At 70.8% G+C, this 110,880-nt stretch carries 109 protein-coding genes and 1 tRNA gene (2 of these 110 cut by a window edge); 41 read left to right on the forward strand and 69 right to left on the reverse strand.

The genetic code is table 11. From position 1 onward, the window contains the following. A protein-coding gene (locus tag E4T13_RS05795) for an SMP-30/gluconolactonase/LRE family protein (RefSeq protein ID WP_137177253.1) crosses the window boundary here: on the reverse strand, positions 1 to 560 show its start. 1,129 nt of this gene lie to the left of the window's left edge; 560 of the gene's 1,689 nt are visible here — the first part of the coding sequence; the start codon lies at positions 558 to 560; its stop codon lies off the left edge, out of view. Positions 561 to 664: 104 nt separating this feature from the next. Between E4T13_RS05795 and E4T13_RS05800 the strand changes: the two genes are divergently transcribed. From E4T13_RS05800 to E4T13_RS05810, 3 genes are all read left to right on the forward strand, one after another. Further along, positions 665 to 1,651: a tripartite tricarboxylate transporter substrate binding protein gene (locus E4T13_RS05800; protein ID WP_240790996.1), complete on the forward strand. Its 987-nt coding sequence runs from the start codon at positions 665 to 667 to the stop codon at positions 1,649 to 1,651. A gap of 2 nt (positions 1,652 to 1,653) precedes the next feature. Continuing rightward, on the forward strand, positions 1,654 to 2,619 hold the full coding sequence (locus E4T13_RS05805) for a tripartite tricarboxylate transporter substrate binding protein (protein WP_137177254.1): 966 nt from the start codon (positions 1,654 to 1,656) through the stop codon (positions 2,617 to 2,619). 127 nt (positions 2,620 to 2,746) lie between these two features. After that, a complete protein-coding gene (locus E4T13_RS05810) occupies positions 2,747 to 3,445 on the forward strand; it encodes a Bax inhibitor-1/YccA family protein (RefSeq protein WP_137177255.1) in 699 nt (232 codons plus the stop codon). Positions 3,446 to 3,460: 15 nt separating this feature from the next. On the opposite strand, the gene E4T13_RS05815 is transcribed toward E4T13_RS05810, so the two are convergent. From E4T13_RS05815 to E4T13_RS05830, 4 genes are all read right to left on the reverse strand, one after another. After that, complete coding sequence (locus tag E4T13_RS05815) at positions 3,461 to 4,297, reverse strand: aspartate/glutamate racemase family protein (protein WP_137177256.1); 837 nt, start codon at positions 4,295 to 4,297, stop codon at positions 3,461 to 3,463. Continuing rightward, positions 4,297 to 5,184: a transglutaminase family protein gene (locus tag E4T13_RS05820; RefSeq protein WP_137177257.1), complete on the reverse strand. Its 888-nt coding sequence runs from the start codon at positions 5,182 to 5,184 to the stop codon at positions 4,297 to 4,299. The genes E4T13_RS05815 and E4T13_RS05820 overlap by 1 nt, the downstream gene beginning before the upstream one ends. Further along, entirely contained in the window at positions 5,181 to 7,688 is a 2,508-nt protein-coding gene (locus E4T13_RS05825) for a circularly permuted type 2 ATP-grasp protein (RefSeq protein ID WP_137177258.1), read from the reverse strand. Before E4T13_RS05825 ends, E4T13_RS05820 begins: the two co-directional genes overlap by 4 nt. Positions 7,689 to 7,807: 119 nt before the next feature. Next, positions 7,808 to 11,218, reverse strand: a complete 3,411-nt coding sequence (locus tag E4T13_RS05830; protein ID WP_137177259.1) for a DUF2126 domain-containing protein — start codon at positions 11,216 to 11,218, stop codon at positions 7,808 to 7,810. Between the two features lie 162 nt (positions 11,219 to 11,380). On the opposite strand from E4T13_RS05830, the gene E4T13_RS05835 reads away from it, so the two are divergent. The 9 genes from E4T13_RS05835 (at position 11,381) to E4T13_RS05875 (ending at position 24,855) form a co-directional block, all read left to right on the forward strand. Beyond that, the gene (locus E4T13_RS05835; RefSeq protein ID WP_137177260.1) at positions 11,381 to 12,124 is read left to right on the forward strand and encodes an SDR family oxidoreductase; all 744 of its coding nucleotides are present in this window, start codon (positions 11,381 to 11,383) and stop codon (positions 12,122 to 12,124) included. A 16-nt stretch (positions 12,125 to 12,140) separates the two neighbouring features. After that, positions 12,141 to 12,893 (forward strand): SDR family NAD(P)-dependent oxidoreductase, encoded by a 753-nt coding sequence (locus E4T13_RS05840; RefSeq protein WP_137177261.1) that lies wholly within the window; start codon positions 12,141 to 12,143, stop codon positions 12,891 to 12,893. Between the two features lie 13 nt (positions 12,894 to 12,906). After that, positions 12,907 to 13,212: a cytochrome c gene (locus E4T13_RS05845; protein WP_137177262.1), complete on the forward strand. Its 306-nt coding sequence runs from the start codon at positions 12,907 to 12,909 to the stop codon at positions 13,210 to 13,212. Further along, positions 13,209 to 14,147, forward strand: a complete 939-nt coding sequence (locus tag E4T13_RS05850; RefSeq protein WP_137177263.1) for a glucokinase — start codon at positions 13,209 to 13,211, stop codon at positions 14,145 to 14,147. The genes E4T13_RS05845 and E4T13_RS05850 overlap by 4 nt, the downstream gene beginning before the upstream one ends. 136 nt (positions 14,148 to 14,283) lie before the next feature. Continuing rightward, positions 14,284 to 16,749, forward strand: a complete 2,466-nt coding sequence (locus tag E4T13_RS05855) for a glycogen/starch/alpha-glucan phosphorylase (RefSeq protein ID WP_137177264.1) — start codon at positions 14,284 to 14,286, stop codon at positions 16,747 to 16,749. 50 nt (positions 16,750 to 16,799) lie between these two features. After that, positions 16,800 to 18,068 (forward strand): glucose-1-phosphate adenylyltransferase, encoded by a 1,269-nt coding sequence (glgC, locus tag E4T13_RS05860; RefSeq protein ID WP_137177265.1) that lies wholly within the window; start codon positions 16,800 to 16,802, stop codon positions 18,066 to 18,068. A 4-nt stretch (positions 18,069 to 18,072) separates the two neighbouring features. Further along, entirely contained in the window at positions 18,073 to 19,527 is a 1,455-nt protein-coding gene (gene glgA, locus E4T13_RS05865; RefSeq protein WP_137177266.1) for a glycogen synthase GlgA, read from the forward strand. Next, positions 19,517 to 23,575 (forward strand): glycogen debranching protein GlgX, encoded by a 4,059-nt coding sequence (glgX, locus tag E4T13_RS05870; RefSeq protein WP_137177267.1) that lies wholly within the window; start codon positions 19,517 to 19,519, stop codon positions 23,573 to 23,575. Before glgA ends, glgX begins: the two co-directional genes overlap by 11 nt. 179 nt (positions 23,576 to 23,754) lie before the next feature. Beyond that, positions 23,755 to 24,855, forward strand: a complete 1,101-nt coding sequence (locus tag E4T13_RS05875; protein WP_206030075.1) for an alpha-hydroxy acid oxidase — start codon at positions 23,755 to 23,757, stop codon at positions 24,853 to 24,855. 40 nt (positions 24,856 to 24,895) lie between these two features. Here the strand turns inward: E4T13_RS05875 and E4T13_RS05880 are convergent, their stop codons facing one another. From E4T13_RS05880 to E4T13_RS05910, 7 genes are read right to left on the reverse strand one after another with little or no spacing between them, the layout of a single operon-like run. After that, positions 24,896 to 25,522, reverse strand: a complete 627-nt coding sequence (locus tag E4T13_RS05880) for a carboxymuconolactone decarboxylase family protein (protein WP_137177269.1) — start codon at positions 25,520 to 25,522, stop codon at positions 24,896 to 24,898. 11 nt (positions 25,523 to 25,533) lie between these two features. Beyond that, positions 25,534 to 26,439, reverse strand: coding sequence for an amino acid ABC transporter permease (locus tag E4T13_RS05885; RefSeq protein WP_170984825.1), 906 nt, complete (start codon positions 26,437 to 26,439; stop codon positions 25,534 to 25,536). A gap of 19 nt (positions 26,440 to 26,458) precedes the next feature. Then, positions 26,459 to 27,322 carry a transporter substrate-binding domain-containing protein gene (locus tag E4T13_RS05890; protein WP_137177271.1) on the reverse strand — a complete coding sequence of 288 codons (864 nt, stop codon included), beginning with the start codon at positions 27,320 to 27,322 and terminating at the stop codon, positions 26,459 to 26,461. A 20-nt stretch (positions 27,323 to 27,342) separates the two neighbouring features. Continuing rightward, positions 27,343 to 28,137: an amino acid ABC transporter permease gene (locus E4T13_RS05895; RefSeq protein WP_137177272.1), complete on the reverse strand. Its 795-nt coding sequence runs from the start codon at positions 28,135 to 28,137 to the stop codon at positions 27,343 to 27,345. A 22-nt stretch (positions 28,138 to 28,159) separates the two neighbouring features. Then, positions 28,160 to 28,795 carry a phosphohydrolase gene (locus E4T13_RS05900; RefSeq protein WP_137177273.1) on the reverse strand — a complete coding sequence of 212 codons (636 nt, stop codon included), beginning with the start codon at positions 28,793 to 28,795 and terminating at the stop codon, positions 28,160 to 28,162. Continuing rightward, positions 28,792 to 29,781, reverse strand: coding sequence for an isopenicillin N synthase family oxygenase (locus E4T13_RS05905; RefSeq protein ID WP_206030076.1), 990 nt, complete (start codon positions 29,779 to 29,781; stop codon positions 28,792 to 28,794). The genes E4T13_RS05900 and E4T13_RS05905 overlap by 4 nt, the downstream gene beginning before the upstream one ends. A 23-nt stretch (positions 29,782 to 29,804) precedes the next feature. After that, positions 29,805 to 31,004, reverse strand: a complete 1,200-nt coding sequence (locus E4T13_RS05910; RefSeq protein WP_170984826.1) for an FAD-binding oxidoreductase — start codon at positions 31,002 to 31,004, stop codon at positions 29,805 to 29,807. 2 nt (positions 31,005 to 31,006) lie between these two features. On the opposite strand from E4T13_RS05910, the gene E4T13_RS05915 reads away from it, so the two are divergent. Next, positions 31,007 to 31,789: a creatininase family protein gene (locus E4T13_RS05915; protein ID WP_137177275.1), complete on the forward strand. Its 783-nt coding sequence runs from the start codon at positions 31,007 to 31,009 to the stop codon at positions 31,787 to 31,789. Here the strand turns inward: E4T13_RS05915 and E4T13_RS05920 are convergent. The 3 genes from E4T13_RS05920 to E4T13_RS05930 are packed head-to-tail and all read right to left on the reverse strand — an operon-like array spanning position 31,780 to position 34,297. After that, the gene (locus E4T13_RS05920) at positions 31,780 to 32,190 is read right to left on the reverse strand and encodes a Rid family hydrolase (protein WP_206030077.1); all 411 of its coding nucleotides are present in this window, start codon (positions 32,188 to 32,190) and stop codon (positions 31,780 to 31,782) included. The two genes, E4T13_RS05915 and E4T13_RS05920, sit on opposite strands and share 10 nt — an antisense overlap. Further along, the gene (locus E4T13_RS05925; protein ID WP_137177276.1) at positions 32,166 to 32,969 is read right to left on the reverse strand and encodes a transporter substrate-binding domain-containing protein; all 804 of its coding nucleotides are present in this window, start codon (positions 32,967 to 32,969) and stop codon (positions 32,166 to 32,168) included. Before E4T13_RS05925 ends, E4T13_RS05920 begins: the two co-directional genes overlap by 25 nt. Further along, positions 32,966 to 34,297, reverse strand: coding sequence for an aromatic ring-hydroxylating dioxygenase subunit alpha (locus tag E4T13_RS05930; protein ID WP_170984827.1), 1,332 nt, complete (start codon positions 34,295 to 34,297; stop codon positions 32,966 to 32,968). The genes E4T13_RS05925 and E4T13_RS05930 overlap by 4 nt, the downstream gene beginning before the upstream one ends. Before the next feature lie 87 nt (positions 34,298 to 34,384). On the opposite strand from E4T13_RS05930, the gene E4T13_RS05935 reads away from it, so the two are divergent. Continuing rightward, entirely contained in the window at positions 34,385 to 35,164 is a 780-nt protein-coding gene (locus E4T13_RS05935; RefSeq protein WP_206030078.1) for an amino acid ABC transporter permease, read from the forward strand. Between the two features lie 19 nt (positions 35,165 to 35,183). After that, positions 35,184 to 36,374, forward strand: a complete 1,191-nt coding sequence (locus E4T13_RS05940) for an MFS transporter (RefSeq protein WP_137177278.1) — start codon at positions 35,184 to 35,186, stop codon at positions 36,372 to 36,374. Positions 36,375 to 36,380: 6 nt separating this feature from the next. Here the strand turns inward: E4T13_RS05940 and E4T13_RS05945 are convergent, their stop codons facing one another. Continuing rightward, complete coding sequence (locus E4T13_RS05945; RefSeq protein ID WP_137177279.1) at positions 36,381 to 37,475, reverse strand: Ldh family oxidoreductase; 1,095 nt, start codon at positions 37,473 to 37,475, stop codon at positions 36,381 to 36,383. 116 nt (positions 37,476 to 37,591) lie between these two features. On the opposite strand from E4T13_RS05945, the gene E4T13_RS05950 reads away from it, so the two are divergent. Together E4T13_RS05950 and E4T13_RS05955 are read left to right on the forward strand one after the other, a co-directional pair. Further along, positions 37,592 to 38,563 (forward strand): tripartite tricarboxylate transporter substrate binding protein, encoded by a 972-nt coding sequence (locus E4T13_RS05950; RefSeq protein ID WP_137177280.1) that lies wholly within the window; start codon positions 37,592 to 37,594, stop codon positions 38,561 to 38,563. A gap of 20 nt (positions 38,564 to 38,583) precedes the next feature. After that, positions 38,584 to 39,366: a class II aldolase/adducin family protein gene (locus E4T13_RS05955; protein ID WP_137177281.1), complete on the forward strand. Its 783-nt coding sequence runs from the start codon at positions 38,584 to 38,586 to the stop codon at positions 39,364 to 39,366. Positions 39,367 to 39,436: 70 nt separating this feature from the next. On the opposite strand, the gene E4T13_RS05960 is transcribed toward E4T13_RS05955, so the two are convergent. The 17 genes from E4T13_RS05960 to E4T13_RS06040 form a co-directional block, all read right to left on the reverse strand. Next, positions 39,437 to 39,757 carry a DUF4387 domain-containing protein gene (locus tag E4T13_RS05960; RefSeq protein ID WP_199231386.1) on the reverse strand — a complete coding sequence of 107 codons (321 nt, stop codon included), beginning with the start codon at positions 39,755 to 39,757 and terminating at the stop codon, positions 39,437 to 39,439. Between the two features lie 2 nt (positions 39,758 to 39,759). Continuing rightward, positions 39,760 to 41,148 (reverse strand): acyclic terpene utilization AtuA family protein, encoded by a 1,389-nt coding sequence (locus tag E4T13_RS05965; RefSeq protein ID WP_137177282.1) that lies wholly within the window; start codon positions 41,146 to 41,148, stop codon positions 39,760 to 39,762. A 77-nt stretch (positions 41,149 to 41,225) separates the two neighbouring features. Then, a complete protein-coding gene (locus tag E4T13_RS05970) occupies positions 41,226 to 42,221 on the reverse strand; it encodes a sigma-54-dependent Fis family transcriptional regulator (RefSeq protein WP_137177283.1) in 996 nt (331 codons plus the stop codon). A 29-nt stretch (positions 42,222 to 42,250) separates the two neighbouring features. Then, positions 42,251 to 43,294 carry a C45 family peptidase gene (locus tag E4T13_RS05975; RefSeq protein WP_137177284.1) on the reverse strand — a complete coding sequence of 348 codons (1,044 nt, stop codon included), beginning with the start codon at positions 43,292 to 43,294 and terminating at the stop codon, positions 42,251 to 42,253. Then, positions 43,291 to 44,271 (reverse strand): ABC transporter ATP-binding protein, encoded by a 981-nt coding sequence (locus tag E4T13_RS05980; RefSeq protein WP_137177723.1) that lies wholly within the window; start codon positions 44,269 to 44,271, stop codon positions 43,291 to 43,293. The genes E4T13_RS05975 and E4T13_RS05980 overlap by 4 nt, the downstream gene beginning before the upstream one ends. A 5-nt stretch (positions 44,272 to 44,276) precedes the next feature. Next, positions 44,277 to 45,245 carry an ABC transporter ATP-binding protein gene (locus E4T13_RS05985; protein ID WP_240790998.1) on the reverse strand — a complete coding sequence of 323 codons (969 nt, stop codon included), beginning with the start codon at positions 45,243 to 45,245 and terminating at the stop codon, positions 44,277 to 44,279. Continuing rightward, positions 45,242 to 46,138, reverse strand: coding sequence for an ABC transporter permease (locus E4T13_RS30400; RefSeq protein ID WP_137177286.1), 897 nt, complete (start codon positions 46,136 to 46,138; stop codon positions 45,242 to 45,244). Before E4T13_RS30400 ends, E4T13_RS05985 begins: the two co-directional genes overlap by 4 nt. Beyond that, a complete protein-coding gene (locus E4T13_RS05995; protein WP_137177287.1) occupies positions 46,135 to 47,142 on the reverse strand; it encodes an ABC transporter permease in 1,008 nt (335 codons plus the stop codon). The genes E4T13_RS30400 and E4T13_RS05995 overlap by 4 nt, the downstream gene beginning before the upstream one ends. Next, a complete protein-coding gene (locus tag E4T13_RS06000) occupies positions 47,139 to 48,698 on the reverse strand; it encodes an ABC transporter substrate-binding protein (protein ID WP_137177288.1) in 1,560 nt (519 codons plus the stop codon). Before E4T13_RS06000 ends, E4T13_RS05995 begins: the two co-directional genes overlap by 4 nt. A gap of 136 nt (positions 48,699 to 48,834) precedes the next feature. Beyond that, positions 48,835 to 49,401: a HupE/UreJ family protein gene (locus E4T13_RS06005; RefSeq protein ID WP_137177289.1), complete on the reverse strand. Its 567-nt coding sequence runs from the start codon at positions 49,399 to 49,401 to the stop codon at positions 48,835 to 48,837. Next, the gene (ureG, locus tag E4T13_RS06010; RefSeq protein ID WP_240790999.1) at positions 49,401 to 50,003 is read right to left on the reverse strand and encodes an urease accessory protein UreG; all 603 of its coding nucleotides are present in this window, start codon (positions 50,001 to 50,003) and stop codon (positions 49,401 to 49,403) included. Before ureG ends, E4T13_RS06005 begins: the two co-directional genes overlap by 1 nt. A 77-nt stretch (positions 50,004 to 50,080) precedes the next feature. Further along, positions 50,081 to 50,785 (reverse strand): urease accessory protein UreF, encoded by a 705-nt coding sequence (locus E4T13_RS06015; RefSeq protein WP_137177291.1) that lies wholly within the window; start codon positions 50,783 to 50,785, stop codon positions 50,081 to 50,083. Beyond that, the gene (locus tag E4T13_RS06020) at positions 50,757 to 51,317 is read right to left on the reverse strand and encodes an urease accessory protein UreE (protein WP_137177292.1); all 561 of its coding nucleotides are present in this window, start codon (positions 51,315 to 51,317) and stop codon (positions 50,757 to 50,759) included. The genes E4T13_RS06015 and E4T13_RS06020 overlap by 29 nt, the downstream gene beginning before the upstream one ends. 8 nt (positions 51,318 to 51,325) lie before the next feature. After that, on the reverse strand, positions 51,326 to 53,038 hold the full coding sequence (ureC, locus tag E4T13_RS06025; protein ID WP_137177293.1) for an urease subunit alpha: 1,713 nt from the start codon (positions 53,036 to 53,038) through the stop codon (positions 51,326 to 51,328). Then, positions 53,038 to 53,343: an urease subunit beta gene (locus tag E4T13_RS06030; RefSeq protein WP_137177294.1), complete on the reverse strand. Its 306-nt coding sequence runs from the start codon at positions 53,341 to 53,343 to the stop codon at positions 53,038 to 53,040. The genes ureC and E4T13_RS06030 overlap by 1 nt, the downstream gene beginning before the upstream one ends. Further along, complete coding sequence (locus E4T13_RS06035) at positions 53,340 to 53,642, reverse strand: urease subunit gamma (RefSeq protein WP_137177295.1); 303 nt, start codon at positions 53,640 to 53,642, stop codon at positions 53,340 to 53,342. Before E4T13_RS06035 ends, E4T13_RS06030 begins: the two co-directional genes overlap by 4 nt. Positions 53,643 to 53,685: 43 nt before the next feature. Further along, positions 53,686 to 54,498 carry an urease accessory protein UreD gene (locus E4T13_RS06040; protein ID WP_170984828.1) on the reverse strand — a complete coding sequence of 271 codons (813 nt, stop codon included), beginning with the start codon at positions 54,496 to 54,498 and terminating at the stop codon, positions 53,686 to 53,688. Positions 54,499 to 54,794: 296 nt separating this feature from the next. On the opposite strand from E4T13_RS06040, the gene urtA reads away from it, so the two are divergent. The 6 genes from urtA to E4T13_RS06070 all read left to right on the forward strand — a co-directional run bounded on the left by urtA (position 54,795) and on the right by E4T13_RS06070 (position 61,903). After that, the gene (gene urtA, locus E4T13_RS06045; RefSeq protein ID WP_137177297.1) at positions 54,795 to 56,039 is read left to right on the forward strand and encodes an urea ABC transporter substrate-binding protein; all 1,245 of its coding nucleotides are present in this window, start codon (positions 54,795 to 54,797) and stop codon (positions 56,037 to 56,039) included. Positions 56,040 to 56,078: 39 nt separating this feature from the next. After that, positions 56,079 to 57,650 (forward strand): urea ABC transporter permease subunit UrtB, encoded by a 1,572-nt coding sequence (gene urtB, locus E4T13_RS06050; RefSeq protein WP_137177298.1) that lies wholly within the window; start codon positions 56,079 to 56,081, stop codon positions 57,648 to 57,650. Next, on the forward strand, positions 57,647 to 58,753 hold the full coding sequence (gene urtC / locus E4T13_RS06055) for an urea ABC transporter permease subunit UrtC (protein WP_170984829.1): 1,107 nt from the start codon (positions 57,647 to 57,649) through the stop codon (positions 58,751 to 58,753). Before urtB ends, urtC begins: the two co-directional genes overlap by 4 nt. Next, the gene (urtD, locus tag E4T13_RS06060; RefSeq protein WP_170984830.1) at positions 58,750 to 59,487 is read left to right on the forward strand and encodes an urea ABC transporter ATP-binding protein UrtD; all 738 of its coding nucleotides are present in this window, start codon (positions 58,750 to 58,752) and stop codon (positions 59,485 to 59,487) included. Before urtC ends, urtD begins: the two co-directional genes overlap by 4 nt. Before the next feature lie 4 nt (positions 59,488 to 59,491). Then, positions 59,492 to 60,187, forward strand: a complete 696-nt coding sequence (urtE, locus tag E4T13_RS06065) for an urea ABC transporter ATP-binding subunit UrtE (RefSeq protein WP_137177299.1) — start codon at positions 59,492 to 59,494, stop codon at positions 60,185 to 60,187. Positions 60,188 to 60,301: 114 nt separating this feature from the next. Continuing rightward, the gene (locus E4T13_RS06070; RefSeq protein ID WP_170984831.1) at positions 60,302 to 61,903 is read left to right on the forward strand and encodes an ABC transporter substrate-binding protein; all 1,602 of its coding nucleotides are present in this window, start codon (positions 60,302 to 60,304) and stop codon (positions 61,901 to 61,903) included. 6 nt (positions 61,904 to 61,909) lie between these two features. Here the strand turns inward: E4T13_RS06070 and E4T13_RS06075 are convergent, their stop codons facing one another. The 5 genes from E4T13_RS06075 to E4T13_RS06095 all read right to left on the reverse strand — a co-directional run bounded on the left by E4T13_RS06075 (position 61,910) and on the right by E4T13_RS06095 (position 65,916). Continuing rightward, on the reverse strand, positions 61,910 to 62,689 hold the full coding sequence (locus E4T13_RS06075; RefSeq protein WP_137177301.1) for an SDR family NAD(P)-dependent oxidoreductase: 780 nt from the start codon (positions 62,687 to 62,689) through the stop codon (positions 61,910 to 61,912). Beyond that, positions 62,686 to 64,329, reverse strand: coding sequence for a GMC family oxidoreductase (locus tag E4T13_RS06080; protein ID WP_137177302.1), 1,644 nt, complete (start codon positions 64,327 to 64,329; stop codon positions 62,686 to 62,688). Before E4T13_RS06080 ends, E4T13_RS06075 begins: the two co-directional genes overlap by 4 nt. Before the next feature lie 105 nt (positions 64,330 to 64,434). Next, positions 64,435 to 65,049, reverse strand: a complete 615-nt coding sequence (locus tag E4T13_RS06085; protein ID WP_137177303.1) for a DNA-3-methyladenine glycosylase I — start codon at positions 65,047 to 65,049, stop codon at positions 64,435 to 64,437. A 58-nt stretch (positions 65,050 to 65,107) separates the two neighbouring features. Continuing rightward, positions 65,108 to 65,201: transfer RNA gene (locus tag E4T13_RS06090), tRNA-Ser, on the reverse strand. Between the two features lie 85 nt (positions 65,202 to 65,286). Beyond that, positions 65,287 to 65,916, reverse strand: coding sequence for a glutathione S-transferase family protein (locus E4T13_RS06095; RefSeq protein WP_137177304.1), 630 nt, complete (start codon positions 65,914 to 65,916; stop codon positions 65,287 to 65,289). A gap of 113 nt (positions 65,917 to 66,029) precedes the next feature. Here E4T13_RS06095 and E4T13_RS06100 point away from each other — a divergent pair, with 113 nt between their 5' ends. Then, on the forward strand, positions 66,030 to 66,302 hold the full coding sequence (locus tag E4T13_RS06100) for a hypothetical protein (protein WP_240791000.1): 273 nt from the start codon (positions 66,030 to 66,032) through the stop codon (positions 66,300 to 66,302). Between the two features lie 9 nt (positions 66,303 to 66,311). Here E4T13_RS06100 and E4T13_RS06105 read toward each other — a convergent pair whose 3' ends face one another. The 3 genes from E4T13_RS06105 to E4T13_RS06115 form a co-directional block, all read right to left on the reverse strand. After that, positions 66,312 to 67,283 (reverse strand): tripartite tricarboxylate transporter substrate binding protein, encoded by a 972-nt coding sequence (locus tag E4T13_RS06105; protein ID WP_137177306.1) that lies wholly within the window; start codon positions 67,281 to 67,283, stop codon positions 66,312 to 66,314. Positions 67,284 to 67,318: 35 nt separating this feature from the next. Continuing rightward, positions 67,319 to 68,191, reverse strand: coding sequence for a fumarylacetoacetate hydrolase family protein (locus E4T13_RS06110; RefSeq protein WP_137177307.1), 873 nt, complete (start codon positions 68,189 to 68,191; stop codon positions 67,319 to 67,321). 176 nt (positions 68,192 to 68,367) lie between these two features. Next, positions 68,368 to 69,312, reverse strand: coding sequence for a dihydrodipicolinate synthase family protein (locus E4T13_RS06115; RefSeq protein WP_137177308.1), 945 nt, complete (start codon positions 69,310 to 69,312; stop codon positions 68,368 to 68,370). 96 nt (positions 69,313 to 69,408) lie between these two features. Here E4T13_RS06115 and maiA point away from each other — a divergent pair, with 96 nt between their 5' ends. Together maiA and E4T13_RS06125 are read left to right on the forward strand one after the other, a co-directional pair. Further along, positions 69,409 to 70,056, forward strand: a complete 648-nt coding sequence (gene maiA, locus E4T13_RS06120; RefSeq protein WP_368773290.1) for a maleylacetoacetate isomerase — start codon at positions 69,409 to 69,411, stop codon at positions 70,054 to 70,056. Positions 70,057 to 70,099: 43 nt separating this feature from the next. After that, positions 70,100 to 70,690 (forward strand): carboxymuconolactone decarboxylase family protein, encoded by a 591-nt coding sequence (locus tag E4T13_RS06125; protein WP_137177309.1) that lies wholly within the window; start codon positions 70,100 to 70,102, stop codon positions 70,688 to 70,690. Positions 70,691 to 70,730: 40 nt separating this feature from the next. On the opposite strand, the gene E4T13_RS06130 is transcribed toward E4T13_RS06125, so the two are convergent. Genes E4T13_RS06130 through E4T13_RS06155 form a run of 6 tightly spaced genes read right to left on the reverse strand, consistent with a single transcriptional unit; the run spans position 70,731 to position 78,487 of the window. Next, a complete protein-coding gene (locus E4T13_RS06130; protein WP_206030079.1) occupies positions 70,731 to 71,837 on the reverse strand; it encodes an ABC transporter ATP-binding protein in 1,107 nt (368 codons plus the stop codon). Positions 71,838 to 71,851: 14 nt separating this feature from the next. After that, entirely contained in the window at positions 71,852 to 72,937 is a 1,086-nt protein-coding gene (locus E4T13_RS06135) for a PotD/PotF family extracellular solute-binding protein (protein ID WP_137177311.1), read from the reverse strand. Positions 72,938 to 72,965: 28 nt separating this feature from the next. Continuing rightward, positions 72,966 to 73,778 carry an ABC transporter permease gene (locus E4T13_RS06140; protein ID WP_137177312.1) on the reverse strand — a complete coding sequence of 271 codons (813 nt, stop codon included), beginning with the start codon at positions 73,776 to 73,778 and terminating at the stop codon, positions 72,966 to 72,968. Continuing rightward, positions 73,775 to 74,671: an ABC transporter permease gene (locus E4T13_RS06145; RefSeq protein WP_137177313.1), complete on the reverse strand. Its 897-nt coding sequence runs from the start codon at positions 74,669 to 74,671 to the stop codon at positions 73,775 to 73,777. Before E4T13_RS06145 ends, E4T13_RS06140 begins: the two co-directional genes overlap by 4 nt. Positions 74,672 to 74,674: 3 nt before the next feature. Beyond that, positions 74,675 to 76,408, reverse strand: coding sequence for a hydantoinase B/oxoprolinase family protein (locus E4T13_RS06150; RefSeq protein ID WP_137177314.1), 1,734 nt, complete (start codon positions 76,406 to 76,408; stop codon positions 74,675 to 74,677). A gap of 3 nt (positions 76,409 to 76,411) precedes the next feature. Next, positions 76,412 to 78,487 (reverse strand): hydantoinase/oxoprolinase family protein, encoded by a 2,076-nt coding sequence (locus tag E4T13_RS06155; RefSeq protein ID WP_137177315.1) that lies wholly within the window; start codon positions 78,485 to 78,487, stop codon positions 76,412 to 76,414. Between the two features lie 86 nt (positions 78,488 to 78,573). Between E4T13_RS06155 and E4T13_RS06160 the strand changes: the two genes are divergently transcribed. Further along, positions 78,574 to 79,542 carry an NAD(P)-dependent oxidoreductase gene (locus E4T13_RS06160; RefSeq protein WP_137177316.1) on the forward strand — a complete coding sequence of 323 codons (969 nt, stop codon included), beginning with the start codon at positions 78,574 to 78,576 and terminating at the stop codon, positions 79,540 to 79,542. 20 nt (positions 79,543 to 79,562) lie between these two features. Here E4T13_RS06160 and E4T13_RS06165 read toward each other — a convergent pair whose 3' ends face one another. Then, positions 79,563 to 80,459 (reverse strand): oxaloacetate decarboxylase, encoded by an 897-nt coding sequence (locus tag E4T13_RS06165; protein ID WP_137177317.1) that lies wholly within the window; start codon positions 80,457 to 80,459, stop codon positions 79,563 to 79,565. Between the two features lie 101 nt (positions 80,460 to 80,560). On the opposite strand from E4T13_RS06165, the gene E4T13_RS06170 reads away from it, so the two are divergent. The 4 genes from E4T13_RS06170 to E4T13_RS06185 are packed head-to-tail and all read left to right on the forward strand — an operon-like array spanning position 80,561 to position 84,188. After that, positions 80,561 to 81,355, forward strand: a complete 795-nt coding sequence (locus E4T13_RS06170; RefSeq protein ID WP_256370435.1) for an IclR family transcriptional regulator — start codon at positions 80,561 to 80,563, stop codon at positions 81,353 to 81,355. Further along, on the forward strand, positions 81,352 to 82,638 hold the full coding sequence (locus E4T13_RS06175; protein WP_137177319.1) for an aconitase/3-isopropylmalate dehydratase large subunit family protein: 1,287 nt from the start codon (positions 81,352 to 81,354) through the stop codon (positions 82,636 to 82,638). The genes E4T13_RS06170 and E4T13_RS06175 overlap by 4 nt, the downstream gene beginning before the upstream one ends. Continuing rightward, entirely contained in the window at positions 82,635 to 83,159 is a 525-nt protein-coding gene (locus tag E4T13_RS06180) for a 3-isopropylmalate dehydratase (protein WP_137177320.1), read from the forward strand. The genes E4T13_RS06175 and E4T13_RS06180 overlap by 4 nt, the downstream gene beginning before the upstream one ends. Positions 83,160 to 83,186: 27 nt before the next feature. Further along, positions 83,187 to 84,188, forward strand: coding sequence for a tripartite tricarboxylate transporter substrate binding protein (locus E4T13_RS06185; protein ID WP_137177321.1), 1,002 nt, complete (start codon positions 83,187 to 83,189; stop codon positions 84,186 to 84,188). A gap of 28 nt (positions 84,189 to 84,216) precedes the next feature. On the opposite strand, the gene E4T13_RS06190 is transcribed toward E4T13_RS06185, so the two are convergent. Genes E4T13_RS06190 through E4T13_RS06210 form a run of 5 tightly spaced genes read right to left on the reverse strand, consistent with a single transcriptional unit; the run spans position 84,217 to position 89,173 of the window. Continuing rightward, positions 84,217 to 85,131, reverse strand: a complete 915-nt coding sequence (locus tag E4T13_RS06190; protein ID WP_137177322.1) for a dihydrodipicolinate synthase family protein — start codon at positions 85,129 to 85,131, stop codon at positions 84,217 to 84,219. Then, a complete protein-coding gene (locus E4T13_RS06195; RefSeq protein ID WP_137177323.1) occupies positions 85,128 to 86,150 on the reverse strand; it encodes a 4-hydroxythreonine-4-phosphate dehydrogenase PdxA in 1,023 nt (340 codons plus the stop codon). Before E4T13_RS06195 ends, E4T13_RS06190 begins: the two co-directional genes overlap by 4 nt. Next, positions 86,147 to 87,658: a tripartite tricarboxylate transporter permease gene (locus E4T13_RS06200; RefSeq protein WP_137177324.1), complete on the reverse strand. Its 1,512-nt coding sequence runs from the start codon at positions 87,656 to 87,658 to the stop codon at positions 86,147 to 86,149. Before E4T13_RS06200 ends, E4T13_RS06195 begins: the two co-directional genes overlap by 4 nt. Continuing rightward, positions 87,658 to 88,101 carry a tripartite tricarboxylate transporter TctB family protein gene (locus E4T13_RS06205; RefSeq protein ID WP_137177325.1) on the reverse strand — a complete coding sequence of 148 codons (444 nt, stop codon included), beginning with the start codon at positions 88,099 to 88,101 and terminating at the stop codon, positions 87,658 to 87,660. Before E4T13_RS06205 ends, E4T13_RS06200 begins: the two co-directional genes overlap by 1 nt. A gap of 40 nt (positions 88,102 to 88,141) precedes the next feature. After that, on the reverse strand, positions 88,142 to 89,173 hold the full coding sequence (locus E4T13_RS06210) for a tripartite tricarboxylate transporter substrate binding protein (RefSeq protein WP_137177326.1): 1,032 nt from the start codon (positions 89,171 to 89,173) through the stop codon (positions 88,142 to 88,144). A gap of 143 nt (positions 89,174 to 89,316) precedes the next feature. Between E4T13_RS06210 and E4T13_RS06215 the strand changes: the two genes are divergently transcribed. From E4T13_RS06215 to E4T13_RS06230, 5 genes are all read left to right on the forward strand, one after another. Next, positions 89,317 to 90,030 carry a FadR/GntR family transcriptional regulator gene (locus tag E4T13_RS06215; RefSeq protein WP_137177327.1) on the forward strand — a complete coding sequence of 238 codons (714 nt, stop codon included), beginning with the start codon at positions 89,317 to 89,319 and terminating at the stop codon, positions 90,028 to 90,030. Positions 90,031 to 90,070: 40 nt separating this feature from the next. Next, complete coding sequence (locus tag E4T13_RS06220; RefSeq protein WP_137177328.1) at positions 90,071 to 90,604, forward strand: hypothetical protein; 534 nt, start codon at positions 90,071 to 90,073, stop codon at positions 90,602 to 90,604. Positions 90,605 to 90,691: 87 nt separating this feature from the next. Further along, positions 90,692 to 90,832, forward strand: coding sequence for a hypothetical protein (locus E4T13_RS29780; RefSeq protein ID WP_170984833.1), 141 nt, complete (start codon positions 90,692 to 90,694; stop codon positions 90,830 to 90,832). A gap of 8 nt (positions 90,833 to 90,840) precedes the next feature. Continuing rightward, positions 90,841 to 91,716 (forward strand): NAD(P)-dependent oxidoreductase, encoded by an 876-nt coding sequence (locus E4T13_RS06225; RefSeq protein ID WP_137177329.1) that lies wholly within the window; start codon positions 90,841 to 90,843, stop codon positions 91,714 to 91,716. Between the two features lie 10 nt (positions 91,717 to 91,726). Continuing rightward, positions 91,727 to 92,713: an amidohydrolase gene (locus E4T13_RS06230; RefSeq protein WP_240791001.1), complete on the forward strand. Its 987-nt coding sequence runs from the start codon at positions 91,727 to 91,729 to the stop codon at positions 92,711 to 92,713. Here the strand turns inward: E4T13_RS06230 and E4T13_RS06235 are convergent. The 16 genes from E4T13_RS06235 to E4T13_RS06310 form a co-directional block, all read right to left on the reverse strand. Continuing rightward, positions 92,656 to 93,342 carry a DUF2161 family putative PD-(D/E)XK-type phosphodiesterase gene (locus E4T13_RS06235; protein ID WP_137177331.1) on the reverse strand — a complete coding sequence of 229 codons (687 nt, stop codon included), beginning with the start codon at positions 93,340 to 93,342 and terminating at the stop codon, positions 92,656 to 92,658. The two genes, E4T13_RS06230 and E4T13_RS06235, sit on opposite strands and share 58 nt — an antisense overlap. Positions 93,343 to 93,400: 58 nt before the next feature. After that, complete coding sequence (locus E4T13_RS06240; protein ID WP_137177332.1) at positions 93,401 to 93,850, reverse strand: GNAT family N-acetyltransferase; 450 nt, start codon at positions 93,848 to 93,850, stop codon at positions 93,401 to 93,403. Positions 93,851 to 93,936: 86 nt separating this feature from the next. Then, the gene (locus tag E4T13_RS06245) at positions 93,937 to 94,992 is read right to left on the reverse strand and encodes an esterase (RefSeq protein ID WP_240791002.1); all 1,056 of its coding nucleotides are present in this window, start codon (positions 94,990 to 94,992) and stop codon (positions 93,937 to 93,939) included. Positions 94,993 to 95,005: 13 nt separating this feature from the next. Next, positions 95,006 to 95,995, reverse strand: a complete 990-nt coding sequence (locus tag E4T13_RS06250) for a tripartite tricarboxylate transporter substrate binding protein (protein ID WP_206030080.1) — start codon at positions 95,993 to 95,995, stop codon at positions 95,006 to 95,008. Then, positions 95,992 to 96,879, reverse strand: coding sequence for a CoA ester lyase (locus tag E4T13_RS06255; RefSeq protein ID WP_137177333.1), 888 nt, complete (start codon positions 96,877 to 96,879; stop codon positions 95,992 to 95,994). The genes E4T13_RS06250 and E4T13_RS06255 overlap by 4 nt, the downstream gene beginning before the upstream one ends. Before the next feature lie 4 nt (positions 96,880 to 96,883). Next, positions 96,884 to 97,864 (reverse strand): tripartite tricarboxylate transporter substrate binding protein, encoded by a 981-nt coding sequence (locus tag E4T13_RS06260; protein ID WP_137177334.1) that lies wholly within the window; start codon positions 97,862 to 97,864, stop codon positions 96,884 to 96,886. Between the two features lie 15 nt (positions 97,865 to 97,879). Next, positions 97,880 to 98,740, reverse strand: a complete 861-nt coding sequence (locus E4T13_RS06265; RefSeq protein WP_137177335.1) for a MaoC family dehydratase N-terminal domain-containing protein — start codon at positions 98,738 to 98,740, stop codon at positions 97,880 to 97,882. Between the two features lie 31 nt (positions 98,741 to 98,771). Beyond that, positions 98,772 to 99,179 carry a carboxymuconolactone decarboxylase family protein gene (locus E4T13_RS06270; RefSeq protein WP_206030081.1) on the reverse strand — a complete coding sequence of 136 codons (408 nt, stop codon included), beginning with the start codon at positions 99,177 to 99,179 and terminating at the stop codon, positions 98,772 to 98,774. 19 nt (positions 99,180 to 99,198) lie between these two features. Continuing rightward, on the reverse strand, positions 99,199 to 100,020 hold the full coding sequence (locus E4T13_RS06275; RefSeq protein WP_137177336.1) for a 3-keto-5-aminohexanoate cleavage protein: 822 nt from the start codon (positions 100,018 to 100,020) through the stop codon (positions 99,199 to 99,201). Between the two features lie 120 nt (positions 100,021 to 100,140). After that, the gene (locus E4T13_RS06280) at positions 100,141 to 100,935 is read right to left on the reverse strand and encodes an IclR family transcriptional regulator C-terminal domain-containing protein (RefSeq protein ID WP_170984834.1); all 795 of its coding nucleotides are present in this window, start codon (positions 100,933 to 100,935) and stop codon (positions 100,141 to 100,143) included. 191 nt (positions 100,936 to 101,126) lie between these two features. Beyond that, the gene (locus E4T13_RS06285; RefSeq protein WP_137177338.1) at positions 101,127 to 101,366 is read right to left on the reverse strand and encodes a hypothetical protein; all 240 of its coding nucleotides are present in this window, start codon (positions 101,364 to 101,366) and stop codon (positions 101,127 to 101,129) included. A 165-nt stretch (positions 101,367 to 101,531) separates the two neighbouring features. Next, complete coding sequence (locus E4T13_RS06290) at positions 101,532 to 102,608, reverse strand: tartrate dehydrogenase (RefSeq protein WP_137177339.1); 1,077 nt, start codon at positions 102,606 to 102,608, stop codon at positions 101,532 to 101,534. A gap of 170 nt (positions 102,609 to 102,778) precedes the next feature. Next, the gene (locus E4T13_RS06295; protein WP_137177340.1) at positions 102,779 to 105,304 is read right to left on the reverse strand and encodes an ATP-binding protein; all 2,526 of its coding nucleotides are present in this window, start codon (positions 105,302 to 105,304) and stop codon (positions 102,779 to 102,781) included. Between the two features lie 337 nt (positions 105,305 to 105,641). After that, positions 105,642 to 106,148, reverse strand: a complete 507-nt coding sequence (locus E4T13_RS06300; protein WP_137177341.1) for a thermonuclease family protein — start codon at positions 106,146 to 106,148, stop codon at positions 105,642 to 105,644. Next, on the reverse strand, positions 106,145 to 106,999 hold the full coding sequence (locus E4T13_RS06305) for a sulfite oxidase heme-binding subunit YedZ (protein WP_137177342.1): 855 nt from the start codon (positions 106,997 to 106,999) through the stop codon (positions 106,145 to 106,147). Before E4T13_RS06305 ends, E4T13_RS06300 begins: the two co-directional genes overlap by 4 nt. Before the next feature lie 35 nt (positions 107,000 to 107,034). Then, positions 107,035 to 107,973, reverse strand: a complete 939-nt coding sequence (locus E4T13_RS06310; protein ID WP_137177343.1) for a mitochondrial fission ELM1 family protein — start codon at positions 107,971 to 107,973, stop codon at positions 107,035 to 107,037. A gap of 70 nt (positions 107,974 to 108,043) precedes the next feature. On the opposite strand from E4T13_RS06310, the gene E4T13_RS06315 reads away from it, so the two are divergent. The 5 genes from E4T13_RS06315 to E4T13_RS06335 form a co-directional block, all read left to right on the forward strand. Further along, entirely contained in the window at positions 108,044 to 108,766 is a 723-nt protein-coding gene (locus tag E4T13_RS06315; RefSeq protein WP_137177344.1) for an orotate phosphoribosyltransferase, read from the forward strand. A gap of 9 nt (positions 108,767 to 108,775) precedes the next feature. After that, a complete protein-coding gene (locus tag E4T13_RS06320) occupies positions 108,776 to 109,060 on the forward strand; it encodes a ribbon-helix-helix protein, CopG family (RefSeq protein WP_137177345.1) in 285 nt (94 codons plus the stop codon). Next, entirely contained in the window at positions 109,057 to 109,347 is a 291-nt protein-coding gene (locus tag E4T13_RS06325) for a type II toxin-antitoxin system RelE/ParE family toxin (RefSeq protein WP_137177346.1), read from the forward strand. The genes E4T13_RS06320 and E4T13_RS06325 overlap by 4 nt, the downstream gene beginning before the upstream one ends. 68 nt (positions 109,348 to 109,415) lie before the next feature. Next, complete coding sequence (locus E4T13_RS06330; RefSeq protein WP_137177347.1) at positions 109,416 to 109,985, forward strand: hypothetical protein; 570 nt, start codon at positions 109,416 to 109,418, stop codon at positions 109,983 to 109,985. After that, positions 109,982 to 110,880: the 5' portion of a peptide ABC transporter substrate-binding protein gene (locus E4T13_RS06335; RefSeq protein WP_137177348.1), read on the forward strand. 772 nt of this gene lie beyond the right edge of the window; the window shows 899 of its 1,671 coding nt (coding positions 1-899); it begins with the start codon at positions 109,982 to 109,984; its stop codon lies off the right edge, out of view. Before E4T13_RS06330 ends, E4T13_RS06335 begins: the two co-directional genes overlap by 4 nt.

Consider the following 110,880-nt stretch of genomic DNA (forward strand, 5'->3'; position numbering starts at 1 on the left):
TCGCGCTCGATAGCGTCCGCGGCATCGGGCGCGAGGCGGTCCAGCAGCGCGCGGCGCTCGGCGGCGGGAAGCTGCGCCAGCATCGCCTTCCCGGCCGCGCTCGCATGCGGCGGCACGCGGGCGCCGACGCGGTTGACCAGGCGGATCGCCTCCTGCTCGGCCTCGCGCTGGTCCACATAGAGCACGCCGTCGCCGTCCAGCACCGCGAGGCGCGCCGTCTCCCCGGCGAGGCGCGCGAGGCGTTCCAGTTCGGGTGCCGCGGTGGCGCGCAGGTCGAAGCCTTCCCAGACGCGATGCGCCATCTCCAGCAGGCGCGGGCCGAGGGCGTACGTCTGCGTGGCAGGCTCGTGGCGCAGCAGCCGCGCCTCGATCAGCGCGGCGAGGATGCGATGCGCGGTGGGGCGGGCGAGGCCGGCGCGCTCGGCGATCTCGGTGAAGCGCAGCGGCGCGGGGGCGTCGGCGACAAGGTTGAGCAGCGCGAGGCCGCGCGTCAGCGCCTGGGTGCCGGGAACGGCGGCGCCATCCTCCTCCGCTTCGGCCGGGCGCGGGCGTGGGCGCATGATCCTCCTGCGCGCGCGGTTGACCCGCCTGTCGCGTGTCCATATCGTGGAACCAAGTTCCACGCATGACAAGCCTCAACACGGAACCGGAGGAGGAAACCCCGATGCACCCCACCCGTCGCCACGCCCTGATACTCGGTCTCGGCGCCCTCGCCATGCCGGGCCTCGCCCACGCGCAGGATGCGTGGCCGTCCCGGAACATCCGCTTCATCGTGCCCTTCCCGCCCGGCGGCGCGGCCGACCTTGTCGGGCGCATGCTCGCGGCGCATTTCCAGTCGGCGCTCGGGCGTTCCGTGGTAGTGGAGAACCGCGGCGGCGCGGGCAGCACCATCGGCGTGGATGCGCTCGCGAAGTCGGCGCCGGACGGCTACACGATCGGGCTGATCAACATCGCGGCCAACGCCATCGTGCCCGCGGTGCGGCGCCAGCCCCTGCCCTATCGGCCGGTCGAGGACTTCGCCCCGATCTCCAACCTGGCGGTGACGCCGGCGCTGCTGCTGGTGAACCCGGACAAGCTGCCGAATGTGCGCAGCGTCGCGGACCTGGTCGCGGCGGCGAAGGCGCGGCCGGAGGCGATCAATTTCGGCTCCTCAGGCGTCGGCTCCTCGCTGCATCTCGGCATGGAACTGTTCATGGCGAAGGCCGGGATCCGCATGACGCATGTCCCCTTCGCCGGCGGCGGGCCGCTGCTTCAGGCGCTGCTGGCAGGCACTGTGGAGGTCTCGCTGGACGTTGCCGCGACCACGGCGCAACTCATCCGCGACGGCAAGATCCGCGCGCTCGCGACGACGGCGCCAGTGCGCATGCCCGCCTATCCGGACCTGCCGGCACTGAACGAGACCTATCCGGGTGCCGAGCTCGCCTCCTGGCACGGGCTGGCGGCGCCGGCCGGCACGCCGGCGCCGATCCTTGCGCGGCTGTCGCAGGAGACGCAGGCCTTCCTGCGTATGCCGGAGACCATCGAGCGCTACCGCGCCACCTTCCTGGAGATGCCGCAGCAGACCACGCCGGAGGCCTTCCGGGCGTTCATGCTGCGCGAGCTGGCGACCTTCCAGGAACTGGCGAAGGCCCAGAACATCGTGGTGGAGTAAGCATGCACACCAGCCGTCGCGCGCTGTTCGGCGCCACCTTCGCTCTCGCCGCGGCGCCCGCCGCGGCACAGCAAGGCTTCCCGGAGCGTCCGGTGACGCTGATGGTCGGCTATGGCGCCGGCGGCGCCACCGACATCATCGCGCGCACGCTGGCCGAGCGCATGCAGCCCATCCTCGGCCAGCCGATGGTGGTGCAGAACGTCACCGGCGCGGGCGGCACCATCGCGTCGGACCGCACGGCAAAGGCCACGCCGGACGGCTACACCATCCTGCTGATCGCCAATGCGCATGCGGTGGCGCCGGGACTCTATGCGCGCCTGCCCTACGATACGCTCAACGACTTCGCGCCGGTGTTCTTCGCAGGCCACTCGGCCAATGTACTCGTCGTGCCGGCGGCGTCGCCCGATCGCGACCTGGCCGGGCTCGCGGCGCGCGGCCGCACGGCAAACCAGCCGCTGCAGACCGGCAGCGCCGCGCTCGCGGGCTGGCAGCCCGCACACCAGATCATGAAGGAGACGCTCGGCCTCACGCTGGAGCATGTGCCCTATCGCAGCGGGCCGCAGGGCCAGACGGACCTGATCGCCGGCCGGCTCGACTTCATGGTGAGCAACGTGCTGGAGGTCTCGGAGCATGTGCGCGGCGGCAGGCTGCGCGCGCTGGCCGTCACCTCGCCCACGCGCAGCCCGATGCTGCCGGAGGTGCCGACCTTCGCCGAGCTCGGCGTGACCGCGCTGCAGGCGGATAGCTGGTTCGGCGTGATCGCTCCGCGCGCGGCGCCGCCAGCGGCGCTGGACAAGCTGCACGACGCCTTCGCGCAGGTCGCCGCCATGCCGGAAGTGGCCGCGCGGCTGCGCGGGCTCGGCCTGATCCCCGCGCCCATGTCACGCGCCGAATGGGGCGCGTTCTACGCGGCACAGGTGGAGCAATGGTCCGCGGTGCCGCGACGGGCGAACATCCGGATCGAGTAGGTCCGGCGCCGCGGCCCATGTGACGAAACACGGCGGAATCCTTGCCGTACTGTCATGTTGCGGATGCTGCCGCCGCATGGCGGATCGGGGCATTGTCCCGGCCGAACGCCAACCGGGAGTCCCCCCCATGTCCTATTCCATGCGCGACCCCTCGCGCAGCGCCGCCGCCAGCCGCGACGAGGGGCTGCGCGCCTTCTTCGTCGCGGTCTATGCCCGCATGGGCATGGCGCTGGCCGTCAGCGCGGCCACCGCGCTGATCGTCGCCTCCTCACCCACGCTGCTCGAACTGATCTTCGGCACGCCGCTGCACTGGGTGGTGCTGTTCGCGCCGCTCGCCATGGCGCTGTTCATGGGCCGGGTGATGATCAACAGCACGCCTGCCGGCGCCACAGGCTGGCTGCTGGTCTTCGCCGCCATCATGGGCGTGACGCTGTCGTCCATGCTCATCATCTACACCGGCGAGAGCGTTGCCCGCGCCCTGCTGATCACCGCCTGCACCTTCGGTGCGGCGTCGCTGTTCGGCTACACCACCGGCACCGACCTATCCCGCATGGGCGGCATCCTGATGATGGCGGTGATCGGGCTGATCATCGCCAGCGTGATCAACATCTTCCTGCAATCCAGCGGCGCGCAGTTCGTGATCTCGGCGCTCGTGGTGCTGGTGTTCACGGGGCTGGCGGCCTGGGACACGCAGCGGCTGCGGGTGATGTATCTGGAGAATGGCGGCGCGCCGGGCCAGATGGCGGCACTCGGCGCGCTCAGCCTCTATCTCGACGTGGTGAACATCTTCGTCGCGCTGCTCAGCCTCACGGGCCAGCGCCGCTGAGCGGCCGCGCCGCGGTCACTCCGCGGCGCCGACGACGCAGACGGGGCAATCCGCCTCTTCTTCCGCCGGCGCCGCACCGAAGCCGGCGCCGGCCTGGACCATGGCGCGGGCGCGCGCGAGGGCACCGAGCCGGCGCGTCCCCTGCCCGCGCCGGCTGCGCTTCAGGCCGAGCGCCGCCTGCATCTCCGCGGTCTTCAGCGCGACGGCAAGCGGATTGACCACCGGAAGCGGGCAGCGCGCGGCGATCAGCGCCGCGATGGGCGACATGCAGGTGCAGCCGAGCACCACCGCATCCGCCTCGTCCTCCCGCGCCGCCATCAGGCAGGCGTCGACGATACGGTCGAGGATCGCGCCCTTGCCGTGCTGCAGGTCGGAGACGAAGCCGTCCGGCTTCCCCTCGCCGGCCAGGATGTCCTCCGTCCCGACATTGCGGATGCGCGCACACGCGGCCTCGGCGCCGTAGTCGCGCAGCATGCGGCGCGGCATGTAGTTGGTGCTCTCGGGCCAGACGGTCACCAGCGTGAAGCGCGGGCCGAGCGTGCCGACGAAGCGGAAGCTGGCCTCCGCCGCACCGACCACGGGAATGTCGAGCGCCGATGCCAGCGCGGCGATCCCGTAGTCGGATACGGAATTGATCACCACCGCGTCGCAGCCTGCGTCCTGCGCGGCAAGGCCGGCATCGAGGCTGTTCAGCGCCTGCATCGCGAACTCGACCTCGGTATGCGCGAAGATCGGCATGCGCGTGGGAAAGGCCTGGATCGCCGTGCCGAGCGCGGCGATGGCAACGAGTTCCGCGGGCGCGCCGAGGCCGGCGACGGGAGCCTGGGTGGCGCCGATCAGGCCGATCTTCATCACACCTCCACCAGGTCCACGCTCACCTCCAGCGTCTGCCGCCCGCCGCCCAGCAGGATGCCCTGCACCGGGCTGATATCGGCGTAGTCGCGGCCCCAGCCCAGCAGTACATGCTCGTCCCGCACCACCAGGTCGTTGGTCGGGTCGAGGTCCACCCAGCCATGCTCGGGCCCCAGCCAGCAGCCCACCCAGGCATGGCTCTGGTCGGCGCCCTGGCGGCGCTTCTGGCCGGGCGGTGGGCGCGTGCGCACATAGCCGGAGCAGTAGCGCGCTGGCAGGCCCAGCGCGCGCAGGCCCGCGATCATCAGATGCGTGAAATCCTGGCAGACGCCGGCGCGGAGCGCCAGCACCTGCGCCACAGGCGTGGAGATGGTGGTGACGCCGGGACGGAAGGTAAAGTCGCGGCGAATGCGGGCATTGAGGTCCAGCAGCCCCGCCAGCACCGGGCACCCCGGCGGGAAGCTGCGCGCGGCATAGGCGCCGGCGGCGGGATCGGCCGGCGCCAGCGCGCTCGGCAGCGCGAACTCGGCGGCGAGGTAGCCTTCCGGGCGTGACGCGGCGTCGCGCACGGCTTCCCACGCGGGCGTGTCGGCCGATGGCGGCGGGGTGGCGAAGCCGACCGCCACCACGGCTTCCAGGATGACCTCCAGCGCATCATGGGGGGCCTCGATGGACAGCCAGGACACGCCGTTGCCGAAATGGTCGTGCCCCTCGGTGCGATAGGACGGCACCGGCGAGACCTCCAGCGCCACGGCCTCCACGGCCTGGCCGGGCAGGTTGCGTGGCGTCAGGTGCAGCAGGTGGGCGGCCAGGTCCACCGGCGCCGCGTAGCGGTAGAGCGTGGCGTGGCGCAGCGCGTAGCGCGTCGAGGCCGGCGCGCGGCTCACGCCATGGCCTCCGGCTCGTCCTCGCCGAGCACGCGGGCGCGCACATGTGACACGTAGCGCCGCGCCACGGCGTCCGAGAGCGAGCCGATCTCATCCTCCAGCGCGAAGAGCGCATCGGGCAGCGCGGCCGCTGCCGCGTCGCGGTCCGTCGCGCCCAGCACCTCGTTCACCAGATCCTGCGGACGGGCGGCCAGCACGGCGGCGGTGGCGGCCAGCCGGTCGTCGGCCTCGCCGATCTCCTGCAGTCGCTCCGCCACGGCGTTGAGCTGGAAGCCCAGCGCCCGGGGGTTGCCAGGATCGGCCAGCACCAGGTCCAGCACCGGCGCCGGCTGCACGGCACCCAGATAGCGCGCGCGGTAGGTCAGCGTGGAATCGCAGAGTTCCAGCGCCAGGCGCAGCCCCGCCTCGATCCGCGGCGCGGGCTCCGACAGGGCATGGCCGACATTGCGGGCGGTGGCCTGCGCGCGCTCGATGCGTCGGCCAAGGTCAAGGAACATCCAGGCGCCGCCGCGCACCATGTTCTCGGCGGCGAGGCCCGAGAGGTTGGTGCAGGCGCGGATGATCGCGGTCGCCATCTCGGCCAGCGCGTCCAGGCTCGCGGCGTGCGAGAAGCGCGCGCCCTCCTGGCTGAGCTGCGCGAGCGTCGCCCACATGTCGTGCGTCAGGCGGTCACGCACGGCGGCCTGCGGGCGCTCGACCGCTTCCAGCAGATGCGCCAGCGCCCCGCCCGGGCCGGCGGCCGCGATCAGTGCGCGGGGCAGGATGGCGCCATCCGGCGGGCTGGCGGCAGCGTCCGCGCCGAGCACGCCCGCCGCGTGCAGGCAGCGGGCCAGCGCGCGCATTTCGGCAAGCTCGCGCGGCAGGGCGGCGCCGCGCAGCAGGCGCATGAGCAGGGAGCGGGTCAGTCGCGCCGCGGATTCCAGCCGCTCGAGATAGCGACCGAGCCAGAAGAGCTCGTCCGCGACCCGGCTCGGCAACTCGCCCGAGGAGCGCCGGATGGGCAGCGCCGCGACGCGCGGCAGGGCCGGGCCGACGATGTCGGTGCTGTCCTCGGCCAGCACCCAGACATCCTTGGCCGCGCCGCGGCGCGTCGGCGGTCCGGCGATGCCCTCCTCCGCCGCGGCGGCCAGCACATGGGCGAGCCCGCCGGGCATGGTGTGCCAAGTCCCCGCGGCATCGCGGGCGAGGAACATGCGCAGGACCACCGGCGCCGGCGCCAGCCGTTCGCCGACGAGGCAGGGTGCGGCCGAGGGCGCCAACGGCCGCGTGGCCGCGTGCCGCCAGGGCTCGGCAGCGCTCCGGCCGGAGAAGGCCTCCAGCGCGCCGAGCTTCACCGGCGTGCCGGGATCGAAGGCGGAGCGCAGGCGCCAGGCATTGGGCGCCGCGCGCACGCGCTCCCGCGCGGCGAGGTCGCCGAGCCAGACCGTCTCCATCTGCGGCAGCAGCAGCGATTCCCCGAGCAGTTCCTGCGCCGCCCCGGCGAGATAGGGCGCAAGGCCCGGCGCCTCGGCCGCCATCGACCCGGGTGCGTTGACGAGGCGCACGGCGCCGTCGCGCAGCGCCCCCATCAGCCCCGGCACGCCGGCACCGTGGTGGAATTCCAGCGGATCGCACTGCTCGCCCTTCACCCGGCGCAGGATCACGTCGAGGCGCCGGAGACCCCGCAGGGTCTTGAGGAACACCGCCCCGCCGCGAACCGTCAGGTCGCCGGGCTCGACCAGTTCCAGCCCGAGCTCGCGGGAGAGGAACAGGTGCTCCAGCCAGGTTTCCTGCCGGACGCCCGGGGTGAGCAGCGCCACGCGAGGATTCTCCACCCCCTCCGGCGCCATGGCATGCAGGGCGCCGAGCCAGGTGTCGAAGAAGGGGCGCAAGGCGCGCACCTGCATCGCCCGGAACGCCTCGGGCAGGCTGCGGCCGAGCAGGGTGCGGTTCTCCGCCGCGAAGCCGACGCCATTGGCGCCCCCGCAGCGGTCGGCCAGCACGTGCCATCGCCCATCCGGGCCGCGGAGCAGGTCGGCGCCGTAGAAGGCCATGCGGGGGAACGGCTTCGGCGCCGGCGCGCTGCAGGCGCGCAGGAAATGCGGGTTGGCGAAGACGAGGCGGGCCGGGATGGCGCCGGAGGCCAGCAGCCGCTGCGGGCCGTAGAGGTCTTCCAGCACACCGGACAGAAGCCGCGCGCGCTGCGCGAGGCCGGCATCCAGCTCGGCGAATTCCTGCGCCGTGATCAGCAGCGGGACCGGATCGCAGCGCCAGGGCCGGCGGCTCCGGCCGGCGCCCTCCTCGGTCGCGGCCTCCAGCACGGTGGCCACGCTCTCCTCCTCGAAGGCGCGGTCGAGGCGGCGGGCGCGCTCGGCGAGCTGGGCGTAGCCGAGAGCGGAGAAGGCACCGAGCAGCGGCCGCCAGGGCGCACGGATCCGGCCATGGCCGTCGACCATCTCGTCGAGCTGGTGCGGGGCTGGGGCCGCGGATGCCGGGCTGTCGTTCAGGCGTTTCCTCTCCGGCACGCTTCTCCCTCCCCCGCGATGCGGGGGAGGGTCGGGGTGGGGGCCGCGCGGCCTTTGGAGACGCAATTCCGCCGCCGGGCCCCTGCGCGCCGACTCCGTAGCGCGGAAGGCTCGCTAGGTCACCCGACCGCCCGCCGAAGATCAAGCGTCCGCGGATGTTCGCGGGACGGCACGGCGCGTGGCTCCGCCATGGCGCCCGGCGTGTGGCCGAAGGGGAAGAAGCGCGCCATGCGCCGCGCCTCGGCCTCGTTCGCATTGACCGGGAAGGTCTCGTAGTTGCGGCCGCCCGGATGCGCCGCGTGATGCGTCGCCCCGCCCAGGCTGCGGCCGGTCCAGCTGTCCCAGATGTCGAACACCAGCGGCGACTGCGCGCGGATCGTGGGGTGCAGGGCCGAGACGGGGTCCCAGGCCTTGAACCGCACGCCGGCCACGTATTCGCCCGCCGTGCCGGTGGGCTGCAGCGGCACGGCCGCGCCGTTGCAGGCCAGCACGAAGCGTTCCGGCGTCCAGCCCGTCACGCGGGCCTGGATGCGCTCGACGCTGCTGTCCACGTAGCGCGCGGTGCCGCCGGCAGTCGTCTCCTCGCCCAGCACATGCCAGGGCTCAAGCGCGTTGCGCAGCTCGAGCTGCATGTCGCGCAGGGCGATGCAGCCGATCTGCGGGAAGCGGAACTCCAGATGCGGCGCGAACCAGCCAGGATCGAAGCCGAAGCCCAGCCCCTGGAGGTCGTCCAGGACATCCGAAAAATCCTGCGCGACGTAGTGCGGCAGCATGAAGTCGTCGTTGAGGCGCGTGCCCCAGTGGATCAGCCGGCGCTCATAGGGCCTCTCCCAGAAGCCGGCGACCAGGGCACGCAGCAGAAGCTGCTGCACCAGCGACATGCGGGCATGCGGCGGCATCTCGAAGCCGCGCACCTCGACCAGGCCGCGGCGGCCGGAGGGGCCGGAGGGATCGTACATCTTGTCGATGCAGAATTCCGTGCGGTGGGTGTTGCCCGTCATGTCCACCAGCACGTTGCGGAAGATGCGGTCCGTGAGCCAGGGCGGGGCATTGCTGCCGGGGCGGGGCACCTGCCGGAAGGCGGTCTCCAGTTCATACACCGCATCCGTGCGCGCCTCGTCCACGCGGGGATGCTGGCTGGTCGGGCCGATGAACTGGCCGCTGAACAGGTAGGACAGGCTCGGATGGTTGTGCCAGAAGCCGACCAGCGACTTCAGCAGGTCCGGCCGGCGCAGGAAGGGGCTGTCCGCCGGCTCGGCGGCGCCCATGACCATGTGGTTGCCGCCGCCGGTGCCGACATGCTTGCCGTCGAGGGCGAATTTTTCTGCTGCGAGGCCGACCTGGCGCGCTTCCTCGTAGAGCGTGGTCGTGCGCTCGGTCAGCTCGTCCCAGCGTGTTGCAGGGTGGATGTTCACCTCGATCACGCCGGGATCGGGCGTGACCGAGAAGTGCAGCAGGCGGGGGTCGGACGGGGCGAGGTAGCCTTCCAGGAACACCTTGCGCCCGGTCTCCTTCGCCGTCGCTTCGATCGCGGCGACGAGGTCCAACCAGTCGTCCGCGACCGCAAGCGGCGGCAGGAAGACGTGGATCATGCCGTTGCGCGGCTCGACGCAGAGCGCGGTGCGGACCACGCCCGGCTCCTCGCGGCCGGGAAGCGGCACGGGCTGTTCCGCAATGCGGCCGCGCGCCCGGGCGTCCTCCAGGGGGCTGCCGGGGCGGCGGAGCGCCATGGCGTCGCGCCCGGCGCCGGCGGCGGCATCCTCGGCCTGCTCGGGGTGGATGATGCGGCCGTCGGGCGCGACCGTGCGGCCCCGCCCTTCCGGATAGTCGCGGCGCGCGCGGAAAGGCATGCGCGGCGCGATGGGATCGGCCTCCGTCTCCGCCTCGATGCTGGCGTCGCTGGCCCAGGGCAGGCTGTCGAGCGGCAGGCGGAACCCCATCGGGCTGTCGCCGGGGATGAGGAACATCTCGCCCTCGCGAAAGCTCCACGTCCCGCTTTCCCAGACACGGTCGGCCCCCACGCCGACCCGGCGCAGCGGCAGGGCGGAGCCGACCTCGCCGGCGAGCCCCTGGCCGAAGACGCGGCGCAGCCGCGCGCGCTCCATCGGGTCCTTGAGCTTGCTGTCCTCGACCAGGACGTTGGCCGGCAACCGGCCTTCGCGCCACAGGTAGTAGTGGACATCCTCATGCCCGGCGATGCGCAGCCGGGGGTCCACGCCGAGCATGCCGGCCAGCAGCGTGGCGAACTCGGCCGCGTCCTTCGGCGTGGCGTCGCCGGTGTCCTCGTCGGAGGCGAGCAGGGACGGGTCGGTCCAGACCGGCTCGCCATCTGCCCGCCAGTGGCAATAGAGCGCCCAGCGCGGCAGCTGCTCGCCCGGATACCACTTGCCCTGCGCGTAGCTCAGCGCTGCGCCCGGCGCCCAGAGCGGCTGCAGCCGGCGCAGCAGCTTTCCCGCGAAGCGGCGCTTGGTGGGGCCGAGCGCATCGGTGTTCCATTCCGGCGCGTCGCGGTCGGAATCCGCCACGAAGGTCGGCTCGCCGCCCAGCGTCAGGCGAAGCTGCCCGGCCTCCAGCGCCGCATCCACCCGCGCGCCCATCGCGTCGATCGCCGCCCATTGCGCGTCGGTGTAGGGCTTGGTGACGCGGGGGGTTTCGGCGATGCGCCGGACTTCCATGTGGAAGTCGAACTCGACCTCCGCCTTGTCCGAGGCGCCGGTGATCGGCGCGGCGGAGGCTGGCTCCGGCGTCGCGGCGAGCGGGATATGCCCCTCGCCCGCCAGTAGGCCGGAGGTGGGATCGAGCCCGATCCAGCCGGCGCCGGGCACATAGACCTCGCACCAGGCGTGAAGGTCGGTGAAGTCGGCGGGCGGGCCGGCCGGGCCGTCCACCGGCTTCACGTCGGGCACGAGCTGGATCAGGTAGCCGGAGACGAAGCGCGCGGCGAAGCCGAGATGGCGCAGGATGTTGACCAGCAGCCAGCCGGAATCGCGGCAGGAGCCCTTGCGGTTGGACAGCACCTGTTCCGGCGTCCAGACGCCGGGCTCCAGGCGCACGATGTAGCCGATCTCGCCTGCCAGGCGCTGGTTCAGGTCCACCAGGAAGTTGACCGTGTTCGGCGCCTGGCGGGGGATGTCCTTGAGATAGGCCTCCAGCAGCGGGCCGGGCGCGGTGACGCGCCGGAAGGGCGCGAGTTCCTCGGCCAGCACCGGATCGTATGCGAAGGGGAAGCTTTCCGCCTGCGGCTCCACGAAGAAGTCGAAGGGGTTGATCGTCGCCATGTCGGCGACGAGGTCGACCGTGACCTCAAAGAAGCGGACCCGTTCGGGGAACACCACGCGCGCGCAGAAATTGCCCTGCGGATCCTGCACCCAGTTCAGGAAATGCGGCTTCGGCGCGATGTTGAGCGAATAGGACAGGACAGGCGTGCGGCTGTGCGGCGCCGGGCGCAGCCGGATCAGCTGCGGCGAGAGGCCGACCAGCCGGTCGTAGCTGTAGCGCGTGCGGTGGGTGAGTGCGGCGTGGATACTCATGACGGATGGGGAATCCCGGAATCTCGGTGCGCTATCCCATTGGAGCGGTGCAGGCCGCAAGGGCGGAACGGGTTCGGCAAGCTTCGTGCCAGGGATGCGCCTGGACAGGCCATTGGGCGGGGGGCACCTTCGCGCCGCTCACACGGAACGGGGAAAGTGTCCATGGCAAGGTATGCGCTCGTCACAGGGGCAGGCTCGGGCGTCGGGCGCGCCGCGGCGGTGGCGCTGGCCGAGGCTGGCTGGGCGGTGGGACTGCTCGGTCGGCGGGCAGAGATGCTCGCGGAAACGGCAAAGCTGTGCGGCGGCGCGCGGACCCTGGCGCTGCCCGCCGATGTCAGCGACCCCGCCTCGGTGGAGGCCGCCTTCGCGAAGCTGAAGAGCGAATTCGGCCGCCTGGACCTGCTGTTCAACAATGCCGGCACCAACGTGCCGGGCACGCCCTTCGAGGAGCTGCGCTGGGACCAGTGGCGCAGCGTCGTCGCGGTGAACCTGGACGGCATGTTCGTGTGCGGCAGCGCCGCCTTCCGCATGATGAAGGACCAGTCGCCGCAGGGCGGGCGCATCATCAACAACGGCTCGATCAGCGCGCACGCGCCGCGGCCGGGCAGCGCGCCCTACACCGCGACCAAGCACGCCGTGACCGGCCTGACCAAGTCGATGAACCTGGATGGGCGGCGCTTCGACATCGCCGTCGGGCAGATCGACATCGGCAATGCCATGACCGCGATGGCGGAGCGCATGGCACGCGGCGTGCCGCAGGCCGACTGGTCCATCAAGCCAGAGCCGCTGATGGACGTGGCGCATGTCGGCAAGGCCGTGGCGCAGATGGCGGACTGGCCGCTGGAGACCAACGTGCTCACCATGACGATCATGGCGACGAAGATGCCCTTCGTCGGACGCGGCTGAGCGGGGAGCGCACAGCATGAACAAGCTGGACCTGGCCGGGCGCGTCGCGATCGTCACCGGCGGCGCACGCGGCATCGGGCTTGCGGTGGCCCGACGGATGGTGGCCTCGGGCGCCTCCGTCTCGATCTGGGACATGGACCCGGCGAAGACCGAGGAATCCCGCGCCGCACTCGCCGCCGACGGGACCGTCAGCGCGCAGGTGCTGGACCTCAGCGACGAGACCGCGGTGGCGGAGGCGGCGACGAAGACGCTCGCCGCACACGGCAAGATCGACATTCTCGTCAACAATGCCGGCATCACCGGCGGCAACATGCCGAGCTGGGAGATCCCGGTGGCGCAATGGCGGCGGGTGGTCGAGGTCAACCTCAACGCGCCTTTCATCGTGGCCTCGGCGGTGGTGCCGCACATGCTGGCGAATGGCTGGGGGCGCGTGGTGAACGTCGCCTCGGTCGCCGGCAAGGAAGGCAATCCGAACGCGGCGCATTACAGCGCCTCCAAGGCGGGGCTGATCGGCTACACCAAGTCGCTGGCAAAGGAACTGGCGCAGAAGGGCGTGCTGGTGAACTGCGTGACGCCGGCGGCGGCCAAGACCGACATCTTCAACCAGATGACGGAGCAGCATATCGCCTTCATGCTGTCCAAGATCCCGATGGGGCGTTTCGTGGAAGTCGAGGAGATCGCGGCGCTGATCTGCTGGCTTTCCAGCCCGGACTGCTCCTTCTCCACCGGCGCGGTCTTCGACGTCTCCGGTGGCCGCGCCACCTATTAGGAAGGGCTTTCGCATGCGTTGGATGCTGCCGCTGCTCGCCGTCGTCCTGCCCCTCGCCGCGCAGGCGGCGGATGCGACGGAGGGTCGCCGCCTGGCCGAGCAGTGGTGCGCCAACTGCCATCGCATCGCCACCAACGGGCCCGGACCGGCGACGGATGCGGTGCCCGGATTCGCCGCCATCGCCGCGCGCCTGGGCATGACGGAGGAAGCGATCGCCACCTTCCTGCGCACGCCGCATGCCAGCATGCCGGACCACGGGCTGACGCTGCGGCAGGCGCAGGACCTGGCCGCCTTCGTCAAGGCGCAGGGCGCGCGTTGAAGGCGCTGCTCGCCGATATCGGCGGGACCAATGCCCGCTTTGCGCTGCTCGACGGCGCGACGCTCGGACCGCCTCTCATCCTGACGGTCGCGGACCACGCCACGGTCGAGGACGCCATCGAAGCGGCGCTCGCGGTCCTGGCGCCTGCCGGCGGGGTGGAACGCGCCGTGCTGGCGCTGGCGGGGCCGGTCGTGGAAGAGCCGGTGCGGCTGACCAATGCTAGCTGGGAGGTCTCCTCGCGCGCGCTCACCGCTCGTTTCGGCTTCGCGCGCGTGCGGCTGGTGAACGACTTCCTGGCGCAGGCCTACGCCCTGCCCCATCTCGGGCCGGCGGAGCTGATGCCGCTCGGTGGCGGCAGCAGCGTCGCCGGCGGGCCGATGGTGGTGCTCGGCGCCGGCACCGGCCTCGGCGTCGCCGGCTTCCTGCCGGAGATCGGCCTGGCCATCCCGACGGAAGGCGGCCATATCGGCCTCGCACCGACCGACGCGCGGGAAGACGCTGTGGTTGCGGGCCTGCGCCGCCTCTGCGGCCGTGCGGGCGCGGAGGAAGCGCTGTCCGGCCGCGGCATCGCCAACCTGCATGCGGTGCTGGCCGGGCTGCGCGGGGCCGCGTTGCCGGCGCGTGACGCGGCGGAGGTGGTTGCCGCCGCCGCAACCTGCCCGGTGGCAGCGGAGGCGCTGGACCTTTTTCTCGCATTCCTCGCGGGGACCGCGGGCGACCTGGCACTGGCCTGGGGCGCGCGGGGCGGCGTGTTCCTCTCCGGCGGGATCCTGCCGCGCATCGCGGATCGGCTGGATGCCGCGACTTTCCGCGCCCGCTTCGCCGCCAAGGCACCGATGGAGGACTGGATGGCGGATATCCCGCTATTCCTCGTCACTCATTCCGCCCCTGCGTTCCTTGGCCTTGCCGCTCTGGCACGAATGACGGAAGCGTGAGATTTTCCGCGCTCACGAGGCGTTGATATCCACCCGCTAATGCCGGTGTCCTCGCCCCGGTAGAACCGTGCGCCGTAACGATGCGCGCCCGGAGGCGAGACACGGCACCACCTGGCCGAAGGGACCGCATAGCCGCATGGACACCAACCCGCCTGCCGCCATGCCCGACGACACCACGACCACCGCCGCCTCGCTGCGCGAGGCGATCCTGCACAAGCTCACCTACGACCTCGGCAAGAGCCGGCTGGGAGCCCGCGACCGCGACTGGTTCATGGCCACGGCGCTGGCGGTGCGCGATCGCATCGTCGACCGCTGGATCGACATGACCCGCGCCAGCTACCAGTCCGGTGCGAAGCAGGTGTACTACCTCAGCCTCGAATTCCTGATCGGTCGGCTGCTGCGGGACAACGTCTCGAACCTCCGCCTCACGGAGGAACTGACGGAGGCGCTGCAGTCGCTGGGGATCGCGTTCGATGTGGTGCGCGCGGCCGAACATGACGCGGCGCTCGGCAATGGCGGGCTCGGGCGGCTCGCAGCCTGCTTCATGGAGAGCATGGCGAGCCTCTCCATCCCCGCCTTCGGCTATGGGATCCGCTACGACCATGGCCTGTTCCGCCAGATCGTCCGCGACGGCTGGCAGCGGGAATTCCCCGAGGACTGGCTGGCGGACGGCAATCCCTGGGAGTTCGCGCGCCCGGAAATCGCGCATGAGATCGGCTTCGGCGGCACGGTGGAGGCCGTGGCGGTCAGCGAGGCGCGGACGCGCCATGTCTGGAAGCCCGCGGAGACCATCCAGGCCGTCGCCTACGACACGCCCATCGTCGGCTGGCGCGGCAAGCATGTGAACACCCTGCGGCTGTGGTCGGCGCGCGCGGTGGACCCGCTGCGGCTGGATGCGTTCAACCGCGGCGACTTCATGGGCGCCCTGACCGACCAGGTGAAGGCGGAGAGCATCTCCAAGCTCCTCTACCCCTCCGACGAGACCCCGGCCGGGCAGGAACTTCGCCTGCGCCAGGAATACTTCTTCACCTCGGCCGCGTTGCAGGATCTCGTAAGGCGGCACCTGCGCGTCTATGGCGACCTGCGCAGCCTGCCGGACCGCGCCGCGGTGCAGCTCAACGACACGCATCCCGCCATCGCCGTGGCGGAGCTGATGCGCATCCTGATCGACCTGCACGACCTGGAATGGGACGAAGCCTGGAAGGTCACGCGCGGCACCATCGCCTACACGAACCACACCCTGCTGCCGGAGGCGCTGGAGAGCTGGCCGGTGCCGCTGATGGAGCGCCTGCTGCCGCGGCACATGCAGCTGATCTACCTGATCAACGCGTTGCACCTGGACGATGTGCGCCAGCGCTTTCCGGGCGACGACCGGCTGCTCTCGGCGATCTCGCTCATCGAGGAGGGGCATGGCAGGCGCGTGCGGATGGGGCACCTGGCCTTCGTCGGCTCGCACAAGGTCAACGGCGTGTCCGCGCTGCACTCCGACCTGCTGAAGAAGACGGTCTTCGCCGATTTCGACCGCATCGCGCCGGGCCGCATCACCAACAAGACCAACGGCATCACCTTCCGCCGCTGGCTGCAGCAGTCCAATCCCGGCCTGACCGCGCTGCTGGTCGAAGCGGCCGGCCCCGCCGTGCTGGACGACGAGCATGCGCTGGCGAAGCTGCGCCCCTTCGCGGATGACGCCGCCTTCCGCGACCGCTTCGCCGCGGTGAAGCAGGCCAACAAGGACGCGCTGGCGAAGCTGGTGCGGGAACGCTTCCACCTGCAGCTCGACACCGGCGCGATCTTCGACGTCCAGATCAAGCGGATCCACGAATACAAGCGCCAGCTTCTCAACGTGCTGGAGGCGGTGGCGCTCTACGACGAGATCCGCAGCCAGCCGACGCGCAACTGGGTGCCGCGGGTGAAGATCCTGGCCGGCAAGGCGGCGGCGAGCTATCACCGCGCGAAGCTGATCATCAAGCTGGCGCATGACGTGGCGCGCGTGATCAACAGCGACCCCACCGTGCGCAACCTTCTGAAGGTGGTGTTCCTGCCGAACTACAACGTCTCCCTGGCCGAGCTGATCGTGCCGGCCGCGGACCTCTCGGAGCAGATCTCGACGGCCGGCATGGAAGCCTCCGGCACCGGCAACATGAAGTTCGCGCTGAACGGCGCGCTGACCATCGGCACGCTGGATGGCGCCAATGTCGAGATCAAGGAGCATGTCGGCGACGACAACATCTTCATCTTCGGCCTGACGACCGAGGAGGTCGAGCAGCGCCGGCAACGCGGCTGGCGCGGCGAGACCGCCATCGCGCAGTCGCGCCGCCTCGGCGAGGCCCTGGAGCAGATCGAGAAGGGCGTCTTCTCGCCCGACGATCCCGACCGCTACCGCGACCTGGTCGCGAGCCTGCGCGGCGACGACTGGTTCATGGTGGCCGCCGACTTCGACAGCTACTACGCGGCGCAGCGCGCGGTGGACCGGCGCTGGGGCGAGCGGGACGCCTGGTGGCGCTCGGCGGTCCTGAACACGGCCAATGTCGGCTGGTTCTCGTCCGACCGCACCATCGCGGAGTATGCTGAGGAGATCTGGCAGGTGCCGGTTCGCCGCTGAAGCGGCGCCCGGGGGCCGGCCGCGCTTCGGGACAACACGGGAGGGAGACGATGGCTTCTGGCGCGGACACGGCCTCGGCCCCGCTGGCGCGTGGCGCCATGGCCTTCGTGCTGGCGGGCGGACGCGGATCGCGACTGATGGAGCTGACGGACCGGCGCGCCAAGCCCGCCGTGTTCTTCGGCGGCAAGTCGCGGATCATCGACTTCGCCCTGTCCAACGCGGTGAATTCCGGCATCCGTCGCGTGGCGGTCGCGACGCAGTACAAGGCGCACAGCCTGATCCGCCACCTGCAGCGCGGCTGGAACTTCCTGCGCCACGAACGCAACGAGAGCTTCGACATCCTGCCCGCCAGCCAGCGCACGAGCGAGACGGCCTGGTACGAAGGCACCGCCGACGCCGTCTACCAGAACATCGACATCATCGAGGACCACGCGCCGCGCTACATGGTGATCCTGGCCGGCGACCACGTCTACAAGATGGATTACGAGCGCATGCTGGCCCAGCATGTGGAAAGCGGCGCCGACGTGACGGTTGGCTGCGTCACCGTCCCCCGCATGGAAGCCACCGGCTTCGGCGTGATGCATGTGGATCCGCAGGACCGCATCGTGCAGTTCATGGAAAAGCCGAAGGATCCGCCTGGCATCCCCGGGCAGGAGCACATGGCGCTCGCCTCCATGGGGATCTACGTCTTCGAGACGAAGCTGCTGTTCGACCAGTTGCGGCGCGATGCGGCGACGCAAGGCAGCCACCGCGACTTCGGGCGAGACATCATCCCCTTCCTCGTGGCGAACGGAAAGGCCGTGGCGCATCGCTTCGAGGCGTCCTGCGTGCGCTCCTCCGCGGAATCCGCGCCATACTGGCGCGATGCCGGCACCGTGGACGCCTACTGGGAAGCGAATATCGACCTGACGGACATCGTCCCGCAGCTAGACCTGTTCGACCGCGACTGGCCGATCTGGACCTATGCCGAGGTGACGCCGCCGGCAAAGTTCGTCCACGACGAGGACGGGCGCCGCGGCGAGGCGATCTCGTCGCTCGTCTCGGGCGGTTGCATCCTGTCCGGTGCCGGCGCGCGACGCTCGCTGCTGTTCACCGGGGTGCACATGCATTCCTACGCGAGCGTCGATGGCGCCGTGCTGCTGCCCTATGTGGATGTCGGCCGCGGTGCTCGGTTGAAGGACGTCGTTGTGGACCGCGGCGTCCGCATCCCCGACGGCCTGGTGGTGGGCGAGGACCCGATCGAGGACGCGCGCCGCTTCCGCCGGACGGAGAAGGGCATCTGCCTGATCACCCAGGCGATGCTGGACAGGCTCGGCTGACGCGATGGCGCTTCGGGTTCTCGCGGTCGCGTCGGAATGCGCGCCGTTGCTCAAGACGGGCGGCCTGGCTGATGTTGTCGGTGCGCTGCCTCGCGTGCTCGCGCCGGAAGGCGTTGAGGTGACGACGCTGCTGCCGGGCTATCCCGCCGTCATGCAGGCGATCGGCACCCGCGCGAAGGCGGTGCACCGCATCGCCGATCTGTTCGGCGGCCCCGCGCGGCTACTGCGTGGCGAGGCCGCGGGGCTCGATCTTCTGGTGCTGGAGGCCGCGCATCTCTACGACCGTCCGGGCAATCCCTATACGGCGCCGCATGGCGCCGAGTGGGAGGACAACGGCATCCGCTTCGCGGCGCTCGGCGTCGCGGCCTCGTTCGCCGCGACGGGCACGGTGCGCGGCCTGGAATTCGATGCGGTGCATGCGCATGACTGGCAGGCGGGGCTGGTGCCGGCCTATCTGCGCTTCGCGCCGGGCAAGCGGAAGCCGGCACTCTTCACGATCCACAACCTCGCCTTCCAGGGCAAGTTCCCGCTCTCCCTGTTCCACCGGCTCGGCCTGCCGCCGGAAGCGCTCTCGGTGGAAGGCGTGGAGTATTACGGCACACTCGGCTTCCTGAAGGCCGGGCTGTGGTATGCGGACCGCATCAACACCGTCTCGCCGACCTACGCGGCCGAGATCGGCACGCCGGCGCTCGGCATGGGGCTGGACGGATTGCTGCGCGGGCGCGGCGGCCATGTCTCCGGTATCCTGAACGGGCTCGACACCGCCGCATTCGATCCCGCGCAGGACACGTATCTTCCGGCGCCGTTCAGCGCGGCCGATCCCGCCGCGCGCGTGGCGAACAAGGCGGCGCTGCAGCGGCGCATGGGACTGGCGCAGTCGCCGGAGACACTGCTCTTCGGCTTCGTCGGCCGCCTCGCCTGGCAGAAGGGCGTGGACATGCTGCTGGGTGCCGTGCCCGCGATGCTGGCCGAAGGCGCGCAGCTCGCGCTGCTCGGCACCGGCGAATGGGGGCTGGAGGAAGGCTGCCGCGGCGCAGCCGCCGCGCATCTGGGCCGGATCGGCGCCCATATCGGCTTCGACGAGGCGCTAGCGCGGCTGGTCTATGCCGGCGCCGACGTGATCCTGGTGCCGAGCCGCTTCGAGCCCTGCGGCCTGGCGCAACTGGCCGCGCTGCGCTACGGCGCCCTGCCGCTGGTGGCCCATGTCGGCGGCCTGGTGGACAGCGTGGTGGACGCCAACGAGATGGCGCTGGCGGAGGGTATCGGCACCGGCTTCCACTTCTCGCCGGTGACCGAGGAGATGCTGGCCGCCACGGTGCTCCGCATCGCCCGCCTGTGGCGCGATCCGACGCTGTGGCGGCGCCTGCAGGCGAATGCGCTTCGTGCCGATGTCTCCTGGTCGCGCTCCGCCGCGCGCTACGCGGCGCTGTTCCGAGAGATGCTCGCCGATGCGGGCTGAGGCCCGGCTCGGCCTGCCCGAGCCGCTCGGCGCGACGCTGACGGGATCGGGCGCGAACTTCGCCTTTCCCGCCCCGGATGCGCATGCCGTGTTCATCTGCGTCTTCGATGCCGCGGACCGCGAGATCGCGCAGGTCCGGCTGCCCGGGCGGACAGGCGCGGTGCATCACGGCGAACTCGTCGGTGTCGGCACGGGCCTCCGCTACGGGCTGCGCGTGCAAGGGCCGTGGGATCCGGAAAGCGCCTTGCGCTTCAACGAACGGAAGCTTCTCGTCGATCCCTGGGCGCGCGCGCTGGATCGGCCCTTCGCGCTGCATCCGTCGCTCTTCGACACGGGCGAGCGGCCGTGCCCGGCCAACAGCGCACCCTTCGTGCCGAAGGCGATCCTCTCCCCTGCCCTGACGCCGGTTGCGCCCCGCGCCGTCACACGCACGCCGCAGGTGATCTACGAGCTGCATGTGAAGGGTTTCACCGCGACGCATCCGGCAGTGCCGGAGACGATCCGCGGCACCTTCGCGGGCCTCGCGCATCCTGCCGCCATCGCGCATCTGCTGCGCCTTGGCGTGACGGCGGTGGAGATCATGCCGGCTGCCGCCTGGGTGGATGAACGGCACCTGCCGCCGCTGGGGCTGGCCAACTACTGGGGCTACAATCCCGTCGCCTTCCTCTGCCCGGACCCGCGCCTTGCGCCCGGCGGCATGGCGGAGGTCCGCGACGCCGTACGCGCGCTGCAGGATGCGGGCCTTGCCGTGATCCTGGACGTGGTGCTGAACCACAGCGGCGAAGGCGACGCGCTGGGGCCGACCCTGTCGCTGCGCGGCCTCGGCGACCGAAGCTACTATCGCAGCCGCGACGGGCGCTACGACGACGATGCGGGCTGCGGCAACACGCTGGCCCTGGACCGGCCCTGGCCGATGCGCCTGGCGATGGATGCGCTGCGCCACTGGGCAGGCGCCGGCTTCGACGGGATCCGCCTCGATCTCGCCACCACGCTCGCCCGGCGCGACACCGGCTTCGACCCGGATGCGCCACTGATCCAGGCGATGCGACAGGACCCAACGCTGCGCGACAGGCTCATCATCGCGGAGCCCTGGGACACCGGGCCCGGCGGCTACCGGCTGGGCGAATTCCCGGCGGGCTGGGGCGAGTGGAACGACCGGTTCCGCGACGATGTCCGGCGATTCTGGCGCGGCGATGGCGGCCTGCGCGGCGCGCTGGCGACACGGCTGGCCGGCTCGGCCGACCTCTTCCGCAACCGCCCGCTCAGCGACAGCGTGAACTTCGTGGCCGCGCATGACGGCTTCACCCTGGCCGATCTCGTCGCCTTCACCGCCAAGCGCAACCACGCCAATGGCGAGGAGAACCGCGACGGCAGCAACGAGAACCACGCCTGGAACAACGGCGTCGAGGGGCCGAACGATGATCCCGCGGTGATCGCGCGTCGACACGCCGACATCCGCGCGCTTCTCGCCACGCTGCTCTGCGCCCGCGGCACGCCGATGCTCGGCATGGGCGACGAATGCGGCCGCAGCCAGGGCGGCAACAACAACGCCTACGCGCAGGACAATGCGACGAGCTGGTTCGACTGGGAGGGCATGGACCAGGACCTGCTCGCCTTCACCGCGCGACTGATTGCGGCGCGCAAGGCGCTTCCGGCGCTGTACGCGGCCGAGCCCCTGGCCGAGGGCGATGCGCGTTGGCTGCGTCCCGATGGCGCGCCGATGACGGAGGCGGATTGGCACGATCCCGCTGGCCGCGCGCTGGTGTTGCTGATCGCGGCGCGGAGAGAGCGTTGCCTGGTGGCGCTGAATGCGGGCGGCGGCGCCGTGCCACTTGTTCTGCCGCAACCCGCGCCGGGGCGACGCTGGCGGCTTGTCGCGGACAGCAGCGATCCCGCGCGCGCACGCATGCCCGAGGCGCTTCCTGACCGTGCCGTGCTGCTGATGGCCGAGGAGCCCCTGGCTGCCTCCCGTGGCGATCCCGCGCTCTTGCGCCGCCTTGCACGGACCGCCGGCGTGAGCACGGCGTGGCACGAGATCTCAGGCCGCGAGCATCAGGTCTCCGAAGAGACGCTGCGCAGCCTCCTTGGCGCCCTCGACCTTCCGGCCGGCAGCGATGCCGCGCTGCGCGACTCCCTTGTGCGCCTGTCCGCACCGCGCGCGCTGCCGGCAGCCCACACCACCACGACGGCGGCCATGCGTCTGTCGCTTCCTCTTGCGGATCGGCCCGTGCGGCTGCGCCTTGAACTGGAGGACGGCTCCGTAACGCAGATCGTCATCGCGCCCGAGGCGGGCGTGACGGAACGGGTGGAACTGCCCGATGGCAGCGCGGCCGCACGCCGCATCTGCACACTGCCATCCCTGCCGACCGGGCGACATGTTCTGCGCGACGAGGCTTCGCCCGACGAACCGTGCCAACTCGCCGTGGTGCCGCAAGGCGGGTTCCTGCCGCGCTGGATGCGCGAAGGCGGCCGGCGCTTCGGCCTGGCGGCGCAGATCTACGCGCTGCGCCGCGCGGAGGACCAGGGCATCGGCGATTTCCGCGCTGTGGCGGACGCCGCGGCGATGGCGCAGCGGGAAGGCGCGGCGCTGCTCGGCCTCAGCCCGCCGCATGCGCTGTTCTCGACGGACCGCGCGCGCGCGAGCCCCTATCACCCCTCGGATCGTCGTTTCCTCGATCCGATCCTGCTGGATGTGGCGTCGCTGCCGCTGGTGGGGGATCTGCCGGCGGTGCGCGCGGCGCTGGATGCGCACGCGTCGCGTTTCGCCGCGCTGCGGGAGAGCCCGACCGTGCGGCATGCCGAGGTATGGCAGGCCAAGCGCGCCGTGCTGCACGCCGCCTTCCGCGCCATGCCCGACCAGGTCCGGGAGGCACTGATCGCCTGGCGCGCCGCGGCGGGCCCGGCGCTGCAGCACTTCGCCACCTTCGCCGCGATCGCGGAGCAGCAGGGCCACAGCGATGCGCGGCGTTGGCCCGCGGGCCTGCGCCACGGCCACGACACGGGAATCGCCGCCTTCGCCGCCGCGCATGCCGACACCATCGCCTTCGCGGCCTTCCAGCAGATGCTCGCGGACATGCAGCTCGACGAGGCCGGGCGTGCCGGGGCCGGGCTGTATCGCGATCTCGCGGTCGGCGCGGCACCGGACGGCGCCGAGCCCTGGTCGGGCGATCAGCGCTTCCTCGCCGGCTTCTCGATCGGCGCGCCGCCCGATCCCTTCTCGGCGGCGGGTCAGGTATGGGGCCTGCCGCCTCCCGACCCCCTCGCCGCGGCGACACAGGGTCACGCCGCCTTTGCCGGCCTGCTGCGCGCCAACATGCGCCACGCCGCCGCGTTGCGCATCGACCATGTGCTCGGGCTTCAGCGCCTGTTCCTGGTGCCGGACGGCGCGGGCGCGGCGGAGGGCACCTATCTTCGCTATCCCTTCGCCGAACAGCTCGGCCAGATTGCGCTGGAATCGCAACGTGCCGCCTGCCTCGTGGTCGGGGAGGACCTCGGCACCGTCGCGGACGGCCTGCGCGAGCAGCTTCGCGGAGCAGACATCCTCGCCTATCGCGTGCTGTGGTTCGAGCGGCGGCATGGCGGCTTCCTGCCGCCAGCCGAATGGCCCGCGCATGCGAGCGCCTGCGTCAGCACCCACGACCTCCCGACGCTTGCCGGCTTCTGGTCCGGCGAGGATCTGCGCGAGCGTGCGGCGCTCGGCCTGCTGCGTGACCTGGATGCCGCGCTCGCGGAGCGCGCGGCGGATCGGTCCGAACTGTGTGCGCTTCTCGCCGCGGAAGGGCTGTTGCCGGATGACGCCGGTCCTGACGAGCCGCTGCATGACAGCCTGGCTGCCGCGATCCATGCCCTGGTGGCGCGGACGCCATCCGCGGTCATGCTGGCGCAGTTGGAGGACCTGGCGGGCGAGGCGGTTGCCGTGAACCTGCCCGGCACCGATCGCGAACGTCCGAACTGGCGTCGTCGGCTTCCCGCAACGACCGAGGCCCTTGCGCGCACGCCCCGCGCGAGCGCCATCCTCGACCGCTTGCGCAGCCTGCGCCCCGGCTAGAGCACGTTCCGATCGACCGGGGTCAGTCGATCGGAAGGTCGTGCTCTAGAAGCGATGACTCTAGAGCAGCTTATGCCCGTTCGGCGGAACCGCGGAGCGGTTCCACTCGAACGGGCGCTGCTCTAGGAAGCCCGCCCCGCGCGAGGCAGACTACAGCCACGGTACTGATGAGGAATGCCATGTCCACCGAAGGCCAGGAACGCTTCCAGACGCTGCACGAGTTGCCGAAGGCGGCCAAGCTCCGGCTGAACGCCAACATCTGGGACTACCTGGTCGGCGCGACCGAGACCGAGACGACGATGCAGCGCAACCGTGCCGCGCTGGATTCCGTCGCCTTCCGCCCGCGCGTGCTGCGCGACGTCAGCGCGGTGGACAGCGGCGCGACCTTCCTCGGCAGGCGGAAGATCAGGCTGCCGGTGATGCTGTGCCCGGTCGGCTCGCTCGACAGCTTCGATCCCGGCGGGGCGGCGACGGCCGGCCGCGCGGCGGCATCCTTCGGCGTGCCGATCATGGTCTCCTCCGTGACCGAGCCGGGGCTGGAGCGTTCGGCGGAGGCGATCGGCGACGGGCCGAAGATCTTCCAGCTCTATGTGCGCGGCGGGCCGGACTTCGTGGACGCGCATGTGAAGCGCGCGATGGATGCCGGCTACGACGCCTTCGCCATCACCGTGGACAGCGCGCATTACAGCCGGCGCGAACGCGACATCGCCAAGCGCTTCGTGAAGCATTGGCGCGCGCGCTCCGAAGGGATGAACTACCAGGCCTCGCTTTCCTGGTCCGACATCGCCCGCTTCCGCGATCGCCACCCGGACGTCACGCTGATCCTGAAGGGCATCGGCATGGGCGAGGATGCGGAACTCGCGGTGAAATACGGCGTGCAGGTCGTCTTCGTCTCGAACCATGGCGGGCGGCAGCTCGACCACGGCCGGGGCTCGCTGGAGGTGCTGCCGGAAGTGGTGCAGGCGGTCGGCGGCAAGGCGCGGGTATGGATGGATGGCGGCGTCAGCCGCGGCACCGATGTGGTGAAAGCCGTGGCGATGGGGGCGGAGCTGGTCGGCATAGGCCGGCTCTACTGCTACGGCCTGGCGGCAGCGGGCGAGCATGGCGTGATGCGCGTGCTGCAGTTGCTGGAGGACGAGGTGCAGACCTGCCTTGGGCTGCTGGGCGCGACGCGCTTCGCGGAGGTGGAGCGGAACCAGCTGGTGGCCGCCCATCCGACCTCCAAGCCGCATGTGCATTCGGCGTTCCCGCTGCTGTCGGAAGCGGATCGCGGCTACTGATACCAACCGCCGGGGACGGCACACGTCCCCGGCCGCCGCGTCACCGATGCTCCCAATCGTCCAGGCTGTCGGTGTTGGGGGGCGAGGTGCCGAGGATGTCGCCCTGGGTTGTCACCCCCAGGCCGTTCAGCAACCGGTTCGAATAGTTGAAATAGGCGCAGACCTGGTTGGCCTCCAGGATCTCGCCGTCATTCGCCCCGGCCTCACGCAGCGCCAGGATGTCCGCCTCCTCCATGCGTTGGGGCTCGAGTGTCAGCTTGCGCACGTAGCGCAGCAGCGCGAGTTCCTTGCCGCCGAACACGGCTTCCGGCTTCGCGGCGGCGAAGGCGCGGTAGATCGCCTGCGCGCGGGCCTCGTCCTGCAGCAGCCGCGACAAGCCGGCGAAATGGTGTGCGATGCTGTAGTCGCACCGGTTCGCCAGCGAGGTGTAGACGGCGAGGCATTCCAGGAACCACACCGGCATCGTGTTGCCGGTGTGATGCAGCACGGATTTGTACAGCGCGCTGTGGCCCTCCATCGTGTGCGGCCGCAGGCTGTGCGCCTTCATCACGTTGTCGATCAGCCCGCCCGGCCCCTTCACGCGGTCGTAAAGCGTGCGGAGATAGCCCTCGCTCTCCTCATAGGGGACGAGGCGCACCCAGGCGGGGTTCTTCCCGGTCGCGGGCATGGCGTTTCCTTTCAGGCGTTCCTTCCGCGCGCGGCGAAGCGTCGTTCGAGCCGGGCGGCAACCGCGGAGAGGCTGGCACAGACGATGAAGTAGAAGGCGGCGACGATCAGCCATGTCTCGAAGACGCGGCTGGTCGTGGCCGCCACCTCGTTGCCGAGAAAGGCGAGATCCTGGATCGAGACCAGCGAGATGATCGAGGAATCCTTCACGAGCGAGACCGCCTGGCCGGCGAGCGGCGGCACGGTGCGCGCGAAGGCCTGGGGCAGGATCACATGGCGGAGCGCTGCGCGGCGCGAGAGGCCGAGCGCCTCGGCCGCTTCCCACTGGCCACGCGGCAGCGACTGGATACCGGCGCGCACGATCTCGGTGACATAGGCGCCTTCGAACAGTCCGAGGCAGAGGATGGCGGCGATGACGCCGGCAGCGAATTGCGGCGGGCCGAACAGCCACTCGATCCAGCGCAGCGTCGCCGGGTCCTGCCGCCGGATCCAGTCCTCCACGCCCAGCGCGGGCAGCACCTGGCTGGCCACGAAGAAGTAGAAGACGAAGATGAAGACCAGCGGCGGGATGTTCCGCACCGTCTCCACGTAGAAGCCCGCGATCAGGCGCGGCAGGAGCAGGCGGGAGGTACGCGCGATGCCCATCGCCACGCCCACCACCGCCGCGATCAACGCCGCCCAGAAGGAGACGCGGAGCGTCGTCAGCAGCCCCTGCAGCAGCAGGTTCGCGACCCAGCCACGCTCCGCATCGTGGCGCGCGATGAAGCCCCAGACCGGCGCGAAGTTCCAGCGGTAGTCGAGCGCGGTGCCCGCGCGCCAGGCGAGCATGCCCAGCACGCAGGCCACGCCCACCACGACCGCGGCATCCAGCAGCCCCGCACGCCGCCGCCGCGCATAGGGACCGCCCGGCAGGTCCATCCCGCGCCGCTTCGCGTCCTCAGCCCGGCAGTTGGTCGCGCCACTCGCGGGCGCTGAACCAGTATTTCTGGCGCTCCTCCAGCCAGCCATCGAGCTGGCGCAGCAGGATCCAGTTGTTCAGGAAGTTCAGCGCGTCCGGGTCGGATTTGCGCAGCGCCATGGCATCGGCCTGGCGCGCCATCGGCTCGGCGAAGGGGCTGAACAGCGCATCGGGGTTGTCCAGCACGGCAAACAGCGGGCGGGGAATGCTGCCGACCATCGCATGGGCGCGGCCGTTCACCACTTCCAGGATGGATTGCGCGTCGTCGTCGAACTGGCGGAAGGTCGCGCGCGGCAGCAGGCGCTGCGCGGCGGCCAGCGCCGAGGTGCCGCGCCGGCCGGCAATGGTGATGTTGGGGCGATTGTACGCATCCAGCGTCGTCATGTTCGCCGCCATGCGCTTGCTCGCCGCCATGTCCACGCCGGTGGCGGAATAGGGCACGGTGAAGTTGGCACTCAGGTTGCGCTGCGGCGTGATGGTCATGCCGCCGATGATCGCGTCGAAGCGGCCGGCCAGCAGCGCGGGAATGATGCCGTCCCAGGCGGTGGGCACGAATTCGGCGCGCACGCCCATGTCCTGCGCCAGCCTGTTGGCGACGTCGATCTCGTATCCCACCAGCTCCCCCGCGCGGTTGCGGAAGGCCCAGGGCACGAAGGTGGACATGCCGACCCGCAGCGTGCCGCGGCGCTTCACCTCCTCGACCATCGAGGTCGCCGCCAGCGCGGCGCGCGCATCATTCCCCTGCGCTGCGGCAGGCCGGCCGAAGGCGAAGGCGCCCAATGCGGCAAGGCCGCCTGCGGCCGGGGCGATGAGGCGCCGGCGGAATCCGGATTCGTCGGTCATGGTGATCTTCCCTCCTTGGTTCAGGCCATTGCGCCCTTGAGCCGCTTCTCGAGCAGCCCGGCGCCGAGCGACAGCAGCACCGTCACGCAGAGATAGAGCACCGCGACGGTTATCCAAATCTCGAAGGTCATGAAGGTGTCGCTGATCACGTTGCGCCCTTCATTGGTCAGGTCGAATACGGCGATGACGCTGACGATGGCCGAATGCTTCACCAGCGACACCGCGAGGCCCGCGAGCGGCGGCAGGATCACCCGCAGGGCCTGCGGCAGCACGACGAAGCGGTAGGCCGCGCGGCGTGACAGGCCGAGGGCCCAGGCGCCTTCCCACTGGCCCCGGCGCACGGCCATGATGCCGCCGCGGAAGATTTCCGCGGCAAAGGCGCCTTCGAAGACCGCAAGGCACAACACCCCGGCCCAGAAGCGGTCCAGCCCCAGGATCGGCGAAAGGATGAAGTAGACCAGGTAGAGTTGCACCAGCAGCGGCGTGTTGCGGATCGCCTCCACATACGCCACCACCAGCCAGCGCCCGGCGACCGAGCCGGACAGCCGCAGCACCGCGGCGCCGAGCCCGATGGCGACGGTCAGCACCAGCGCGACCGCGCTGATCTCCAGCGTCACGATCAGCCCCTTCAGCAGCGGGCCCAGGAAGATCTCGCCGTCGTACACCTGCAGCAGGGTGCGCGGCACGCGGTACCATTGCCAGTTGTAGCCCATCCGCGTGGCGCCTTCGAACAGCAGCCAGCCGAGCAGCAGAAGGAACAGCGCGAACTGCAGAAGGTCGAGCGCACGGCGGCGCAGCCGCCGGCGCCGCACCATCGGAGGTTCCCGCCCCTCGCGTTCAGTCGTCACGCAGCGACAGGCGGCGCGGCGGGCGCGCGAAGATGCGCGCGACCATGGGGGCGAAGACGGAGAGCGGGGCTTCCGGCAGCCCGGGGATGACGGTGCCCTGGTCGAAGCGCGCCACGAACTCGGCCGTGGCGGCGAAGTGCGGGTGTCCGCGCCAACGCTCCCGCGCATCGCGGTCGCAGGCCTCGTCGGGATGATCGTGGCAGTGGAAGTCCAGGAAAAGCTGGTGGTGCTCCAACAGCCAGCGGCTGGCATCCGAGACATAGGGTCCCAGCAGCGCGGCCGCGAACGGGCCATGGTTGCTCGGGCACATGGTGAAGCCGATGTCGTGCAGCAGGGCGACGACGACATACTCCTCGTCCCGCCCGTCCTGCAGCGCCGCTGTCGCGGCCTGCACGCAATGGCGGTAGTTGTTCACGAGGTAGCCGAAGGCGGGATCGGCGGCCGAATCCTCCAGCGCGCGCAGCACGTGCCGGGCCTGGAGTGCGGCATCGAAGGGTCGGCGCTGGTCGCGCAGCATTGTCCATTCGGCGCGACGGAAATCCTGCATCTCCACCGCCGGCACATACCCCATCTCCGCCGAGAGAAGCGGCGAAGGGTCAGGGTTGGCGGGAAATTCGCGGGTCACGGCGGGCTCGCCGGCGCGCGGTACTGGAACGCCTTGTCGAACTTGCCGACCACCCACTCGCCGCAGGCGATCGGCGGATATTTCGCCTGCGCCGGATCGTCCAGCAGGTCGCGCGGGTCCACCACGGCGTGGAAGCCGGGGTCGAAGAACACCGCGGCGCTCTGCCGCGCCTTGCCGGAGGTGTTCACCACGCGATGCGGGTTGCTGTGGAAGCGGCCATTGGTCCAGCGATGCATCAGATCGCCGATATTCACCACGAAGGTGCCGGGGATCGGATGCGCCATCACCCAGTCGCGGTCGCTGCCCTTCACCTGAAGCCCGCCGGTCATGTCCTGCGCGAGCAGCGTCAGGCCGCCGTAATCGGTATGCGGCGCCACGCCGAACTGCTCGCGCCCGAGATCGGGCGGCTGCGGCGGGTACCAGATGGCGGAGCCACGCGCGAGCGGCCGCTCGAAGGGTTTCGCGAAGAAATCCATGTCGCGGCCGAGGCTGAGCGCCAGGCCGCGCAGCACCGCGTGGCCCGCGGCCACGACGGCTTCGTACCAGCCATAGAGCGCCGGGCGCAGTTCGGGCAGCGCCGCGGGCCATTGGTTCGGGCCCATCAGCGGCGTGCCGGCGGCGACATCCGGATCGTCCTCGGGCAGTTCCAGCCCCCAGACGAAGCTTTCCTTCAGGTCGGCCCTGGCCGTGCCGTACATCTTCGCGCCGCCATGGCCGATCCAGCCGCGATGGCGCTTGTTGACCTTCACCGTCGCCTTCTGGTCTTCCGGCAGGGCGAAGAAGCGCGCGGCAGTGGCGAACAGGTTCTGCGTCAGCGCATCAGGAACGCCGTGGCCGGAGATGTAGAAGAAGCCGATGCGCTCGCTCGCCTCGCGCATCGCGGCGCCGGTCGCGGCGGCACCGGCGGGATCGCGCGCGACGAGCGGCGCGATGTCGATCACGGGGATCTCGTCCACGGCGATGGCGCGTGCGGTGGCATAGGACATGGGCGTTCTCCGCGCTGAGTGCGCTACGATCCCGCTTCGGCGCGCCGGAGGGAAGCCTCCCCTTCGCGCCCTGCCGCCCAGAAAGTGAGCTTCTCCGGCTCCATCGCCCCTTCCAACGCAGCAGCGAGGCCGAGGGCCATCAGCGGCGCCAGCTTGAATCCATGGCCGGAGCAGGCCGAAGCCAGCCAGGCGCCCTCCCCGGCGCTGCGCAGGACGAAGCGGTCCTCCGGCGCCATGGTGTAGAGGCAATGCCGCAGGCCGAGCACACGATGCCGCGCGAAGCCGGCGATGGCGGCGCGCCCGGCCTCGAGCAGCGCGGCCCGACGGGCCTCGTCCGGCAGAGCGTCCGGCATGCCCGGCGCGGAGGAATCGTAGTCGCCGATCTTGAGTCGCGTGCCGGCGCGCGGCGGCAACACATAGACCCCGCCGGTGGGGTGCCCCGGCAGGCGGCAGAGCAGCATCGGCGCAGAAGCCCAGGCTGCGGCGAGATCCTCGGGCGGCTCCAGATAGGCGAGCGTCTGGAGCGAGGCGCGCAGGCCGGCTGCCTCGGCGATCTCCGGCAGGAGGCGCGGCGCCCAGGCGCCAGCCGCGACAATCACGGCGTCCGCGGCAAGGCGCTCGCCAGCCGCGAGCCGCACGCCGCCGGGCGCGAGCGCCGCGACCTCGGCGCCGCCACGCAGCGTCACGCCGCGGCGCGGCAGCAGCGCGAGCAGGTCCTCCAGGATCGGGCGCGCCAGCAGCATGCCGGAGCCGTCCACCTCGACGGCGCGGAGCAGACCCTCGCGGTTCAGCACGGGGATCGCATCCAGCGCGGCGGCATCCAGGCGGTGGAAGCCGAGGCCGGCGGCAGCCTGGGTGCGCGCGACCGCGGCCTCCCACGGGCTCTCGGCACGAAGCGCATAGACGGCGCGGCATGGCACCAGCCGGTCCGCGCCGGTTTCGGCGAACAGGGCACGCCAGGCGGCGAAGCCCGCCGGCATCATCGCGGCATAGCCTTCCATCGTGCCATAGGCATGGCGGATGATGCGGCCCTCGTCGGTGGACGACGCCTGCGGGTTCGGCAGTTTTCCGGCTTCCAGCACCGTCACCGCATGGCCGCGGCGCGCGAGCGCCCAGGCGGTGCAGAGGCCGAGGATGCCGGCGCCAACGATCGCGACGCGCAGCGGGCGCGCGGCGGCGGCGGGGGGAATGAGGGCGGCGACCTGCCGCGTCAGGGGAAGCATCGATGCGTCTCGACCGGATGACATGGCCCGCGGTGGAGGAACGGCTGGCGCGCGGGCGGCGCGGCGTGATCCTGCCGCTCGGCAGCCTGGAACAGCACGGCGCGGCGGGGATGCTCGGCACGGACACGATCTGCGCCGAGGCGGTCGCGCTGCGAGCCGCAGAGATCGCGGGCGGCGTGGCGATGCCGGCGTTGGCCTACGGTCCCGCACAATTCAACCTGGGCTTCGCGGGCACCGTCAGCCTGCGGCCTTCGACGCTGGGCGCGCTGCTCTGCGATGTGCTGGCAAGCCTCGGCCGCACCGGCTTCAGCCGCGTGCTGCTGGTCACCGGACATGGCGCCAATGTCGCGCCGGCACTGGCCGCCGTGCAGGAGGTGTATTCGGACGTCTCGCTCGGCCGACTCGTCTTTCCGCAGCCGCTCACCGTGAAGCTGCGCGCCTGGTGGGAGGGGCCGCGGCTCGGCGCGCTGCGACGCGAGTTCTATGGTGATCGAGAGGGCTTTCATGGCACGCCCTCCGAGATCGCGATCGCGCTGCACGTCACGGGCGGCGCGCCCGGCGCGTGGCCGGCCTATCGCGCCTTGCCGCCCGATCCGCTGGTGGATCTCGGTGGCGACAGGCACGAGGATGCGGCCCGGCATCGCGCGCGCTACCCCGAGGGCGTGGTCGGCGCCGATGCCGCGCTCGCCACGGCGGAACAGGGCGCGGCGCTGCTGCAGGCGGCCGCGGAGGAACTGGCCGAGGTCTTCGCGGGCTTCGAATCCGCGCCGGACCCTCATTCCTGACGGAAGGCGGTCGCCTCCACCTCCACGGTGATGCCGGGCGCGAAGAAGCCGGTCATGTAGACCCAGCCGAGGGCGGGGCGGATTTCGGAAAAGACCTCGCCGTGGGCGCGGCCGGATTCCTCCCAATGCGCGGGATCGGCGACGTAGATGCGCGTCTTCACCACATCGGCGAGCGTCATGCCCACGCCTTCCAGCGCCTCCTTCACAAGGTCGAGGCAGGCGAGCGTCTGGCGATACACGTCGCCGGGATGCAGCACCGCGCCGTCCGGCCCGCAGGGGCTGCACAGCGCGGTTTCCGCATAGGGCCCGACCCGGACGGCGCGGCTGTAGCCGCAGGATTTCTCCCAGGGCCGCCCGGTGTCGTAGTGCCGCCGCGTCACGACGCCTGCACGACTCCCCACTTCGCGTTGATCTCGTCGAAGAAGCCGCTGGCGAGCCGAATGGTGATCCAGTTGCTGAGGAAGTTGGTGAAGACCACGTCGTTCAGCGGGGTGAGGAAGGCCATCGGGATCGGATTGCGCGGCGTATTGGCGAAGATCGCGACAAGGTCCGGGTATTCCTTCGTCAGGAAGGCGGCCTCGATGAGGGAGGACATGGTCGCATCCACCCGCCCGCCGATCAGTTCCTGCCAGTCGCGTGCCGGGCTTTCGACGCGGCGCAGCGTGGCGTTGGGCAGCGCACCCTGCACCCAGGTCTCCATCGTCGTGCCGAGATTCGTGCCGATGGTGACGCTGCGCTGGTTCAGCGCATCCCAGTTGGCGAATTTCGTCGCGTCGCGCCGCCGTACCAGGGGCACGAAGGCGTTGCGGCCCCAGGGAATGGTGAAGCCCGCCGCCATCGCGCGCGGCACCGACATCGAGGTGCCGGTGAAGACCGCGTCGTACTGGTCGGCCTGCAGCCCATTGATCAGCGTGCGCCAATCCGTCGCGATGAACTCGGCGCGGACATTCATATCCTTGGCAAGCTGGTTCGCGGCATCGATCTGGTGGCCGCGATACTCGCGGCTGGCGGGATCGCGGAAGCTCATCGGGTTGAAGTCGCCAGTCGTGCCGAAGCGGATGCGGCCGGAGGACTGGATGCTGGCGAGCTTGCCGGACCCGGCGGATTGCGCCTGCGCCTGGATGGGCAGGGCCAGCGCCGCGGCAGCGGCCGCCGCCGCCGGCAAATGACGACGATTCATGCGGAAGTCTCCTCCATGTGCAGGGACGTGCCGCTTGCGGCGGCGGAAATGGCATTGCGCCGCGCCTCGCGCGGCAGGGTGGCGCTGTCTAGCACGGCTTGTGCCACGGCCGCGCCATGCGCGCGCAGCAGGGCGCGATCATCCGGCGCGGGCGGCAGCGGCGTGATCGTATCCTGGCAGAAGGTGGCGATCGGCTGCGGGGCGACGCATTGCGCGGGCATCCCGGGGCTGCGCACCGCACGCCGCAGCAGGCGGCGCAGCATCGCGACGCCGCGGTCGCTGCTCGCCAGGTTCTCCAGCGCATGCACCGCGACGGCACGCTGGCTGACCTGTGCGTCGTAATCGCCGGGGCGGCGCTGGCGATCCGTGTACCCGGCGGACTCGTCCTGGCCCTCGAAGTCAATGCTGCCGAGGCCGATCCGCTCCGGCCGATCCTTGCCATGCGGATCGAGATGGGGTCCCAGGTGCCGCCAGCCGATCTGCAGGCTGTGCGTATCGTCCACCGGCACCACCCAGCGCGTCAGCCCGACGCGCTGGAACGCCTTCTCCTCCGCCGCATCCTCCCAGATGGCGCCGGTCTGGTTCAGGTTGGGCAGGATGCATTCCACCGTGCGCGTCCAGGCCATGCCGCCCCAGCGGCGCGACTGCACGTTCATCATGCCGAGCGGGGTCGGCACGTAGTCCAGTTCCTGATCCGCGCTGTTGGACTCGTCGAAATGCGCGCCGGCATTGCGCGCATGCAGCCAGACGACATGCACGGGGTCCTGGCTGTTCTCATAGACCTGCAGCCAGTTGCAGGGGATCTCCAGCAGGAAGGGCGCGAGGGTGACGCCGGGCTCCTGCTCCACGTCGAGGACGGGCGGTGGCGGCACGGCGGCGGGATCGCCGAGATAGGCGAAGACGAGCCCGTGCCGCTCGACCACGGGATACGCGCCGTGGCGCAGGCGATGGCGGATCTGGCTGCCTTCCGGCTCGGCCGGCGTCGCGAGGATCGTGCCGTCGCGGTCGTAGTGCCAGCCGTGATAGCAGCAGGCGATCCCGCGCGGCATGATCCGGCCGAACTCCAGGCTCGCGCCGCGATGGCTGCAATGGCGGTGCAGAAGCCCGACCTGCCCTTCGCCATCGCGGAAGGCGACGAGGTCCTCGCCCAGGACACGCAGCGCCAGCGGCAGCTCGGCAAGCTGCGAAGCCAGGCACACCGGCTGCCAGGCCCGACGGATGTAGTCGCCGCAGGGTGTGCCCGGCCCGACCTGCGTCAGTTCCGGATCGGGCGCGGGCACCGCGCGCCGCCGGTGGCCGGCATAGCGTTCCGACAGGTCGCCCTGCATATCCCCCTCGTCGCGGCTTGCGCCCGGGAAGCAGGGTGCGACACTCGGCACCGCCGGCGCAACCGTCGGCGTTCGGATCGGCGGGGGATGATGGGATCGGCTCGCAAGGGGGCGGCGCGCGCGCTGCTGCTGCTGGTGGCGTTGGCGCCTTTGCTGGCCGGATGTGGCGGCAACTGGGCCTGGCATGTCGTGGACCCGCGGGATGCGCGCGGCCAGGCCAATCTCGGCTTCCTCGTCTCCGGCTTCTGGGCGACGGTCTCGCTCTCGCTGGCGACGATGGTGCTGTCGATCCTGCTCGGCATGGCGGTCGCGCTGCTGGGCATGGCGCGGCTGCGCCCGCTGCGATGGATCAACCGCGCCTACGTCGAGCTGTTTCGCGCCATCCCGATCCTGGTGATGATCCTCTGGGTCTTCTACGGCCTGCCCGTGGTGCTCGACATACGGCTGGATGTCTTCGTCGCGGCGATGCTCGCCATCGCCATCTGCGATTCCGCCTTCGAGGCGGAGATCTTCCGGGCCGGCATCCAATCCGTCGAGCGGGGCCAGCGCGAGGCGGCGATGGCGCTGGGGCTCTCGCCCTGGAACCGCATGCGCTTCGTGATCCTGCCGCAGGCGATCCGGCGCGTGCTGCCCCCCATGGCCAACCAGTTCATCTACGTCGTGAAGATGAGCTCCCTGGCATCCGTCATCGGGTTCCAGGAGCTGACGCGCAAGGCCAATGAGCTGGTCGTCACCGTCTTCCGCCCGCTTGAGATCTACACCATCCTGATCCTGGAGTATCTGGTGCTGATCCTGCTGATCTCGGCCGCGGTGCGCTGGCTCGAGCGCCGGATGCAGGCGGACCAGTCCGTGCGCAGCGCCGGCTGAGAACCGTCAAGGAGGGAGGATGCGGCTGGGCGAAGGACGGAACCTGCTGCTGGTCGCGCTCGGCGCGATGTTCGTGCAGCAGAGCTTCGCGACGCTCGGGCGCAACCTGCCGCCGGTGATCGCACCCGCGATTCTCGCGGACCAGCAGCTCGATCCCGCGCTGCTCGGCATCTATGTCGGCATGGTCGCAATGGCCGCACTGGTCACGCAGCTCAGTTGCGGCAGCTTCATCATCCGCCACGGCGCGCTGCGGATGAGCCAGGTCTCGCTGCTGCTGCTGGCGCTGGCGCTGGCGGTCGCGACGGTGCCGCCGGTGGCATTCTTCGCGATCTCCGCGCTTCTCTGCGGCGCGGGCTCGGCCTTGTCCACGCCGGCCAGTTCGCACCTGCTGGGGCGCTACGCCACGGCAAAGCAGGCGCCGCTGGTCTTCTCCATCAAGCAGACTGCCGTGCCGGCGGGCCTGCTGCTTTCCGGGCTGGTCGGGCCGCTGCTGACGGGCTGGTGGGGCTGGCGCGCGGCGATGCTGTTCGGCGCGGCCGGCTGCCTCGCCTTCGCCGCGATGCTCCAGCCGCTCCGCCGCGGCTTCGATGACGACCGCGTGCCGACGCAACTCTTCCGCCTCTCCGACATGCACCGCACGCTCGGCGTGGTCATGCGGGGGCGCGATCTGCGGAACCTGGCGCTGGCCTGCGGCGCCTTCAGCGGATTGCAGAGCGCCTTCATCGCCTTCTTCGTGACCTTCCTGGTCGCGCAGGGCCAGGAACTGGCGGCGGCCGGAGCCTTCTTCTCCGGGGCGACTCTCGTGGCGGTGCCCGGGCGCATCCTTTGGGGCTGGGTGGCCGGCGCCCATGTCGCACCCGGGCGGCTGATGGGGCTGCTCGCCATCGGCATGGGATTGAGTGGCATCCTGCTCGGCTTGGCCGGCGCGCTCGACTCCGTCCTTATGATCGGCGCGGCCGCGCTCGGCATGAGCATCACCGCGCTGTCCTGGCACGGCGTGCTGCTGGCGGAGGCGGCGCGGCTTGCGCCGGCGGGCATGCGCGGCGCCGCGACCGGCGGCGTGCTCTCCTTCGGCCAGGTCGGCGGGCTGGTGGCGCCGCTGGTCTTCGCGCTGATGCTGAGCCTGACCGGCAGCTACGGCGCAGGCTTCGTGGTCAGCGCCCTGCCCGCCCTGCTGCTCGGCCTGTTCATGCTGCGCGGCCGCGACTGACGGTCGTCACGGCAGCAGGCAGGGCACGCCGGCACGCGCGCAGACCTCGCGCAGCCGCGCGGCAAGGGTGGCGGGGATCGGAATGCCATCGCGCAGGCGCTCCGCGCGCGACGCCGCCTCGGGGTCGCCCGCGACGAGCACGGGCCGGTCAGGATCGGCCGGTGGCGCGGCATGCAGCACGTCGATCGCGTCATCCAGGTCGCGCTCGAAGGCGCCCTCCTCGCGGAACGCATCGGGGTCGAGCGCCATGAAGAAATGGCCGATATCGTCGGGGTCCTGCGGGCGCTGCGTGCGCACCCGGATGGGCGAGAAGGACGCGCCGGAGAGCACGCCGCCCAGGATATGCGCCATCATCCCCAGCCCGTAGCCCTTGTGGCTGGCCATCTCCGGCGTGCCGCCCACGGGCGTCAGGCCGCCCTTCGGCTGCTTCATCACCGTGTCCCAGCCGAGCGCGGCATCGGTGATGGGCCTGCCCTCGCCATCCAGCACCCAGCCGGGCGGCAGCGCCTTGCCCTGGAGGTCGTAGACCTTGACCTTGTTCGCCGCGACGGTGCTGGTCGCCATGTCCAGCAGGAAGGGCCGGTTGCGCTGCGCCGGCGCGGCGAAGGCGATGGGATTGGTGCCGAGCACCGGCACGGCGGCGCGCGTCGGCACCACGCCGACGGTGCGCGTCGCGCTCGTCACCAGCCCGACCAGCCCGGCCTGCGAGGCCATCGCCGCGTAGTAGCCGGCCGCGCCGAAATGGTGCGAGTTGCGGACCGACACGACGCCGACGCCAGCCGCCTTCGCCTTCGCGATGGCAAGCTCCATCGCCATGACGGAGGGCGGATGGCCCAGACCCGCATCGGCATCCAGCAGCGCCGTCACCGGATTCTCGCGCAGGATGCGCGGCCTGGCCTGCAGGTTCAGGCGGCCCTGCCGGCGGCTCTCGTCATAGCTCATCAGCATCGAGATGCCGTGGCTGTCCACGCCGGACAGGTCGGTTTCCACCATCACCTCGGCCGTCATGCGCACGGCCTCCTCCGGCATGCCCCAGGCGGAAAGGATGGACATGATCTGGGCGCGGCAGGTCTCGGCGGGGACCCGGTGCATCTCGGCCATGCGGCGTTTCGCTCCACGTGTTTCGCGGCCGAGCTTGCCCGGTCGCCGCGCCCCTGCCTACCGCGGCGCGGCACGTCGTGGCACTCTGCGGCCAAGCAAAGCCAACGGAGGAAACCATGGAACGACGGCATCTGCTGCGGGGCGGCACGGCCCTGGCGCTTGCGGGGATCGCAGGGGCCGCGCGGGCGCAGGACGCCTGGCCGGTGCGCCAGGCCCGCATCGTGATCCCCTTCGCCGCCGGCGGGCCACAGGACATTCCCGCGCGAATCATCGCGGACCGGCTGAGCCAGCGCCTCGGCGCGGCCTTCGTGGTGGAGAACCGCCCGGGTGCCGGCGGCGGCCTCGGCGCGCAGCATGTGGCGAAATCTGAGCCGGACGGGGCGACGCTGCTGTTCATCTCGGCCTCCGTCACGATCCTGCCGGTGCTGCGACCGTCGCTCGGCTTCGACCCGACCCGTGACCTGGAGCCACTGACCACGGTGGTGGACCTGCCCGCGGGGCTGATGGTGCGGATGGACTCCCCGTATCGGACGCTCGACGACCTGCTCGCCTTCGCGAAGGCAAATCCGGAGAAGCTGAACTACGGCTCGGGCGGCGTCGGCTCGGCGAACCACCTGACCACGGAACTCTTCGCCACGATGGCCGGGATCAAGCTGACGCATGTGCCCTATCGGGGCATCAGCCAGGCGGTGAACGCGATCTATGCGGGCGAGATCGACCTGATCTTCGGCAGCTCGATCGAGGTGCTGCAGCATGTCCGCCAGGGCCGGGCGCGGCTGCTCGGCGTGACGACGGCAGAACGCGTCGCCGTGGTGCCGGACGTGCCGGCGATCGGCGAGAAGGTGCCGGGCTACGAGGCGCCGAACTTCTTCTCGATGTACACGCCGAAGGGCTTCCCGCCCGCGCTGCGCGACCGCCTGGTGGCGGAGCTGGCGCGGCTGCGCGAGGATGAGCAGCTGAAGGCGCGCATGGCGGAGGCCGCCGGCGTGCTGCGCCTGGACGGCCCGGCGCCGCTGGCCGCGCGCCTGCCGGTGGAGATGGAGAAGTGGCGCGCGCTGGTTGCGCAGCTCGGCATCCGCCCGGAATGAACGACGAGGAGCATTGAGGCATGACCATCGTCCAGCCCCTGCAGATCGCCCCCCTCCAGGGCTCGGTCAGCGCGGCGGAGTGGCAGGCGCGGGTCGATCTCGCCGCCTGCTATCGGCTCTGCGACCGCTACGGCATGTCCGACATGATCTACACCCACATCACCTGCCGCGTGCCGGACGCGCCCGGCCAGTTCCTGATCAACCCGAATGGCATGCTCTTCAGCGAGATCACCGCCAGCTCGCTGCTGAAGGTGAACGTCGATGGCGAGATCTTGTACCGGCCGGAGACGCCCTATGGGCTGCATCCCGCCGGCTTCACCATCCACAGCGGCATCTACCGGCCGCGGCCGGATGCGCAGGCGGTCATGCACACGCACACCGTCGCGGGCATGGCCGTCAGCGCGCTGAAATGCGGCTTGCTGCCGCTGACGCAGACGGCGACGCGCTTCTACGGCCGTATCGCCTATCACGACTTCCGTGGCCCGGAGCGCGACCCGGCGGAACGCGAGAGCCTGGCGCGCAGCATCGGCAGCCGGAACTACTGCATCCTGCGCAACCACGGGCTGCTGACGATCGGCGACAGCGTGGCCGAGGCCTTCATCGCCATGTGGGGCATGGAGCGCGCCTGCCAGGCGCAGCTGCAGGCGATGGCGTGCAACACCGAGCTCGAGATGCCGAGCGAGGAGGTCGTCCAAAAGTCCTGCGCGATGTACGATCCGCCGAACTCGCGGAAATACGGGCTGCTGGAATGGCCGGGACTGCTGCGGCAGCTGCGGCGGACGGATCCGGATTTCGACAGCTGAGCGTTCGGGCGCGGTCGGTCGCGCCCCCACCCCGACCCTCCCCCGCAAGCGGGGGAGGGAGATGGCGTGTCTACGGCACTTCCACGTCGAAGAGCGGCGCGTATTGCTGGGCGCCGAAGACGTCGTGCTCGCCGGGGCTGCCGGAGGGGCGCTCGCGGCGGATGGTGAACTTGATCGCGTTCGCCGGCTCGAACACCACGAAATCCGTCACCCGTTCGCGTGGGATGCGATAGAGCGCGGCCACCTTCTCCGCCGAAAGCACCCCGGAATCCCGCACGCGCTCGAAATTCGCGCGCTCCCGGAAGATCAGGTCGAAGGTGATGTGGTCCACCCCGGCATTCTTGCTGCGGATGGTGCTGGCCAGGTCGCGCAGCGTGGGCATGTTGCGCATGGTCAGGCCGCCTTCCGCGCCGCACCGCCGACCGTGCTGAACTCCGTGCGGAACAGCTCGCTCGCGTCGCGCACGGGCATCACGTGGTTCAGCGTCCATTCGTAACCAGGCTTGCCGACCAGGATCTCGTCGGACATCAGCGCCGCGGCGCCGGCAGTGCCCTTCACCTCCTTCAGGCGCGCATAGAACAGGTTGCGCGAGGCCAGCGCGCAGATCTCCTCGGCGCGCTTCGCATCCTGGCAGACCGTCTCCACCACGATGCCGAGTTCGTGCGGCCGCAGCGGCGGGCTCGGCTCCAGGCTGCCCATCACGCCGTCGCGGCCATAGACGTGGTAGTGCACGGTCCAGCCCGCCGTCTCCGGCGCACCGAAGCGCTCGGCCAGGCGCGCGCGCGCCCAGTCCATCGCCTTGTCGATGTTCTCGATCGTGTAGGGATCGCGAATGCCGACGATGGCGAGCCGCCGCTCGCCCACCTTGCCCGCGCCTTCCAGCTTCACCATGGGCTGTGCGCTCGGCACAAAGGTCGCGCCGGTGGCGCGCGCGGTCTTCTCGTCCCACTGTTCGTAGTGGACGTTGGTCATGTCCACGTAGCCGGAGGCGACGTATTCGCGGAACGGGTCGCGGCGTTCGTACATCGCGTGGCTGGCGAGCGAGGCCGGCGTGCAGCGCTGGCCGGGATGCATCGCGGTGACGCGGATGTCGCCCTCCGTGATGCGGCCGAAGATGCTCTCCTTGCCCATGAAGGGCTCGCAGCAGAAGGAGGCGCATTCCATCAGCTTGCCGGCGTAGTAGGCCGTGGCCGGCGACATGCCCGCATTCAGCAGCGGCGCCGCGAACAGCGCGCAGTCGGAAGCGCGGCCGGCGATCACCACATCGGCGCCGGCGGCGAGCGCGGCGGCGATCGGCTCCCCACCCATCACGGCGACGATGCGGTCGGTGCGACCGATCAGCGCGGCGTCGGCGTCGGGGCGTCCGTCGAGCCCCTGGATCGTACTGCCGGCCTGCATGCGCGAGAGAAGCTGGTCGCGCGTGAGCTCGGAGAAGATCGTGGCCATGCGGAACGGCGCGAGACCCTTCTCGGCGGCGACGTCGCGGATGATGTCGGCGAACTGCCGCACGCCGCGATCGGTGCCGGTGTCGCTGGCGGAGCCGACGATCATCGGCACGCCGAGCCGCCGCGCCTCGGTCAGCATGATCTCGAGGTCATGGCGCTGCCAGGCGGCGGGGCTCGCCTGGCCGTCGGCGCCGAGCGGATAGGGACCGATGTCGCAGGACCCGCTGTCGGCGATGATGAAGTCCGGCTTCAGCTCGCAGCCGGCGCGGAACGAGTCCGGTTCGAGCGGCGTGAAGCCGAGATGGCCGGTGGGGCAGAGAATGGTGATGTCGGGCATGCCGTGCGTCCGTGGAATGGGCACGGCGTTGCACGCGGCGTGCCAGCAGCGGCCATCCTGCGCCGGCCTGCCACAGCTCAGTTCGGCACGGCCATCCCGAGCTTCAGCATCTGATGGCGCAAGGCGTGCCGCGACATGCGCAGGCGCTGGGCGGCACGGCCGTGGCGGCCGCCGGCTTCCTTCAGCGCCGCCTCGATCAGGCTGCGCTGGAAGGCCTCCGTGCCGGCGTGGAAGCCGAGATGCAGCGGCAGATGGGCCGCCCCCTGCCCGCCCATCCCGGCGATCGGCGGGGGGGCGCGCCCCTCCACCTCCCGCACCAGCCTGTCCGGCAGGTGGCGCATGAGCACGAGGTCCTCCGCCTCCAGGATCGCGATGCGCTCGATCAGGTTCTCCAATTCACGGACATTGCCGGGCCAGGAATAGCGGCGGAAGGCGTCGCGCACGGCCGGTTCCAGACCGCGGATCACGCGGCCGCAGCGCGCCCCGTGATGAGCCACGAAGGCCTCGGCCAGCAGCAGCACGTCGTCGCCCCGGGCGCGCAGCGGCGGGATGTTCACCGGCACCACCTGCAGCCGCCAGTAGAGATCGTCGCGGAAGCGGCCGGCGGTGACCTCCGACAGCAGGATCTTGTTGGTGGCGGCAACGAAGCGGACATCCACGGCGATGGACTTCACCGCACCGACGCGACGGAAACGCTGGGTGTCCAGCAGGGTGAGCAGCTTGGCCTGGAGTTGCGGGTCCATCTCCCGGATCTCGTCGAGGAACAGCGTGCCGCCATCGGCGGCCTCGATCAGGCCGGGCTTGGCATTGGCGGCGCCGGTGAAGGCGCCGCGCTCATGGCCGAAGAGCTCGCTTTCCATCAGGCTCGCCGGGATTGCGGCGCAGTTCACGTCCACGAAGGCGCGGCCGGCCCGCTTCGAGAGCCGATGGATCATCCGCGCCACCAGGCCCTTGCCGGTGCCGGTCTCGCCATAGATCAGCACCTGGTGCACGGGGCTGGCGGCGATGCGCGCCACCAGCGCGCGCACCGCGCGGATGCTCTCGTGTTCCCCCAGCATGTCGCCCTGCGACATGGCGCCTCCGGCCGTCACCGGCGCGAAGTCTACGCCAAAGCGTGCGTTTCGCGCCATCCACCGGCGGCAGGTTCGAACACCCGCCAGGGGGTGCTGCAGGGCGGCCCGAGCGCGATCCGTGCGGTGCCGTGCAGCGTGTCCCAGACGGCGCCCGCCAGCGTCGGCGAGGGATCGGGCGCGTGGCGGCAGATGGCGGTCGGGGCGTGGAGCGCGAGCAGGTCGCGCGGATCGCGCGCGGAGGAGAGCTTGTGCGGATCGCGCGCGCCTTCCGCCAGGGCGGCGCGCAGCGTCTCCAGCCTTCCCGCGGAATGGGCGACCGCGTCCAGGCGCTCCGGCGCGGCCGTGTAGTGGTTGGTGCGCGAGACGCACGCCCCCTGCTCGATATCCACGCGGCCATGCCGAAGCTCCACCGCGGCGCCGGCCCCGGAGGCATCGGCCATCACCAGGCTGCCGCCGCCGGCATGCGGCATGGCGCGGATCGCGGCCACCGCTTCGGCCACCGTGGCGCAGGTGGCGAGCAGGCGGTTCATCAGGAAGTAGCGCAGCATGCCCGGACCGTGATCGGCGGTGGCGATCTGGGTGTCCGCCAGCGCGAAGCCGTCGCTGTTCATGCCGGAGGACCAGGCGCCGGGCGCGCCGAGCGAGCCCACGCACAGGATGCGGCGGCCGCGCCAGGCCGGGTCCTGCAGCAGGAAGATGCGTTGCAGCGCGACATGCTCAGGCCGGAAGTCGCGGTTCTTCGCCACCACGCCGTCGCGCGCGAAGGCCGTGCAGCCATCCGGGTCCTCGCGCAGCCGCGCGAGATCGGCGAGGCAGCCGAGATGCAGGAAGTCGAAGACCTCCGCGGCCTCCAGGCCGAAGCCCGCCGCGATGCCGGCGCATTCCTCCCAGGCTTCGGGGGCGAGGGCCAGCGTGGCGCCGCGCTGCGCAGCGAGGAAGGCGGCGTCGCGCGGCGTGGCGGCCAGGCGGGTGCGGATCGAGGTGCGCACCGCCTCCGCCATCTCCGGGCAGGCCTGCGCCTGGCCGAGGCCGCGGGCGCGCGCATCGCCGCGCAGCAGGACCGGCTTGCTCATACAACGCCTCCGTCACGCGCATGGCACGCGACCACATGCCCCGCATCGGCCATCGCGACCCGGCGCGGAATCTCGCTCCGGCAGCGCGGTCCGGATTCCGGGCAGCGCGGATGGAACGGACAGCCCGGCGGCGGCGCCAGCGGCGACGGCAGATCGCCCAATGGCGCGGGCCGGCGTGTCTCCGGCGCGTCGAGGCGCGGCACAGCCGACAGCAACGCACGGGTGTAGGGATGCGCGGGGCGGCGGATCAGCGCGTCGCGCGGCCCCTCCTCCACCACGCGTCCGAGGTACATCACGGCGATGCGGGAGGCGAGATGCGCGACCACCGCGAGGTCATGCGAGATGAAGAGCAGGGCAAGGCCCATCTCGTCCCGCAGCTCGCGGAGCAGCGAGAGCACCTGGGCCTGCACCGAGACATCCAGCGCCGAGACGGGCTCGTCGCACACCACGAAGTCCGGCCGCAGGATCAGCGCCCGCGCGATGCCGATGCGCTGGCGCTGGCCGCCGGAGAACTGATGCGGATAGCGGTCGAGATGCGCGCGCGCCAGGCCGACGCGATCGAGCATCGCCGCGACGCGCTCCTCCAGCGCCGCGCCGCGCAGCCCCTCATGCAGGACCAGCGGCAGGCCGACGATCTCCCGCACCGTGCGGCGCGGGTTCAGCGAGGCATAGGGATCCTGGAAGATGATCTGCATCCGCCGGCGCAGCGGGCGCATCGCGGCATCGTCCAGCCCGGCGATCTCCTGCCCGTCGAAGCGGATGGCGCCGGCGGTGGGCTCGTGCAGGCGCAGCAGCAGGCGGCCAAGCGTCGATTTGCCGCAGCCGCTCTCGCCGATCAGCCCCACGGTCTCCGCCCGGCCGACCGAGAGGTCCACCGCTTCCACCGCGCGCACGATGCGCGGCGGCAGGCGCAGCAGGCGGTCCCCGAGCCCATGGCCGAGCACATAGTGCTTGGTGACGCCGACGGCTTCCAGCATCGGGGTCACGGCGAGACCTCCGCGGCGCGGATGCAGCGCGAAAGGCGTGCATCCCCCGCCGGCATCAGCGCGACCGGCTGCGCGCAGGCGGCGACCGCAAGCGCGCAGCGGTTCCGGAAGCGGCAGCCTTCATCCACCGTCGCCAGGTCCGGCACCTGGCCGGGAATGGCATGCAGCGGACGGTCCGGGTCCTCCAGCCGCGGCAGGCTGTCCATCAGGCCGCGCGTGTAGGGATGGCGCGGGCGGGCGATGACCGCGGCGGTGGGCCCGGTCTCCACCACCTGGCCGGCATACATCACCATCACCCGCGGGCAGCGTTCGGCGACGACGGCGAGGTCATGCGTGATCATCGCGACGGCAAGGCCCTGCTCGGCGCGGAGCTCGTCCAGCAGGTCCAGCACCTGCGCGCGGATGGTGACGTCCAGCGCCGTGGTCGGCTCATCCGCCACCAGCAGGCGCGGGCGCGCGGAGAGCGAGATGGCGATCATCGCGCGCTGGCGCATGCCGCCGGAGAACTGGTGCGGATAGTCGCCGAGGCGCCGCGCCGCATCGGGGATGCCGACGCGGGTGAGCAGCCGCACCGCCTCGTCACGGGGATCGCCGGGGATCGCGTGGGCGCACAGCGTCTCGGTGATCTGGGTGCCGATGGTGAGCGCCGGATTGAGCGCGGAGAGCGCATCCTGCATCGCCAGCGCGACCATGCGGCCGCGCAGCGCGCGCAATTCCTGCGGCGAGAGGTGGCGCAGGTCGCGCCCCTCGAACAGGATCTCCCCCCGTTCCACCTTGCCGGGCGGCCGGACCAGGCCGAGGACCGACAGGAAGGTGACGGACTTCCCGGAACCGCTCTCGCCGACGACGCCGAGCGCCTCGCCCTCCGCGATGTCGAAATCCACGCCGTCCGCGGCCGCGAGCGGGCCGCGGCGCGTCGGGAAGACCGTGCGCAGGTCGCGCACGCGGAGCAGAGGCTCGCTCACGAGGACTGATGCAGACGCGGGTCGAAGGCGTCGCGCATGCCCTGGCTGGCGAGGTTGATGGAGAGAACGAGCGCCAGGATGCAGAGGCCCGGCAGGGTCGAGACCCACCAGGCATCCACCAGGAAGTCCCGCCCATCCGCCACCATCGAGCCCCAGCTCGGCGTCGGCGGCTGCACGCCGAGGCCGAGGAAGGAGAGCGAGGCCTCCATGATGATCACATAGGCCATGCGGAAGGTGGCGACGACCAGCACCGGCGAGAGGACGTTGGGCAGGATCTCCCGCAGCATGATGTGGCGCGGCGTGCAGCCCAGCGCGCGCGCGGCCTCCACATAGTCCTGCTCGCGGGCCGCCAGCGTCTCGCCGCGCACCACCCGGCAGGTGAACACCCATTCCTTCAGCACCAGGGCGAGCACGATGTTGTGCAGGCCCGGCCCCATCATCGCCATCAGCCCGATGGCGAAGACGAGATAGGGGAAGCCGAGCAGCGTATCCACGAGGCGGGAGACGATGGTGTCGGTCCAGCCGCGCAGATAGCCCGCGGCGAGGCCGGCCAGCGTGCCGATCACCGCGGCGATGCAGACGACCAGCGCCGCGACGGAGAGCGAGACGCGCGCGCCGAAGATCAGGCGCGAGAGGATGTCGCGGCCCAGCGCATCGCAGCCAAGCCAATAGCCGGGCTCGGTGTTCTCCGCCGCCCAGGCCGGCGCGCAGAGGCGGCGGAACAGGTCGGCATCGGACGGGTCATGCGGTGCGATCCACGGCGCCAGGATGGCCAGGAGGACGAAGGCCAGGACCACCACGCTCGCCGCCACCGCCGTGCGATTGCCGGCGAGCCGCCGCAGCGCCAAGGCGGTGGGTGAGAGCGGCGGCGGTTCGGCCGTGGTGGCGCTCACAGCCGCACCTTCGGATTGAGCGCGGCATAGAGCAGGTCGGCGCAGAAATTCAGCAGCACATAGGTGACGGCGTAGAGCAGCACGGCGGCCTGAACCAGCGGGTAGTTTCGGGCGAAGATGCTCTCCACCACGAGCCGTCCGAGGCCGGGCCAGCCGAACACCGTCTCCACGATCATGTTGCCGCCGAGCAGAGATCCTGTCTCGATGGCCAGCACCGTCACCGCGGGGATCAGCGCGTTCTTCAGCGCATGCAGGAACAGCACGCGGCGGCGCGACAGGCCCTTGGCCTCGGCGAACAGCACGTAGTCGGTGGCCAGAACCTCCGCCATCGCGCTGCGGATGACGCGCGCCAGCAGCGCCGCGGTGGGCAGGCCGAGCGTAATGGCCGGCAGCGCGAGATGCGAGAGGGCCCGCAGGAAGGCATCGGGCCGGCCGGCCGCGAGCGTATCGATCAGCAGGAAGCCCGTGAGACGCGGCACCTCGGCGCCGAAAGGAATGCGCCCGCCGACCGGAAACCAGCCGAGATGCACGGCGAACAACAGGATCAGCAGGATGCCGAACCAGAAGCCCGGCAACGAGACACCGAACAGCGAAATGGCCGACAGCGCCCGGTCCAGCCAGGAATCCCGCTTAACCGCTGCGGCGACGCCGAGCGGCACGGCGACAACGACCGCGACCAGCAGCGCGACGAGTGTCAACTCGATGGTCGCCGGAAGACGCTCCGCGATCACCTCGAAGACCGGGCGGCGATGGAAGAAGGACAGGCCGAAATCGCCCGTCGCCGCATTGCCGAGGAATATGGCGAAGCGTTCGATCACGGGGCGGTCGAGCCCGAGGTCGCGGCGCAGCGACGCCGCCTGTTCCTCGGTGGCCCGCTGGTCGGCGAGCATGATCTCGACAGGGTCGCCCGGCGTCAGCGCCATCATCCCGAAGACGATGACGCTGACGCCGAGCAGGACGATGGGAAGCTGGACGAGCCTTTCGAGAACCCGCGAAAGACTCACCCCGCGATCCGCACCCGGTGCAGGTTGATGCGGCTGTCGGCCTGGGGCTGCCAGCCGGCGATGCGGCGGGAGACGCCATAGATGTCCTGCGGCAGCCACAGGAAGATCCAGGGCGCCTGCTCGCTGACGATCTGCTGGGCGCGCAGGTAGCCCGCGCGACGCTTCTCCTGGTCCACCTCGGTCTCCGCCGCATCCAGCAGGCGGTCCACCTCGGCGTTCGAGAAGCCGGCGGAGTTGCCGCGCCCGCCGGTCTTCAGCGTCGGCACCATGATGTCGGAGGGATCGAGCGCGCCATTGCCCCAGGACGTCAGATACATGTCCCGCTCCTTGCGACGCTCGGCGTTCTGCCACATCGGGCTCAGCACGGCGCCTTCCCACACCTGCGCGCGCACGCGAAGCCCGGTGCGGGAGAGCAGCGCGGCGATGGCCTCCGCGATCTCGCGCGTGGCGCCGGTGGTGTCGATGACCATCTCCGTGCCCTGCGCCACGCCCGCCTCCGCGAGCAGCGCCTTCGCCCGGTCGAGGTTGAAGGCGTATTCGGGCAGGTCCGGGTTGAAGCCGAAGGCATCCGGGCTCATCACGCCGCGCAGGGGCGTCGCGGTGTTGGCCAGCACGCGGGAGATGATGACGTTCTTGTCGAGCGCATGGTTCAGTGCGCGGCGCACGCGCACGTCGTCGAACGGCTTCTTCGCCAGGTTCAGCGAGACGAAGAAGGTGCGCGTGCCGTTGACCTTCATCACCTGCGCGTTGCGCGCGGCTTCCACCTGGCGCATCGCGGAAGGCGGCAGGTCGTTGATGATGTCCACCTCGCCCGCCAGCAGCGCGGCGACGCGGGAGGAGTTCTCGGGCAGGACGCGGAAGATCACGCGGTCCACCTGCGCCGGGCCGGCCGGCGGGATCTCCGGCGAGCCGCCGTAGTAGTCGGCGAAGCGCTCCATGATGATCGCCTCGCCGCGGCGCCAATCCACCAGCTTGTACGGGCCGCAGCCATCGGGGCGGGTCTGCATGCCTTCCTGGCCGACGCGCTGCACCTGGCGGGGATTCACCATCTCCTGGAAGGGCAGCATCGCACGCAGCAACGCCCAGGGCTCTGCCATGTGCAGGCGCACGGTCCGCGCATCCCGCACGCTCGCATCCTCCACCGGGCCGAGGAGGCTCTTGCGCGGGCTGGTCTGCCCGCCCATGGCGTTCGGCTTGACCAGGCGCTGGATGTTGAAGGCGATGTCCTCGGCGGTCAGCGGTTCGCCGGAATGAAAGCGGATGCCCTGGCGGATGCGGACGTCATAGGTCTTCGGATCGACCGCGGTGATGGCCTCGGCAATCTCCGGCTGGATGCGCATCTGCGCATCGCGCGTCAGCAGGCCATCATGCATGTTGCGGATGATCGTCTCGGTCTCGCGGTTGCGGTGGTTCGCGGGATCGAGGGTCAGCGCATCCTGCGTGAAACCCACGCGCACCTCGCGCGCCGCGCCCTGCGCGGCGCCGCGGCGCGGCGAAAGAGCGAGAGAGGGCGCGGCGAGCGCGCCGAGAAGGGCCGTGCGGCGTGTGGTTTTCATTGCGTCGAGCCGTCCCGTTCGTGAAGCCGAACAGTGGCACAGCAAGCGCCGTGCCGCGGACGGAAAAGGCGCAAAGCCACCTGGCCGGCAGGATGATGCGCGGCCTTCACGCCATGGCGCGAAGGTCGCGCATCGATCAGCCCAGGATCAGGGCGATCCCCGCCAGCGCACCGGCGGCACCGGCCAGGCGCGTCACCATCCCCGCGCCCACGCTTTCGCTGCCGCGCGCCAGAGCCAGGCCGATGCCGTGCAGCGCAGCCGTGGCCAGCAGGAAGCCGATGGCATAGCCAAAGGCACCGCCGACCATTTCCGTGCCATGCGCGTGGCCGTGCAGCAGGCCGAAGCCGGCCGCCGCCGCCATGGCGACGCCCACCGGCACGCGGGCGGCGATCGTCACGAGACCGCCGAGCACGATCATGGAGGCGAGGATGCCGTGCTCCACGAGCGGCACCGCGACGCCTTCCATGCCCAGCACGCCGCCCAGCGCCATGCCGCCCAGGAAGGCCACCGGCAGCAGGATCAGCGCGCGCCCGCCCAGCACGCCGGCCCAGAGGCCGACGGCCACCATGGCGACCACATGATCAAGCCCGCCCAGGGGATGCAGCAGGCCCGCGACGAGGCCATGCGCGCCGTCCGCGCCGGCATGCGCCAACGCCGGCAGCGGCAGCAGCAGCGCCGCGACGACAAGACATGCCGCGCGCATCACGCCGCCTTGCGGGCGACGAGCCCGCCCGATTTGAGGATGAAGGAAGCGATCTCCGCCACGCCCTGGTTCTCCTTGAGGTTCGTGAACATGAAGGGCCGCTGCCCGCGCATCCTGCGCGCGTCGCGGTCCATGACGCCGAGATCGGCACCGACCAGCGGCGCCAGATCCGTCTTGTTGATGACCAGCAGGTCCGAGCGCGTGATGCCCGGCCCGCCCTTGCGCGGGATCTTGTCGCCGGCGCTGACGTCGATGACGTAGATCGTCAGGTCGGCGAGCTCAGGGCTGAAGGTGGCGGCCAGGTTGTCACCGCCGCTCTCGATGAACAGGATCTCCAACTGCGGGAAGCGCTGCGACATCTCCGCGACGGCGGCGAGGTTGATGGACGCATCCTCGCGGATCGCCGTGTGCGGACAGCCGCCGGTCTCGACACCCATGATGCGATCGGGCGCCAGCGCGCCGGAGCGCGTGAGGAATTCGGCGTCTTCCTTGGTGTAGATGTCGTTGGTGATGGCCGCGACCTCGTTGCCGTCGCGCATGAACTTGCACAGCCGGTCCACCAGCGCGGTCTTGCCGGAGCCGACGGGACCGCCGACGCCCACCCGGAAGGGTCCATTCGTCGGATGGCCGGAGCGCACACTGTGCGCGGAGGGCTGAATCCGAGGATCGGATAACACGCTCATGATCTGAACAGCCTCGTATACTGCGTCTCGTGACGCATGGAGAAAAGGTCGATGGCAATGGCCGCGCTGCCGAGCGTATCCGCGTCCTCGACGGACAGCGCCGTTTCGGTGGCCGCCGCGATGGCCGGCAGCAGCGCGGCCGTCGCGATCTGCCCGTCGGTCTGGCCGAGCGGCACCAGGCGGACGCCGGCCGAGACGATGTTCGCGGCGAAGGCGTTCAGCCAGCCGAAGCAGGCCTCGCGCAGCGGCATGTCGTGCCATGCTGACGCAGCGCCGAAGGCCACGGCATGCGTCAGGCGCCCTGCATGGCGCGTGGCGAAGGCGGAGAAGCGCGCCTCCGGCCATGCCTTCGCCGTGACCGTGGCGAAGGCGGCGCCGGGCTGCATCGCCTCCAGCGCGAGTTCCGCCGTGCCGCGCCAAGCCGCGCCGAGATCGACGATGTCGTCCAGCGCCGCCACGTCGCCGGCCGCGGCGGCGCGCCACGCCAGCGCCAGCAGGCCGGCATCCACCGCGCCGGCGCCGTGCCGTATCGCGGCCTCGACATAGGCGACGAGGTCCTCGCGCCGCGCTACCGCGCCGTCCTCCACCGCGGCCTCGAGTCCATGGCTGTAGGAGAAGGCGCCGACCGGATATGCCGGCGACAGCCACGCCATCAGCCGCGCGAGCGCGGCGTCAGTGGTGATGGTCGTGGTCGCAGCCATCGTGGTGGTGATGATCGTGCGTGTGGTGATGGTCGTGGGGATGATCGTGGTGGTGATGCCCGTGCGGATGGCCGGGCGCGCGGTTGTGCTCGCCATACGCGCCGCCTTCGGGATTGAAGGGCGCGTCCACGCTGCGCACCGTGGCACCCAGCCCTTCCAGCATGCGCAGGATGACGTGGTCGTGCCGGATCAGGATGCGCGTCGACGCGATCTCCGCCGGCAGGTGGCGGTTGCCGAGATGCCAGGCCAGGCGCAGCAGATGCTGCGGATCCTGCGCCGTCACCTCCACCAGCGGCTCCGGCGCCGCCTTCACGCGCACGAAGCCGCCGGAGGCGAGCGCAAGCCCGTCGCCGTCACGCAGCACCTGCGCCTCCGGCAGGTCGAGCAGGAAGGCGAGGCCCCCTTCCCCGGTGTAGAGCTTGCGGCGGCGGAAGCGGTCGTCGAAATCCACCATCACGGTGTCGCGCGTCTCCGCCTCGGGCCAGGCGCCAGCGGCAGCGACGGCCGTGGCGCGCGGGATGCTTTCCTCCATGATGCTCCTCAGAACAGGAAGTAGCGCTGCGCCAGAGGCAGCACCTTCGCCGGCTCGCAGACCAGCAGTTCGCCGTCCGCGCGCACCTCATAGGTCTCGGCATCGACCTCGATCCGCGGCAGGGCGCTGTTCAGCACCATGTCCTTCTTGCCGAGCCCGCCGCGCGTGCCGCCGACCGGCAGCAGCGGGCGCGTCAGGCCGAGCTGCTCCGCGATGCCGGCCTCATGCGCCGCCTGGCTGACGAAGGTGACGGAGGAGAGCAGCCCTGCGCGGCCGAAGGCGCCGAACATCGGGCGGTAATGCACCGGCTGCGGCGTGGGGATGGAGGCGTTGGGATCGCCCATCGGCACCATGGCGATGCTGCCGCACTTGATCACGTAGTCGGGCTTGGCGCCGAAGAAGGCGGGTGACCACAGCACCAGGTCCGCCAGCTTGCCGACCTCCAGGCTGCCGACATGCAGCGCGATGCCCTGCGCCAGCGCGGGATTGATGGTGTATTTCGCGATGTAGCGCCGCACGCGCAGATTGTCGTTGTCGCCCGTCTCCTCCGGCAGGCGCCCACGCTGCACCTTCATCTTGTGCGCGGTCTGCCAGGTGCGGATGATCACCTCGCCCACGCGGCCCATCGCCTGGCTGTCGGAGGACATCATGCTGATCGCGCCGATGTCGTGCAGGATGTCCTCGGCCGCGATCGTCTCGCGCCGGATGCGCGATTCCGCGAAGGCGATGTCCTCCGGGATGCGCGGGTCGAGGTGATGGCACACCATCAGCATGTCGAGATGCTCGTCCACCGTGTTCACGGTGTAGGGCATGGTCGGATTGGTGGAGGAGGGAAGGAAGTTCGGCTCGCCGACGACGCGCAGGATGTCCGGCGCATGGCCGCCGCCGGCGCCTTCGGTGTGGAACGCCTGGATGGTGCGGCCGGCGACGGCGGCGATGGTGCTGTCCACGAAGCCGCTCTCGTTCAGCGTGTCCGTGTGGATCGCCACCTGGATGTCGAAGCGGTCCGCGACGTCGAGGCAGGTGTCGATCGCCTTCGGCGTCGTGCCCCAGTCCTCGTGCAGCTTCAGCCCGCAGGCGCCGGCGCGGATCTGTTCCTCGAGCGCATCCGGCAGCGCCGCGTTCCCCTTGCCCAGGAAGCCCAGATTCATGGGGAACGCCTCGGCAGCCTGCAGCATGCGGGCGATGTGCCAGGGTCCGGGCGTGCAGGTGGTGGCGAGCGTGCCATGCGCGGGGCCGGTGCCGCCGCCGAACATGGTGGTGATGCCGGAGGCCAGCGCCTCCTCGATCTGCTGCGGGCAGATGAAATGGATGTGCGGGTCGATACCGCCGGCGGTCAGGATGCGGCCCTCGCCGGCGATGATCTCCGTGCCCGGGCCGATGATGATGGTCACGCCGGGCTGCGTGTCCGGATTGCCGGCCTTGCCGATCGCCGCGATGCGCCCGTCCTTCAGCCCGACATCGGCCTTGTAGATGCCGGTGTGGTCCACGATGAGCGCATTCGTGATCACCGTGTCCATCGCGCCGCCGGCGCGCGTGACCTGGCTCTGGCCCATGCCGTCGCGGATCACCTTGCCGCCGCCGAACTTCACCTCCTCGCCATAGGTGGTGAGGTCGCGCTCCACCTCGATGACGAGGTCGGTGTCTGCCAGGCGCAGCCGGTCGCCCGTGGTCGGGCCATACATGCCGGCATAGGCGCGGCGGGATATGCGCGCGGGCATCAGACCTTCCCCTCCGTCTCGCCGCGGAAGCCGTGCACGATGCGCGCGCCCGCATAGGGCACCAGCCGCACCCTTCGCGTCTGCCCCGGCTCGAAGCGCACCGCCGTGCCGGCGGCGATGTCCAGCCGCTTGCCCCGCGCCTGCGCGCGGTCGAAGTCGAGCGCCGGGTTGGTCTCCGCGAAATGGTAATGACTGCCGACCTGCACCGGGCGGTCGCCAGTGTTGGCGACCTCAAGCTCCGTCACCGGCCGGCCGGCATTCAGCTCGATCTCCCCATCGGCGGGGAACAGCTCGCCCGGGATCATCGGATCGGCTCATGCACGGTGACGAGCTTCGTGCCGTCGGGGAAGGTCGCCTCCACCTGGATCTCGTGGATCATCTCGGCCACGCCCTCCATGACCTGCGCACGGGTGATCACCTTCGCACCGTCCCGCATCAGCTCGGCGACGCTGCGGCCATCCCGCGCGCCCTCCACCACGAAGTCGGTGATCAGGGCGATCGCCTCCGGATGGTTGAGCTTCACGCCGCGCTCCAGCCGGCGGCGCGCGACCATGGCGGCCATCGCGACCAGCAGCTTGTCCTTCTCCCGCGGAGTCAGGTTCATCGCGTGCCCTCGATCGTTCCGTCCGACAATGGCGCAGGAGGCATCATGTGCGCCAGAGCCTCGGCAGCCGCGCCGGATGACCCAGCGCCGCCTGGCGCAACCGGCAGATCGCTTCCCCGAGCGAAGTCCGCACCGCGCTGGCCTCCCCGAGCCAGCGCGCAACCAGCAGCCCCGGCGCCACCATGCTGGCGGCGCCGGCGGAGAGATCGCGGGCGAGGGTGCGATGGGTGTCGGCATCGGGCGCGGCGAGCAGCAAGGTGGCCGCGGCCGTGGCGCCGGCCAGGCCGAACCGGCCGGCCGCCGCGACGGGATCGTCCAACCGCAGCGCATCGGCCCAGATCAGCCGGCCGGCGCTTCGGACGCGCCACGAGTCGAGCAGAGCGCCCCGGCTGAACCGCTCGCCATGCGCCACACGTCCGAACGCCACCATCTCCGCCGCAAGCAGACGGCTGCCGTCTTCAACGTGCAGCGAAAGCCGCCGGTCGAGCCGTGCGGCGTCAAACAGGATGGTCTCCTGCGGCAGCCATTCGCCGATGGCGCCCGGCGCGAGCGTCACCCGGCTGCGGATGAGGGTGGCAGCGCCGAGGCTGCGATAGACCTTCTCGGCCGCCGGTGTGGTGGCGGTGAAGGCGGCGCGGGGCCCCAGCCCGAGCGCGATGTCGAGGCTGTCGCCACCGGCAAGGCCGCCCGCGACGTTCACCAGCGCGCCGGATCTCGGCTCGTCCGATTCCGCGTCGGGGAACAGCCAGCGCAGCGGCGCCGCCTGGAACAGGTCGGCGATGCGCGCGCCGCCGGGCGCGTGGTTCACATGCAGCACGGCGCGCCCATGGGCACGCTGATGGGTTGGCGTCGGCATCGCGTCCCGAGGCATCGCGGCATGGATCGCACGCCGCGCGCGGCGTGGAAACTGCCGCAGCGGAAGGCGACGCGGCGCGAGGATGCTCCGCCTGCCCGCGAAACCGGCAGGCCGGCGGCAGAATCGGGCAGCGGACGCACGCGAAGCAGGCAGATGCGGGGCGCGGCAGCCGGGTTGGGCGCCCGAAGGCCTGTCTGCGGCTGTGGCATGCATTTCGCTGTCGTTCTCATGGCGCAGAGGCTTGCGCGGAGTCCCGCGCGCCCTGCGCGGCGTGCCCCAGAGGAGGCGAGACCGACATGAACCAATCCGTCAGGATGACGCGGCGCGCGGCGCTGGCCGGCCTGGCCGGCGCGATCGCGGCACCGGGCATCAGGCCGTCCATGGCGCAGTCTGCGCCGATCAAGGTGGGCGTGCTGCATTCGCTGTCCGGCACGATGGCGATCAGCGAGACCGCGCTGCGCGACACCGTGCTGATGATGGTGGAGCACCAGAACAGCAAGGGCGGCCTGCTCGGCCGGCGCCTGGAGGCGGTGGTGGTGGACCCCGCCTCAAACTGGCCGCTGTTCGCCGAGAAGGCGCGCGAACTGCTGCAGGTGCACCGGGTGGATGTGACCTATGGCTGCTGGACCTCGGTGTCGCGCAAATCCGTGCTGCCGGTGTTCGAGGAGCTGAACGGCATGCTGTTCTACCCCGTCCAGTACGAGGGCGAGGAGGAGAGCAAGAACATCTTCTACACCGGCGCCGCGCCGAACCAGCAGGCGATCCCGGCGGTGGAATACCTGATGTCGGCGGATGGCGGCGGCGCGACCCGCATCGCCCTGCTCGGCACCGACTATGTCTATCCGCGGACCACCAACCGCATCCTGCGCGGCTTCCTGAACTCCAAGGGCATCGGCAACGCCGACATCATGGAGGAATACACCCCGTTCGGGCACAGCGACTGGCAGGGCATCGTGGCGCGCGTGAAGCGCTTCGCCAGCGAGGGCAAGAAGACCGCGATCGTGTCCACCATCAACGGCGACGCGAACGTCCCCTTCTACCGCGAGCTCGGCAACCAGGGCATCACCGCCACCGACATCCCCTGCGTGGCCTTCAGCGTGGGCGAGGAGGAGCTGGCCGGCATCGACACCCGCCCGCTGGTCGGCCACCTGGCAGCCTGGAACTACTTCATGAGCGTGGAGAGCCCGGCCAACACCGTCTTCAAGAACCTCTGGCAGGCCTACATCAAGAACCCGCGGCGCGTGACCAACGACCCGATGGAGGCCACCTACACCGGCTTCAACATGTGGGCGCAGGCGGTCACCCAGGCGCGCACCACCGCGGTGGATGCGGTGCGGACGGCGATGATCGGCCAGAAGTTCGATGCGCCCTGCGGCTACACCGAGGAGATGCTGCCCAACCACCACCTGTCGAAGCCGGTGATGATCGGCGAGATCGAGGCGAACGGGCAGTTCAACGTGGTGTGGAAGACGCCGACGGTAGTGCCGGCGGAGAACTGGTCGCAGTTCATTCCCGAGAACGCCAACCGTCGCCGCGGCTGAGCGACGCGGGCGGGGCCCCGGCCCCGCCCGCATTTGCCCATGGCACGCATCCTCCTTCTCCTCCTGCTCGTCGCGCTGGCGCAGCCCGCTCGGGCGCAGGACGGCTTCGTGGCGGCCCTGCCGGGGCTTGCCGGAAATTTCACGGCGCAGGCCGAGGCGGTGGAGCGGCTTGGCGCGCTCGGCGATCCGCGCGCCCTGCCGGTCCTGCGCGCCCTGGCTGACGGCCGCCTGCTGCGCGGGCCGGACGGCACGCTGCTGGTCCGCGAGGGCGACGCGCTGACCGATGCCGCGACCGGCGCGCGCGTGGCGGCGCCGCCGGCGGAGCCCGGGCGCATCGGCATCAACAACCGCGTCCGCGTCGCCCTGCGCGGCGCGCTCGGCCGCCTGCAGATCGTCTCGCCGGACCCGGCAGAGCGCCTGGCGGCCGCCGAGGGCATCTTCCGCATGCGCAGCGCCGAGAACGTGGCGCTGCTGGAAGCCGCGCTGGCACGCGAGACGCTGCCGCGCATCCGGGAGCGGATCGAGCTGGCGCTCGCGGGTTCCCGCCTCGCCTCCGACGACGCGGAGGCGAAGCGTGCCGGCATTGCCGCGCTCGGCGCCTCCGGCTCGGCCGAGGCACGGTCCATGCTGCTCGAAGCGCGTGCGGCCAATGCCGCCCTGCTGCCGGAGATCGAGGCCGCGGTGGCCGCCATCGACCGGAGCCTGGCCGTGCGCCAAGCCGCCGAGACGCTGTTCCAGGGCCTCTCGCTCGGCTCCGTGCTGCTGCTGGCGGCGCTCGGCCTCGCGGTGACCTTCGGCGTCATGGGCGTGATCAACATGGCGCATGGCGAGTTCGTCATGCTCGGCGCCTACACCACCGTGGTCGTGCAGGAGCTGACGCGCGGCATTCCCTGGCTGGCGCCCTGGGCGCTGCCGCTCGCGGTGCCCGCGGCCTTCCTGGTGACCGCGCTGATCGGCGCGGCGATGGAGCGCGGACTGATCCGGCACCTCTATGGCCGACCGCTGGAGACGCTGCTGCTGACCTTCGGCGTCGGCATGATGATCCAGCAGGCGGTGCGGCTGGTGTTCGGCGCGCAGAACAGGGAGGTGATCAGCCCCGCCTGGATGCAGGGCACGCTGATGCTGCCGGGCGACATCGCCGTGACGCAGAACCGACTTTGGATCCTGGCCTTCAGCCTGGTGGTGCTGGGTCTCGTGGTCGCCGCGATCCGCTTCACGCGATTCGGGCTGGAGATGCGCGCCGTGACGCAGCGGCGCGCCATCGCCTCCTCCATGGGCATCCGAACGGGGCGCGTCGATGCGTTGACCTTCGCGTTCGGCTCTGGCATCGCCGGCATCGCCGGCGTGGCGCTCAGCCAGATCGACAACGTCTCGCCGAACCTCGGCACCGGCTACATCATCGACAGCTTCCTGGTGGTGGTGTTCGGCGGCGTCGGCAGCCTGGCGGGCACGCTGATCGCGGCCTTCGGCCTCGGCGTCATCAACAAGATCCTGGAGCCCTGGGCCGGCGCCGTGCTTGCCAAGGTCTTCGTGCTGGTGGCCGTGATGGTCTTCATCCAGCGCCGCCCGCGCGGCCTGTTCCCGCAGAAGGGACGGGCGGCGGAAGCATGAGCGTCACCGCCCTGCCCGGCGCCCCTGCCTCCCGCCTGCGCATCGGGCTGCGCGCCGTCCTGATCGGCGCCATCCTGCTGCTGGCGGCGATGCCGGTGCTGAACCAGCTGCCGCAGGATCATGCGCTGCATGTCTCGGACTTCCTGGTCTCGGTGACGGGCAAGTGGATCTGCTACGCGATCCTGGCGCTCTCGCTGGATCTCGCCTGGGGGTATGCCGGCATCCTCTCGCTGGGGCATGGCGCCTTCTTCGCGCTGGGCGGCTACGCGATGGGGATGCACCTGATGCGGCTGATCGGGCCGCGCGGCGTGTACGGACACCCGGTGCTGCCCGACTTCATGGTGTTCCTGGGATACCAGGAACTCCCCTGGTACTGGCTCGGCTTCGACCACTTCGCCTTCGCGATGCTGATGGTGCTGCTGGTGCCCGGCGCGCTGGCCTTCGCGCTGGGCTGGCTGTGCTTCCGCAGCCGCATCACCGGCGTCTACCTCTCCATCATCACGCAGGCGATGACCTATGCGCTGATGCTGGCCTTTTTCCGCAACGACATGGGCTTCGGTGGCAACAACGGCTTCACCGACTTCAAGGAGCTGCTGGGGATGCCGCTGAACACCCCGGCGGCGCGATCCTCGCTGTTCTATGCCTCGCTGGTGTCGCTGGTCGGCTGCTACCTGCTGTGCCGCTGGATCACCGGCACGAAATACGGCCGCGTGCTGACCGCCATCCGCGACGCCGAGAGCCGCGTGCGCTTCCTTGGCTACGACGTCACGCACCACAAGCTGTTCGCCTTCGTGCTCTCCGCCATGATGGCGGGGCTGGCGGGCGCGCTCTATGTGCCGCAGGTCGGCATCATCAATCCCGGCGAGTTCAGCCCGGGCAACTCGATCGAGGCGGTCGTCTGGGTGGCGGTCGGCGGGCGCGGCACGCTGGTCGGCGCGGTGCTCGGCGCCTTCAGCGTGAACGGGCTGAAGACCTGGCTGACCAGCGCGGCGCCGGATCTCTGGCTGTTCGTGCTGGGCGGGCTGTTCGTTCTGGTGACGCTGTTCCTGCCGCGCGGACTGGTCGGACTCCTGCAGGGGCGCGCCCAGGGAGAGCGGAAGTGAAGGGCCGGCGGCTCTATCTGGATGGCGTCTCGGTGGTGTTCGACGGCTTCCGCGCGCTGAACAACCTGGCGCTGATCGTCGAGCCGGGCGAGTTGCGCGCCGTGATCGGGCCGAACGGCGCCGGCAAGACCACCATGATGGACGTGATCACCGGCAAGACCCGTCCCACCGCGGGCATCGTCACCTTCGGCGAGGCGGACCTGACGCGCATGGACGAGGCCTCGATCGCCAATCTCGGCATCGGCCGCAAGTTCCAGAAGCCGACGGTGTTCGACGCGCTGACGGTGTTCGAGAATCTGGAGCTTGCGCTGAAGGCGCCGCGCGGGCCGATCGCCTGCCTGCGCTGGGCGCTGACCGGCGCGGCGATGGCCCGCATCGAAGGCGTGATGCAGGAGATCGGGCTCAGCGAGCGCGCGCAGGATGCCGCCGCCATCCTCTCCCACGGGCAGCGGCAATGGCTGGAGATCGGGATGCTGCTGATGCAGGACCCCGACCTGCTGCTGGTGGATGAGCCGGTGGCCGGCATGACGGATGCCGAGACGGAGCACACCGCAAGGCTGCTGGCGGGCATCGCGGGCAAGCGCAGCGTGGTGGTGGTGGAGCATGACCTGGAATTCGTCCGCGCGCTGAACTGCCGCGTGACGGTGCTGGCGGAGGGCACGCTGCTGTCCGAAGGCTCCATCGACCACGTGCAGAACGACGAGAAGGTCATCGAAGTGTATCTGGGCCGCTGAGGGCATGCTGGACGTCGCCAATATCGACCTGTTCTACGGCGCCAGCCGGTGCCTGCGCGGCGTCTCCATGGCGGCGCAGCCCGGCGAGGTGACGGCCGTGCTGGGGCGCAACGGCGTGGGCAAATCCTCGCTGCTGCGGGCCATCATGGGGCTGGAGCGCGTACGTTCCGGCACCATCACCTGGGAAGGCCGGGACGTGACGCAGATGCCGCCGTCGGAACGTGCGCGCGCCGGCATCGGCTATGTGCCGCAGGGGCGCGAGATCTTTCCCTTCCTGACCGTGCAGGAGAACCTGGAAACCGCGCTGGCCGCGGCGCCGCGCGGCGAGAAGAGCGTGCCCGGGGAGATCTTCGACCTCTTCCCCATCCTCCGTCAGTTCCTGCGCCGGCGCGGCGGCGACCTCTCCGGTGGGCAGCAGCAGCAGCTTGCGATCGGGCGTGCCCTCTGCGCCCGGCCGCGGCTGCTGATCCTGGACGAGCCGACCGAAGGCATCCAGCCTTCCGTCATCAAGGACATCGCCCGCGTGATCCGCCACCTGTCCCGCGACCGCGGCATGGCGGTCGTCCTCGTCGAGCAGTACTACGACTTCGCGCGCGAACTCGCCGACCGGATCGTGGTCATGGTGCGCGGCGAGGTCGCGATGGCCGGGCCGACCGAAGACCTCGACGAACCGGCGGTCCGGCGTCTTCTGACCGTCTGAAGGCAGCGGTCAGGGGCAAGGCTTCGCCCTTGTTCCGATCTGGAGCGATTGCTACACAACGAACCGTATCGAGCCATGCCGACCTTGCGGCATGCGCGAGACGGGAGAAGACGCATGATTCCTCGGCTTGCCCGCGCGGCGGCTCTCGGCCTTGCACTTGCGGGCGCAGCCTTGCCCGCCTTCGCGCAATCCACCTCGCCCGATCGCGTGCTGCGGATGGTGCCGAACGCCGACCTGCAGACGCTCGATCCCATCAACACGACCGCCGGCGTGGTGCAGAGCCACGCGCACATGATCTACGACCAGCTCTTCGGGCGCGACGCGCAGCAGCGGCCGCAGCCGCAGATGGTGGCTAGCCACAGCGTGTCGCCGGACGGCCTCGTCTGGCGCTTCACGCTGCGCGACGGCCTTGCCTTCCACGACGGCGCCCCCGTGGCGGCGGCGGATGTCGTCGCCTCGCTGCGCCGCTGGGGCGCGCGCGATCCGCATGGCCGCCAGATCATGGGGATCACCGTCAGCCTGGCCGCCGAGCCGGACGGCAAGACGGTGGTGTGGACGCTTCGGCGTCCCTACAGCCTGATGCTGGACGCGCTGTCCAAGCCTGCGGGCAATATGCCTGCGATCATGCCGGCCCGCGTCGCCGCGACGGATCCCTTCACCGCCATCACCGAGACGATCGGCAGCGGACCCTTCATCTTCGTGCGCGAGGAATGGGTGCCGGGCAGTCGCGTGGTCTATCGCCGCAACCCGAACTACGTGCCGCGCAGCGAGCCGGCCTCCGGCACGGCGGGCGGCAAGGTGGTGCATGTGGACCGCGTGGAGTGGCTCAACATCGCCAATGCGCAGACCGCGGTTCTGGCGCTGATCCAGGGCGAGCTCGACTTCATCGAGAGCCCGGGCGTGGATTTCCTGCCGATGCTCCAGCGGCGCGGCATGCGGCTGGTGCGCATCAACACGCTGGGTGCGCCCGGCATGATCCGGATGAACCACATCCATCCGCCCTTCAACGATCCCCGCGCGCGTGAGGCGCTGATGCTCCTGGTGAACCAGGAGGAGATCCTGCAGGCGATGTTCCCGGACCCGTCGCTGTATCAGGTCTGCCACGTATTTTTCGTCTGCGGATCCCCGCAGGAGACCAATGCCGGCGTGCCGCCCGGCCTCGGCTCGCCGGCCGCAAAGGAACGCGCGCGGCAGTTGCTGCGCGAAAGCGGTTATGACGGATCGCCCATCGTCATCATGGACCCGACCGACAATCCCTTCGTCCATGCCGCGACGCTGGTGCTGGCGCAGCAGATGCAGCAGGTGGGCTTCCGCACCGATGTGCAGGCGATGGATTTCGCCTCCATGGCCGGCCGCCGAGCGAATCGCCGTCCGCCTAGCGAGGGCGGCTGGCATATCGGGCTCACCTTCTGGAACGGGCTCGGCGCGAGCGATCCGGTCGGCAACGTCCCGATGCAGGCGAGCTGCGAGCGGGCCTGGCCGGGCTGGCCCTGCGATCCGGCGCATCAGGCGCTGATCGACGCCTTCCCCTACGCCGCGAACGCGCAGGAGCGGCAGCGCATCCTGGAGGAGCTGCAGACCAGCGCCTACCGCCTGGTGCCCTATGTGCCCTACGGCCAGTGGTACCTGCCAGCGGCGCATGGCCCGCGCGTCTCGGGCGTGCTGGCGATGCCAGGCATCATCATCGCCTGGAACGTGCAGAAGGCGGCGCGCTGAGCGCCGTCAAAGGTTCCGGCGCTGCGCCCGCAGCGTCGGCAGCCCGATGCCGGTGGCGTCGAAGCCGCCATCCACCGCGATGACCTGGCCGGTCATATAGCTGGCGCGATCGCTGCACAGGAAGAAGATCGCCTCGGCGAGTTCCGTCTCCAGCCCGTAGCGACCGAGCGGGATGGTGTCGTGGTAGTCTTTGCGGATCTCTGGCGTGTGCACCGCCTTGGCCATGGCGGTGTCCACCGGGCCGGGCGCCACGGCGTTCACGCGGATGCCGAGCGCGCCGAGCTCCACCGCCTGCTGCTTGGTCAGATGCGCCAGCGCCGCCTTGCTGGTGCCATAGGCGACGCGCAGCGTGGAGGCGCGCAGGCCGGAGATGGAGGTGATGTTCACCACCGCCCCGCCGCCGCCTTCCGCCATCAGCGGCGCCGCCGCCTGGGTGGCGAGGAAGGGGCCGGTCAGGTTCACCGCCATCACCCGCGCCCATTCCTCCGGCGTCACGTCCAGGATCGGCTTGAACACCGCGGTGCCGGCGTTGTTCACCAGCGCGTCCAGCCGGCCGAAATGGGCATGCGCGCGCTGCACGGCGGCGGTGACGCCGACGGCGTCCGCCACGTCGCAATGCAGCGCCAGCGTGTCGTCCGGTCGCGCCAACTCCGCCATCGCATGGCCGAGCAGCTCGCCATCGATGTCGAGCAGCGCGACGCGCCAGCCCTCGGCCAGGAAGCGGCGCGTCGTCGCCAACCCGATGCCGCGGCCAGACCCCGTGACCAGTGCGACCTTCGTGCTCATGCTGCCTGCTCCGCCATCTCGCGACCGCGGATCATGTCCGCCGCCTTCTCCGCGATCATCAGGGTGGTCGCATAGGTGTTGGCCGAGGGCATCAGCGGCATCACGGAGGCATCCACCACGCGCAGCCCTTGCATCCCGTGCACCAGCAGGCGGTCGCTGACCACCGCGCCAGGGTCGGTCTCCGGCCCCATCCGTGCCGTCCCGATCAGGTGATAGGTCGTGCTGCCGTTGCGCTTCGAGAAATCAAGCAGTTCGTCATCGGTCTGGGCCTGCGGCCCGGGCAGCGTCTCGCGCTCCAGGAACGCCCCGAGTTCCGGCGTGCCGAGCATCCGGCGCAGCAGGCGCATGCCCGCGATATGCACGCGGACATCCATCGGGTCGGAGAGGTAGTTCGGGTTGATCTCAGGATCCTCGAACACGTCGGCACTGCGCGCGCGCACCCAGCCATGGCTTTCCGGCCGATGCTGCCAGGCGCCGGCGGTGACGCCGGGATAGTCGTCCAGGATGTAGACCTTGCCCTCGGCGTAGGAGCCCGGGGTGAAGACGCATTGCAGGTCCGGCTGGTCCAGCCCCTCGAAGCTCTTCCAGAAGACATGCACATGGGACGGCGTGGTGGCGAGGATGTTGGGCTTCCCCGTCGCCCAGCGCGCGAGTTGCATCCCGAGGCGCAGGCCGCGCGAGAGCTCGTTCAGCGTGGCGACGCCGGGTTTGGCGCGCATCACGAAGCGCGCCGCGTAGTGGTCGCGGAAGTTGGACCCGACACCGCGCAACTCGTGCACCACCGGCACGCCGAGGCGCCCGAGCAGATCGGACGGCCCGACGCCCGAGACCTGCAGCAGCCGCGCCGTGTTCACCGTGCCGGCCGAGAGGATCACCTCCCGCCGCGCCCGCACCTCGCGCGGCGCTCCGCCGCGGGCGGCGAGGTACTGGATGCCGACGGCGCGCTTCCCCTCGAACAGGATGCGGCTGGCCCGCGCGTTGGTGCGCACCTCCAGGTTCTTCCGGCTCATCGCAGGGTGCAGGAAGGCGCGCGCGGCGGAGACGCGGCGGCCGTTGCGGATGGTGCGCTGGTAGTAGCCGACGCCGGCCTGATCGCCGCAATTGTAGTCGCGCGCACGGGGAATGCCGAGGTTCACGCAGCCCTGGATGAAGGCTTCGGAAACCGGGTGGATCCAGTCCATGTCGGTGACCGGGATCGCGCCGTCGTTGCGACCGCGCGTGTCGTCGCTCACGCCGATGCGGTTCTCGCTGCGGCGGTAGTACGGCAGGCAGTCCGCGTAGCTCCAGCCGCGATTGCCGCGCTGTCCCCAGGAATCGAGGTCGGTCGGCTGGCCGCGGTTGTAGATCATGCCGTTCACCGAGGAGCCCCCGCCGAGCGTGCGTCCCTGGGTCGTCGCGATGCGCCGTCCGCCGGTGTTTGCCGTGGGCTCCGTCTTGAACTGCCAGGTCACCGACGGATCGGCCAGCGTCTTCACGAAGCCGGCGGGAATGTGGATCCAGGGATTGCGGTCGGGCGGCCCGGCCTCCAGCACGCAGACCGTGACGCCGGGATCCTCGGTCAGCCGGTTCGCGAGCACCGAGCCGGCTGCGCCGGAGCCCACGATGACGTAGTCGAAGCTGTCGGCCGTCGTTTCAGTCATGGCACGCGCGATCCTGCATCCGCGCGGCCGGCCGGCACGCGCAACCCCTGGCGCCCTGCCGGGAAGGCATGGGGCCCGCCCGCCTGTCTAGGCCAAGGTGGGCCTTCATGCACCTGGGGTGGATGGCGGCGTGAAGGCAGCCCGCGCGGCCGCCACCTCGGCGCGGGTCACGCAGTCCGCGGCATGATCGTTGACCAGACCCATGGCCTGCATGAAGGCATAGACCGTGGTGGGACCGACGAAGGCCCATCCGCGCTTCTTCAGGTCCTTCGACATCGCGACCGACGCCGGCGAGGTGGAGCGGGTCTGTGGGTCGGGATCTGCGGCCTCCTCGAAACGCCACACATAGGCGGCGATGGAGCCTTCCTGGCGAACCAGGTCCTGGGCGCGCTGGGCGTTGTTGATCACCGCCTCGATCTTGCCGCGGTGGCGGACGATGCCGGCGTCCTGCAGCAGCCGCTCGACGTCGCGTTCGGTGTAGCGGGCGATGCGGTCGACATCGAAGCCGTGGAAGGCCGCGCGGAAATTCTCCCGCTTGGCCAGGATGGTCCGCCAGCTCAGGCCGGACTGGAATCCTTCGAGGCAGAGCTTCTCGAACAGCCGACGATCATCGGCGACGGGAAAACCCCATTCCGTGTCGTGATAGGCGAAGTAGTCGGGGGAAGCGCCGCACCAATGGCAACGCGGCCGTCCGTCAGGCCCAGGTATGGTGCTGGCCATGATTTCCCCCAACCCGAATCGGCTGCATGGTGCAGCAGCAAGGCGCGTCGGGCGAGGGTGGCGGAGGGGATGGGATTCGAACCCACGATAGAGGTTTAAGCCCCTATAACGGTTTAGCAAACCGTCGCCTTCAGCCGCTCGGCCACCCCTCCGCACGGGTCAGCGTCACGCATGCCAAAGTTGCACGACGTATGCAGCGCTGCTTCTACCCGCCCTGCCCCGGCCCGACAACCCGTGTCAGGAAAGCGCGACCTCGAAGCCGCGCTGCACGGCCGGGCGGGCCATCATCCGGGCGTACCAGGCGCCAACCGCAGGGAACTCCTCGAAGGACACCTGGTGGCGCTCATGGCGCCAGGCCCAGCCCAGGATGGCGAAGTCGGCAATGCTCGGCTCGCCGGCAGTGGCTACGAAATCGCGCCCTGCCATGCGCTTGTCCAGCACGCCGTAAAGCCGCTTGGTCTCGGTGTGGTAGCGCTTCACGCCGTAGTCGCGGGCCGGACCCTCGGGCTGCATCAGGAAGTGGTGCACCTGGCCGGGCATCGGCCCGAAGCCGCCCATCTGCCACATCAGCCATTCCCACACCTCCACGCGGGCGCGGGGCTCGACCGGCAGGAAGCGCCCGGTCTTCTCGGCCAGATAGAGCAGGATGGCGCCGGACTCGAAAACGCTGATCGGCCGCCCGCCAGGACCCTCCGGGTCGACGATGGCGGGGATGCGGTTGTTGGGAGAGATCGCCAGGAAGGCGGGCTCGAATTGCTGGCCTTTCGAGATATCCACAGGATGGACCTTGTAGGCCAGCCCCATCTCCTCCAGCGCAATACTGATCTTGCGCCCGTTGGGGGTGTTCCAGGTGTAGAGGTCGATCATCCGGGCAAGCCTCGGCTTCTGTGGGATAGGCGGCTTGATCCCATGGGAAGCCTGCCACGCCAAGCTTGACCGCCCCCGGGCAGGTTTGCGACTCTCGGTCCGTGGCAAGCCTTGTGAGCCTGCGTGCCGGCGATGACGACACGCTCTGGGCAGTCATCGCGACCGCCGGCCGGAAGAGCCGGGTCGCGAACGTCTATCGCTCGCGGTCCGACGCCCTGGACGACCGCGCGTGGCGGGCGCAACAGGTGTCCGCGTACGAGGATTGGCTGCGCCGTTCGCGCCAGCCGGTGCCGCATTACAGCGTCGCCCCGATCCGGCGGGCGGACCTGCCGAAGACATGGAGCCCCCTGCCCGCGCTGGGTTTCCTGCGCGGGCAATTCATCTAGAGGCCCGACCTATTCCGCCCGCGCCCCCGAAAGGCGGACGACCTCGGCCCACTTGCCGACTTCCTCCCGGAGATACGCGGCAAAGGCGTCGCGCGGGCGCGGGTCCGGGACGAACCCCGCGGCATTCAGGCGCGGACGCAACTCCGGCGACGTCAGGGCGCGGTTCACCTCGACATTCATGCGGTCGCAGATCTCCGCCGGCGTTCCGGGCGGGGCCACCATGGCGAACCAGGTCAGTGCCTCGAAGCCCGGGAATCCCTGCTCGGCGACGGTCGGTACGTCCGGCAGGGACGGATCACGGCGCAGGCTGGTCACGGCGATGCCGCGCAGCCGGCCTTCGCGCACCATCGGCAGGGCGGGCGGAAGGCTGGTGCTGCCCACCGGCACCTGGCCGCCGACCACCGCGGTCACGGCCTGGGCCGGGCCGAAGGGCACATGCTGGATCTCGACCCCCGCGAGGCGACGGAACAGCAACTCCATCCCGAGATGAGTCGTCGTGCCGATGCCGGAGGAGCCGTAGTCCAGCGGACGCGCCCGGGCGGCCGCGATCAGCTCCGGCAAGGAACTGACCTGCAGCTTCTCCGGGTTCACGGTGATGATGTTGGGCGTGCTGGCCAGCATCGCCACCGGCTCGAACTCGGTTGCCTCGTAGCCGGCATTGCGGAACAGGCTCGGATTCACCGAGAAGGCGACCGAATGGGCAAGGAAGACGCTGCCATCCGCAGGGCCGCGACGCACCGCGACGGTCGCGATGTTGCCTCCGGCGCCAGGCCGGTTCTCCACCACCACGGGCTGTCCGAGCACCGGCTGCAACGCGTTGGCGAGCGCACGCGCCAGCACGTCCGTGGAGGAGCCGGGAGGGAAGGCCACGACGATGCGAACCGGCTTGTCGGGCCAGGACTGCGCCCGCGCCAGCCTCGGCGCGGCGGACAGGGCGAGGGCGCCGAGCAGCGCCGCGCGGCGTGTGGTCTTCGGGTTCATTGTCGTTTCCTCCCTGCTGGCCGCTTGCCGCGCGGCTATGTCGCGAAGGCCGGATCGTCGGCGATGCCGTTGCGCAGGATGCCGATCCCCTCCACCTCGACCTCCACCGTCATGCCCGGCGCCAGGAAGAGCGGTTCCGGCTTGCGCGCATAGCCCACCCCGGAAGGCGTGCCGGTGGCGATCACGTCGCCGGGCTCCAGCGTCATGACCTCCGACAGGATCGCGATGCAGCGCGCCACGGGGAAGATCATGTCGCCCGTCGTGCTGTCCTGCACGGTCTGCCCGTTCACGCGCGCGCAGATGCGCAGCGGCGCGGCGCCCGGGGGCAACTCGTCCGGGGTGACAAGCTCCGGCCCGAAGGCGCCGGTTGCATCGAAATTCTTGCCCATGGTCCACTGCGTGGACTTGCGCTGGTAGTCGCGCACCGAGCCATCGTTGAACAGGCTGTATGCGCCGACATGGGCCAGCGCGTCGGCCTCCTTCACGGCACGCGCCGTCGTGCCGATGACGACCGCGAGTTCCGCTTCGTAGTCCAGCCTGGTCGAGCAGGCCGGGCGCAGCATCGGCGCATCCGGCCCGACAAGGGAGGTCTGCACGCGCAGGAACACGGCCGGATAGTCGGGGATCGGGTTGTTGCCTTCCTTGGCGTGCAGCGCGTAGTTCAGGCCGATGCAGATCACCTTGCCGGGCCGGGCGATCGGCATCAGCAGCTTCAGCCCGGCAAGCGGCCGGCGCGCCGATGATGCCGCCGCGGCAGCGGCAAGCCTGGTCTGAAGCGCGGCACCGCCGGCGAGGATCGCCGCGGGATCGTCGGGAAACCCAGGAAGAGCGGCAATCGGCACGACGGCGTCGCCGATCCGCAAGGCGGTCATCCCCCGCCCCTGCTCCTCGAAACGCAAGAGCCTCATCGCGCCGGTTCCTTCGTGTCAGTGCCGCAGCGGCACCAACTCTATCCGGCAGGGCCGCGACACGTAAGCCAACCCTCCACCAGGGCAGCGCCCGCGCGGGCGACACCGCGCCGCGGTTCCGTCGAGCGGGCGCAAGCTGCTCTGGACCAGACCGAGAAACCGGTGCCGCCGAACCCCTACTCCGCCGCGAGCGGCAGCCCGCCGGGCACGCGCCAGCCGTAGCACGCATCGAGGCCAAGCCGGCGCACGATCTCCACGCCCCGGGCAAGGTGGTCCGGCTTGAGACCGCTCAGCGGACGTCGCAGATCGCCCGCCGGCAGCCCGACCGCCTTCATCAGCGACTTCACCGCGACCGGGTTGATGGCGCTGTAGGTGAAGTGCAGCAGAGGCAGCAGGCGCAGATAGGTGTCGCGGAACACGACCGACTGCTCCGGCGTGCGCCAGGGCGTGGAAAGCAGCGCCATGCCCGCCGGATCGATGTTGCCGGTCATGTTCGCAGTACCATGGCCGCCGAGCGACATGGTCGGCACCACCAGCCCGAGATTCGGGCTGTCGCAGCACATGATCGTCGCGTCCGGCTGCGCGGCGCAGACCTGCGCCACCTGGCCGACGCGCGTGGTGCTCTCCTTCAGGACCACGATGTTCGGGTGCTTCATCAGTCGCAGCAGGTGGTCCCAGTGCAGGTCGGACTTCACGCGCGGCGGGTTGTTGTAGATGCCGATGGGCAGTTCGACGGCATCGGCGCATTCGGCGAAATACGCCTCGATGTCGTCTTCCGGCGCGCAGATATAGGCCGGCGCCGCCAGGATGGCGCCGTCCGCGCCCGCAGCCTTGGCGTGGCGGAGATAGGCGATGGTCGCGGCGGTGCTCGGCCCGGTGCAGCCGTAGAAGAACTTCATCCCGCCCGTCTTCATCGCCGCGGTCTTCTCGACGATCTCCCGCCGCTCCTCCGGCGTCAGCATCGAGACCTCGCCGGTCGAGCCCATGATCAGCACGGCCGAGGTGCCGTTCCTGGCATGCCAGTCGAGCAGCGTGCGGAAGCCGCCGAAATCGACGCTGCCATCGGCGTTGAAGGGGGTGATGAGGGCGACGAAGGATCCCTCGATCCGCATCTTGGCCATGAAGCCGATCCTCTCCTGGTCGGGCGAGATTAGCAGGGCCGGCGGCGTGTTGACAGGCGTTCCGCCGCCCCCCGTCATGGCGGCGGGAGGCCCGCCATGACCGAGATGATCCTGCACGGCTATTTCCGTTCCTCCGCCGCCTGGCGGGTCCGGATCGCGCTGGAGCTGAAGGGCCTTCCGGCGCGGCAGGTGTTCCGCCATCTCCGCAAGGGCGAGCAGGCCGCGCCGGACCATCTTGCGCTCAATCCGCAGGGGCTCGTGCCGACGCTGGAGGTGGCGGGTCAGGGAGCGCTGACGCAATCCCTCGCCATCCTGGAATGGCTGGAGGAGACCGAGCCCAGCCCCGCCTTGCTGCCGACGGATGCCTGGGGCCGGGCACGGGTGCGGGCGCTCGCCCAGATCGTCGCCTGCGACATCCACCCGATCCAGAACCTGCGCGTGCTGCAATACCTCAAGCGCGAATTGCGGCAGGAGCAACCGGCCATCGATGCCTGGGCGCGGCATTGGATCGCGACCGGCCTTGCTGCCTTCGAGGCGCGGCTGGCGGAGCCGGCGACCGGCCGCTTCTGCCATGGCGACGCGCCGGGGCTCGCCGACCTCTGCCTCGTGCCCCAGCTTGGCAATGCCCGCCGGTTCGGCGTCGATCTCTCGCCCTATCCGCACGTGGCGGCCGTCGAAGCCGCCTGCGCGGCCCTGCCCGCCTTCGCCCGCGCCGCGCCGGAAGCGCAGCCCGACGCGGAGTGAACGCACCGCACAAGACGCCCCGGCAACCACGAGGGATTCTGCCATGGCCCTGATACCACCGCTGCCCGAGGATCATGACCCCGGACTGCTGGACCTGATCCAGTTCTTCCGAGGGCCGCTGGGCACGGTCCCGAACTCCGTGCTGACGATGCAGCGTCGTCCCGCCATCGCGCGCGCCTTCACCGAACTCAACAAGGCCGTCATGGCGAATGGCGGGCGCGTCACCGCGGAACAGAAGCGGCTGATCGGCTATCTCGCATCCCATACCGCCGGCTGCCGCTACTGCGAGGCGCACACGATCCTTGCGGCGGAACGCTTCGGCGCGACGCCGGAGCGCCTGGCCGACATCTGGTCCTATCGCACCAGCCCGCACTTCACCGCGGCCGAGTGCGCAGCTTTCGACTTCGCCATCGCTGCCGCCTCGGTTCCCAATGCCGTCACCCCGGAGATCGCCGCGGCGCTGAAGGCGCATTGGGACGATGGCGAGATCGTCGAGATCCTCGGCGTCATCGCCTTGTTCGGCTTCCTGAACCGCTGGAACGATTCGATGGCCACCACGCTCGAGCCGATCGGCATCGAGGCTGCGGAGCGGCGCCTCTCGGCTGCCGGCTGGAGCGCAGGCAAGCACGGCTGACTCCAGGCGGGCACCCGACGCTCGGATCGCCGCGAGGCTGCTACTCCGTCAGGAACACGACATCCGCCGGCGACCAGTCGAGCAGCACTGCAGCACCTTCCGCGATGTCGCGGCCCGGCATGTCGTTGGGGGTATCCGCCGTCAGGATTGCGCCGCCCTGCGCACGGCAGGTGAAGCGCAAGCTCGAACCCATATAGGTGCGCTCGACCACGCTGGCCGCCACGCCCGCCTGCACCGTGTCGGATGGATGCACGCGCAGCTTCTCGTGCCGCAGCACCGCCAGAACGGCATCCCGCGCGCCGGCGTGCGGCGGCGCCTGACCGAGGAAGGCGAGGCCGTCCGCGCTGACGGCCTCAGCGAAGCCATCCTGCCTGCGGCCGGTCAGGCGCGCCTCGACCAAGTTGGCATGGCCGACGAAGGTGGCGACGAAGCGGTTCGCGGGCCGTTCATAGATCTCGGCCGGCGTCCCCACCTGCTGCAGCCGTCCCGCGTTCATCACGGCGATCCGGTCCGACATCGCCATCGCCTCGCCCTGGTCATGCGTCACGAAGACGAAGGTGGCGCCGAGCTGCCGTTGCAGGCGGCGCAGCTCCTCCTGCATCTGCAACCGAAGCTGCAGGTCCAGCGCGCCCAGCGGCTCGTCCAGCAGCAGCACCGCGGGATCGTTCACCAGCGCGCGCGCCATCGCCACGCGCTGCCGCTGGCCGCCGGAAAGCTGGTCGACGCGCCGGTCGCCATACTCCTCCAGACGCACCAGGCGCAGCACCTCCTGCACGCGTCGGGCCGTCTCCGCGCGATCCGCGCCCTTCATCCGCAGTCCGAAGCCGACATTGTCCCGCACGCCGAGATGCGGGAACAAGGCCAAGTGCTGGAAGATCATGTTGGTCGGGCGTTCGTACGGCGCGAGGTGCAGGACGCTGCGTCCCTCGATCAGGATGTCGCCTTCCGTCGGCGCCTCGAACCCGCCGATGGAACGCAGCAGCGTCGTCTTGCCGCAACCCGAAGGGCCGAGCAGCGAGAAGAACTCGCCCCGCCGGATGTCCAGCGAAACGTCGTCCAGCGCCGCGACGCTGCCGAAGCGTTTCCCGACCTTGCGGATGGCGACGGCGACCGCACCGGCCGCCGCCTCCCTGTCCTCGCGTGGCACGCCTTTCCCCTCGCTCAGGCCGCCTTGAACCGGCCCCAGGCCTCGATCCAGCGATCCATGGCCGCCGGGAAGGCGTAGCGGTGCAGCGGAATGCCGCGCTTCTCCACGTCGTATCCGAGCCGCGCCTGGTCCGCGGCGGAGAAGCTGGCCGCGACATTGGCATTCGTCACGGGATACTGCGTCTCCTCGCCGAGCTGCTTGCCGAATTCGTCGGACAGCGCGGCGTTGATCGCGGCATGGGCGAGATCGACGTTGCGGGATTCGCGCGGAATGAAGGCCGAGTGGGTGAAGACCAGCAGCCCCTCGCTCGGCCAGTTGTTGGTCACGTTGCGCCCCTGCGCCTGCAGCGCCGCGCGCATCGGGATCCAGCCGAAGACGGCATCGACCTCGCGCGAGGAGATCAGATTCACCGCCTCGGCGAAGCTGCCCCAGATGGTGCGAAAGTTGCGCTTCTTGGAAATGAGGAACTGCGTCACGCGGTTGAGATCCGCCTGCGACATCGTCTCCGGCGAGCGGATGCCGAGATGCAGCGCCGTCAGGCAGATGGACTGATAGGGATCGTCGCGCAGCGCCACGCGACCGGCATACTTGTCCGCGAACAGCACGCCCCAGGACTGGGTCAGCGGGTCGTTCTCCGGGATCCGGTCGCGGTCATAGACCACGCTGTCGTAGCCCCACACCACCGGGAGCATGAAGGTGTTGTCGCCACGCTTCGTGATCTCCGACTGGAACAGCGGCGAGATCTTCGCGGCGTTCGGGATCTTCGAGAGATCGAGCGGGCGCGCCAGTTCCTGGCCCGCGCGCTCGCGCAGCACCGGCGCCTGGATGAAGCCCGTGGTGGAGAACATCATGTCGTATCGGCTGGTGCCGCCCGGCGCCATCAGCTTCGCCGCGGTGTCGGTCGGCGAGACATAGGGCAGGTTCTCGACGCGGGCATTGATCTGCCGCTCGAGGATGGCGCGCGCGCCGTTCGGCAGGAACGGCCCGGGCATCACCGCGACCAGGCGACGGTCCTGCGCCGCGGCCGGATTGGCGGCCGCCAGCGCCGCCCCGCCGGCGAGGCCAAGGGCGGCGCGCCGCCCGATTGCATGTCCTGTCATGGTCACCTCCTCTGTTGGTCCGTTGCACTCACGTGGCGCGGTCGGCGCGGCGGCCGATCGCGAAGGCGGCCAGCGACAGCGCCGTGGAGACCAGGATGATCACCACCGCCATCGCCGGCAGGTAGGGCGCGATCTCATCCACCACCAGCAGCCAGAACAGCACGGGTATGGTGCGATCATGACCGCTGACGAAGACGGTGCGGATGAACTCGTCGAAGGAGAGGGTGAAGGCGAACAGCGCCGTCGCCACCACGGCGGGCATCAGGATCGGCCACACCACGTGGCGGAACACCTGCATCGGCGTCGCGCCGAGATCCATCGCCGCTTCCTCCAGCGCGCGGTCGAAGCCGTGGACGCGGGGATAGAGCGTGAGGAAGGCGAAGGGCAGCACGTAGTTCACATGCGCCACCAGCACCGTGGTCCAGAGATCCGACCGAACTTCCATGTAGCCGAAGAAGATCAGCAGCACGATGCCGCCGACGATCCCCGGCAGCAGCACCGGCAGCAGGATCAGGTTCAGCACCAGCGATTGTCCGCGCACGCCGTGACGGAAGCCGAGCGCCAGCAGCAGCGCCAAGGCGGTGGAGATGGCGGCCGCCGTCGCGCCCACCGCCATCGAATTGCCGAAGGCGGCCAGCAGGTCCGCGCTGTTCAGCACCTGGCCATACCATTTCGTCGTTGCGCCGGTCAGCGGGAACCCGGTGGAGGTGCTGTTATTGAAGGACAGCACAACGATCACGACCAGCGGCAGATACAGGAAGCCGAGGAACAGCGTGGTGTAGAGGCCGAGCGCGGCCCGCCACCACCGGTAGGGGTCACGCGGGCGGGGCGCTGCGCTCACTTCCTGCCCCCCGTGAAGACCTCGGCGACGCCGATCCAGCGCCCCGCGACAAGCAGCAGCGCACCCACGATGCCCACTAGCGTAACGGACAGCGCCGCGCCCATCGCCCAGTTGTTGTTCGACAGGAACTGCGAGGCGATCATGTTGCCGAGCATGATGCCGGAGGTGCCGCCCAGCAGCCGCGGCGTGACATAGGCGGACACGGCCAGCAGGAACACCATGATGCAACCGGAGAGCACGCCCGGCCAGGACAGCGGCAGCACGACATGGCGGAAGGTCTGCCAGGGCCGCGCGCCGAGATCGGCCGAAGCTTCCAGCAGCTTCGGGTCGATGCGGCCCAGCGCCAGGTAGATCGGCAGCGTCATGAACAGCGTGTAGACGTAGACGAGGCCAACATAGACCGCGCCCTCGTTGTACAGCAGCCACTCCACCGGCGCGTCCACGATGCCGAGCGACAGCAGCGCCTGGTTGATCAGCCCGTTCCGGCCGAGGATGGGCAGCCAGACGAAGGTGCGGACCACATAGCTGATCCAGAACGGCACGAAGACCGCCACCAGCCAGATCGCCTTCCACACGCCGCGCCGCGTCGCCAGGAACCAGGCGAGCGGATAGGACACCACCAGCGAGAGCAGCGTTGCCAGCGCGGCCATGCGCAGCGTCTTGACGATCAGGTCGAGGTAGAGCGGCTCCTCGATGATGCGGGCATAGCTGTCGAGGACGAAATCCGGCGTCGTGCCGAAGATCGAGGATCGCCAGAAGGAAACGGCGATCATGAACAGGACGGGCGCCAGGCCGAACACCACAAGCCAGGCGACGCCGGGCAGCATGAGCCAGAAGGGCCGGCCGATCGGGCGGACCCCCGGAAAGGCACGGGGCTGGCGTTGCGCCGCCACGCCTCAGGCACCCTGCCGCAACGCGCGCAGCGCCTGCGTCGCCGCCACGTCCACGGCGACGCCCGCGCCATCCAGCACCACGCCGTAGTCCTGGCGCGCGGCCTCCGCGCTCACCTTCCCTTCCCGCACATCGGCCAGCACCGCTTCGGGATCGCGCGCCAGAGGATCGCCGTAGCCGCCGCCGCCGCCCAGCGTGAAGCGCAGCCTGTCGCCGGGATGGAGACGACGATAGATGCCGTGTTCCGCCGGCTCTCCGTTCACCCACAGGCCGCCGCCGCGGCCCGCGCGGCCGCCGGCGCGCCCGCCGATCGGGAAGCTGCCGCCTTCCGTACGGCCGTTGAGGCGCACGGAGCTTTCGACATAGCCGCCGACGAGGTCGGCCTGCAGCACCTCGAACTCCACCTCCTGCCCGGGGCCGCCGCGGAAGCGGCCGGGGCCGGGGCTGTCGGTGACGAATTCCTTGCGGCGATAGACGATGGGCGCCTCGCGTTCCGTCACCTCGATGGGGATGTTCGCCGTGTTGTTCGGGAAGCACAGCGTCGGCCAGCCATCCTGGCGCACGCTGCCGCCGAAGCCGCCCGAGTGCTGCGAGATCGCCAGGAAGCTGCCGCCCTCCCGCCGGCGGCCATGCAGGTACATCTCGTTCGCCGGGCAGCCCCCATTGCCGCCCAGCACCGCGTCCGGCAGCACCTGTTCCAGCGCGCCGTAGATCACCTCCGGCAGCAGGTGGGAGATCATCGTGCGCCCCCAGGTGGAGGCCGGCGGGCGGCAATTCACCGCGCAGCCTTCGGGGGCGCGGATGGTGATGGCGCGCATGCAGCCATCGTTGTTCGGCACCTCGGGATCCAGCGCCAGCTTGATGGGATAGGCGCTGTAGCTGCGCGTCATGTTGAGGGTGCAGTTCACCGCCGCGCGCACCTCGCCCGATGTCCCGGCGAAGTCGATGATGACCTGGTCTTCGGCAATGGTGAGCGCGGCATGGATGCGCACCTGCTCGCCGGTCACCGGCAGCGGCGGCAGCAGCACCTCGCTGCGCCAGGTGCCCTTGGGCAGCTTCGCGATCTTCGCCCGCAGGCTGCGCTCGCTGCGCGCGGTGATCTCCGCGCCGAGCTCGCCGAGGTCGTGAAGGCCCGTCTCCTCCAGCATGGCGACGAGGCCGCGCGTGCAGACATTGTTGGCGACGAGCTGCGCGCGGAGGTCGCCCAGCACCTTCTCCGGCACGCGGATATTGGCGCGGATGAACTGGAACACCGCTTCGTTCAGCCGGCCGGCGTCGTAGAGCTTCATGATGGGGATCTTCAGCCCCTCCTCGTACATGTCCTTCGATTCCAGCGTGGACATGCGCCCGCCCATGTCGAGGTGATGGACGATGCAGAGGGTGAAGCCCACCAGCTTCCCGTTGTGGAAGATCGGTGAAGCCACGGAGATGTCGATCAGGTGGCCGCTGGCCACCCAGGGATCGTTGGTGATGATGACGTCGCCGGGCTGCAGCGTGTCGGCGGGAAAGGCCCTGACGAAGTTGCGCATCACCTCCGGCACGATGCCGAGGAAGCCGGCGGTCGTGACGGTGGAATGCGCCAGCATGTCGGCGCGGGCATCGAACACCGCGCAGCAGAAATCGTGGTATTCCTTGACGGAGGGCGTGTAGGCGGTGCGGATCAGACCCTGCGCGGCCTCGTCCACGATGGCGACGAGGCGGTTCCACAGCACCTGCACGGTCACGGCATCGAGGCGCATGGGTCAGCCCTCTCCCTTCGTCGCAAGCTCGACGATCAGCGCGCCGGATTCGTGCACGTGCAGCAGGTCGCCACGGCCGATGATGGTGGTGGATTCGCGCTCCTCCACGATGGCGGGGCCGGTGATGCGCTGCTGCAGCGTCAGCGTCTCCCGCAGATAGACCGGCGTCGCCTCGAAGCGCTCCGCATCGTGCTGCCAGGCGAGGCGCTTGCCGATCGGCGCCGCCGGCGCGCCTTCGCGCGGGGCGGGCAGCGCGGGTGGCGGCTGCGGCTGCCGCGCCTCCACGCGCAACGCGGCGATCTCGATGGGATTGTCGTCGTCCACCTTGCCGTAGAGCGCCTCGTAGGCGGCAAGGAAGCCGGCGGTGAGGCGATCCGGCAGGCTGCCATCCACGGCACCGACGATCGGGATCTCCAGGGCGTGGTCCTGGCCATGGTAGCGCAGGTCGGCGCTGCGGCGGATCTCCGGCGCCGCGTCGGGCGGCAGCAGCGCGACCGCTTCCGCCGCCAGCGCCTCCAACTCCGCCGCGACCGTCGCCACGTCCAGGGTCGCCACGCGTCGGTTCAGCGGCCGGCTGCGCTCGAAGGCGATGGGCGCGGCGAGCAGGCCAAGGGAGGACATGACACCGGCCAGCGGCGGCACGATGACATGCCGGCAGCCCAGCCGCCGGGCGAGACCGACCGCATGCACAGGTCCCGCGCCACCGGTCACCACCAGCGCCAGCGCCGAGGCCGACTTGCCCTTGTCCGCGACATAGACGCGGCCCGCGGCGGCCATCGTCTCGTTCACGATGGCATGGATGCCGGCCGCGGCCCGCGCGGCGTCAAGGCCGGCCGGCCCCGCCACGCGCGTGGCGATCGCGGCCTCCGCACGGCTGCGATCCAGCTTCATCGCGCCGCCCAGGAAGAAGTCGGGGTTCAGATAGCCGAGCGCGAGATCCGCATCGGTGACCGTCGGCGCTTCGCCACCAAGTCCGTAGCAGGCCGGCGCCGGATCGGACCCCGCGCTCTCCGGCCCGACGCGGATCAGCCCGAGATCATCCACCCGCGCGATCGAGCCGCCGCCGGCGCCGATCTCCAGCAGGTCATAGACCGGCACGGCCACCGGCATGCCGCTGCCGGCCTTGAATCGGTGCACGCGGTCCACCTCGAAATGCCTTGTGCGCGCCGCGCGGCCTTGCTCCACCAGGCAGAGCTTCGCCGTGGTGCCGCCCATGTCAAAGGCAAGCAGGGCGGAGAGGCCGAGCCGCCCGCCGAAATGGATCGCCGCCTCCACCCCCGCGGCGGGTCCGCTTTCCACGATCTGCACGGGAAAGCGCTTCGCCGTCTCCGCCGTCGCGGTGCCGCCATTCGACAGCATCACGAACAGCGGGCGCGTATAGCCGCGCTCCGCCAGCCCGGCCTGCAGGCGGTCGAGGTAGGTGGCGGTCAGCCGCTTCACATAGGCATCCACCACGGTGGTGGAGCTGCGTTCGTATTCCTTCGGTTCCGGGTGCACCTCGTGCGAGAGCGAAAGCTCCACGCCAGGCAGTTCCTCCCGCAGGATCTCCGCGATGCGGCGCTCATGCGCGGCATTGGCGTAGGCGTGCAGCAGGCAGACCGCCACGGCCTCCACGCGCGCCGCGCGGAGCTGCCGTGCGGCGTCGCGCACATCCGCTTCCTCCAGCGGCTCCAGCACGCGGCCATCGGCCAGCACTCGCTCCCTGACGCCCAGCCGCAGGTTCCGCGGCACGATCGGGTCCGGGTAGCGGATGAACATGTCGAACAGGTCGTAGCGGACTTCGCGCCGCATCTCGATGATGTCGCGGAAGCCGGCGGTGGCAATCAGGCCGGTGCGCGCACCGCGGCGCGTCAGGATGGCATTGGTGACCAGCGTCGTGGCGTGAATCACGCCCGCGGCCTTGGCGGCGAATCCGGGGCGCTGCGCGTCCAGCGCGGCGATGCCGCGGAACACCGCTTCCTCCGGCGCATGCGGCGTGGTCAGCACCTTGGCGGCCAGCACCTCCCCGCCCGCGCCGTCCACCAGCACGAAGTCGGTAAAGGTGCCGCCGATATCGATGCCGAGCTTGTCGCCTGTCATGCGGGGGTCATCGCTCCTGGACTGCGGGGCTGGACGCGGACGCGCGACGATGCAGGATTGCCACGAGCCAACGAAGGAGAGTGCCGATGAGCGTGCTGGTCGTGGGCGGCAGCGGCTTCGTCGGGCTTGCGCTGGTCGAGCATCTGCTGGCGCGCGGCGATACGGTGATCGCCGCGGACCTGGATCCGCTGCCGCCGCGCGCCGCGCGGGACCTGCCCGCCCTCCCGGGACGGCTGCTGGCTGCGGAGCGGTTGGACGTGACCGATGCGGCCGCCTACGCCGCGCTGGTCGCACGGCATCGTCCGCGCGCCATCGTCCATCTTGCCGCGATGACGCCGCTGGGCCGCGTGCCGCCGGCGCTGGCCTGCCGCACGGCACAGGTGAACATCCTCGGCCCGCTGCATGCCGTGGCCGCGGCGGCGGCGCTGCCGGGCTGCTTCCTGGTCGTCACATCCTCCGGCGCTGTGTTCGGCGGCGCCGGCTTCGACGCGCCGGTGCTGGATGCGAGCATCCGCCCCGATCCCCGCACGCCCTACGGCGTCGCGAAGTTCGCGGGCGAGCGGATGAGCCTGCTGGCCGCGGCGGAGGGCGATGTGCCCTTCGCGGTCGTCCGGCTCTCTTCGGTCTTCGGACGCTGGGAACGCGCGACGGGCGCGCGCCCCATCGCCTCCCCGCTGCTGCGCCTGACCGAGCGCGCGCTGGCCGGCCAGGCGGCGGTGCTGGCCGATGACGGTCCGCGCGACTTCATTTATTCGGTGGACGTTGCGGCCGGGCTGACGAGCCTGGTGGATACGGCCAAGGCCGCGGCGCAGCCGCTGCACCTGGCGCCCGGCACGACGTGGTCGCTGGCCGATTGGTGCGCGGGCCTCGCGCAGCGCATTCCCGGCTTCGCCTGGAAGCACGACCCGGCCGATCCGCAGGGCGAATCCGCATCCAACGGCCGTGCGCCGATGGAGACGGAATCGCTCGCCGCGCTGACGGGCTTCCGCGCTGCCTATGATTTGGAGCGCGCGATGGACGACGACCTTGCCTGGCGGCGCGCGGCGGCAGGCTGATCCGGTGCGCGCGGCGGGCATCAGCCGCGCCCCTCGATCCAGCGGGCCTCGGCCTCCATCAGCGCCCGCGTGCCGACGGCGCCGTCGCGCAGCGCCGGTGATGCCAGGCGGTCGGACACTGCGCGCGTGTCGGCATCGCGCAGCATGGTGCGGAAAGTCGCGTCCATTGCCGCGACCGCCGCACGTTGCGCGTCGCCGGGATAGATGACGACCGCGATGCCGAGGGCGGCCAGGCGCGCGGGCGGCACCGGCAGGCCGGTCGCACTCATGCTGGCATTGAAGAGCTGCGGCACGCCGGGAAGCGCCGCCTGCGCTGCTTCGAGCGCACGCACATCCTCCAGGCCCTCCACGAAGGCCATGTCGGCGCCCGCGGCGATGTAGGCACGCATGCGGCCGAGCGCCGCATCAAGCCCTTCCGGCTTGATCGCATCGGTGCGCGCGATGATCAGCGGCCCGCCGCCCATCCCGGACACGGTGTCGCGCGCAGCGCGCAGGCGCGCGACCATGTCGGCCTGCGGCACCACGGTCACGCCATCGAACAGGCCGCAGCGCTTCGGGAAGGGCTGGTCCTCGACATGCAGCGCGGCCACGCCGAGCCGCGCATAGCGGCGCACGGCATGCGCCAGGTTCAGCAGCCCGCCATAGCCGGTATCCGCATCGGCGATCACCGGCACCTTGCCGGCGCCTTCGACGATCTCGCCAATGCGCGCTTCCATCTCGGCCAGGCCGATGATGCCGAGATCGGGCTGCCCGGCGGCGCGGGCGATGGCACCGCCGCTGGCGTGCAGCGCACTGGCACCGGCCTGTACCGCCAGCCTCGCCGACAGCCCGTCCCAGACGCCCGGCGCCAGCACCGGCGAGGTGCCGGCACCCTCTGCCATCAGCGCGCGCAACCTGTCCGCGGCTGCGAAGCCCATCGGCACGTCCGCTCCTTCTCCCGCCCCGCCCGGCGGCGCGCCCGGGCTTGCCCAGGATCGCGCTGTTCGGTATGCCGAACGCCGTCCGGAAAACAGACTGCATGGGGAGAGCAAGCCTGGTCAAGTCCGCAACCAGGGCCTTGGATGTCCTGGAACTGCTCGCCGCCACGCCGGACGCAATGTCGCATGGCGACATCGCGCGCGCCTTGCGCATCCCGAAGAGCAGCCTGACCGACCTGCTCGGCACGCTGGAGCAACGGCACTACGTCACGCGGGAAGGCAGCGGCACGGCCGAACGCATGCGCCTCGGCCCCGCCGTCCTGGCCCTGGCCGGCGTGCTGCTGCGCCGCACCGACGTCACGCGCATCGCGCAGCCCGTGGTGGCCGCGCTGATGACCCGCACCAATGAATCCGCCGCGCTCGTTGTTCGGCAGGGCACCGAGGTCGTGGTGGTGTGCAAGGAGAACTGCAACCACCCGATCCTCTATTCGCTGCAGCTTGGCGAACGGGGTCCGGTGAATGCCTCGGCCGGCGGCAAGGCGATCCTCGGCATGCTGCCGGCGGAAGAGGTGGACGCCATCCTGGCATCCGGCCCGCTGCCGCGGCTCACACCGCGTACCATCACCGATCCTGCCGTGCTGCGGCGTGAGCTGGCCGCGGTGGCGCGCGACGGCGTCGCCTTCAGCCGGGAAGAGATGATCGAAGGCATCGTCGCCCTCGGTCACGCCGTGCTGGATGCCACCGGCCGGCCCTGCGCGGGGCTTTCGGTCGGCGTGCCGAAGGTGCGCTTCACGCGCGACAAGGAGAGGCTGCTGACGGAAGCGCTGCGCGCCGCGGCGGCCGACATCTCCTCCATGCTGGGATGGCGCGGCGAATTGAGGAGGGCGGCCGAATGAGCGGCGGACAGACCATCACCGAGAAGATCCTCTCGCGCATCTGCGGCCGCCGCGTGGCGGCGGGCGAGGTGGTGATGCCGGAAGCGGAGCTGATCACCGTGCATGACTGGTACACCGTGAACGCCTTCCGTACGCTGGAGGAGTTCGGCGTGACGAAGCTGCACGACGCCTCCCGCGTGCTGCTGGTGACCGACCACGAGCCGCTGGCGGTCTCGCCGCAGGCCTTCGCGCGCCAGCAGGCGGTGCGCGGGATCGCGCAGCGCTTCGGCGTGGCGCATCGCGATGCGGGGCGCGGCGGGCTGGGCCATGTCTTCCCGGTGGAGGAAGGCCTGGTCACGCCGGGCATGTTCGTGTTCGCCTATGATCCGCATGTGACCAATTACGGCGCCATCGGCGCGCTGGGCGTCGCGGTGCTGACGGAGATCCCCGAAGTTCTCGCCTGCGGCTCCGTCTGGCTGCAGGTGCCGGAGACGCTGCGGGTGGACATCACGGGCGCGCTGCCTTTCGGGGTCTTCGCCCGCGACGTGGCGCAGAAGCTGATCGCGGCGCATGACGCCGCGCTGTTCGAGGATGCGGTGGTCGAGTTCGGCGGGCCGGGCCTCGGCGCGCTCGGCATCGATGCACGGCACACGCTGTGCAACACGCCGGTCGAGCTCGGCGCCGTCTCCTCGCTGGTGGAGCCGGACGCGACCTGCATGGATTACGTCCGCGCACGCGCGCAGCGGCCGATCCATGCCGCCTTGCCGGATGCGGATGCACGCTACCGCGCGCGCATCACCCTGGACCTGTCTTCCCTCGCGCCGCAGGTCGCGCTGCCGCCGACGCCGGACAACGCGGTGGACGTCACGGAAGCCGCGGGGCGGCCGATCGGCCACGCCTTCATCGGCTCCTGCGCTTCGGGCATGCTGGAGGATCTGCGCGTCGCCGCTGCCGTGCTGCGTGGGCGGCAAGTGGCGCAGGGCGTGCGCATGATCGTGACGCCCGCGACCCAGCAGGTCGCCGCCGATGCCGCCGCCGAGGGCCTGATCGAGGTGTTCCTGCGTGCCGGCGCCATGGTGACGGCGCCGGGCTGCGGCGTCTGCGCCGGCGGGCGCATCGGCGGCGTTGCCTCGGGCGAGGTCTCGATCGGCACCGGCACGCGCAACGAGCCCGGGCGGCTCGGCGCGCATGATGCCGTGCTGCACATCGCGGGGCCGGCCACCGTCGCGGCCTCCGCGGTCGCGGGGCAGATCGCCGATCCGCGACCATTCCTGCGCGAGGCAGCCTGGGGGATGGCGGCATGAGCGACCTGACGCTGCGCGGGCGCGCCTGGGTCTATCCCGACAACGTGGCGATCGACGGCGACCTGATGGCGCTGGAATGGGCCCTGAAGCGCGAGACGCGACCGGAGGTGTTGCGGGAGCATGTCTTCGCCGGGCTCGACCCCGACTTCCCGAAGCGCGCGCAGCCCGGCGACATCGTGGTCGGCGGCAAGCGCTTCGCGCAGGGCAACCCGCACATCCAGGGCATGATCGGCCTGCGCGGCTGCGGTGTCGGGCTGATCGCGGAGAGCATCCCCATCGGCTCCTTCCGCAATGCGCTCGCCGCTGGCCTGCCGGTGCTGCCGCGCTGCCCCGGCGTGCGCGCGATGTTCGAGAACGGCGAAGCCATCGAGGTGGATTTCGCTGCGGCGCGTGTGCGCAACCTGACGCGCAACACCGAAGCCGAGTTCCCCCCGCTCGGCGAGCACCTGCTCGCCATGCTGCGCGCCGGCGGCTGGGGGCCGATGTTCCGCCGTCGCCTGGATGCGATGGCGGCAGCCTGAACCGAAACCAAGCCGGGAGAAGACGAGATGACAACGAACTTCGCGCTCACGCGCCGCCATGCTCTGGCAGGCGCCGCGCTCGCCACGCTCGCCGCGCCGCGTGCGCTGGCGCAGGCCTATCCTGCGCGTCCGGTGCGCCTGGTGGTGCCCTTCCCGCCGGGCAACACCTCCGACATTCTCGCGCGGCTTGTGGCGGAGGAGGTGCAGAAGCGCCGCGGCGTGACGGTGGTGGTGGAGAACCGCCCCGGCGCCTCCGGCGCGCTCGGCGTGCAGGCCGTGACGGGCGCGCGCCCGGATGGGCTGACGCTGCTGGTCACCACGCAGTCGCCCATCGTGGTGAATCCGCCGCTGATGAAGAACCCTCCCTATGATCCGGTGCGCGACCTGTCGCCCGTCGCGCTGTTCGCGCGCACCGGCTTCATCCTGATCGCCGCGCCCGACTTCCCGGCCACCACCATGGCGGAAGCCGCGCGCGTGCTGCGCGCCGGGCCGGCCGGACGGTTCAGTGCGGCCAATCCGGGCCTCGGCACGATGAGCCACCTGGCGATGGCGCTGCTGGCGCTGCAGCTCGGCACGCAGATCGAATCCGTGCCCTACCGCGGCAGCGCCGCGGCGCTGGTGGACGTGACCGCCGGCCGCGTGCCGCTGATGATCGACGGCTTCAACTCCGCCGTGCCGCAGGTGCGCGGCGGCAAGGCGAAGGCGCTGGCCGTCGTCGCGCGGCAGCGTTCCGCGCTGGTGCCGGACGTGCCGAGCATGGCCGAGAGCGGCGTGCCGGAGCTGGCGGAACTCGAGGCGCTGTCCTGGACGGGCCTGTTCGGCCCCGCGGGCACGCCGCCCGAGGTCGCCGCATGGTGGACCGCTGCGCTCGGCGAGGTGATGCGCGATCCCGCCATCGTCCAGAAGCTCGCCCAGACCTTCATCGAGGCCGTGCCGCCCAACTCCGCCGAGGCCTTCGCTCAGGAAATCGCGGCCGATCTCGCGAAGTGGACGCGCGTGGTGCGCGAGGCGCGCATCGAGCAGCAATAGGCGCCGCGCGGCGGCGTGGCGGGGCGCTTCAGCGCCCCCAGCGCAGAGCCATGGCGTCCAGGCGCTTCGCCAGCTCGATCAGGCCCGCGCGCGCCGCCGGATGCAGCGGCGCGAGCGGGGCGCGCGGCGCGCCGCAGCGGATCACGCCGCCTTCCTCCATCAGCGCCTTGGCCGCGAGCAGCCCGCACTGCCGGTTCTCGTGGTTGATCAGTGGCAGCCAGCGGCAATAGGCGTCCATTGCCGCAGCGCGGTCTCCGGCGAACCAGGGGTCGGTGATCTGGCGGATGCCGTCCGGGAAGCCGCCGCCGGTCATTGAGCCGGTCGCGCCGGCATCGAGGTCGGCCATCAGCGTGATCGCCTCCTCGCCGTCCCAGGGTCCGACGATCGCCTCGCCGCCGAGCGCGATCAGCTCACGCAGCTTCGCAGCGGCCTGGGGCACCTCAATCTTGAAGTAGGCGACGTTGGCGATCTCGCGGGCCATGCGCGCCAGGAATGGCGCGGAGAGCGTGGTTCCCGCCACCGGCGCGTCCTGGATCATGATCGGGATGGAGATCGCGTCGGAGACGCGGCGGAAGAAGTCGAAGATCGCCGCCTCGCCCACGCGGATCGTCGCGCCGTGATAGGGCGGCATGATCATCACCATGGCAGCGCCCATCTCCTGCGCGCGACGGCTCCGCTCTGCGCAGACATGCGTGGCGAAGTGCGTGGTCGTGACGATCACGGGCACGCGCCCCGCAACGTGCTGAAGCGCCACCGCCATCACGCGCTCCCGGTCCTCGTCCGTCAGCACGAACTGCTCCGAGAAGTTGGCGAGGATGCACAGCCCCTCGGACCCGGCATCGATCATGAAATCGATGGCGCGCTTCTGGCCTTCGAGGTCCAGCGCGCCGTCGGCATGGAAGATGGTCGGAACGACCGGGAAGACACCGCGATAGACCGTCATGCGTGCTCTCCCCGGCCCTGTGCGCGGCGCCGAGTGGCCATCGCGCAGGCGAGATCGAATGCCGCCTGCAGCGCGCCGATGCGCGCGATGCCCTGGCCCTGTATGTCGAATCCGGTGCCGTGGGCACAGGTTGCTATCGGGACCGGCAGGCCGCCTGCCACGGTGATGCCGCGCCAGAATCCCATGAGCTTCATCGCGATCTGGCCCTGGTCATGGTACATCGTGACGATCGCGTCGACGTCGCGCGTGCCGTCCGGCCCGGGCTGCGCGCGCAGGAAGATGGTATCCGCGGGATAGGGACCCTCGCAGGGCAGCCCGCGCCGGCGTGCCTCCTCCAGCGCGGGGCCGATCACCTCGATCTCCTCGCGTCCGAAGGCGCCGTTGTCCCCGTTGTGCGGGTTCAGGCCGCAGACCGCGATGCGCGGCCGCGCGATGCCGGCCTGCACCAGGGCGTCGCGGATCAGGGCGACGGCGCCGATCACCTTCGCCGGCGTGATGAGGTCCGCCACCTCGCGCAGGGCGACATGGCTCGTGACGCGGCAGGTCCAAAGGCCGTCGAGCACGTTGAACTCGCTATGCGAACCGGAATGGCCCAGCACCTCGGCGAACCAGTGCAGTTCGTCCGGATGGCCCATGCCCGCCATGTGCAGCGCCGCCTTGTTCAGGGGCGCGAAGCAGATTCCGTCCACCGTGCCCGCCTGCGCCAGCGCCAGGCATTCGCGCAGCGTGTCCATCGCATGCGCGCCGCCTGCCACGCTGGAGCGGGCGCGAGGCACCGGCGACCGCCGGCGCACCTCATGCAGCGCGATGCGTCCGGGGGAGAGCGCTGCCGGGTCGTTCACACGCGTGACCGGCAGCTCGACGCCAGCTATGCGCATTCCCTCCGCCAGCTCCTCCGCGTCCGCGACCAGCAGCAGCGCCGCCTTCTCGCGGTTGGCCGGCTCCGCGAGCAGCTTCGCCATGATCTCGGGCCCGATCCCGGCGGGATCGCCGAGCACGAGCGCCAGACGCGGAATCATTCTGCAGGTCTCCGGTTGAGTTGCACGCCGCCGCGCAGAAGCCAGCCCAGGATCGGCCAGGCCAGCAGCAGCAGCGCCAGGGTTGTGATGGTGGCCACCAGCCAGTTCGACCAGAAGACGGTCAGCGAACCCTGGCTGATCAGCATGGATTGGCGGAACGCATCCTCGGCCTTGTCGCCGAGCACCATGGCCAGCACGAGCGGCGCGATCGGGTAGTCTAGCTTCTTCATGAGGTAACCGACCACTCCGAAGCCGACAGCGAGCAGCACGTCGAAGCCGCTGCCCGAGACCATCCAGGCGCCGGTCAGGCAGATCGCCATGATGATCGGCGCGAGCAGGCCGAAGGGAACGCGCATCACCGAGGCGAAGAGCGGCACGGTGGAGAGCACCAGCACGACCGCGACGATGTTGGCGATATACATGCTGGCGATCAGGCCCCAGACGAAGTCGGGCCGGTCCTGGAACAGCATCGGCCCCGGCTGAAGACCCCAGATCATCAGCCCGCCCAGCATCACCGCCGCCGTCGCCGAGCCCGGCACGCCAAGGGCCAGCATCGGCAGCAGCGCAGAGACGCCAGCGGCATGATCCGCCGTCTCCGGGCTGACAACGCCTTCCGGTTCTCCACGCCCGAACGCGTCGCCGCGGCGCGAGAAGCGGCGCGCCACGCCATAGGACATGAAGGAGGCCGCAGTCGGCCCGCCCGGCGTCAACCCCATCCAGACCCCGATGGCGGCACTGCGCAAGAGCGCGACGATGTAGCGCGGCATCTGCGCCATGGTGCGCAGCACGGCGGAAAGCCGGACGCGGGCATGGATGCCCTTCACTGTCTCGGTCTCGTCGGTGGTGGCCAGCAGTTCGCCGATGCCAAAGAGCCCGATCACCGCCACCAGGAACGAGATGCCGCGCACCAGCTCGTTCTGCCCGAAGGTCAGCCGCATCTCGCCCGAGACCGTGTCCATCCCGATGGTCGCGAGCGACAAGCCGACCAGCAGCGACACCGCGGTCTTCAACGGGTTCGCTCCGCCCATGCCGATGAAGGCGCAGAAGGCCAGCAGATAGACCGCGAAATACTCCGCCGGGCTGAACCGCAGCGCGAAGTCGGCGATCTCGTCGGCCACGATGGTGATGGTGACGACGCCGACCAGCGCACCGAAGCCGGAGGAGAGGAAGGCCAGCGACAAGGCCTCCGCCGCGCGGCCCTGCTTCGCCATGGGATGGCCGTCGAAGGTGGTGGCGACGGAGGAGGGCTCGCCGGGGATGTTGAACAGGATCGAGGTGGTGGAACCGCCGAGCAGCGCACCCCAGTACATCGAGCTCAGCAGGATGATGGCGCTGACCGGCGTCATGAAGAAGGTCAGCGGCATCAGCAGCGCCACCCCGTTCGGCGCGCCGAGACCCGGCAGCACCCCGACGAGGATGCCGATGAGCACGCCCACCACCATCAGGCCGAGATGGTGCAGGGTCAGCGCAACCTCGAAGCCATGCAGCAGCGCGTCGAGGCCTTCCATCAGTAGATCCCCAACGCTTCCTCGATCGGTCCCTTGGCAAGCGGCACGCCGAGCCAGGTCTCGAACAGCAGGAAGAAGCCGAGCGGCATGAGGACGGCCAGCAGCACGGCGACATGCCACCGCGCCTTCGCCAGCGCCCGCGCCATCCACAACAGATAGGCGGCCATGGTCGCATAGGCGCCAAGCGGCGCGATCGCGGCGCCGAAGATCGCCGTCGGCAGCAGCAGTGCGAAGACCCGGCGCATCGCGCCAGGTTCGGAGAACCGCGCCAGGCTGCCAGCCAGCACTTCGCGCAGCAGCAGCAGCGTGGCGACCCCGATCAGCAGGAAGCCGATGCGCACGGGAAAATAGCCGGCGCCGGGACCCGTCGGGCCCCAGCCGGTATCGTGCTGCAGCGCGCCGAACACGACGACGCCGCCGAAGGCGGCGGCGGCGAGCGCCATGCCCGCCTCCGCCGCGCGCCGCGTCAGCAAGGCGCGGGCCCTACTCGGCCAGCCAGCCGTATTCTCGGAAATTGGCGCGGTTCATCGCCTCGTCCTGCTGGATGAAGGCAGCGAGTTCCGCGCCCGTCTGCCAGAGATCGCCCTGGCTGCCCGCGACGAGCCAGGCGCGCCATTCCGGAGTCTGGCGCACCTTGGCGAGCAGTTCCGTCCAGAAGGCAGCCTGTGCATCCGTGGTGCGCGCGGGCAGCCAGACCGTGCGCGGCATGCGGAAGTCTGCCGGGCCGATGCCCGCCTCCGTCGAGGTCGGGATATCGGACCAGCCGACCCCATCATGCACCTTCTCCGTCAGCGTCAGGCGCTGGGGGTTGAAGACGCAGAGAGGGCGCACGCGCCCGGCGCGCCATTGCGCCACATTCTCCGCGGGGTTGTTGGTATTCGCATCGACATGCTTGCCGGCAAGCTGGATCGCCACCTCGCCGCCGGAGCGGAAGGGCACATAGGTGAAGGTCACGCCAGTGGCGCGCTCGATCTGCTTGGTCAGGATATGGTCGGTGTCCTTGGCCTGGCTGCCGCCCATGCGGAAGGCGCCGTTCTGCGCGCGCGCGGCCTCAACCAGGTCCTTCGCCGTGCGATAGGGCGCATCGGTGTAGGTCCAGAGCAGGAACTCGTCCGCCGCCATCGAGGCGACGGGCCGCAGGTCCGAAAGGCTGTAGCCGACGCGCGTGACCAGCGGCATCAGCCACACGTTGTTGGTGCCGAACACCACCTTGTGCGGATCGCCCGCGGCGCCGCGGCCATACACGAAGGCTTCCGTGCCGGCGCCGCCGCCCTTGTTGGTGACGATGATCGGCGTGCGCATCAGGTTGTGCTTCTGCACGATGGACTGGACGATGCGCGCGAACTGGTCTGTGCCGCCGCCGGGACCGGCGGCGACGATGAACTCGACGGGGCGCGCGGGCTGCCAGCCCTGCGCAAGGGCAGGCCGCGCGAGCAGCGCGGCGCCGCCGCCGAGCAGCAGGGCGCGGCGGGATGCGGCGAAGGCGGATGTCGGGGATACGACGGAACGCGTCATGGCGGCTTCCTCCCATTCGGGTGACGGGCCGGGTCTGGCGACGGCCTCGACCAGGCAAGCTGGACGAAGCGCCGACAAGTTGTCAACCGGTCCGGCCAGCGGACCAGTAGACCAGCGCCACGCGGCTGCGTTACGCTGCCGCGATGCATGACAGCCTCGCCCTGCTGCGCTCGGCGGTCTCCAGGCGCACGATGCGCGAGCAGATCACGGACCGCCTCGCCGGCATGATCCTTTCCGGCCTGCTGCGCCCCGGCGATGCGCTGCCGGGCGAGCGCGACCTGGCCGCGCAGCTCGATGTCAGCCGGGAGACGGTGCGCGGCGCCATCCAGGCGCTGGCGGCCCGCGGCCTGGTCGAGGTGGCGCAGGGTGCGCGTTCCCGCGTGCTTGCGGCCGCGCACTGGATCGCGCGCCCAGCACCCGTGGCGCGCTATACGCCGGAGGAGGTGCAGGGCGCGCGCCTGGTGCTGGAAGTGGCCGCGGCACGGGATGCGGCGCGGAACGCCGATGCCACGACGCGCGAACGCCTGACCGAACTGGTGGACGAACAGGGCCGCGCGCTGGACGACCCCGCAGCCTTCCATATCTGCGGCTCGGAATTCCACGCGACGCTGCAACGCGCCGGCGGCAACCGCCTGCTCGCCGCCCTGCTCGCCGAGGCGTACGGCCAGTCCTCCGAGCTCAGCCATCGCGCGCTCGCCGCGCCCGGCGCGATGCGCCGCTCCTGGCTGGACCACAAGCGCATCGCCGCCGCGATCGCGGCGCGCGATCCGGATGGCGCGGCGGCCGCGATGCGCCAGCATCTCGACCGCCTCGGCAAGGCGGCGAAGCGCGCCGGCGAGAAGCGCGACGCCGCCTGAGGGCGGCAGATCGGTCGGAGAGGAGACCGCAAGCAGCGGTGTGATCGACGTGTTCAACTGCCTGCGCCGCCCGAACGAGGCATCGTTCGCCGGCGGCGTCTTCGTGATGGTGCAGCTCGCGGACCGACGCACCGGCGAGCTTTTCGCGGGCAAGCGCATTCCCGTCTCGCGAGACCGCCGCCGCGCGCTGATGGACAACCCCTCGCACCTGCTGGGCGTGGAGGCGCCGATCTCGGCAATGGCCGCCGGGCGGCTCGGCCATGCGATCCCGGCGCAGGGCTACCGCCCCGCGGTGGACCTGTTCGCGCGCGCCGCGTGCGAGCTGCCCGCTGGCCACCTCCTCGCCATCGAGGGGAACCGCCATGCCGTGCCGGGGCTGGATGCACTGCTGCTGCCGGCCGCGCCCACGCGCGGCGCATCGCCCGTGCCCCACTACCTCGCCGTGGGCCAGCGTCTGCGCCGGGCAGTGAAGGCGGGCGCGATGATCGGCTGCGACGACCTCGACATGCCTGCGGACACGCTGCTCTGGCATTTGCGCCAGGAGCAGGACGTGATGTTTCCTGCGGCGGGCTAGACGCCGCGCATCCCCGGCCTGCCGCCTCGCCGCTGGTGCCTGGCCGTGCCCCATCTGATGATGGAACACCGGGTGAAGGAGCTTCCGATGACCGCGCTTTTCAACGTGCCGCATGATGCGACGCGCTTCCTCGCGCGTCCCGTCGCCATCGCGCTCGCGCCGCTCACGCCGGTCGTGTGGCCGCGCCCGCGCCGGGTGGCGCGCGCCACCCGGCGGCGGGTCGCCTGAGGCTCGCCATGCGCATCGGATTCATCGGCATCGGCCTGATGGGCGAGGCGATGGTGCGCCGCCTGCTCGAGCGTGGGCACACGGTCACCGCCTGGAACCTGGAGCCGGAACGGCTCGCCACCATCGTCCCGCTTGGCGCGGCTGCCGCGGAAAGCCCGGCGGCCGTCGCCGCCGCCAGCGAGATCGTGCTGACCTGCGTGCTGCACACGGAAGCCGTGCGCAGCGTCGTGCTCGGTGCAGGCGGCGTGGTGGAAGCCAAGGGAATGGCTGGCCGGCTGCTGGTCGATCTCTCCACCGCCGATCCCGATGCGACGCGCACCATGGCCAAGGCCTTGCACGAACGCGCCGGCATGGGCTGGGTCGATGCGCCGGTGTCCGGCGGGCCGCCGGCGGCGCGTGCCGGCACGCTCGCGATCATGGCCGGCGGCACCGAGCCGGATGTCGCCGCGGCGATGCCGGTGCTGCGCGAGCTCGCCGCGAATGTCACGCGCATGGGGCCGGTCGGCGCGGGCCAGACGACGAAGCTTATCAACCAGGCCATCGTCGGCACCGGCTTCGTCGTGATGGCGGAGGCGCTGGCGCTGGCCGAGGCAGCCGGCATCGATGCCGCCGCGGTGCCGGCCTGCCTCGCCGGCGGCTTTGCCGATGGCGAATTGCTGCGGCGGCTCTGGCCGCACATGCAGCAGCGCCGCTTCGACCAGCCCATCGGCTATGCCCGGCAGTTGCTGAAGGACATGCAGGCCGTGGAGGCGTTTGCCGCATCTGTCGGGCAGCATCTGCCGGTGGTCGCTGCCGCGGCCGCGCGCCAGGCGGCGTTCGTCGCGGATGGCAACGCCATGGCCGACAGCGCCGCGATCCTGCGACTCTACCGCCCCGATGGGTGAGGCCCGGCGGATGCCATCGCGCGAAGCCTATCTCGCAAGCGGGGACGACGCCGACCTGCCCGTGATCGACGCGCATCATCACATCTGGGACCTGCAGGCGAACCACCACCCTTGGCTGTCCGAGGAGCCGCCGCCGCCCTTCCGCTACGGCGACAGCGGGCCGCTGCGGCGCAACTACCTGCCCGCCGACTATCGCCGCGACGCCGCCGGCCAGAACATCGTCGCGACCGTCTACATGGAAGCGGAGCACGACCCCGCCGACCCGCTCCGCGAGACGCGCTGGGTACACGACATCGCCTCGCGCGAGGGACTGCCGCAGGCCATGGCCGGCGCGGTCTTCCTCGATCGCCCCGATGCGGGCGCGATCATCCGTGCGCAGCAGGATTTCCCGCTGGTACGCAGCCTGCGCCACAAGCCCAAGGGCGTGGCGCGGCCCGAGGCGTATGACCCCGGACACCGCATCCCCGGCTCCATGCGCTGTCCGGTCTGGCGCGCCGGCTATCGCCTGCTCGCCGACAGCCGGCTGTTCTTCGAATTGCAGACGCCCTGGTGGCACCTGCCCGACGCTCTGGAACTCGCGCGCGACTTCCCGGGCTCGCCGATCGTGCTGAACCATCTCGGCCTGCCGGCGGACCGCAGCGAAGCGGGTCTCGCCGGCTGGCGGGCGGCCATGGCGCGCCTGTCGGAGGCGCCGAACATCCGCGTGAAGCTGTCCGGCATCTGCGTGCCCGGCGAGCGCTGGACGCCGGACCTGAATGGCTGGGTGGTGCTGGAGGCGGTGCGCCTGTTCGGCGCCGGGCGCTGCCTGTGGGCGAGCAACTATCCCGTGGATGGCCTCGTCGCCGGCTTTGCGGAGATCCTCGGGGCGATGCGGGCCATCACCGCCGGGCTGCCGCGCGCAGACCGGCTGGCGCTGTTCCACGATGTCGCGGCGCGCACCTACGGCCTGGCTCCCCAGCGCGACAGCGCCGCGGCGCCCGATGCCGTCAGGCGATAGACGCCACGGCGTTCGCGCTCGAACCAGCCATACACGTTGCGCAGCAGGATGCTGGCCGCGTCCTCCGCGACGCACCGCAGTGCCTTCACGGGCTGCGCGCCGTCGCGCAGCACCGTGGCGCAAGCCAGGGCGCGTTGACGATACGCGGTCATGATAGGCGCACGCGTCAACCCGCCCTCGGCCGGATCGCCAAGGCGCCGCCGATGCTCCTCGACCAGCCGGCTGCGCCGCCGCGTGTCGGGGCGTGGGCGATAGGGGCCGGGCTCGGCGAGGATCTCCACCCGGCCGTCGCCGGGCGAGATGCCCATCAGCCCGAAGCCGAGCATTCGGCACAGCTTGCGGACCCGCCTGTCGCGATCGCGCCCGCTGCGGCTCGTCCTGACCGCCAGCCACACCTCGTCGGCAATCGCCACCCGATCCACCGCCTGCAGCACCAGTTCCAGGCTGAAGCCGAGCTTCATCTCCGTGACCACCAGGAAGGTCGGATCGCCGGCGCGCAGCGCGACGATGTCGCAGCCGCAGATCTCGCCTTTCGGCTCGAGGCCAAGCTGCTCCAGGTGGTGCTTCGCGGCGGCGTAGAGCGAGGTCTCGGAACCGCGGCCAGGTCGGCGATTCGGGCTGGCTGCCATGCCCGGCACTATCCCGCCCGGCGTCGCCTCGTGCCAGGGGCAGGCAAGAGCGCCGGCGCTATCCCTGCTTCCGAAGCGAGCGGACCTGCCGAAGGCCCGACTCCACGAAGCCGGTCGCGCGGCAGAAATCCCGCAGCGAGGGCGCATCCGCCGGCACCATGATCTCGAGCTTCCCGCAACCGGCAACACGTGCCGCCTGCGCGGCGGCCTTCAGCAGCAGCCGGCCAATCCCCCTGCGCCGATCCTCGACGCCGACCAGCAATGTCGTGATCTGCGCCGTCGGGCGTGGATCGTCCAGGCCCCAGTACAAATGCAGGACGACGAGGCCACTCGGCGGCCCCCACTGCGCCGCGATCAGGGCCGCGCCGGGCGCATCGCGCATCGCCGCAAGGCGCTCGGCCAGGTCGCGGGCCTCGGCCGCGTGCCCCGCCGAGGCGAAGAGCTCCGCAAGACCGGGCGCATCGATGGGCGCCGCCGCGCGGATCTCCAGGCCGTAGCGGGAGGTCACGAAGGCAGGCCCCTTGCGATGCGCATCGCCGCGCGCCCGGCAGCGTGCTGCCGGGCCGCGGGCAGGTCAACGTGGCGCGTGGTCGCTCAGCGCCAGAACCCCTTCGAGGCCATCCAGTCCTGCAGCACCTGCGCAACCTGGTCGCTGTTGCGGTCCATCATGACCATGTGGCTGTTGCCGCGGATGCCCATGGCGGGCAGGTCCACCTCGTCCACGCTGCCGCCGGCCTCGCGGATCGCCGCGGCGAAGCGGCGCGCATTGTTGCGGATGGTGCCCCAGCGAGGATCCACATCCACGAAGTCGCCGTAGAGGAACATCTGTGGGATGTCCTTCAGCGCGGCCGCCTGCGCCATCTGGCCGGTGCCTGCGGGCTCGATCAGCAGCAGCGCGCGGAACAGGTCGGGGCGGCGCTGCGCCACCTGCCACGCGAACGCGCCGCCCTGGCTGTGCGCGATCACCACACTCGGCCCCACGCGTTCCAGCAATGCGATGTAGCTGGCGATCGCGTCGTCGTCGGTTCCGAGGAAGCGCGCGACGGTGCCGCGCATGAAGTTCAGGTAGCTCGCCTCGTCGGTCGGGAATTGCTGGCCGGGGCGGGTCTCCAGCCGCGCATAGGAACCGGGGCCCGCGCCGACGCGCCAGCGTTCCCAGGGATCGTGCATCGGCACGTAGAGCGGCGGCTGCCAGATCTGCGGCACCATCGCGCTGCTGCTGCGCCCGCGCTCCGCGGCATCGGTGACATAGGTCGCCCAGCCGCGGCGGATGAAGAAGTTGTCCCAACCGGCGCGGCCATCGGGCGTCGTCTCATAGGTCTTCCCGGTGAGATAGGCGCCGTGCCACAGCATCAGCGGCGCCGTGCCGCGCTGCTGCGCGGGGATCATGTACTGCGCGTACATCTGCCCGACGACGTAGCGGCCATTCGGGTCGATCCGCACCGGCGAGCCACCGACGGTCGGCAGGTATTCGCGGATCGGCTGGCCGGAGAGTTCCACGAGGCGCCCGCCGACATGGAAGGAGCCGAAGCCCTGCAGCGTCAGCGGCGCCTCCTGCGCCGCGGCACCCTGCACGCCCATGCCGCAGAGCATTGCCGCGACAAGCGGCCAGCGCGCCCGCTGGCGCCTGGCTCGAACCGGATCCGTCATGCGTCCTTCCTCCTCATTCCGCCACGATATTGGCCGCGCGGATCACCTCCGCCCAGCGTGTGCGCTCCTCGCGCATGAAGGCCGCGAAGGCGGCCGCATCCATCGGGTAGGGGTCGGTGCCGTCCGCGCGCAGCCGCTGGAGCATCTCCGGCGACGACAGCGCGGCATCCACCGCCTGCGCGAGCTGCCCGAGGATCGGCGCCGGCGTGCCGCGCGGCGCAAGCAGGCCATACCATGCCGTCACGCGATAGCCCGGCAGCGTCTCCGCCACGGTCGGCACGTTCGGCAGTTGCGCCGCCCGGCGGTCGCCCGTGACGGCAAGGGCGCGCAGCTTGTTGCCCTCGATCAGCCCGAGCACCGAGGGCAGCGTGCTGGCGGTGACCGCGACATGGCCGGCGGCGACGTCGTTCAGCGCCGGCGCCGCGCCGCGGTAGGGAACGCTCGTCGCGGTGACGCCGGCGCGCTGCAGCAGCAACGCCATGGCGAGGTGACCGGCCGCCCCGATGCTGGGCGTCGCGTAGGTCATGCGGCCATTCGCCTGCCGCGCCTCGTCGATAAGCCCCTGCAGCGTCGTGGCGCGACTTCCGGGGCCGGCGACCACAACAAGCTGCGTCTCCGCCACCATCGCGATCGGCACCAAGGCCTCGGCCGGGTCCACCGGCATCGTGCCGCGGAACAGCGTGGGATTGACCGTCATCGGCCCCTGGTTGCCGATCAGCAGCGTGTAGCCGTCCGGCCGCGCATTCGCGACGAACTCCGTGGCCAGGTTCCCGCCGGCGCCGGGGCGGTTCTCCACCACCACTGACTGGTTCAGCCTGCCTTGCATGAAGCTCGCCAGCGTCCGCGCCAGCCCGTCCGTCCCGCCGCCGGGCGTATAGGGCAGCACGATGCGGATCGGCCGCGACGGCCAGGCCTCCTGCGCGCCCACCGCGCGCGGCCACAGCCACGGCAGCATGAGGCCGAGGCCGATCGGGCGCGCCAGCGCCCGTCGCGGGATGCTCATGGCATGTCTCCTCCGTCCGGCGCCCGTCGCAGGATGCGCTGCGCCATGTCCAGATGCAGGCGTTCCACCATCTGGCCGTCGAGTTGGATGACGCCCGCGGCGCTGTTCGCAGGATCCGCGAAGGCGGCCTCCACGCCCCGCGCCCAGGCGATCTCCTCAGGCGCAGGCGAGAAAGCCGCGTTGCAGATGCCGATCTGGCCGGGGTGGATCAGCGTCTTGCCGTCCAGCCCGAGGTCGCGCGCCTGCTCGCATTCCTCGCGCAGCGCAGCCTCGTCGCCGATGGCGTTGCAGACGCCGTCGAGCAGGTCGAGCCCGTTCGCGCGCGCCGCGGCCAGCACCGTCGCGATCCAGGGCAGCATGCCCGCACGGCCGCGCTGCAACCGCATGCCGGTTTCCCGGGACAGGTCGTTCAGGCCCATCACGAGAACGGCGAGGCGCGGCGTCTGTCGGCGAACGGCGTCCACGATGGCAAGCGCCTCCAGCACCGCACGCGGCGTCTCGATCATCGCCCAGATCGTGGTGTGCGCCGCGCCCGCTTCGTCCAGCGCGCGCGCAATCGGCAGCACATCGTCGGGCCCCTGCACCTTGGGGACCAGGATGGCGTCGGGCGCGGCGGCGATGGCCGCTGCGCGGTCGGCTTCGGCCCAGGGCGTGCCGGGCGCATTGACGCGCAGCACCACCTCGCGCCGACCGAAGCCGCCTTCGCGCACGGCTTCGCAGGCCATCGCGCGCGCCGCCTCCTTCGCGGCCGGCGCGACCGAATCCTCCAGATCGAGGATCACGGCATCCGCCTCCAGCTCCCGCGCCTTGCGCAGCGCACGGGCGTTGGACGCGGGCATGTAGAGCGCGCTGCGGCGGCGCCGGTCGCGAGGTTCCGTCGTCATCCCGCTATTCCAGCTTGATGCCGAGGCGTTCGATCACCTCGGACCAGAAGGCGAGCTCCGTGCGGGTGAAGGCGGCAAGTTCCTCGGGGTTCATGAAGGCGACATGGGTCCCGCTGTCCAGCGCGCGGCGCCGGAAGCCCTCGGTCTGCACCACGCTGCGAATGGCATCAGACAGCCTGGCCACGACGGGTGCCGGCGTGCCGGCCGGCGCATAGATGCCGAACCAGGCTTCCAGCTCAAAGCCCGGCAGCCCGGCCTCCGCCGTGGTCGGCACGTCCGGCAGCATGGGATGGCGCTGCGGGCTGGTGATGGCCAGCGCGCGGACCGCGCCCTGCTGCACCAGCCCGACCACGGCGGGCGGCGTGGTGATGATCATGTCCATCGTGCCGGCGACGATGTCGTTCATTGCCGGGCCGGCGCCACGATAGGGAACATGCACCATCGGCGCGCCGACCTGGCGCGCAAGCTGCTCGCCGCCGATATGCTGGATCGTGCCGACGCCAGAGGACGCGTAGTTCAGCTTGCCCGGATTGGCCTTGGCATAGGCGATCAGCTCCGCAAGCGTCCGCGCCGGCAGGTCCTTGCGCACGACGATGACATGCGGCGCCTTCAGCACCAGCGCCACCGGTGCGAAGCTGCGGATCGGATCCCAGGCCAGGTTGCGGAACAGGGCGGGGTTCGCGACATGCGAACCCGAATAGGCAAGCAGCAGCGTGTAGCCATCCGGCGCGGCGCGGGCGACCGCGGTCGCGGCGATGTTGCCCGCCGCCCCGGCGCGGTTCTCCACCAGCACCGTCTGCCCGAGCGCCGGCGTCAGCCCCTCCGCCAGAAGCCGCGCCGTGAAGTCGCCGCCGCCGCCGGGCGCCCCGGGCACGACGATGGTGACGGGACGCTCCGGAAAGCGCAGCGGCTGCGCGCCTGCGGGCCTGGCGAGCAGGGCAGCCGAGGCCAGTCCGATCGCGCCGCGCCGTGTTGTCTTGCTCATGCCGTTCCTCCCCTCTCAGACCGACAGTTCGGCGCCGGCCTCCATGGCCACCGCGCCCATCCCGTCCTGCGCCCAGAGCGCGACGCCGCTGCCCTCGCGCACGCCGTTCAGGGTGAATGGCTCGCCGACGAAGAGCGGGTGCAAGGCGCGGAAGTGGAAGCGCGTCATCTGCGCCATGGGCAGGTTCTCGCGCACCAGCTCCGCCAGCATCGTGGCGACGAGCTGCCCATGCACCACCAGCCCGCGATAGGAGTCGCGACCGGTCGCGTAGGGCTCGTCGTAGTGGATGCGATGCGCGTTGAAGATCAGCGCGGAATAGCGGAACAGCAGCGCGATGTCGGCGACGACGCGGCGCGACCAGTCCGCGCGCCGCACCGGCACGGGCGATGGCGCTTCCGCCATGCCGTCGCGCGGAGCCTCGCGGTAGACGATGTCCTGCTCCTCCACCAGCGCCGTGCCCTGCGGGCCGATGAATTCATTGTCGATGCGCAGGAAGGCGAGCCGCCCGGTGCGCCCTGTCTTCAGCACGAGGTCGCGGATGGTGGAGACGCGGCGCGCGGGCTCGCCGATGCGCAGCGGCCGATGGAAGGCGATGCGCGCACCGGCGAACATGCGGCGCGGCAACGGCAACGGCGGCACGAAGCCGCCGCGCTTGCCGTGCCCGTCTTCCGCAAGCTCCGACCAGCGATGCAGGTTCAGGAAATGGATCCAGTGCCAGAGCGGCGGCAGCGCCGCGCCGATGCCCGGCGGGCCGGCCTTGTCGAGCGTCGCGGTCAGCGCCGCCGCCGGGAAGGCCGGCAGCGCATCCTCGACGACTTCCTGCCGGCCGATCCAGGCGCGCAGCGCGTCCAGGTCGGGCTCCGCCGCGGCCTGCATCCTCGCCTCGTTCCCTAGGCCCCTGCCCTGCTCACTCCTCCAGCCCGTTGATGGCGACGCCCTGCGCCTTCAGCTCCGCGATGATGTCGGCAAGATTGTGGTACGCGGTGTTGGTCACGGGGAAGCCGCAATAGATGGACTGCTGGAGGAACAGCTCCGTGACGTCCTGCATCGAGAAACCGTCGGCCAGCGCCGCGCGCAGATGCATGCGGAACTCCTCCCACCGCCCCAGCGCCATCATCGTGCCGAGCACGAGAATGCGGCGCATGCGGTGGTCGAAATGCGGCCGCGTCCAGATCTCGCCCCAGCCGAAGCGGGTGATGAAGTCCTGGAACTCCCGGTTGTACGGCTTGGTGTTGGCCACCGCGCGGTCGACATGAGCGTTGCCCAGCACCTTGCGGCGCACGGCCATGCCGTCCTCGTAGAGCTTGTCCGTCACGCCCGTTTCCTCCCGATGCTCAGGCCGGCAGTTGCAGGATCTGCCGCGCTTCCGCCGTGCTGGCGGGATGTCGGCCGTAGTCGTCGCAGAGTCCGGCGACCCGCGCCACAAGCTCGGCGTTGCTGCGCGCCAGGCGGTCGCGGTCGAAGCGGATGTTGTCCTCGAGCCCGGTGCGGACATGGCCGCCCATCTCCAGGCACCAGCGATTCACGTCGAGCTGGTGGCGGCCGAGGCCGATCGCGCCCCAGCTCGCATCCGGGGCAAGCTGTGTCAGCTCCGCCACCAGGAAATCCAGCAGCCCGCGCCGCACCGGCAGCGCCACGCCCATGACGAACTGCACGTGCAGCGGCCGTGCGATCAGCCCGCGCTCCATCAGCCGCACCGCGGCGTAGAGCATGGAGACGTCGAACACCTCGATCTCCGGCTTGATCGCGAAGGCCTGCATCGTGCCGGCGAGTTCCTCGATGAACTCCGGCGGGTTCTCGAAGATGAAATCGCCGAAATTGCAGGAGCCGGTGGTGAAGGAAGCCATGTCCGGCCTGTGATCCAGCGCGAGGCTCCGCTCGGCGCGCGTGCGCCCGCGGCCGCCGGTGGAGAACTGGATGATCATGCCGGGGCAATGCCGGCGCACGCCGTCCTGCACGGCAGCAAACAGGTCCGGGTTCGAGCTCGGCGACTCGTCGGCGTTGCGGACGTGGATATGCACCAGCGACGCGCCGGCCTCGAAGGCTTCGTGCGTGGACTCGATCTGCTCGGCGGGCACCACGGGCACCGCCGGCGTGTCCTTCTTGCGCGGCACGGAACCGGTGATGGCAACGGTGATGATGGCCGGACGCGACATGGACCTTCCCGATCGGCCGCGCTTGCCGATAACTTTTCGCTGTGCGAAAATTCTTGCGCGCAGCGAAAACGCTAGGGCTGGAACTGCCCGGCTGTCAACGCGAGGTCCGCGCGCGCCCCGTCACTTCAGCGAATGCAGCAGCGCCGGCACGCGCGAGATCGCCTGCCCGATCTCGGCCGCCTTGCGCTCCAGCACGTCGCGCCGCGCGGCCACGATCTCCTCGACGGTGAGGCGCGGTGAGAAGGCCGAGCAGTTCACCGCCGCCAGCACGCGCCCATCCGTGCCGCGCACCGGCACCGCCACCGCGCCGAGCCCCTCCTCCAGCTCGTCCTTCACCGCGACGACGCCGTCGCGCCGCACCGCTTCGATGATGTCGCGCAGCGCTGCCTTGTCCGTGACGGTCTGCGGAGTCAGCCGGACCGGATCGAGCCGCGCGAGATAGGTCTCGAGGGCCTGCTCCGGCAGCGCGGCGAGCAGCACGCGCCCCATCGAGACTGCATAGGCGGGGAACCGCGCGCCGACCCCGGCTGTCAGGCGCACCAGGCGCTTGGCCGAGAAGTTCGCGACATAGAGCACGTCGTCGCCATCCAGGATGGCTACCGAGCTGCTGTCCCCCGCTTCCGCCACGACCTCGCGCAGCAGCGGCAGGATCACCTCCTCCACCCGGCCCGCATCGAGCCAGCTCGATCCCAGGGAGAGGATCTTCGGACGCAGGAAGAACCGCTTGCCGCTCTGCCCGACATAGCCGAGCCGCTCCAGCGTCCAGAGGCAGCGACGTGCCGTGGCCGGGCTGAGACCCGCGCGCAGCGCCACCTCGCTCAGCGTCAGCTCGGCATGGTCGCGGCCGAAGACCTGGATGACGGAAAGGCCGCGGGCCAGCGCCGCGACGAAGTCACGATCCGCCTTCGCGCTCATCGGCTGGTCTGCGCGGACTTCGCTCGTCGACCGGCTGGGGAAGGCGGATTGGCGACTGCTCATGCCCGAGCATCCCGCCCGTTCCGGCCGCTGTCGAGCGGGTGCGACGCTTCGCGGGAGGCGGCGACACGAAGGCCGGCGCGGGCGGCGCTGTCAGCGTGCCGATCGGGGGCGCCAGGCGCGCGGCCGCGTCAATCGCAGGCGCAGCCGTCGGTCGGCGAGGTCTCGCCGCGGATCACGTGGTGGTCGATCCACTCCGCCACCAGGCGACGCGCCTCGGTCACGGAGGATTCCGGGTGATGGATCCGATACAGCGTGGTGCAGCTGGTGAAGGCGGACATGTCGCCGCGGCCGCTGTCGCGCAGTTCACGATACGCGGTCACGACCGCTCGTTCGCACCGCCGGGCGATGTGGCTGAAGTCCTGGCCCATCGGACCTCCCCGAAACACGTCCTCGACCCCGTCGGCGGATCGCCAACCGCAATTGAGAACCGTTCTCAATTGAATGCCTGTTTATACGACGCGCCAGCCCGGCGGTTCAAGTGCCGATTGGGGCGGCCGGGCCGGTTTCTGCCGGCCCAGGCGCGCCACCGCCGGTCACCCGCGCGCGACCGCCTCGGCCAGCGCCTTGCCGACATCCACCGTCCCGGCATTGCCGCCCATGTCGCGGGTGCGCGGGCCGCCTTCGGCCAGCAGATCCTCGATCGCCTTCACGATCGCGTCCGCGGCCGCCTTCTCGCCGAGATGCTCCAGCATCATGGCGCCCGACCAGATCTGCCCGATCGGATTGCAGATCCACTTGCCCGCGATATCCGGCGCCGAGCCATGCACCGGCTCGAACATCGAAGGATGCGCCTTCTCCGGGTTGATGTTGGCGCTGGGCGCGATGCCGATCGAGCCCGCCACCGCCGGGCCGAGGTCGGACAGGATGTCGCCGAACAGGTTCGATCCCACCACCACGTCGAACCAGTCCGGATGCTGCACGAAATGGGCGCAGAGGATGTCGATGTGGAACTGGTCGGTCGTCACCTGCGGATAGGACTTCGCCATCTCGGCGAAACGCTCGTCCCAATAGGGCATGGTGAAAGTGATGCCGTTCGACTTGGTGGCGGAGGTCAGCTTCCTCCGCGGCCGCGTCATCGCCAGTTCGAAGGCATATCGCAGCACGCGGTCCACGCCGACACGGGTGAAGACCGAATCCTGCGTGACGAACTCGCGCTCCGTCCCCGCGAACATGCGCCCGCCGCTGCTGCTGTATTCGCCCTCGGTGTTCTCGCGCACCACGTAGAAGTCGATCTCCGCCGGCGTGCGGTTTGCCAGCGGCGTGCGCGCGCCCGGCATCAGCTTGCAGGGGCGCAGGTTCACATACTGGTCAAAGCCGCGCCGGATCGGGATCAGCAGGCCCCAGAGGGAGACGTGGTCGGGCACGCCGGGCCAGCCCACCGCGCCCAGGAAAATCGAGTCGCTCTCCCGCAGCCGGTCCAGCCCGTCATCCGGCATCATCTTGCCGGTCTGGGCGTAGGTCTCGCAGGACCAGTCGTAATGGGCGAGGTCGAGCTCGAAGCCGAAGCGGCGTGCGGCGGCATCGAGCACGCGCAGGCCTTCCGGCACCGTCTCCTTGCCGATCCCGTCACCGGGAATGACCGCGATACGGTGTTTCCTCGCTCCGGCCATGCCGGCGTCCTCCTTGCCTCGGCGCCCGGCCGGGCCGGGTCGGCGAAGGGCCGGCCGGCTGGATCGGGGCGCGGAAGCTGCCGGGCGATCGCGCCCGCGGCAAGGGGGCGCCGGCGCGCCGGGTCAGCCGACCGGCGCGGCGGAGCGCCGCATCACCCGCAGCCGCGCAATCACGTTGCGGGCGCCGGCTGGCTTGCGCAGCACGGTGCAGCGGCACCGGTCGACGTCGCGGCCTGCGGCAGCCAGAGCGTGACGGTGGTGCCCTGGCCGGGCGCACTCGCGATCGCGAAGCCGCCGCCGGACTGCCGCGCGAACGCCTTGGCCATCGACAGGCCGAGCCCGGTGCCGACCCCGGCCGGCTTGGTGGTGAAGAATTGCTCGGTCGCGCGGGCCAGCGTCGCGGCGTCCATGCCCTCGCCCGTGTCGCCCACCGTTATCCGCAGATAGGCGCCGGGGCCCAGCGCCTTCGCTTCGCTGTCCGATCCCTCGTCGATCCGCTCGGCTGCGGCCGCCAGGGTCAGAATGCCGCCACCCGGCATGGCGTCGCGCGCATTCGTGGCCAGGTTGATCAGCGCCGTCTGCAACTGCTGCGGCTCCGCAAGCAGCGGCGGCAACCCCGGCGCCGCCTCCACCCGGATCGTGATCCGGCTGCCGAGGGCCGCAGCCAGCACCTCCTTCAGCCCCTGCAGCAGTTCCGCGGCGTCGAGCGGCACGGCGCGGGGCTCGTTGCGCCGCGCGAAGGCCAGCAGCCGGCCGGTGATGGAGGCCCCGCGCTTCACCGCGTCCGTCAGCATCGCGCTGCGGCGGTGGATGGCGGCGACGTTCCCGGCATCGCGCTGGATCAGGCTGGCCGCGCCGGCAACCGCCTGCAGCACGTTGTTGAAATCATGCGCGATGCCGCCGGCCAGGCTGCCGAGCGCCTCCAGCTTCTGCGCCTGCCGCAACTCGGCTTCCAGCTGCCGCCGCTCCGTGATGTCCTGCAACATGCCGATCAGGCGCAGCGGCCGGCCGGTCGCGGGATCGCGTTCGGCGACGCTGCCGTGGCACCAGTCCCATCGCCAGCCGCCATCGGGACGGCGCAGCCTCGTCTCCTCCGCCCAGCCTTCGGCACCACCGGAGGCCACGGCGTCCCAGGCGGCGGAGAAGGCAGCGCGGTCATCGGGGTGGATCGAGGCTTCCAGCGCAGCCCATTCGGGCCCGGCAAGGCTGACCCAGGTGTCGGCAGGAAACCCGCTGCCGAGCACCTCCGCCGCCCGCGCATCGAACCAGGCAAGGCCCCGCTCGAAGTCGATCTCGTAGATGCCGAGGCCGGCGCCCTCGGTCGCGGCGCGGAGCCGCAATTCGGCCTTGCGTCGCCCTGCCTCGGCCTCCGCCTCGGCGGTCAGGTCATGTGCCAGGCTCGACACCGAATGCAGTCGGCCATTCGCACCGAACTTCGCCGATCCCTGCACCTGCAGGCAGACGGCGCTGCCGTCCGGCCGCGGGTGGCGCACGCGCAGCGCGAAGTCCGGCCGCTCCGGGGTCAGGGCGACCAGCGCCGTCAGGACGCGCCGGCGGTCGCGCGGGTCGAGCCCGGCGAGCAGGGCGGCCGGCGAGTGCTCGCACGCGGCCACGGCCGGCAGACCCAGGATCTCCGCCGCATTGGGGGAGCGGAACACGCGACCGGAACCGGCGTCGTATTCCAGGGCGATCACCCGCCCGGCGCGCAGTGCGCGGATCAGGCGCTGCCGGCTCTCGGCAAGATCGCCGGTGCGCGCCGCCACCCGCTGCTCGAGATCCTGGTTGGCGCCGGCAAGGCGGGCGTTGGCCTGCCGCACCGCAAAGGCCATGCCGAGCAGCAGCAGGCTGGCAGGCACGCCGATCAGCAGCTGACGAGCGACGGCCTGGAGCCACTGCTCGACGACAGCGCGCATCGGCCGCGCCGCCGTACCGTAGACCGGCCAGCCTTCGATGCGGTAGAGCGCGGCCAGATAGTGTCTCCCGCCCATCTCCGCCCGGACGGCGATGCGCATGGCAGCCGGTGGCTCCGCCCCGATCGCCGCGGACACCGCATCGGCAACGCGCGCGGGCGGCACGAAGCCGCTGTTGCGCGCCAGCACCTCGCCATCGCTGCGTACCAGCCCCACGGTGTCGTCGTTGTCGGCAACCAGGGCCGCCAGCTGAGGCATCAGGCTGTCCAGCAGGATCGGGAGATACACCACGGCCGCGAAGCCGTCCCGCGTCGGCTCGCCCACTGGATCGTCCAGGCGAAGGCTCACCGCGAAGTGGAACGCCGCGCCAGGCTCGTCCGCATGGACGCCGCTGACATGGAAGCGGGGACTGCCGCCCACGGCCTGCGCCTGGAGGATGCGATGATGCGGGGTAGCCGCGCCGTTCCTGCCCATGGACGGGCCGCGCACCGTGAGCAGCACGACGCCGTCACGGTTCAGCACATAGGCCCCTTCGGCCCATGCCAGTTCTTCGAGGATCGCCTGCAGACGCGCCTGCAGGTCAGCCTGCCGCGCACGGATCTCCGTCTCGGCGAGGCCGCGCAGGGCGTCGGCGACGCGCGCCGCGGCCATGGCGCGCAGGCTGAGCACCCGCTCACCGTATTGCGCGACGGCGAGCGCCGAGCGCTCCACCTCCACTTCGGCGCGTTGCCGGATATCCCGCCAGCTCTGCCAGGCGCTGACCGCCATCAGCAGGATGGGCAGCACGCAGCAGAAGATCAGGAACAGGGTCGCCCAGCGGCTGGCCGGACCCTGCGTACTGGACCCTGGCGCGCGTCCTGCACGCAGGGCGCCGCTACGGCCAGCCGAGGAGCCGACCCGGTGCGCATCCGTTGCGGCCTCCCGCTTTTGCAATGAGCCTCCCCAGAGACGACAAGACCGCAACCCTCAACTCTGCAAGATTTATGCATTAGGAGTTGAGCAAATTGAAAAATGCCGCCGCGCGCCCGTCCTGCCAAGCACAATCTTCAAGGATTCGTGATAAGTATGCGGCGATCTCCAACTGGAAGTTCTGCACTTCATCGCGCCACAACCGGGCGATGTATCAGTTGCGCCGGCGCCACTCCTCCGGAGTCTCGAACCGGCCACCCCACACGCCGCGTCGATGCCACCGGGCGACCGCCTCCTGCGGCAGGTAGCGCCAGGAATACCGAGTATAGGCGACGGCAAGCCCCTCGCTCACCAACCAGGCCGCGATGTCCTCCGTGCCGGCCCGGCAGAGGGCGAGGATGCGGCCAAAGCGGTCACGGCCGCGCGGCTCGCAGCGCAGCTCGCGCCCGCCGATGAACTGCCGCAGCGCCTCCGCCGCGTCGCGCCCGCAGGGCCAGGTGACGCCGCCACGCTCGCAGTCCTGCCGCAGTTCCGGCGCGTCGGCGGCATCGAGCCGGATGCGCTGCCCTGCGATCTCCAGCGTGTCGGCGTCCACGACGCGGACACGGCCGACGAGGTCCGCGCGCCGGGAGCCCGGCGGGCCATCGAGCCCGACCAGCGCCGCGGCGCCGGCGAGCAGCGCCAGGACGAGCACCAGGACCAGCCGACGCCGGCGCCTCACGCGCGGGCCGGTCGCAGGAGACGCGGCAGGGGCAGCAGCGCGACCGCAAGGCCGGCCAGCAGGATGCCCTGCGCTGGCCGCAGCCCTGCCGCGAGATCCAGATTGGCGGCCAGGATGCGCGCGGCCGGCAGGTTCGTCGCCGCGCCATACCAGACGAACTCGACCACCGCCGTCGCCACGGCTGCCGCCACCGCCAGCCCCGCGAGCGCCAGCGGACGCGCCCGATGCTCCCCCGGCAGCAAGCGCCAGAGCATGAGCCAGATCCAGCAGCCCGCCAGCACAACCGCCGAATCCGCGCGCGCCCGGGATTGCAGGAAGGCATGCAGCACCGCCGCGGCGGACAGCGCATAGACCCAGCGATGCAGCCGCTTCCATCGCCGCCCGAGCCTTGCCTGCGCCCGGTCGGTGGACGTCCATCCGAGCACGCAGAGGCCGAGCAGCACGACGAAGCCCAGCGTCAGATAGACCCGCAGCGCGATCTCCTTCGCCACCGCCCACAGGTCCCACGCCAGGTGGCCGGCATAGAGCGCAAGGTGCAGCAGGGCGTAGGCGAGCGCCGCCAGCCCCACCATGCGGCGCAGCGTCGCCGCCTTCGGCCAGCCGGCAACCCAGCGCAGCGGCGTGACGGCCAGGCTGATCAGCAGGATATGCGCCGCATGGCTGCCGGCTTCCCGCGTCGCCTGCTTCCAGGGCTCCGGCCCGAGATCGCCGCCGGCGAGAAGCGCCAGCAGCACCAGGGCGGGGCTGGTCAGCGCGACCAGCACGGCGATGCGAAGCGCGGAGACCCGGCCTCCCCGGTCCAGCCACGGCCAGGCGAAGCGGGAGGGGGCGGGGATGGCGCGCGCGGTCATGCCCCTGCTTCGCCGCCGCGCGGGGATGGTTTCGCTCACCCGAGCCAGCCGCGTGCGAGGATGGCGGCGGCGACGCGCCCGGTCTCATCCAGCGGCCGCCGATCGAAGGGCGCCGGCGCCTCGGCCAGCGGCCGCGCCTGGCCGGCGGCATAGAGGCTTTCGTGCAGCGCGCGATGGCGACGGCCCTCGTCGCCCTGCGCCGCGACGAAGATCGGCGCCGCGGTGATCAGCGCCTCGGACAGCATCGACACGGAATCCCCGGTCACCACCAGCGCATCCGCCCAGGCCATGAAGCCGAGCAGCGGGTTCGGCCCCTGCCCGCCCCAGCGATGCAACCGATGCGGCACGGCGGACAGCGCCGCGCCGAGCGCCTCGGTCGCCGCGGCGCCGGTGCGGCGACTGGCCGTGGCGAGCACGCTGCCCGCGAAGCCCGCGACGCGATCCCCGAGGCGGCTGGCCGCCGCGGGCGCCATCCCCTCCCCGCGCACGGGACCGCCGACGAGCAGCGCGACCCGCGGCGAAGGCAGCGCCTGCAGCGCTGCCCATTCCATCCGCGCCGCGGCCAGCCGCTCCGGCGAGACGCGATGCGCGGCGCCGAGGATCGGCAGGATGTTCGCCTGCTCCCTGGGATGGTCGTGCCGCCCGATCACCAGCAGATCGATCCCCTCCTCCGGCCAGGTGCGCATGCAATGCACCGTGCGCACCCCGCGCCGCCCGAGCCAGCGCGCGACGGGCCCGGAACGCCTTCCGGCCGAGATCGCCAGCCGCGGCCAGGACGGCGCGAACCCCGCGCGCGCCGCCGGTGCCAGCCCGGCGAGGCTCGGCCACGGCAGGGGCAGGCGCGCCAGCGGCCCCCAGGCGAGGTCGAGTTGACGGAACGCGAACCCCAGCCGCTCCGCGACGCCCAGCGCCTGGGCGGCGGTGCCCGCGCGGGGATCGGCCAGCACCCAGACCGGGGCGGGCGCAACCGTCATGGACGTGCCGCCCGGCCGGCGTTACCAGAAGCCTTCAATCGCCGCCCTTCACCGACAGGAACCTCGCCCGATGGCCGTCACCCACGCCTCCGACTGGGACCGCGACGCCGCCCTGACCACCGCGCGCATCCTGCTGGAGATCAAGGCGGTGAATTTCCGGCCGGAGGAGCCCTACACCTTCACCTCGGGCTGGAAGAGCCCGGTCTATATCGACTGCCGCAAGATCATCTCCTTCCCCCGGGCGCGCAACCGCATCTGCGACCTCGGCGTGGAGAAGATCGGCAGGCACATCGGCTTCGAGACGATCGAGGCGGTGGTCGGCGGCGAGACCGCCGGCATTCCCTTCGGCGCCTGGATCGCCGACCGCATGATGGCGCCCATGGCCTATGTGCGGAAGAAGCCGAAGGGGTTCGGCCGCAACGCGCAGATCGAGGGCGAGGTGCCGGTGGGCAAGCAGACGCTGCTGGTGGAGGACCTGACCACCGACGGCGCTTCCAAGATCCGTTTCGCCAATGCGCTGCGCGAGGCGGGCGCGATCTGCGACCACACCTTCGTTGTGTTCTACTACGGCGTCTTTCCCGGCAGCTTCGAGCAGATGAAGGCGATGGGCCTGAACCTGCATCACCTCTGCACCTGGTGGGACGTGCTGGAGGTGTGCCGGGAGCGTCCCTATTTCTCCGAAGGCGCGCTGAGCGCCGTGCGCAAGTTCCTGGAGGACCCGGTCGGCTGGTCCAAGGCGCATGGCGGGATCGGATCGCTGGCGGAGGCGAAGCCGAAAGACGCGGCGGAGTAGGAGGCGGCGATGGTGCGGATCAGCGTGGAGTTGCCGGACGAGGTGGCGGAAGCCCTGACCCGCGCCGCGGCGGAGCGGCAATCCACGCGCGAGGCCATGCTGGTCGAGGCGGCGCGTGCCTTCGTCGCAGCAGACGCGGACTTCGAAGCATTCCGTGCAGACCGCGCCGCCTACGAGAGGTGGATGGCTGAGGGCGAGGCGGATGCCGCCGCCGGACGCGTGGTGCCGGCCGAAGAGGTCTTTGCCGAGCTTGATGCGATCATCGCCCGGGCCCGGCAGCGGCGCGGCGGGTGAGACTTGTCTTCGCCCTGGCGGCACGCCGCGATCTGGCGGAGGCAGTGGCCTATATCAGTGCCGACAACCCCGACGCGGCGCGCCGGCAGCGGAGGCTGATTGAACGAGCGGCGCAGCGCCTTCTGGACTTCCCCGGCCTTGGCCGCGAGGACGAGGATGGAAGGCGACGCCTGCGCGTGCCGCGGACACCGTTCGTGCTGATGTATCGCCAGCACGACGAGATGATCGTCATCCTTCGCGTGTGGCATGGTGCGCGACAGGACGGCGGCCTGGCCGATCGGGCGTGATGACAAGACCGCGGGCAGCGACCTTCTGGCCAACGGACGCGCGCACGGCACTGCCGCGGGCGTCCGAGTTGCCCGCGTTCCTCGACAGCGTGGATTTTCCGGTTCCGGGGAGGACCAAGGGTCGCAAGAAGGAACATCGCGAGGGCCACTGCATCATCCGCGCGCTGCGTTGGCTCGGCACGACCCATCCCCACCTTTTTCCCGCAACACTCATCCGTCAGGAAGCGCCCGACTTCGTCCTTGAGCCTCGTGGAAACGGCAGGACCTGGGCTATCGAGCATACGGACGCGGGCGAGCAGGAGTATCAGCAGTGGCAGGCGCGAACCGATGACCAAGAAGGTGTTTTGGCGCTGCCAAGTCCGGACGGTGAAGCGTGGCTAGGCGATGCGCCAGAACGCGCCTTTGACGAGGCAATTCGTCTTGCGGTGAGGCGCAAGAGCGAGCCGAATTTCTGGCGCAATGAACCCGACCAGGCCGTGCGTTGCATACTCGCTTACGATCAGACGAACGCCAGGCTGTTCGTCAGCGACGCCCACGCCCTGCAGAGCATCCAGCGCGCTGCGGCCACGGCACCAGGCTTCGGAGTAATGCTCGTGCGTGATGCCAAACGGGTTCTTGTTGCAGGGATCGAACCATGAAGACGGCCTTGTCGCACGCGCTCGCAGTCGCCGTTGCCTGTCTGCTGACGGCGACAGCCGCCCTCGCGCAAACCACCCGCGACCAGCTCGCCATCGGCATCACACAGTATCCCGCAACGCTGCACCCCAACATCGAGAGCATGGCGGCGAAATCCTACGTGCTCGGCTTCACGCGCCGCCCGCTCACCACCTACGACCAGGACTGGGCGTTGACCTGCATGGGCTGCGAGACGCTGCCGTCGCTCGACAACGGCCTGGCGCAACGGGAGACCACGCCGGATGGCAAGCCCGGCATCCGCGTCACCTGGCGCCTCCGCGAGGATCTGCGCTGGGGCGATGGCCGGCTCGTCTCTTCCGAGGACCTGCTCTTCGCTTGGCAGGCCGGGCGCGATTTCTCCACCGGGTTCGGCGGCAGCGAGTTCTACCGCACCGCGTACGAAGCCATCGTGGTCGATGCGCGCACCATCACGCTGCGCTTCGATCGCGTCACCTTCGAATACGCCTCCGCCGGCGACTGGCAGCCCCTGCCCGCGCATGTCGAGCGCGCACGCTGGGAACAGGACCCGCGCACCTATCGCAGCCGCAGCGCGTACGAGACGGAGCCGACCAATCCCGCGCTCTGGAACGGCCCCTATCGCATCGTGCAGGTGCAGCCCGGCGCAGGCATCACGCTGGAACGCAATGACAGCTGGGCCGGCCCCGCCCCCGCCTTCCGCCGCATCGCGATCCGCACGGTGGAGAACACCACCGCGCTCGAAGCGCAGCTCCTCGCCGGGCAGCTCGACATGATCGCGGGCGAGCTCGGCCTGCCGCTGGACCAGGCGGTGGCGCTGGAACGCCGCGTCGGCAACCGCTTCCGCATCGGCTACAAGCCCGGCCTGATCTACGAGCATCT

Origin of the sequence: Roseomonas sp. AR75 (genome assembly GCF_005222815.1) — a bacterium.
Lineage (GTDB): Bacteria > Pseudomonadota > Alphaproteobacteria > Acetobacterales > Acetobacteraceae > Falsiroseomonas.

Excerpts from the sequence above, each read along its gene's own strand:
- ureC (WP_137177293.1), bottom strand. The coding sequence starts at position 53,038 with ATGCCCGCGCGCATATCCCGCCGCGCCTATGCCGGCATGTATGGCCCG.
- E4T13_RS05950 (WP_137177280.1), top strand. The coding sequence starts at position 37,592 with ATGGAACGACGGCATCTGCTGCGGGGCGGCACGGCCCTGGCGCTTGCG.
- E4T13_RS06160 (WP_137177316.1), top strand. The coding sequence starts at position 78,574 with ATGAGCGTGCTGGTCGTGGGCGGCAGCGGCTTCGTCGGGCTTGCGCTG.
- E4T13_RS05885 (WP_170984825.1), bottom strand. The coding sequence starts at position 26,439 with ATGGACCTGCCGGGCGGTCCCTATGCGCGGCGGCGGCGTGCGGGGCTG.
- E4T13_RS05895 (WP_137177272.1), bottom strand. The coding sequence starts at position 28,137 with ATGGTGCGGCGCCGGCGGCTGCGCCGCCGTGCGCTCGACCTTCTGCAG.
- E4T13_RS05940 (WP_137177278.1), top strand. The coding sequence starts at position 35,184 with ATGCGGCTGGGCGAAGGACGGAACCTGCTGCTGGTCGCGCTCGGCGCG.
- E4T13_RS06225 (WP_137177329.1), top strand. The coding sequence starts at position 90,841 with ATGCGCATCGGATTCATCGGCATCGGCCTGATGGGCGAGGCGATGGTG.
- urtC (WP_170984829.1), top strand. The coding sequence starts at position 57,647 with ATGAGCGTCACCGCCCTGCCCGGCGCCCCTGCCTCCCGCCTGCGCATC.
- urtA (WP_137177297.1), top strand. The coding sequence starts at position 54,795 with ATGAACCAATCCGTCAGGATGACGCGGCGCGCGGCGCTGGCCGGCCTG.
- E4T13_RS06075 (WP_137177301.1), bottom strand. The coding sequence starts at position 62,689 with ATGAGCACGAAGGTCGCACTGGTCACGGGGTCTGGCCGCGGCATCGGG.
- E4T13_RS06115 (WP_137177308.1), bottom strand. The coding sequence starts at position 69,312 with ATGGCCAAGATGCGGATCGAGGGATCCTTCGTCGCCCTCATCACCCCC.
- urtE (WP_137177299.1), top strand. The coding sequence starts at position 59,492 with ATGCTGGACGTCGCCAATATCGACCTGTTCTACGGCGCCAGCCGGTGC.
- E4T13_RS05890 (WP_137177271.1), bottom strand. The coding sequence starts at position 27,322 with ATGACCGACGAATCCGGATTCCGCCGGCGCCTCATCGCCCCGGCCGCA.
- E4T13_RS06195 (WP_137177323.1), bottom strand. The coding sequence starts at position 86,150 with ATGATTCCGCGTCTGGCGCTCGTGCTCGGCGATCCCGCCGGGATCGGG.
- glgA (WP_137177266.1), top strand. The coding sequence starts at position 18,073 with ATGGCGCTTCGGGTTCTCGCGGTCGCGTCGGAATGCGCGCCGTTGCTC.
- E4T13_RS06030 (WP_137177294.1), bottom strand. The coding sequence starts at position 53,343 with ATGATCCCGGGCGAGCTGTTCCCCGCCGATGGGGAGATCGAGCTGAAT.
- E4T13_RS06200 (WP_137177324.1), bottom strand. The coding sequence starts at position 87,658 with ATGGAAGGCCTCGACGCGCTGCTGCATGGCTTCGAGGTTGCGCTGACC.
- E4T13_RS06210 (WP_137177326.1), bottom strand. The coding sequence starts at position 89,173 with ATGACGCGTTCCGTCGTATCCCCGACATCCGCCTTCGCCGCATCCCGC.
- E4T13_RS05880 (WP_137177269.1), bottom strand. The coding sequence starts at position 25,522 with ATGCCCGCGACCGGGAAGAACCCCGCCTGGGTGCGCCTCGTCCCCTAT.
- E4T13_RS06135 (WP_137177311.1), bottom strand. The coding sequence starts at position 72,937 with ATGACAGGACATGCAATCGGGCGGCGCGCCGCCCTTGGCCTCGCCGGC.
- urtB (WP_137177298.1), top strand. The coding sequence starts at position 56,079 with ATGGCACGCATCCTCCTTCTCCTCCTGCTCGTCGCGCTGGCGCAGCCC.
- E4T13_RS06040 (WP_170984828.1), bottom strand. The coding sequence starts at position 54,498 with ATGCCGACGCCAACCCATCAGCGTGCCCATGGGCGCGCCGTGCTGCAT.
- E4T13_RS05945 (WP_137177279.1), bottom strand. The coding sequence starts at position 37,475 with ATGGCCGAGATGCACCGGGTCCCCGCCGAGACCTGCCGCGCCCAGATC.
- E4T13_RS06105 (WP_137177306.1), bottom strand. The coding sequence starts at position 67,283 with ATGAACCCGAAGACCACACGCCGCGCGGCGCTGCTCGGCGCCCTCGCC.
- E4T13_RS06170 (WP_256370435.1), top strand. The coding sequence starts at position 80,561 with ATGGGGAGAGCAAGCCTGGTCAAGTCCGCAACCAGGGCCTTGGATGTC.
- E4T13_RS06185 (WP_137177321.1), top strand. The coding sequence starts at position 83,187 with ATGACAACGAACTTCGCGCTCACGCGCCGCCATGCTCTGGCAGGCGCC.
- E4T13_RS06070 (WP_170984831.1), top strand. The coding sequence starts at position 60,302 with ATGATTCCTCGGCTTGCCCGCGCGGCGGCTCTCGGCCTTGCACTTGCG.
- glgC (WP_137177265.1), top strand. The coding sequence starts at position 16,800 with ATGGCTTCTGGCGCGGACACGGCCTCGGCCCCGCTGGCGCGTGGCGCC.
- glgX (WP_137177267.1), top strand. The coding sequence starts at position 19,517 with ATGCGGGCTGAGGCCCGGCTCGGCCTGCCCGAGCCGCTCGGCGCGACG.
- E4T13_RS06235 (WP_137177331.1), bottom strand. The coding sequence starts at position 93,342 with ATGGCAGCCAGCCCGAATCGCCGACCTGGCCGCGGTTCCGAGACCTCG.
- E4T13_RS05935 (WP_206030078.1), top strand. The coding sequence starts at position 34,385 with ATGATGGGATCGGCTCGCAAGGGGGCGGCGCGCGCGCTGCTGCTGCTG.
- E4T13_RS06125 (WP_137177309.1), top strand. The coding sequence starts at position 70,100 with ATGGCCCTGATACCACCGCTGCCCGAGGATCATGACCCCGGACTGCTG.
- E4T13_RS06020 (WP_137177292.1), bottom strand. The coding sequence starts at position 51,317 with ATGGAGGAAAGCATCCCGCGCGCCACGGCCGTCGCTGCCGCTGGCGCC.
- E4T13_RS05805 (WP_137177254.1), top strand. The coding sequence starts at position 1,654 with ATGCACACCAGCCGTCGCGCGCTGTTCGGCGCCACCTTCGCTCTCGCC.
- E4T13_RS06095 (WP_137177304.1), bottom strand. The coding sequence starts at position 65,916 with ATGATCGACCTCTACACCTGGAACACCCCCAACGGGCGCAAGATCAGT.
- E4T13_RS29780 (WP_170984833.1), top strand. The coding sequence starts at position 90,692 with ATGACCGCGCTTTTCAACGTGCCGCATGATGCGACGCGCTTCCTCGCG.
- E4T13_RS05855 (WP_137177264.1), top strand. The coding sequence starts at position 14,284 with ATGGACACCAACCCGCCTGCCGCCATGCCCGACGACACCACGACCACC.
- E4T13_RS06175 (WP_137177319.1), top strand. The coding sequence starts at position 81,352 with ATGAGCGGCGGACAGACCATCACCGAGAAGATCCTCTCGCGCATCTGC.
- E4T13_RS06290 (WP_137177339.1), bottom strand. The coding sequence starts at position 102,608 with ATGGCCGGAGCGAGGAAACACCGTATCGCGGTCATTCCCGGTGACGGG.
- E4T13_RS06080 (WP_137177302.1), bottom strand. The coding sequence starts at position 64,329 with ATGACTGAAACGACGGCCGACAGCTTCGACTACGTCATCGTGGGCTCC.
- E4T13_RS05910 (WP_170984826.1), bottom strand. The coding sequence starts at position 31,004 with ATGCTTCCCCTGACGCGGCAGGTCGCCGCCCTCATTCCCCCCGCCGCC.
- E4T13_RS05905 (WP_206030076.1), bottom strand. The coding sequence starts at position 29,781 with ATGTCCTATGCCACCGCACGCGCCATCGCCGTGGACGAGATCCCCGTG.
- E4T13_RS06150 (WP_137177314.1), bottom strand. The coding sequence starts at position 76,408 with ATGCGCCTCGATGCCGTGACCGTGCAGGTGCTGTGGAACCGCCTCGTC.
- E4T13_RS06265 (WP_137177335.1), bottom strand. The coding sequence starts at position 98,740 with ATGCAGGCCGCGGCGGAGCCCGACCTGGACGCGCTGCGCGCCTGGATC.
- E4T13_RS06255 (WP_137177333.1), bottom strand. The coding sequence starts at position 96,879 with ATGACGACGGAACCTCGCGACCGGCGCCGCCGCAGCGCGCTCTACATG.
- E4T13_RS06005 (WP_137177289.1), bottom strand. The coding sequence starts at position 49,401 with ATGCGCGCGGCATGTCTTGTCGTCGCGGCGCTGCTGCTGCCGCTGCCG.
- E4T13_RS06085 (WP_137177303.1), bottom strand. The coding sequence starts at position 65,049 with ATGGCCAGCACCATACCTGGGCCTGACGGACGGCCGCGTTGCCATTGG.
- maiA (WP_368773290.1), top strand. The coding sequence starts at position 69,409 with ATGACCGAGATGATCCTGCACGGCTATTTCCGTTCCTCCGCCGCCTGG.
- E4T13_RS05840 (WP_137177261.1), top strand. The coding sequence starts at position 12,141 with ATGAACAAGCTGGACCTGGCCGGGCGCGTCGCGATCGTCACCGGCGGC.
- E4T13_RS06205 (WP_137177325.1), bottom strand. The coding sequence starts at position 88,101 with ATGGCGCTCGCCGCCGCCGCCTTCGGCGGCGTCGTCGTGTTCGGCGCG.
- E4T13_RS06155 (WP_137177315.1), bottom strand. The coding sequence starts at position 78,487 with ATGACAGGCGACAAGCTCGGCATCGATATCGGCGGCACCTTTACCGAC.
- E4T13_RS05830 (WP_137177259.1), bottom strand. The coding sequence starts at position 11,218 with ATGAGTATCCACGCCGCACTCACCCACCGCACGCGCTACAGCTACGAC.
- E4T13_RS06245 (WP_240791002.1), bottom strand. The coding sequence starts at position 94,992 with ATGACGGATCCGGTTCGAGCCAGGCGCCAGCGGGCGCGCTGGCCGCTT.
- E4T13_RS05960 (WP_199231386.1), bottom strand. The coding sequence starts at position 39,757 with ATGCGCAACATGCCCACGCTGCGCGACCTGGCCAGCACCATCCGCAGC.
- E4T13_RS05930 (WP_170984827.1), bottom strand. The coding sequence starts at position 34,297 with ATGCAGGGCGACCTGTCGGAACGCTATGCCGGCCACCGGCGGCGCGCG.
- E4T13_RS05925 (WP_137177276.1), bottom strand. The coding sequence starts at position 32,969 with ATGAATCGTCGTCATTTGCCGGCGGCGGCGGCCGCTGCCGCGGCGCTG.
- E4T13_RS06315 (WP_137177344.1), top strand. The coding sequence starts at position 108,044 with ATGGCCGTCACCCACGCCTCCGACTGGGACCGCGACGCCGCCCTGACC.
- E4T13_RS06305 (WP_137177342.1), bottom strand. The coding sequence starts at position 106,999 with ATGACCGCGCGCGCCATCCCCGCCCCCTCCCGCTTCGCCTGGCCGTGG.
- E4T13_RS06320 (WP_137177345.1), top strand. The coding sequence starts at position 108,776 with ATGGTGCGGATCAGCGTGGAGTTGCCGGACGAGGTGGCGGAAGCCCTG.
- E4T13_RS05975 (WP_137177284.1), bottom strand. The coding sequence starts at position 43,294 with ATGAGCAAGCCGGTCCTGCTGCGCGGCGATGCGCGCGCCCGCGGCCTC.
- E4T13_RS06165 (WP_137177317.1), bottom strand. The coding sequence starts at position 80,459 with ATGGGCTTCGCAGCCGCGGACAGGTTGCGCGCGCTGATGGCAGAGGGT.
- E4T13_RS06215 (WP_137177327.1), top strand. The coding sequence starts at position 89,317 with ATGCATGACAGCCTCGCCCTGCTGCGCTCGGCGGTCTCCAGGCGCACG.
- E4T13_RS06280 (WP_170984834.1), bottom strand. The coding sequence starts at position 100,935 with ATGAGCGCGAAGGCGGATCGTGACTTCGTCGCGGCGCTGGCCCGCGGC.
- E4T13_RS05980 (WP_137177723.1), bottom strand. The coding sequence starts at position 44,271 with ATGCTGGAAGCCGTCGGCGTCACCAAGCACTATGTGCTCGGCCATGGG.
- E4T13_RS05970 (WP_137177283.1), bottom strand. The coding sequence starts at position 42,221 with ATGTCGCAGGGCGACATGCTGGGGGAACACGAGAGCATCCGCGCGGTG.
- E4T13_RS06190 (WP_137177322.1), bottom strand. The coding sequence starts at position 85,131 with ATGACGGTCTATCGCGGTGTCTTCCCGGTCGTTCCGACCATCTTCCAT.
- E4T13_RS05915 (WP_137177275.1), top strand. The coding sequence starts at position 31,007 with ATGCGTCTCGACCGGATGACATGGCCCGCGGTGGAGGAACGGCTGGCG.
- E4T13_RS06110 (WP_137177307.1), bottom strand. The coding sequence starts at position 68,191 with ATGAGGCTCTTGCGTTTCGAGGAGCAGGGGCGGGGGATGACCGCCTTG.
- E4T13_RS06015 (WP_137177291.1), bottom strand. The coding sequence starts at position 50,785 with ATGGCTGCGACCACGACCATCACCACTGACGCCGCGCTCGCGCGGCTG.
- E4T13_RS05800 (WP_240790996.1), top strand. The coding sequence starts at position 665 with ATGCACCCCACCCGTCGCCACGCCCTGATACTCGGTCTCGGCGCCCTC.
- E4T13_RS05815 (WP_137177256.1), bottom strand. The coding sequence starts at position 4,297 with ATGAAGATCGGCCTGATCGGCGCCACCCAGGCTCCCGTCGCCGGCCTC.
- E4T13_RS05845 (WP_137177262.1), top strand. The coding sequence starts at position 12,907 with ATGCGTTGGATGCTGCCGCTGCTCGCCGTCGTCCTGCCCCTCGCCGCG.
- E4T13_RS06035 (WP_137177295.1), bottom strand. The coding sequence starts at position 53,642 with ATGAACCTGACTCCGCGGGAGAAGGACAAGCTGCTGGTCGCGATGGCC.
- E4T13_RS06310 (WP_137177343.1), bottom strand. The coding sequence starts at position 107,973 with ATGACGGTTGCGCCCGCCCCGGTCTGGGTGCTGGCCGATCCCCGCGCG.
- E4T13_RS06285 (WP_137177338.1), bottom strand. The coding sequence starts at position 101,366 with ATGGGCCAGGACTTCAGCCACATCGCCCGGCGGTGCGAACGAGCGGTC.
- E4T13_RS05875 (WP_206030075.1), top strand. The coding sequence starts at position 23,755 with ATGTCCACCGAAGGCCAGGAACGCTTCCAGACGCTGCACGAGTTGCCG.
- E4T13_RS06260 (WP_137177334.1), bottom strand. The coding sequence starts at position 97,864 with ATGAGCAAGACAACACGGCGCGGCGCGATCGGACTGGCCTCGGCTGCC.
- E4T13_RS05835 (WP_137177260.1), top strand. The coding sequence starts at position 11,381 with ATGGCAAGGTATGCGCTCGTCACAGGGGCAGGCTCGGGCGTCGGGCGC.
- E4T13_RS05965 (WP_137177282.1), bottom strand. The coding sequence starts at position 41,148 with ATGCCCGACATCACCATTCTCTGCCCCACCGGCCATCTCGGCTTCACG.
- E4T13_RS06275 (WP_137177336.1), bottom strand. The coding sequence starts at position 100,020 with ATGTCGCGTCCGGCCATCATCACCGTTGCCATCACCGGTTCCGTGCCG.
- E4T13_RS06180 (WP_137177320.1), top strand. The coding sequence starts at position 82,635 with ATGAGCGACCTGACGCTGCGCGGGCGCGCCTGGGTCTATCCCGACAAC.
- E4T13_RS05810 (WP_137177255.1), top strand. The coding sequence starts at position 2,747 with ATGTCCTATTCCATGCGCGACCCCTCGCGCAGCGCCGCCGCCAGCCGC.
- E4T13_RS06250 (WP_206030080.1), bottom strand. The coding sequence starts at position 95,995 with ATGAGCATCCCGCGACGGGCGCTGGCGCGCCCGATCGGCCTCGGCCTC.
- E4T13_RS06000 (WP_137177288.1), bottom strand. The coding sequence starts at position 48,698 with ATGAAAACCACACGCCGCACGGCCCTTCTCGGCGCGCTCGCCGCGCCC.
- E4T13_RS05955 (WP_137177281.1), top strand. The coding sequence starts at position 38,584 with ATGACCATCGTCCAGCCCCTGCAGATCGCCCCCCTCCAGGGCTCGGTC.
- E4T13_RS06230 (WP_240791001.1), top strand. The coding sequence starts at position 91,727 with ATGCCATCGCGCGAAGCCTATCTCGCAAGCGGGGACGACGCCGACCTG.